The following is a 115,343-nucleotide window of genomic DNA, read 5'->3' as shown; positions in this document are numbered from 1 at the left end:
TGGGCTGTTCGCCCATTAAAGTGGCACGCGAGCTGGGTTCAGAACGTCGTGAGACAGTTCGGTCTCTATCTACTGCGGGCGTTAGAAATTTGAGTGGATCTGACCCTAGTACGAGAGGACCGGGTCGGACCGACCGCTGGTGCACCAGTTGTCCCGCCAGGGGCATTGCTGGGTAGCTATGTCGGGATCGGATAAGCGCTGAAAGCATATAAGCGCGAAACCGGCCACAAGATGAGATTTCTTTAAAGGGCCGTGGGAGATGACCACGTCGATAGGCTATAGGTGGAAGGGCGGTAACGTCCGTAGCCGAGTAGTACTAATTGCCCGTCAGGCTTGCGCACACGCATCCCCCGTCCCCGGACGGGGGTGCAACTCCTTTTTCGTCATTACTTATACGACCGTATCGCTTCGACGTAACGGATGCGACGTTACTTTCTTTTTGGGTACCTGTTCCTTTATTATGTCAAAGCCCCTCCGGGTTCCCCAAAGGGGAACATTTTACGGAAGTGCTTTAAAAACATTGCCCTTTTTTGCATCCCCCCTTCGGGGGGAACGAGGGGGGCTACAGTTTTAGGTGGCCATGGCGACGGGGCACACCCCTTACCATTCCGAACAGGGAAGTTAAGACCGTTTGCGCCGATGGTACTGCTATACCAAGTGGGAGAGTAGGTAGCCGCCTTACTTCGAAACCTCCTTCACTATAAGTGAAGGGGGTTTTTTTATGGGAAAGATGTATGTAAATACCTTTAATGGTATATTTATATCATAAATAAAATGATATGGTCAATAAAATATTCCTTTTAGTACTACTACTAATTTCAACTGTTACTTTTTCTCAAAACTCAAATCTTAAGGCCCTAGTAGGCGGAACCCTCATAGATGGTTATGGTTCTAAACCTATCGCCAATAGCGTTATAATTGTGGAGGGGGAAAAGATTAAAGCGGTAGGGACCACTACTACAGTTAAAATTCCAGATAATGCAGAAATAATATCTACAGAAGGTATGACCGTACTTCCAGGATTATGGGATATGCACGTGCATACCATGATTAACGGTCATGCGGACTATGCATACTGGGATAAAACCTATCCACCGTTGTTAGAAGATGTTATTATGCCGTCATCTGCAGAGCAACTATTAATGGCAGGTGTTACTAGTGCTCGTGACCTAGGGGCGCCCTTAGCGGAGAGTATTGCAGTAAGAGATGCTATTAATAATGGTGACATTCCCGGTGCTACGTTATACGTATCAGGTCCTTTCATTCAAAAGGAACCGTACCCTGGAACGGAAGATTTTAGATGGGGAGTTAACGGTCCTGATGATGCACGCAAAAAAATTAAAAAATTAGCAAAGGCTGGTGTGGATGTTGTTAAGTTGATTGACCAAGACCAAATGTCCATGGAGGAATTATCGGCTATAGTAGACGAGGCACATAAGAATAATTTGAAGGTCGTTGCACATGGCCATAGGCCTGAAGAAATACGAAGAGGACTTAAAGTAGGGGCAGATTGTTTTGAGCATACAGGTTTATCTTCTGCTCCCAGATATCCGGATGATATAATGGACATGATAAGGGAACGAACTGCTGATATGAGCTCAGGTCCTTTGTTTTGGTGTCCAACTGTAGAAGGGTTGTATAACTATGAATATACTAGGGACAATCCTGAAGTATTGGATAATGATTCTTGGCACAGAGGTCTGCCTGATACGGTGGTTACGGACATAAAAAATAGCATAAAGCATCCGGACCAGCTCCCTTATTTTCAATTAACACCTGTCAGAAAGCCTACTCTAAAAACTAAAATTCAACAATTACTTGACTCCGGGGTAGTACTCATGATAGGTACGGATAGTGGTATTCCTATGAAATTTCATAGTCAGTCTACTTGGAACGAGTTGGATGTTTGGGTAAATGAATTTGGGATAGACCCCATGTATGCCATACGAGCAGCAACGTATTGGCCTTCTTTATGGATGGGTGTTTCGGACGAAGTGGGAACGGTGACTCCTGGAAAATATGCAGATATCATAGCGGTCAAAGGAGACGTGCTAAGATATATAAGTCTTTTACAGGATGTGGATATTGTTATTAAACACGGGAAACAATATAAATGATGGATACAAGTATTCATTTAGATTAAATATAACCCCATAATTCCTAATGACTAAACCTACTGTTATTCAAAAAGAAGAAAGACTCAATACAATTTCTCATGTGATAGGTGCTTTGTTCGGGGTAATGGGATTTTATCTTTTATTAAATAAAAATTCTCATAAAACTGACTATGCAACTTTTAGCATTATAGTATATAGTTTCACTTTCATACTTATGTTTACGGCTTCCTCTCTTTATCATCAGGTTTCTTTTGCTCGTTTCAGAAACAGGCTGAGAATTCTGGACCATATCTGCATCTATCTTTTAATAGCAGGCACTTATACCCCTGTTGCTTTGATTACTTTGATTAACGGAAATGGTTGGGATATTTTTGTTTACGTCTGGTCCATTGCGGCTATTGGTGCCTTATTGAAATTATTCTTTACTGGAAAATATGAGTTTTTTTCATTACTCCTCTATTTGGCTATGGGTTGGTTAATTGTTTTGGACTTTCAAAATCTCTTAGAATATACCGAAAAATTTGGAATTAGGCTATTATTTATGGGAGGTGGATTCTATACTGCTGGAATTATTTTTTACGCTATAGATAAGATACCTTACAATCACTTTATTTGGCACTTATTTGTCCTTGCTGGAGCTGTAAGTCACTGGTTTTTTATATTCTTAGATGTGATATAGTGCAAAGAAAACAATACCTGTTTTATAGTAATGTGCCTTAAACAGGGAAGATTTAATTTGTTTTCTTAGTAGCGCACTATCAGTATAACATATGCTTCGCCTTATTTTAGTATGTCTTCGTAGGTTAAAAAGAAGTCTTCGAAGCTAATCATGGTATCTTGAAGAAAAATCATGGTTTCCTGCCAGGTGTTTTTATTATGAATAGAAACATTTTGTCGTTCTACATAGATACGAGAAATTTCCTTTTGGTTTTCTAAAAGGTAACAATCTTCGAAAATGGCGGTGGGCAGGTAGTCCGCTAGGAGTATACTTTTCAATGAATTTAGTTTTTCCCATATTTCAATGCGTTGTTCTAAATTACCAGTAACATCTAGCGAGACCATAGCGCTTTTTAAATTGAAATGAAATTTAAAATCCAAACCCTTCTTACCCGTTTTATAAAGAATCCATTTTCTAGGATAGGATTTTCCAAAGGCTATCCAAAACGCTTCTCTTAGTTTTCTAGATTCTTCTTTACTGAACATTTACAAAAAATATGCAATCACTATTCCTAATATGATTACCAATAATTTCCTAAGGTTAAACTTATGTCCTTCAGAACTTTCAAACAATATTACGGTAGAGATATGAAAAAACACGCCGATTGCCATGGCATTCAAATAAACGGAATAGTCCTCAATGAGAGCTATATTATCAGCTAAAAATGTTCCTAAGGGAGTCATGAAGGCAAAGATTACTATAAATAAACCGGCATAAAAGGTCTTAAGTTTAGAGCCCAAAAGGAACAGACTAAGTATAAGAGCAATGGGTATTTTATGAATTAAAATAGCGTATACCATTGTTTCATTTGTCAAGACGGGGACACCTTCTAAAAGCGAATGTAGCGAAAGACTTAGGAACAGGAGCCAAGGGAACACTTCACTCTGACTCGATAGGTGAACATGGCCGTGTTCCGCACCCTTGGAAAAGAATTCCAAAAAAATCTGTAGTAGGATACCGAGCATTATAAACACCCCAATTGTTTTGGTATCTGAGTTATCATAAACTTCTGGTAGCAGCTCAAAAATGGTAAGTGCCAATAGAAATGTACCGCTAAATGCGAGTAACAGTTTAAAATGCTCCTTATTCTTGGGCTTTAGTATTAGGACTAAAATAAAACTGAGAAGAACTCCAAGTACGGGTAATAGATATATCATTTATGATAGTAAGGTGATTAGAAAGGAATTGGTGTTTCTCCTTTTCGGCATCAAAATTAACGTATTTTTGTGGTAGGTTAAAAATAGCTGATGGGTAATAATTTTAGAATGGTGGCCAAGACCCTTTTCGGGTTTGAAGAAATCCTGGCAAAAGAATTGCGGAACCTTGGAGCGAGCAATGTAAAAGAGGGTGTGCGAAACGTAGCCTTTGAGGGTGATACTGGGTTCATGTACAAGGCCAATCTCTGTTTGCGGACGGCCATTAAAATAATTAAGCCCATAAATTCCTTTCAGGTGGGCAATGAGAAAGATTTATATCGAAAAATCTATGAAATGGACTGGACGGAATATCTTTCTGTTGAAGATACTTTTGCCATTGATTCTACGGTAAATTCTGAAGCTTTTACACACTCTTTATATGTATCCCAGAAAACGAAAGATGCTATTGTAGACAAGTTTAGGGATACGGAAGGGAAAAGACCCGATGTTGACGTTAAACATCCAGATTTGCGTATCAACATGCATATTCACAACAATACCTGCAATGTTTCTTTGGACAGTTCTGGAAGTTCCTTACATCATAGAGGTTATCGCATTTCTACCAATATAGCTCCTATCAATGAAGTTTTGGCTTCTGGTTTATTATTATTAAGTGGATGGGACGGACAGTGCGATTTTTTAGACCCCATGTGCGGCAGTGGTACCATGCTTACGGAGGCCGCTATGATTGCCTGTAATATTCCTGCGAACATCAATAGAAAGGGTTTCTCTTTTGAAAAATGGCCTGATTTTGACGAAGAGCTCTATGAAAAAATCATAGATTCAAGTTTAAAGAAGACGAGGGAATTCCATCATAAAATTACCGGTTATGATAAAGCACCCTCAGCTATTCGAAAAGCGCAGGAGAATATAGAAAATGCCAACCTAGAGGAATATATTACACTTAAAAGGGCTAATTTCTTTAAGACGGATAAAGAAGGTGAGCGCCCGTTGCACATGTGTTTTAATCCACCTTATGGGGAGCGGTTGGACCGTTCCGATTTAGACTCGGATTTTGATGTGGAGGAATTTTATACGGATATCGGAGATACTTTAAAACAGGGATATCCCGGAACTAATGCTTGGTTCATTACCTCTAATCTGCAGGCTTTAAAATTTGTGGGATTACGTCCTTCTAGAAAAATAAAAGTATTCAATAGTCATTTAGAATCGCGATTGGTACAGTATGTCATGTACGAGGGAAGTAAAAAAGCGAAATACAGCAAACAGGATTAAGGTATGACTTTGAAAAACAAGGCACTGTTATTTAACTTTATCGGATTCGCCGTACTTTTTCTCGTAGCTCGGTTTGCTCTGGCCTATTTTTTAGAACTCCATAGATTGTTACTTGCACTTTTATCAGCCGTTATCGCCACGGTATTGGCTCCTAAATTTGCCGTGGTACATGCCGAGGGTCGGCGTTTGGTGATCAAGTGGTTATTCTTAAAAGGTGTAAAAGAATTATAAGCTATTCTTCTTCGTTTTCAAGTTCCTCTATTTTTTTCTTTGCCCTGTTTTTCTTCTTATACAGAGGCAGAAAATAGGATATGGAATAGTTGTAACCTACACCAAATTTACTATCCCAGGTGACCTTATTAAATCCCGGAACCCATAAAAGAGGAAAGCGGCCATCCTGCGCATCTGTAAAAAGAAAACCCAAGCGTACACTTGCACCTAAAAAAATATTTGAAAATAATTCTATTTTAGTTCCGAATAGTGCTTCTATCCAGGCGGCATTGAGACCGCTAAACTGTTCTGGTTCATTTGAGCCTGGCGCAAAACCCTCGGGGTTCCAGTACCGGTTAGAGTCAAAAAGTTGATAATTGTTCAGAGTGTTCTCAAATGTGCTAAAGGCAAGTCTAGCTCCCATAAAAACTGAGTTCTGCTCTCCGTACCAGTTGGCATAGGTATTATTGTCCACTCCAATTTTTATATAGCTGCCCGATGTCGTAAAGTTGTAAAGGTCTTCTTGTTTTGTCCTTTTTTCGTTTCCAAGTTCAGCAGCAATGTATAGTTTTTGGGTAAGCCTATAATCGGCAACAATTTCAAAACCTGTATAATTATCATCTAAACTGGTTAAGATCAGCCGGCTTAAATCTATACCTGCCCGCAGACCATAGGATTGCTCGTACACCACAGTATCTTTTGGCTTTGTATCAATAGGTTTGCTCTGGCCAAAAACCGTTATAAAGCTGAAGAATAAAAAGGTGCTAATGAAAGATTTTGACATGTGTAGAGTCTGCGTTAATAATTTGGGTCTGCGTAATTTCTATTCCTTGTATCCAATTGTCCGCGTCCGTCGTTAAATTTGCATCTAGGTTATCATAATTGATAACAAAACCGCAGGCACGGGATTTAAAATCTTCTAATCTGGAATACGAAAAATTTACCGTATCAATATTCCCTGTTTCTGCGCCATTATCGTCCGAGGCAGAATTGGAAATGAGCAAGAAACTCGTGGTATCCTCGGCAGTCTTTAGAGGAATGGTTATGGTATTTAGACTAGACCTATCTGCAACCGTGTTTACGGTTACGGTTTGCCCTTGTCCTACGACTCTTAATGCCGTTACGTTCTTTAGTGCGGTAGTATCATCAATATTGTAGAATTCTATAACCATTAAAGGCGTATCTCCCTCCACACAAATGTCGTCTTTTTCGCAAGAAGCGAAAGCAATAAAACAAAGCAGCGTAAAAAAAGCTATTCTAAAAATTTTCATGCTATTTTTTCTTTTCTAAAAGTACAACATTTTCTACGTGGTGCGTTTGTGGGAACATATCCACGGGTTGCACTTTAGTTACATCATACAGCTCTTTCATGAGTGCCAAATCCCTAGCCTGTGTAGCAGAATTACAGCTTACGTAAACTATTTTGTTTGGGGCAATAGTTAGTATTTGTTGTACTACGTCTTTATGCATACCATCTCTGGGTGGATCAGTAATAATAACATCGGGAATACCATTTTCAGCGATAAACGTTTCATTAAAAACATTTTTCATATCACCCACGAAGAAATCTGCATTAGAAATATTATTTCGCTCTGCATTTTCTTTTGCATCCAAAATTGCTTCAGGAACCGCTTCTATACCCACTACTTTTTTGGCCTTTTTTGAGATGAACTGTGCTATAGTGCCTGTACCTGTGTACAGATCATAAACCAGTTCATCGCCCTTTAAGCTAGCAAAATCCCTAGTAATCTTATAAAGTTCGTAAGCCTGTTCCGAATTGGTCTGATAGAAAGACTTCGCATTTATCTTAAACCGTAAGCCTTCCATTTCCTCAAAAATATGGTCCCTTCCTTTATAACAGATAATATCTTGGTCGTAAATTGTATCGTTCTGTTTTTGGTTGATTACATAAAGTAACGCCGTTATTTGTGGAAAGGTCTGCGAAAGGTGATTCAAAAGCAGATTTCTTTTTGCTTCATTATCCTCATAAAACTGAATCAATACCATAATTTCTCCCGTAGAAGACGTGCGTATCATTAATGTACGCAACATCCCGTATTGATTTCTTGGATTAAAAAATGTAAGCCCTTTCTTTTGGGCAAAGTCCTTGGTTTCTAATCTAATGGCATTTGAAGGGTCCTCCTGTAGATGACATTTTTCGATGTCTAGAATTTTATCCCACATTCCGGGAATATGAAATCCAAGTGCATTCTTGTCTTCAAAAATAATATCCGACTGTAATTCCTCCAGTGTTAGCCATCTGCTGTCAGAAAAGGAGAATTCCATCTTGTTACGATAGAAGTATTTTTTTTCCGAACCTTTTATAGGTGTAATTACCGGAAGCTCCAAGTGACCTATTCTTTTTAGGTTGTTCTCAACCTCTTTTTGTTTGTAGAAGAGCTGATGTTCATAGCCCATATTCTGCCATTTACACCCACCACATACGCCAAAATGTTTGCATTCCGGTTGTACTCTTTTATCGGATTTGGTATGGAAGGCCGTGGCCGTTCCTTCAAAATATGCCTTTCGTTTTTTGGTCGTTTGGACATCAACAACATCACCAGGAACAGCATTGGTCAAGAAAATTACGCGTCCGTCAGGAGCTTTGCCTATAGTTTTTCCCTTAGCACCTGCATCCAGTACCTCAACATTTTCAAAAACCTGACGTCTCTTATTTTTTCGCATTGAACAAAAATAGCAATCACTCTAGATATGTAGCGGGTTTTAAGAGAATAATAACTCATAATTTAAGTTGTGCAATAACCTGATTTTAGATTTTTTAAAATAAAAATGGGAACGCTTATAAAGCGTTCCCAAAAAAACCTAACCTATTCCTTGTATATTATTTACTATTGAATTTTTCTAGAATTTTGCCCATTTGTTTACCCGCGGCTTCTCTACCTCCTAGTCCAAAGGATAGGGCTACCGTCACGGCTATGGTACCTAAGGTGATACCAAACGCCATGTTAATAATGTCATCCGCCATACCCATGGTCTTTAGGCCCATTGCCAAGAATATGGCTAATATTGCCGTTCGGATTATTGATGCCACAAAACCATTGGATTGATTTTTACCGAAGGCATTTTTAGCCATGATACTTACCCAATTACCAATGAGAATAATAACGAGTCCAAATAAAATTTTACCCGATAAAGCAGTAACCGTTTGTATAATCTCGGTGAGTTGAGCAAATTCTAATTTTTCCAATGCTGTCAACAGGCCAAAAATAATGATGAAAAAGTAAGCAATGTTGGCTATAGTTTTAGATAAGTTCGTATTTTTTGTCATATCTCCTAAGTGAAGTTGACCAACTAGTTTATTCAAATTCATTTTATCCAAAATGTCTCTAACCATCTGTGAGATAAACTTTCCACCAACGACAAATAGAATTAAGATAAATGCGGCTAAAAGCACCTTGGGGACCGCACTGAAGAATTGTGTAAGTATTGCTGTTGCAGGCTCCGAAATGGTATCCATATTCAGGATATTCAATGCCGAGATAAGGAGCGGGATAAAGATAAATATGAATACTACTTTCTTAAGGATACCCACCAAATCAAAACCTTCTGAAATACCAAGTTTGGGAAGAAATGATTTAATGGTATCGCCAGAGAGACCTACAAGCTCAGAAACCATAGTGGCCAACATATAACCAATATAACCAACTAATCCGGCTCCGATTATATTTGGGATATAGGCCAGAAAGCCATTAAGTAGATTTTTTACTGGATCAAGAACGCTTTGCATACCTAACTTTTCAAGAACTAGGGTAAACACAAATATCATAGCTAAAAAATATACGAGCTTACCAATAAACTTGGATATCGTTATTTTATCACTTTTAATTCGTTCATCGATACCACTTTTTTTAATCAATCTGGTGATGATACGTTTTAGGAAACCTGCTATGAACCACCCTATAATCAATATTAATAGTGCTCCCAATGTGCTTGGCAAAAAATCTCCTGCTGAATTACTTATGCTATTAAGCATGTTTTGAAATACTTCCATCTTACTATTTTTAGTGTTAGTGTTTTAATTAGGACACCTAATTGATACAAAAGGTCACTACTATTGCAAAACTTCATAATCTCAAACCGTAGTGAGAAACATATTCTTAAGGTAAATTTTATTAATTTAGCAGCTCTACTAAGGATGATTTCTCTCCTACGCTGAATTTTCTCCCGACGGTTCGGGATTTGAAAGGATAAAGGTACAGAAGGAATGGTTATTTTATTTTAATTTAAATTTTATTAAAATGGCTGTTTTAGAACAATTAACATCGCAGCAAGCAATTGAATTAGAGAACAAACACGGGGCGCACAATTACCACCCACTGCCCGTAGTTTTAAGTAGAGGGGAAGGCGTTCATGTTTGGGACGTAGAGGGAAAAAAGTATTACGATTTTCTTTCGGCTTATTCAGCGGTAAACCAAGGACACTGTCACCCTAAAATAGTGGGAGCCATGACTAGGCAAGCAGAAACACTTTCATTGACTTCGAGGGCATTTTATAATGATATGTTGGGAAAATACGAGAAGTATGCCACCGAAACGTTTCATTTTGATAAGCTTTTGCCTATGAATACTGGCGCTGAAGCCGTGGAAACTGCACTGAAGATATGTAGAAAATGGGCTTACGAAAAGAAAGGTATTGCGGAAAACAATGCCCAAATCATCGTATGCGAAAATAATTTTCACGGGCGTACTACAACTATTATATCTTTCTCTAACGACCCTGTTGCACGTAAGAATTTTGGGCCGTATACGGACGGATTTATCAAGATTGCATATGACAATCTAGCTGCTCTTGAAGATACTCTAAAAAATAATCCGAACGTCGCAGGATTTTTGGTCGAACCTATACAGGGCGAAGCCGGTGTATATGTTCCATTTGAAGGATATTTAAGTAAAGCAAAGGCCCTTTGCGAAAAATATAACGTACTCTTCATTGCAGATGAAGTTCAGACCGGCATTGCTAGAACAGGACGTTTGTTGGCCACATGTGGTAATTGTTCCTGTAGCGACAAGCACTGTAGCGGAACTCCGGAGGTTAAACCGGATATTCTCATCCTTGGAAAAGCATTGTCCGGTGGGGCCTACCCTGTTTCTGCGGTTTTAGCCAATGACCCTGTAATGGAAGTGATTCGTCCTGGCAATCACGGAAGTACTTTTGGTGGCAACCCCATTGCCGCCGCTGTTGGTATGGCCGCTTTAGAAGTGGTAAAAGAAGAGGAGTTAGCACAGAACGCTTCTGAATTGGGAGAACTATTCAGGGAAGAACTAAATAAGTTTATCCCGTCTTGCGATTTGGTACTTAGTGTACGTGGAAAGGGACTTTTAAACGCTATCTTAATCAACGATACCGAGCAAAGTTCTACGGCATGGGATATTTGTATGGCTCTAAAGGAGAATGGGTTGTTGGCCAAGCCAACGCATGGAAACATTATTCGTTTTGCACCTCCTTTGGTGATGACCAAAGAGCAATTATTGGACTGTGTCGCCATTATCCAAAGGACATTGGAAGAGTTTAAATAAACGCTACAAGATATTTTATTTTGATTATAAAAAAAGTCCCGTTTCAAAACTGAAACGGGACTTTCTTATGATAATGGCATCAATAATTATTGAAAACCTCCTTCAGAAGCTGCGGAATATATGATGGCACCTAATGCGCCAAAATAAATTATCCCTAAGATAAGATACACCCCAGCAATACCTAAACCAATATAGGATAGAATCCTGCCAGTTTTAACATTGTCATATCCGGAGTAGGCCGCCCTATCCAATTGATACACTTGTTCAGCTTTCTTTGCACTACTTAGTCCTATAAAACTAAAGATAGCGCCAAAAGGGCCACAACAGAAAATAGTCAGGACTATGGATAGAATTCCGAATGTTAGGGCATTACTTGCTCCAGGAAGGGGTTGATTCATGAATTAATAGATTATTCTATTCCTAATTGTTCTAACATTTCTTGATTTTGTTCCATATAGGCTTCCCATCCGCCGATTGCGAAAATAGAATAAGCACTCCATAATAATGTCAGTACACCAATAACAAGACCAATTATAGCTATTATTTTAACTGTCTTTAAAGTGCTAAAATTAGAATAATCCTCTGGGTTTTGGCTATATAACTTGGTGTCTTTATTCACAAGAAATAATGCAATTCCAGAAAGTAGTATGCCACCTATTCCTGCACTAAAACAGCAACATATAAATGAAAGTATGCTTAATACCATGGCAATGGTAACGTTGGGTAATTTTTGTTGTTCCATAAATTAAAAGGTTTAGTTAAATGAATTTTAATATGTAATTGATTAATAAAGTGCCAACAGTGGCCACCATGAGTACTCGTGAAATTGTATTGGAGTTTTTAAAATTGAAAAATTTGTCTACCGCCAAAAAAATAAATAATAGTAACATGGGATAAATGGCCGGATACATTTCAAAAGCGGCCCCAAACTCTCCACGTACCAAATGTAGAAGTGATCTTTGAATACCGCATCCGGGACAATCGAAACCAAAAAGTTTTTTGGTAAAACAGGGTAGCATATAGTTTTCTATGCCTAGAAAAAAAATAAAAGCTAAATACCTCATTAGGTCATTCTCAAACTCAAGCGGAAAAATACCATTATTTTTGTGGAATTAAAATAAATTCATGTCAGATTTTCAAATAGGAGATAGGGTAGAGGCCATAGACGATGTCGTAAAGGGTTTTATTACTCAGATAGATGGTAATACCGTAACCGTGGATACCGATGACGGATTTCCCTTAAGTTTTGATAAAGAGGAGTTGGTTAAGATTGCCGATGATATTAAGGTCAGTAACTACGAAGTAGCACAAGTAAAAAAGGAAAAAGAAGAACCTAAAAAGAAAAGAGGACCAATACCAAAACCAAAAGAAAGGAATTTACCAAAAATGGAAGTGGACCTTCATATTAATCAATTGGTGAAAAATCCCAAGAATATGGGAAACTATGAAATGCTTAACCTACAAATGGATACCGCCAAAAGACAGTTAGATTTTGCGATAGCCAAACGCATTCAAAAAGTTGTATTTATTCACGGTGTAGGAGCAGGGGTCTTAAAAGAAGAATTGCAGTACCTCTTTAGAAAGTACGATAATATCAAATATTATGATGCCGATTATCAAAAATATGGGCTAGGTGCCACAGAGATATATATTTATCAGAATGCTTAGAAAACTGGGTTAAAGCGAAGTGGTTACGGTACCAAATTCGTTAATTTCTAGATTAGTGATTCTACTACCGTTTTCCGCTACAAACGAAATACCGCTGAGTCTTATGGTATGTACAAAAGTGTCTCCCTCACCAGCTACCGTGGTAATGAAAATTTGGCCGTCTTGGGCCGCTATCTCCTCTATAACGCTAGGTGTTAGCGGAGGTATCGCGTCACAGAAGTAATTGGTACTAACATTATCTGAAAAAATACGATATGTTATTTGAGTAGCGGAGGGTACTTGGCTTGTTATATCCGTAGTAGTTATTTCGTTTTTAAGTAGGTTACTTGGTAATTCAATAATCAATGCCTCATCACCATTAATTTTAAATAACAGATTTTCAGCATTTACGACCACGGTTTCGCAAAACTGAACCGTCTCAATACTATCAAAATCAACCGTTTCTATTTGAAGGTCACCGTCATTACAGGAAAATTGAATTAAAGCGATTGCCAAAAGCAGGTATTTCTTCATCCTTCAAATTTAAATTAAATATTACATATGCCTCTGACCATAGTCATTCATTTAAGTGCAAATTAACTTAATTTGGATTATTTTTGAGGATTATTTATTTCAGATTAGGTTATCATGAGAAATGTTTACTTAGACAATGCGGCTACCACTCAGGTTCGTGAGGAGGTAATCGTAAAAATGCAAGATGCACTGGCAAATTCCTATGGCAACCCGTCTTCTACACATAGTTACGGCAGAACTGCCAAAACGGCCATAGAGAGCGCGAGAAAGACCATTGCCAGGTACTTAAATGCCCAACCATCTGAGATAATTTTTACTTCTGGAGGTACGGAGGCCGATAATATGATTTTGAGGTGTGCCGTGGCGGATTTAGGAGTAAAGACTATTATTACTTCCAAAATTGAGCATCATGCGGTATTGCATACGGTAGAGGAATTGGCGCATAAAGGTCTTATCAATTTGTCCTTTGTGCAACTTGATGTGTTTGGCAATCCTGATATGAACCATTTGGAAACCTTGCTCAGAAAGGACGATTCAAAAAAAATGGTGAGCCTAATGCACGTAAATAATGAGATTGGTAATAAGATAGATATTGCTGCCATCACGAAACTGGCTAAAGCTCATGATGCATTAGTGCACTCGGATACGGTACAGTCCATTGGTCATTATCCATGGGATGTAAAGGATGTTGGGATTGACTTTATGGCTGCCGCCGCACATAAATTCCATGGGCCAAAAGGTATCGGTTTTGCCTTTATAAGGAAAAATTCCGGCCTTGGATGTATGATTTCAGGTGGTTCGCAAGAACGCGGTTACCGAGCAGGAACCGAATCCTTTCATAATATCGTAGGTCTAGAAGAGGCTTTTGTTAGGGCGTACGATAATTTGCAGGAAGAACAAAGCTATGTCAAAGGCCTTAAGAAGTATTTCATAGACACCATTAAAAATGAGATTCCAGAGGTGAAGTTCAACGGACATTCTGGAGATTTAGACAAAAGTACCTATACCTTGGTGAATGCTTGTTTGCCCATTAGTGCTGAAAAAGCACTCATGTTATTGTTTCATTTGGATATGAAGGGTATTGCTTGCTCTAAGGGCAGTGCTTGCCAGTCCGGGAGTGATAAAGGCTCTCACGTACTTTCCGAGATTCTTTCTGACGAGGATTTAAAAAAGCCGTCCCTACGTTTTTCATTTTCAAAATACAATACTAAAGAAGATATCGATTATACGGTAGGTGTGCTAAAGGAATTTACGCTTCAATAACTTAATTCTTATTTTTTCTGTCTTTTTTGCGCTCTCTTTCATAGGGGAATTTTCTTATGGCAAGTTTCATCATCCTATCAATAAGGTCGGTCGTGTTTTTTCCGGTTTTTTTGTTGATTTGCTTTTCGTACTTCCATAGCAATTTGCCAGTGTCCCCGTCACTAATTTTTACGCCGATACGTCCGTAATTGGCACCTCCGGAAAAATAATCGGTAAAACTGAACTCGGTAGGAACTCCTTTTGATAATAAAACATTGAGGTCCAAAGTTCCACTGATGATACCGTCCACGCCCAAAATCTCGCTCAATTGCTTAACGGTATACACATCTATATTTTGATAATTTATACCGTTTTGGCTCAGAATTGCTTTTGTGTTTTTTGTATTTTGAAATTCGACCGGTAGTTTTTTCTTTTTCTTGCGTTTAGAAAAATAGGTCTCAAAGGCATTTTGTACGGCATACCCCTCTTTTTCTTTTAATACCCCTAGTTCTTCCTTAGAAACCTGGTCTTTGAGGTCTAGGTTGGTCAAAAAGGGTAAAATGGCCAGGACTTCATGGTCATTGCTTAATTCATCAAATCTGGCACTTTCATAAATATTCTTTTGAGCGCTAAGGTTTAAGCTGGTTGCGAGAAGTATAAAAATTAAAATTCTAAGCATTTTTTTGGTTTAAAGACGTACTCTAAGTCTTAAGTTTAAAACTCTTGAGGTTAGGAAATTTGGTACGGCGAACTCGTTTTTACTGTCCACGTCCCTGACCCAAGTATTTGTGATAGCGTTCTGGTTATTGAAAAGATTAAAAATTTCAAAGCCTAAACTCAATTCTTTAAAGGAATGCAACCAATGGTTTTTAGCATAGGTTTTATCCTTTCCTGCAAAAATATAGGAAATTCCCAAATCAGCACGCCTATAGTCTCTTAATCTATTCTGAAAAAGATAGGGGTCGGCATTGTTCGGAGAACCACCGGGTACACCTGTCGTGTAGACCAGGTTTAAATACATCTTTAAATCTGGAATGGTGGCCACATAATCTTGAAAAAGGATGCCTATCTTAATTCTTTGGTCCGTTGGCCTCGCAATGAAACCTCTACCATTCCTATTTTCTTCGGTCTTTAGATACCCTAGACTTACCCAAGATTCCGTACCGGGTACAAATGCTCCATTAAGCCTTAGCTCTGCACCATAAACATAAGCGGTAGCATCATTGTCTGCAGCATATCGTATGCGAACATCTTCTAAGGTGTAGGCGTTTACATTGTCTAGATTTTTATAATAGCCTTCACTAATTAAGGTAAAGGGTCTATTCCACAATAGAAAACTATACTCATTTCCAAGAACAAAATGAAGCGATTTTTGAGCCTTTACATTGGGGTTTATGGTTCCCGTTAGGTCTCTTAACTCCCTGTAGAACGGCGGCTGATGGTATAAGCCTGTGGAAAACCGAAACAGCATATCTTTATCCCAATCGGGTTTTAATGCTATTTGTGCCCTTGGGCTGAATACTACTTGCGATACTTTCTCAACGTTGGTGCCGCTTACCGTCCAATAATGCGCACGAACACCTATATTATAGTAGAGGTCGTTTGTGTTCCATTTCTTTTGTGTTGCCATTTGGGCATAGCCAGAAAATCTATTTGTCTTTACAAAATTAGTGGCATTAAGACCTGTGAACGGTACCAATGGTGCATTAAAAGGTGTTTCTGGTTGATTGTTAACGAATGCAGGATTTATAGGGCGTACCGAAAACCCGGCGGAATCTATAAATTCAGATTCCCCTAATTGATCCCTGATATCCTCATGAGTGTATTTTAGGCCCCATTCTAAAACGGTATTCCCATTCTTATGAACACCCCTATGATTTATATTGAATATCAAGGCATCCAAATCATTTCTGGTTCTGTTGAATTGTGAGCCTATTCCCCTTGCATTTTGAATTTCGCCTAGGTTTTCACTACCTAAATTACTATTTACATCTCCCAATTCGTAAGAAGCTATTACATCGGAATATTCCTCCTCGGTCGTATGATATAAAGAAGTGATTAATTTTAGTGTGGTCTTATCATTTAAATAGTAATTACCCTTGACGGCACCTAAGGCAGTTGCGAATCTATTATTTTCTCTACCCTCATAAAAAACAACTAAAGCCCTAGGCTCATCAATAGTACCAAAATTTGTTTCTCTTTTCAAAGGTTCGTTTCGGTAATTGTTTACGGAAAGGTTTCCAAGGAAATTTAAATTGAACTTGTTGGAGATTCTGTAGGTTATGTAACTCTGCACATCCGTGAAAGAAGGATTTAAATTTGCCGTCGTTTGTTGCGAGTTAACTAAAAGACTATTGTTTCTATATCTAACGCCGGTAATACTGCTTAGTTTTTTATTTTTGGATATGGTTTCCAGACTGGCACTTGCTCCCAGTAAACTAAAATCTCCCTGAGCCGAGAACGTAACCGGATTCTTATACGTAATATCTAGCACGGAAGAAAGTTTGTCCCCATACTTGGCTTGAAAACCCCCAGCCGAAAATTTTACGTTCTGAACCAAATCACTGTTTACAAAACTTAAACCTTCTTGTTGTGCAGAGCGCACCAAAAAAGGACGGTACACTTCAATCTCATTGATGTAAACAAGGTTTTCATCATAATTACCTCCTCTAACAGCATATTGGGTACTTAATTCGTTATTCGAAGAGACACCAGGTAAGAGCTTCAAAATATTTTCCACACCTGCATTGGCACCTGGTATTTTCCTGATTTTTTCCGGTGAAATAGAGAGAATACCACTTGCTTCTTTTTCGCCTCGAGGGGTTACGGTAACACCATCGACCTGAATAACATCATTTCGTAATACCGGATTAAATTCATAGGTTTCGTTCGTAGTAAGAATTAAATTTTCTAACCTAACCTCTTTATGTCCTATATGGGTGAAAACGATGTCTGTTTCCGTGTCGGCAGTAATCTGAAGAATGTAAAAGCCATCTTTATCCGTAGTTGTACCCAATACCCCTGCAGAAATGTTAACATCTGTCAAGGGGACGTTACGTTCGTTTAGAACAATGCCCGTTATTGTAGCGTTCTGAGCCCTACCATTAAAATGGTAAGTTATAAAAAAAAGTAAAAATAATTTACAAAATCTCAAAAGGTCTAATTTCTATAGAAAGGCGCGGTGAGTGTATTTTGGTTACCTACATTATCTGTAACGGTAACTTTAAGAACGCATTGCTTTTTCCCTAATATCTTATCGTCAAAATTGTAGGTCAACGTATTCTTTTTAGGTTCATATTCCATGAGAATCCATTCGCCGTTTAAAGTGGCACTATACGTATCTATTCCACTTAAATCATCAGAAATGGAAACACTGAGGTATTTATAATTATTGAGCCACTGTTTTTCTTTAAAATTTTTGGTTTCGATTTTTGGTGCAACTGAATCTTTTGCCAAGGTGTATGTACCAAGATTACGAGTTCTTGCCGTAAAGGTGTTTCCACGCTTATACGTATTTAAATAGCTAGGCCTTAACTTACTATCCAGTCTTGCGATAAATAATTGTTTCCGTTCTTCCTCCGTGTATTTAGCGGCATCGAAAGTGATGGTGAAATTACGGTGGGCGGGAACGGTATTGGTATGTATTTTAACCGTATCTTCCCCTTTTTCAAGGTCTAGGTAAAAATCCTCGTAGAAAGTGTTGCTCGGGAAATAGACCTTTGCCGCGGTTAGGTCAAAGTTATTGGGTTTGTTGGCAACCACATAGTAGGGAGTTTTTTTCAGCTCTTTTTTAATTTTCACTTCAGATTTCTTTCCTTCTACGGGAACCACTAGCTTAACCTTATTGCCTTTTAAATCCTTAATCAGTAATTCTATAGTGTAGCTTAGCCCTTCCCTAATGGCTATCTCGCCCTTGTTATATATTTCGCTATAGATGCCTAAATTATTACCTGGAGATTTAAAACATTTTTGAATGCGTTGCCTATACTTTCCTAAATGATCATAATCTACCAAGGTGTTGATGTATCTTGTTTCTCCAAATGAAAAAGACTCAAAATCATATGCCGTATAGACCTTACCATTAACAGAAAGGGAAACGGAATAGACCCCATTTCTGTTCGCTGCCATATCCTGCCTATCAAAACCTATAAAACCAACTCCTATTTTTCCTATGGCCTCTACCTTGTCCGCTAGAAAACTACCATCCGGTTGTTTTGAAAAATTAACCTGAATTTTTTCCTGACTTTGATTTACTACTGATGTATTGGAAAGCGGATAGATAAATAATTTTTCCAATGTGGGATTCGTTGCATCGGCCACATCTAAACCGTAAAGTAAGGGATTTGTAGGCTTTTCAGAAATACTGCTTCTAATCTCAAAATGTAAGTGCGGCCCTGAAGAACCTCCCGTATTGCCACTGTAGGCTATAAGGTCGTCTTTGGAAACCTTAAGCTCGCCGTAATCGGGAAACACCTCTACTTCAAATGATTTTTTTCGATATTGAATTTTTCTAATGTAGGCTTCAATTTCGGGCGAAAACTTCTGGAGGTGTCCGTAAACAGATGTGTAACCGTTAGGATGCGCTATATAAAGAACTTTGCCATAACCCCATAAGGATACTTTTATTCGTGTAACCGTACCATCTCCTATGGCAAAAATAGGAAGCCCTTGACGTTGCTTTGTTTTAATATCGATTCCAGAGTGAAAATGATTGGAGCGCAACTCACCAAAGGTGCCCGCTAATATTATTGGGATATCCAAAGGTGACCTAAATGCATCTTGGGGATAATTTTCTTGGGCTTGTGATAAAATGCTCACTAATAGGAGTAATGCTAGGGTAATTTTCTTCATAGCTTTCTTTAGGTAATACGAAAATAATTAAACGCTATTAATTCTTGAAGATTGTTGTAGTCAATTTGTATGCCACACGTTTCCCCTGCGTTTTGTTTGATACGTATCTCGGTTCTAAAGATTATTCGCGAAAAGTATGGTTAAGTCTCTTACGAATGTTAACTTTGTGTATATCGCATGGAGTTTAAGTATGGGCGAATTGATTCAAATAGTAGATTCCTTAGAAAACAAGGTCAGTAAGTTACTTCATAAACTAGAAGTGCTCGGTGATGCAAACCGGAATCTGGAAAATGAATTGTTGATGATTAAATCCAAACAGGAAAACGCAAGTAAAACGGTGTCGGACTGGGAAGAGAAGTACAACTCGCTTAAACTTGCAAATTCCATGCTTGGCAGTAATACAAATAAGACAGAAGCAAAGCTTAAAATAAATACGTTAATACGGGAGTTAGATCATTGTATAGCACAACTTTCGGAGTAACGTTTTAAATACTATGTCAGAAAAGCTCAAAATAAAGCTTTCTATTGCAGATCGGGTATACCCGTTAACAATAGAGCCATCCCAAGAGGAGGGTTTAAGGAAAGCGGCCAAGAATATTGAACAGTTGGCCAAAAAATTTGAGCAGAATTATGCGGTTCGGGATAAGCAAGATGTTTTGGCGATGTGCGCCTTGCAATTTGCCTCTAAAATCGAACAGCGAGGTATAGAACAAACGGAAGGAACCAAAGAAGCCGAAGAGCGGTTAAAAGCGCTCGAGGAATTGGTAAATGCCAAGCTTGCTCCTTAAGAAATACGTTCTTTTAAATACATTAAGTTACTGCCCACATTGGTAATACCTTTTGACGAACTCAACATTAATTTGTTTAAAAAGGGTGAGTTTAGATTGTAAAAGCAGGCCTTCTCGTTTAAGGATCCTTGATCAGTCTGTTAGCCCTAAACCTGTTTTCTGGAGTTTGTACAAAACTTCTCCAATGTGGGCTTTTTTATATAAATATTTCAAACTATGGATAGTACAATGATAATTATAGCGGGTATTGTTGGTTTAGCAATAGGCTTTGCTATAGCAAAATTTATGGAGAAGGGTAAGGCGTCCAAAACCATTGCAAATGCAAAAAGAGATGCCAGTAGAATTCTTAAAGAGGCACAAACGGAAGGTGATAGCATAAAAAAGGATAAAATTTTTCAAGCAAAAGAGAAATTTTTAGAGTTGAAAGCGGAACATGAGAAAGTAATCATCAATAAGGACAAGAAGATCAGCGAGGCCGAAAAAAGGACTAGGGATAAAGAATCTCAGATTAGTAACGAGCTGGCAAAGAACAAAAAGCTAAACGCTCAGTTGGATAGTAGACTCAAGGATATAGAACAGCGGAAGGAATTCTATGAAAAGAAACAATCGGAGCTAGAAAAACTTCATAAAAGCCAAGTGCAGCAGTTAGAGGTAATTTCCGGATTGTCCGCTGACGATGCTAAGAACGAATTGGTAGAGAGTCTTCGGGAAACCGCAAAGACCGATGCCATGGGGTATGTACAGGCAACCATGGAGGAAGCCAAACTAACAGCCCAACAGGAGGCCCGTAAGATAGTTATCAATACCATACAGCGTATCGGTACCGAGGAAGCTGTTGAAAATTGTGTTTCTGTTTTTAATATTGAGTCCGATGATGTCAAGGGTAGAATTATAGGCAGGGAAGGAAGAAACATCAGAGCGCTGGAATCGGCCACAGGAGTAGAGATTATTGTGGATGATACACCAGAGGCAATTATATTATCTTGTTTTGATTCCGTGCGTAGAGAAGTAGCGCGTTTGTCTTTACATAAACTGGTTACCGATGGTAGAATTCACCCCGCAAGAATCGAAGAAATTGTAAAGAAGACAGAAAAGCAAATTGAAGCGGAAATCGTTGAAATAGGCAAAAGAACCGTAATAGACCTAGGTATTCATGGATTACATCCAGAATTAATCAAAGCGGTAGGTAGAATGAAATACCGTTCTTCTTACGGACAAAATCTATTACAGCACTCTAGGGAGGTGGCCAAGTTATGTGGGGTCATGGCTTCTGAGTTAGGGCTCAATCCAAAAATAGCCAAGCGAGCGGGACTACTTCACGATATCGGAAAAGTTCCTAATACGGAGGCCGAGGTAGAAACACCACACGCGATATTAGGAATGCAGTGGGCGGAGAAATTTGGAGAAAAACCAGAAGTCTGCAATGCCATAGGTGCTCACCACGATGAGATAGAGATGAAGACATTAATCTCTCCTATTGTTCAGGTTTGTGATGCTATTAGCGGAGCAAGACCCGGTGCAAGGAGACAAGTGCTAGATTCTTATATACAACGTCTTAAGGATCTGGAAGAAATAGCATTTGCATTCAGTGGCGTACAGAAGGCCTACGCTATTCAAGCCGGTAGAGAGCTTAGGGTCATTGTAGAAAGTGAAAAGGTTAGCGATGATAAAGCTTCGGAGCTTTCCTTTGAAATATCGCAAAAAATACAAACGGATATGACGTATCCGGGACAGGTTAAAGTTACCGTTATTAGAGAAACTCGTGCGGTTAATGTAGCGAAATAGACTTTAGAATATTTAAGTAAAAAGAGCTAGAAATAGCTCTTTTTTTTATGCTTTTTTTTTAGTTTGCTCAATCCAAAGGCTTAGGTCATTTTTTTCGGAAGTGGTTAGTTTTATTTTTTTTCCTTTGGGCATTTTCTTCTTTATGAACACCTGTTTGTTGATATCGTAAGCCAAGCTATCCATATTCTCAAAAGTAAAGATGTCCACTCTCTTTTTTATAGCATGGCAAACGTTACACTTGGTCTGTAAAACTCTGAAGGCCTTTTCTTTTTGAATTTTTTCCTGGTCAACTGGATTGTACTCATACGCTTTTGGTTCAATGTCCAATACACTTAAGACAAAAAGTGAAAGAATATAATACCTCATAGCAAACGTTTATTACTTTTTTAATTGGTAAGGACGAAGAAATCTTTTAAACCACTTAAGATACTTTGCACTGCATAAGAGGCAAGAATAAGCCCCATAATTTTACTGATGACCGTAATTCCGTATTCTCCTATTTTTTCCTGAACATAATTGGCAGCAAGCAGTAACAAGCTGGTTAGACCAATCACTACCAACACCAGAGCACTTGTCAGGGCTTGTTGTTCTATGCCATAGACATGATTATCGGTCATTAATACTACTGCCATTATAGCTCCTGGAGAGGCTATGGATGGGATGGCCACAGGAAATATGGTTACATGCTTATAATCAGAAATAAGATGCTTTTCCGTTTCTGGTTTTCCGTCACCAAAAATCATGGTCAGCGCGAAGAGAAATAGAATAACACCACCTGATATCTGAAAGGCATCCAAAGAAATATCCATTCCTTCCAAAATCAATTGCCCTATCACGATAAAGAAAAGTAAAATAAAGAATGCTACAATAGAGGCCCTTATGGCTATTTTCTTTTTATGGGCCTTATCAAAGTGTTTGGTGGCCTCCAAATAGACAGGTACCGAGCCTAAGGGGTCTATAACTGCGATTAAAAATAGAATAGTGGTAAAAATCTCCGTCATGTTATTCTATTCTCTTTCCTTGTGTCGTAAAGGATAATCCCTGCTGTCCGTAGGTAGATATCATCACGGCTTCAAAAAGTGGGGTCGTGGTTGATTTCTTCTTTCCCCACTCGAAAATAAAATTGGCGCCCGTGCCACCTTTTTTGTCGAATTCTGCTATTACAATTTCCAAGGTTTCCATTTTATCCAAAGCAATGGGTTGGTCTACATAAGAATGGATAGCATTACCTTTTGTATCAAAGTAATCTGCCTTTATAAGATATATTGGTTCCGTTTCACTCGTATTCCGGATACTTACGGTCGCTGTTAAGTCTAGTGCGGTATGTTCTGTATAGCTATAGACCTGAGAATATATGGAAAGGTAAGACTTGCCGTAATCTAGTGAGTCCGTTTTGGGAATAGTAACCTCCTTAGCGGACCAATCTATGGCTTTTAATACCTCTGTTTTCTTCTCAACGTTAGCGCAGCTCAGGATAGTTAGAACGAAAAGTAGACAACTAGCGTAAAATATAACTCTCATTGGATTTAAGATCATGACGGAATTTTACTAAATATAAATTATTCCTCTTCGTTAGCACTAGTACTTTCTTCCTCGGTTTCTTTATTCAGATTGTGCTCTAAGACATTCAACTTTTTAAGTTTTGCCTTCCATGAGGCCAGAGATTCCTTCTGAACTTCAACTTTCTTAATTACTTCCTGCACTATAGGATTGCTTTCGGAGGCATTGGAAAAAAACTGTAAATTGGTTTCCAATTGCCTTATCTCATTCTTGCTTTCATCTATTTTTTTACGAATAAAACTACGTTCATTTTGAATGGCCCTTTCTTGATTATCATCATTCTTTAGGCGCTGAATTTTGTTGCCGTACTTTAATAAATCTGCCTCTTGAGCGCTTACCCCTAATTTGTTGAAAAGGGCATCGATAATCCTATTAAATTTTTGATTGATACTTTTTTGCTTGTAAGGTACATGGCCATAAGTTTTCCACTCAGAAACAAATTCTTTAATGACCTTCAGGTCGTTTTCTTTTTTGCCACTCAACTGAAAATCCTTCAGGCGGGCCATACAGTCTTCTTTAAGCTTTAAATTCTCTTGCTCTTTTTTAAAGCCATCATTCTTTGTAGCATGCAATCGGTCAAAATAGTGATTACAAGCAGCCTTAAATTCTTTCCAAAGTTTGTCCGAGTACTTTCTCGGTACATGGCCAATTTTTTTCCACTCGCTCTGGATTCTTTTCATTTCTGCCGTAGCAACATCCCAATCATCACTTTCTTTTAAGGAGATTGCTGTTTCTAATAGAGCTCTTTTATTGTCCAGATTTTTCTGCTGTTCTTTCTTTAAGTTTTTATAAAAGGCGTTCTTTCCTTTATTAAAAGCTCTCACGGCATTTTTAAAGGAAGTCCACGTATTCTCGTTATCCTTTTGAGGTACCTTGCCCGCCTTAAAGAAAGACTCTCTAAGTTCCTCTAATTTTTTGATTTGCTGTTGGAGGGTGGCATGTTTGTCCGATACACTTTCAGATAGCGTAAGTATCTCCGCGATAATGGCATTCTTTGTTTCAAGATTCTGTTCGCTGATCTTGTCCAGTTCTTTAAAGTAACTTTGACGCCGTTCATGTATAGTCTTGGTGGCCGCGCTAAAACGCTCCCAAATTTCTTCCCTATGGTCCCTTCCAACGGGTCCAATGTCTTCTTTCCAGAGTTTATGCAGCACTTGTAGTTCCCTGAATGCCCTATTTAAATCGGGTTCTTCAGCTAGTGCCTCGGCTTGTTCCACAATCTTAAGTTTCTCTTCCAGATTATGTTTAAAATCTAAATCCCGAAGCTCACGATTTATGTGAAGAAAATCATAGAAAATTTCAATATGATGTTGGTACGTTTTCCATACATCGTTATAATTTGCTCTTGGAATTGGTCCCGCATTACGCCATTTTTCTTGAATATCCTTAAAATTCTTATAGGTGGTATTTATATCTTCCTCAACATTCACCAAACCTTTGACCTCTTCTATAAGCTCAAGTCTGTAGGCTAAGTTTTCCTTGTGACTCTTTTCCAGACTTTTATAATGTTGATTGCGCTTATCGCGATAATCATTATATACTTCGTTGAATTGTCTCTTGGTTACAGAATTATACCTGAAATCTATCTCATTGCCACCATTGGCCACAAAATCTTCTTTTTTCTGGTCAATGAATTCCTGATATTTCAAGTTGAATTCTTCGCGTATGCCATCAACATGTTTTTTGATGGCTTGCACCTTTTCATTCTTTACAAGTTTTTGAAGCTCTCCTACAAGATTTTCCATGGACATGGAATGATAGTCCAGTAGCGGAATTTCATGTCTTTTTCCTGTATCCTTATCCTCTGCATCTTCGGCATTGGTATCTTCAATTTCCTTGATTACATCAGGTTCCGAAGTTTGTTCCTCTTTATTGGCAACGACTTCTGTTTCCGTTTCTTTAACAGTCTCAACTAGAGTCGCTTTTTCGACATTGTTACCCTCAGGCGATACGTTTTCTTCTCCAACTATGGATTCAACTTTCTCCTCAGTCGGCGCAGTCTTTCCCTCCTCAGCAGTCTTCGCTGGGATTTTTTTATCCATTTCAGGAGTTTCTGGACTGGTTTCCGTTACCTCGTTATTGGGCTCTTTTTCTTTGTCTTCTGACATCTTCCATGATTAGGTTTTTACAAGATAGTAACAACCTTAGGAATGGCAAAGAATAAGCATCTTCTTTTTAGGCAGATGCCACCGACAAAATCCCATGTGTCAATACCAAAAAATTAGAAGTACCAGAGCGTTCACTGCCTACGGGATATCTATTGTTCTACTGTTGGGAGCGTTCGTTCCAAATTTCCCAAGCTTTCTCTGCTTGCAGCTCTAGCATGCGAAACCCGTTGCAAATTTGTGCCCCTTGCTTTTTCCCCTCGGTAAGGAACGCTGTTTGCTCTGGGTTATAGATAAGATCATATAGTAGATGCTTTTCGGAGATGCCAGAGTACGGAATTGCTGGTTTTGCTTTAATATCAGGGTATGTTCCAACGGGTGAGCAATTAATGATCAAAGCGTTTTCATTAATGATTTTTGGGTTTAAATCCTCATAACTTAAACCACTATTTTTTCCGGTTCTAGAAACAAATTTGAAGTTGATATGTAATTTTTTAAGTACGTAGGCAATCGCCTTTGATGCACCTCCCGTACCTAATATCAGAGCATTGTTATGATGATTTTTTAAGAAGGGTTCCAGCGACATTTGAAAACCGTAAGCATCAGTATTATAGCCCTTTAACCCTTTTTTGGTGATTTTAATAGTATTTACAGCACCTATTTCCTTTGCAGAATCGTCTAGAGCGTCTAAATACGGAATAACTGCTTCCTTGTACGGAATGGTCACATTTAGTCCTTTTAAGTATTGTGTATTAGCATATAGTGCGGAGAACTCTTCAATCGTATCCAAATCAAAGTTTTCATAACTATGATGAGGTAAGTCCAAGTTTTTAAATTTTTCTTCGAAATATCCTCTTGAAAAGGAGTAGGAAATAGCTTTACCTACCAACCCAAATTTAAACGGTTCTTTTTCTGTTTTTTCCATACCAATCTAGAAGTAATAAAATACTGATCCCTAAGATAACGAAGAATAGTGCCCACCACGTTTCCGTACTCGTAATAGTAGGCCAAAAACGTTCATAATTTGTAATTATCTCCTTTCCATTCGTGTCTAACACCAAATCACCGCTTTCGGTTGTTTTGAATATAGCTTTTTTCCATGGCCAAACCACGCCGAGAGATCCAGTTATGAATCCTAGAATTACGGCGGTGGTAACATGCTTAAAATGCTTTAAAACATAGCTTAGTATATGCGAAAGGCTAACAAGACCGGTAGCGGAACCTAGGGTAAAGACCACTAGGATTTTTAGTGTATGCATACGTTCCGTATTATCGGTAAAACTGAAATCTCCTAGTAGTATTTCTGAAAAAGTATCGTAAAGCGCGTTTACGGAATCTACTAAGAGCAGCACATAATTGCCAAGTAGAATTAATATAAATGAACCAGAAAGGCCAGGCAGTGCCATGCCTGAAACACTTATCATTCCGCAAAAAAAGATAAATAATAAATTATCATTTTCTTTCGCTGGACTCAAAAAGCTGATGGCGATACCAATGGCCAGTCCAATGACAGCCGCAAATAAGGTTTTCTTTTTCCAATGCGAGAAATCCTTTCCTATATAATAAATGGAGCCTAAAATCATTCCAAAGAAAGCAGACCAAACATAAAGCTCCTTTTGCTCCAAAAAATAGTCTAGCACCTTAGAGACACTGAAATAGCTTACCAACATACCAAATAGCAGCAGGCTTAAAAAAGGACCGTTGCAATACCTGTAAAAGCTTTTGAACCTTCCGTTGAATAGTAATTTAAAAGCTTTGATGTTAATTTTTTGAAGGGAATAGATAAACTCTTCGTAGAAACCACCCACAAAAGCGACAATACCGCCGGAAACTCCAGGTACTTTATTGGCAGCCCCCATACATAATCCTTTGACAACTAAGAAAATCTTATCGGTAAGGGAACGATGTTCATGCATTAAGCGAAGGTTCTTATTCTTTAGAAGCTACTTTTTCAAGTATAAAAATAAGAGAAAAACCTATGATAGCAGTAATTATAGCAAAGGTTAATTGATTATCGCTTTCAAAAGCAAACGGAGAAATATTTTCATCAATGATAATTTCTTTCTTTCCTATTTTAATCACCTCCAAAACTTTTTTCCAAGGCCAAATTTTATTCAAGGAACCTAGAATAAAACCGGTGAGAATAGCAAGTGTTGCATTCTTGTAGTGGGCGAACATCCATTTCAGGACCCTAGCGAAACTCAAAATTCCAAAGACCGCTCCCAATGCTACGACGATAACTATTTTAAAATCCTGATTATTAACCGCATCTAGGACGGTTTTATAGGAACCCAGAAGTACCAATATGAAAGAACCCGAAATTCCGGGCAGTACCATGGCGCAAATGGCCAAAGCTCCGGAAAAGAATAGGAATGGTAGGCTGTCCGTGTTCGCGGAGGGCGGTAGGGTGGTAATATAGTATGCGGTGATGGTACCTATGATGAACAGAGCTATGGACAAGAAATTCCATTTTTCAATAGCCTTTGCTACGAAAATGACGCTCGCTAAAACCAGCCCAAAAAAGAATGCCCAGACCGGTATGGGGTGGTTTTCTATAAGCCAGGAAATAACTTTGGATAATGATAGTATGCTCAACATCATACCCACGAACAGCGCTAATAGAAAGTTGCCGTTCAATTGGTTCCAAAACATCTTAAAACCATCATTTTTCAAGGTTTTGAACGCAGCAATATTTACATTGTTAATTGAGGATATGAACTCCTCGTAAATGCCGGTTACAAAGGCTATGGTACCGCCAGAAACGCCTGGCACTAACTCGGCAATGCCCATTGCCATTCCTTTTAAGGTGATGTATAGGTAATGGATAAATTTTCTTTCCCCCATAAATTTAGATACAAGAAATCAAGATGCTTTTTTGTGGTCGGCTAAGATAGTCTTAACCCAGTCAGAATTGGCGTATTCTGGGAATTGTTTGTAAAAAAGATGTAGCTTTTTAGCGCTCTTGTCCAACTTTAGGGCATCTAGCATAGTTATTCTCGCATTGATAAGGTCGTTTAAGACCAGTTGAAAACCAGCTATTTTATAGATGATCTTTAGATTCTCAGGATAAAATTCCTTGCCTTGCAAAAGAATTTGAATGGCCGCTTGGGTATCTCCACTAATTTGAACAATGTCCGCCCATTTTAACCAAGTATCCAACTCATAGTTTCCTAAATCTACAACTTGTTTAAAGGAAAAATCAGCTTGGTCATAATTCTTGAGCGCTACATGAATTCTTGCCGATTTCTTCCAATAATTAGGATTACCCCCGTCAATGTTCAACGCTTTGTTGATGTAGTATAAAGCTTTTTCGTACTTTCTTTTTCTGATATAAAAATCTGTAATGGCCAACCAGCCCTTGTCCAACAAAGGGTCTTCATGCACGGTTTGATAGAAATAGTATTTGGACATATCGTCATTACCAAGCTTTTCATAACATTTCCCTATTCTTAAAAAAGCGTGTGATGTTGGGTCTTCAATACTTACCGTAGTTTCATAATTTTCTATGGCATCTTCATATTTGCCCAGTTTTTCCAGTACTTTTCCCTTTTCAAAATAGGCTCCGATAAAAGAATCGTCAGAGATGATTGCAAAATCAAAAGCGGTCAGGGCTTCTTGGAACATTTCCTTTGCAAAATATTGTTTTCCTAATTGGTGCCATGCCACTTCGCAGTAAGGGCTAGCGTCCAGATAGTCGTTCAAATACAGTATAGCACCGTCATGATCTTCTAGAAACTCAAAACAATAAATGACATTATAGAGCGAGGAGTAGTCTTGATTGTCAAAGGCTACACAGCGCATAAAGCTCTCTTTGGCCAACTTAAAATCGTCTAGGAAAAGATACTCCATACCCATTAGGGAATGTATGTCGAAACTATTGGTGGAAAGCTCCAATGCTTTCTGTAGTAAATGTATAGCACCTTGGTGGTTATCTTTTTTTGATAGGATATTTGCACGTTGAATATAAATCTCTTCGTTATGAGCATCTATATTCTGTAATTCGTCAAGATGTTTTTCGGCTGCCTCCAAATTGTTCTCAAAGACCATTACTTCAACGTTAAGAAGCTTCAGTTCAATAGAGGCGGGGTGTTGTTGAAGTCCAATTTTAATTCCCTTCTTCGCAAGGGATATCTTACCATTGTTCAAGTAATGATGAATAATATCTTCGAAATCTTCCGCATCAAAGAAGTAGACATCATCTGTCTTAAGCATTGATTCAAACTTGGTTATGGGCTTGTCCGGTCTTTCGTTAGATTCTAACGCCATAGGAACTCTTTGGTTAAACTATGGATTTAAAAGTAAGTCTTTGAGACTATTTTTATATCCAATCGCATCCTATATTATTAACAAATTAGTTAACAAATTATTGTTGCAATTCTTCCAATATGGCTAGAATCATAAGACAACCTTTCTCAATTTCTTCTTCGGAAATGGTTAAAGGAGGGGATATCCGTACGGCTTTGGATTCAAATAGCAACCAAAAGAGAATGAGGCCTCTTTCTTTTGCCTTGAGCACGAGTTCATTGGCCAAACCTTCATTTTCCATGATTAAGGCCAGCATTAAACCATTACCTCTTATCTCCTTTATAAAGGGATGTGTTAACAGATGTCTAAATAGTTTTTCTTTGGCCGCAATGGCATCTATTAAGCTGGTATTAACGAGTTCCTGTAGGGTGGCCAAACAGGCCGCGGCTATAACTGGATTTCCTCCAAAGGTGGTTATGTGTCCTAATCTAGGGCTATTTTGTAACGACTTCATAATAGGGCCGTCGGTTGTAAATGCTCCTACCGGCATGCCTGAAGCCATACCTTTACCCATTACCAAGATATCCGGAATGCAATTGTAGTGTTCAAAGGCAAAAAGTTTTCCTGTGCGCCCAAAACCGGGTTGTATTTCATCCAATATTAGCAATGTTCCCATTTCGGTACAGCGTTTCCGTACTTTCTCTAAATAATGGCTCCTTGGAACTATGAATCCGGCCCCACCTTGGATAGTTTCGAGGATAACACAAGCTGTTTTTTCCGTAATATGGTCTAGTTCCCGCTCTATGTTGAAGTGTATAAAGGAAACATCTGGTATTAGTGGCCTAAATGCGCTTTTCCGTTCTTCGTAGCCCATTAGACTTAAACTACCCATGGTATTCCCATGGTAGGCATTATGGGCAGCAATAACTTGAGTTCTACCGGTATATCGCCTGGCTAGTTTAACGGCTCCTTCAATAGCTTCGGTTCCCGAGTTGACCAGATACGTGGTATTCAAATTTTTGGGAAGTTTGGACGCCAAGAGTTTAGTATAATTTACCGCGGCGTCTTGGATATATTCGCCGTAAACCATTACGTGCATATACTTCTCTGCCTGTTCTTGCACGGCAGAAACCACCTTTGGATGGCAGTGCCCCAAACTACAGGCGGAAACGCCTGCTACAAAATCTAAATGGGGATTCCCTTCCTTATCATATATATAACTTCCTCTTGCGTGTGAAACTTCCATTCCCAAAGGATGGGGCGTAGTCTGGGCCTGATATTTTAGGAAATCTTTATTCATGAAAGTGCTACTTTACCTTTTGAGGTATTTTTTGTTTTTTGGGGTCGGTAGCTTTGTTGTTGGAAATGTTGTTTATAGGGTCGGATTCATTTTGACTGCGCTCTTTTTCTTCGGCATCGATATCTATAGGATTGTCTATACCTCTGATAACTACCAGTTCAATGTTGTTGTCATCCTCGTCGAAAATACCGTCCTTGGTTAGGATACGTTCGTCACCACGCCAAACAAAACCTTTTAAAATTCTACTATTTTCGGGTAAATCTTTTTCGGGAAATATATCACCGTCCGGGTTGGTGAAAAAAGTAAGGTCTTCTATGTCATTGTTTTCCATAGTAATACGGATGGAACTGCAAATGGTTTTATCTATCCCGATAAGCTCATCATCATCGTTATACATATAGTAAATTACTTCAGTATTTTTTATGAGGTCTATAAGCTTTAGTTCGTTTTCAATGAATTTACCGAAAAGGTCTTTACCTTTTGCCTGATTGTAACCTTCCATGCTCACACTATCCAAGGAGATGACAAAAGCGTTGTTCAGCACTTTAAGAGAGTCTAATTTTTCGGTTTCTAGATTAGATTTCAGGTGAATGCTGTCCCCTGTCATTTGATTAGGACCGTTCCAAATAATAGGGTTTTTAATAAGCTGGGTTATGCCGCTTAATTCCTCCGAGTGTATAGAATCGCACTTACCGCTCAAATCCTTCTTGAAGAACTTAGCATTTCTAAATGCCCGTAAGATTCTTGCCTCTGGTTTTCCGGTGATCATTAGGGTATCTCCATGAACATAAAGGGAGTCTAATTCCTGTACGGAAATGGAAACGGCTCTTTTTGTAGCGAATACGGAATCCTTGGCTTTATGCACTTCGGCATAATGCGCACGAATTATACCTTTGTTTATGGTATCGGTAACGGTGATGTTGTTGGTGGCCGATGCGAACTCTCTCGCTTTGTTGAAATAGACACTGTCCCCCTCCACGATTCTATTGTTATAGTCTATCCTTGTATTTTTGATGCCATATCCACTTTCTACTTTGGTATCATAGAAACCACGTTCACAATAAATGGTATAGGTTTCACCAACAATGGTAGAGGGACCGTACATGTAGGCATTTTTGGAGGTGGTATAATAGTCTAATTGTTCCGAATCCAAAATATATTCTGGATTTTTAATATGGACGCTATCTAGAAATTGATACTTTTTGAGTTCCATAAAGTATCTTCCAATTTTGCTTGTAAGGGTATTGGCAGAATCTATTACAGTGCCATTATCTTGATAGTACGCTTCTTGCTTTTCGCGGTCCATCCGTAGAGTGTCCGTACGTAGGGTCATATCAGAATTGGTAAGTACCACATTTCCCCAGGCCTTCGCTAGTTTTATATCACCCTTGTAGTCTATCCTTTCACTTACCATCTCCACGGAATCCCCCTGTTTTAGAAGCACGTTTCCTCTGGCCTCCAGTCTGTTTTCTTTTTGAAAAAATATGGCGATATCACACCACAAATCTGCCCCTTGGTGCTCAAACTGTACTTGTCTTTCGTCCTTGCTAAAAATAGATGCTCCTGGATATTCTTTTTCGTTCTTGGTGAAATTTGCTCCGTAAACGATATTGATTTGTTTCGGTTCTTCCGTATTTTCCTGACTATACACAGAAAAAGAAAAGAAAACCAGAAAGAGTTTAAATAGAAGTCCTCTCAAGATTTATTTTTTTTCAAAAATAGAATAATTTTGAGCAGTGCTATCTAATTTGGGATAGTTTTAATATGCGTTAGTGTATAGTTCTGGGTCTAAGATTTGGTTTGTAAACCGTACCGAAACCCGAGTTGTTGGGTTCAAACGGTTCATCTAGATGCACATTAGAACCATCTGAAGGAATTTCATGCGCTTTGTCCAAGGCCCAGAATATGCCGTTTAGTGCAATTTTGCGTACGATGGGGAGTTTAAAGTCATAGGGGTGCCCAAGCGTTGTAAAGAACACCTTGGCTTTTTTTCCGGACGACCCAGTGTAACTCTTGGTCCATGCTACCGGATTAGTCAGCGGAAATTCATCAAGCTTACCATCCATTTCATGTTTTGATTTTAGAGAATGCCCCTGTAAAATAGGTTTGGAATCCCCGAATAGTTTCCATGCACCACCATCTACATGATATAACCAGGAATAGGCTTTGAACGAATCAAAACCTCTTAAAATTGGGTGCTCTTTCGCTATAGCCGATATTCGGGTTACAGGAAATTTACCATCATCAAAATGTCCATGGTGCGTTATCCATTGCTGTCCAAAAACCATTGTTGGCCATTCATCGTTCCAATATTCAAGACTAGGGTCTTTATACTTGAAAGCATGCGTTGCGGTTCTGAAACCGACGATAGGCTTTCCTGATTCGGCATAGTTAACAATATAATCCCTTTCCTTTTTTGGCAAAGTTCTGTACCTCGTGAAAATGACCATGAGGTCGGCAGTTTCTAAGGCTTCTAGATTAGATATATGATTAGTGTTGTTAGGATTTATTATACCTGTGGAATCCAAGGCGTAACATACGGTCACTTTAGCGTTCAATTCTCTCTTTGCTAATTTGGCCAGCATAGGTAAGGATTCTTCAGAACGGTATTCCTCATCTCCACTAACAAAAACAATGTGTGGCGGAGTACTGGCTTTATTGTCGGTGTGCGTTTGCTTCTTACTTTTTTTCTCAGCACAACTAGCCATTGTAAGCAGTAGGCTAAGTAGTATTGTTATTTTGTTGCGTATCATTGTATCACTATTTTTCTAATGGATATTGCTTTAAAAGTTCATCCGGAGTATAGAAGCCTTTTTTGTCTTTGGTGGCATCCCTGATTTCCTTTACTTTTTCAGGGGCAATTACAGAGGCTCTATTGCCAAACGCATTTCTCACATAAGTAAGTACGGCGGCGATTTCCTCGTCGTTCAATAAGCCTCTGAAGGCCATCATGGGTACTTGACCATCATAATCATTGCCCATAACGCTCATTGGTCCGTACAAACCATTAAGGGCTAATTTAATAAGGCGTTCTTCGCTACCCACCACCCATTGTTGGTCTACTAAAGTAGGATAGCCCGATGCCTGTAGGCCTGCGCCGCTTTCTTGGTGACAGGTGATGCAATACCCCTCGGTCTGATATATTGTCTTTCCTTTCGTAAATGCTTTTAGATCATCACCTTTTAAATGAGAAGCGATAAGTCCGGTGCCGTCCTCGGATAGGAAATTACCGGAAAGTCTGTTCATGGCAAAGTCATATGCTGGCTGCATCCACTCATCAAATGGATGTTTTTTAGCTGCAGCAAGAACTTCCAAACCATCTTTATCTTCTAGCCATGATGCTGCGGTAATTGCCTCTAACCGTACCCTTCCATGGACGTCTGCCGCTGCCTCTTTTAGTAATTCAAGACTATTAGGTACTTGATGCCCCATATAGCGTAGTACCCTAACCGATGCCGACCTAACCTTATGGTCCTCTGATTTCAACAGGGCTTTAAGTAATTCTTCATGAACTTGATTAAGTCCCCAACTCACCCAAAGACCCTCCAGTCTGTGGTGTTCGTAATTCTCGTCATCTTCATTCAAATTGCTTAGCCAGGTATTCAACTTGGCAAGTACTTCATCTTTGTCCTTACTTCTCAATGCCCTTCTGGAGCGATATCTTGTTCTATACTCGGGTAGTTTTAAATTATTCAATAGTTCATCAATATTGGCCCCCGCTACCTTGGCAGGTTTCACCAAGGGTCTTGAGGGATAGGTAATCCTGTAAATTCTGCCGTGCGCATGGTCTCTTAACGGGTCTCTAGCATTATGTTGCATATGACCGATAAGTACATTGTGCCAATCAACCAAATATAAAGAGCCATCTGGAGCAAATTCCATATCAACCGGTCTAAAGTTTTTATCGGAACTAACGATTAAGTCTTGCCTATGTTTTGTTCGGTATCCTGTGCCGTCCTCTATCATACGATGTTGTTTCATTCCCAAAAAGCCAATGGAATTGGCCAAAATCATGTCGCCCTGTACATTGTCCGGAAAATGACTGCTCGAAACAAACTCCATTCCTGAAGTAGGGCGCACTTTGTGGGCATCCTCAATTAAATCTTGGGTCAGAGGAGCGGCAACCCCGTAAATTGATTTTAATGTACTGGGCATCATCCACTGAACGGTGGGGCCAGAAGTATGTAAAAAGAAATCCTGTCCCCATTCATCGAACGCTATACCCCATGGATTAGGAATACTTACCTGCACTGTTCTATCCAATTTTTTCCTTTGGGGATTATATCTATAAAAACCGCCGTTGGTTCCTCTGACGGGGCCATAGGGAGTTTCTACGTTCGTATGTAGAAAAACGCCTTCAGCCATGTAAAATGCCCCTGAAGGGTCTGCACAAAAGGCAGATATGTTATGGTGCGTATCATGATCGTCAAAGCCACTTAAAATAATTTCTTCAGTATCCGCTTTGTCGTCACCGTTGGTGTCCGTAAGTAATTTTAAATTCGTGCCTTGGCTTACGTATACTCCTTCTGGTGCAAATTCGAACCCTAGGGGTAAATGTAAATTTTCGGCAAAAACAATCTGTTTATCGGCCTTACCGTCATTATCGGTATCTTCTAGAATTAGCAACTTGTCGTTCGGACGCTTATCTCCAGGTTTGTAGTGCGGATAGGAGGGGAGGGTCGCCACCCATAGTCTACCTTTATCGTCAAAAGATAATTGCGCGGGATTAGCAAGGTCCGGGAACTCACTTTCAGAGGCGAATAACGTTACTTTGTACCCTTGAGGAACTTTTAAAGTTTTTACGGCATCCTCTCCATAGAGATAGTTTTTAGGATCATCTTTCCCTCCCAAATTATAGTTGGTTTCTACAGGAGGTAAGGTAGTGGTTTTAAGGTCTGCATCCACAACGTCATAATTGTTGTTCTGTGCTGCTGCCCAAATGGCGGAATCGCGTATGGCCGTCATTTCGCGTATCTTTTTAATTTCATAAGGATAGTTGTCCGGACCATAGGGAGCGTGCCTTCTACCGTAAACGTGCACGCCATTGGGAACTTTATAATCGTTATGCCAGAAAAAGTTTTTTTCCTTAACGGAGGATAGGACAGCTGTTTTTAAACCATTGTCCTCATAGTTGCCTTCTCCCGTTAATTCTGTGGCTAAATAATCTGAAAGTATTTGATATCCCTTCTCGTTCATTTGAAAACCGTCAATAGTAAGTTCGTTTTCTTGCTCGTACCATTGTAAAGACGGATGAAATACATCAATAAAAGCTACTTGATGTTTCTTACTAATAGCGGCTATCGTTTCGGTGTACATTTTCAGGTTTATGTTCGTTTTCTTTCCATCAGGCAAGTCATACAAATCGGATAAGTTTTCAAACGCTATTGGAGACACCAGAACTAATTCCGGAGAATTCTTTCCGTTGTAGTCTTGGTTTTTTGTGTGCGTGATAAAAGCTTCAAGTTCATTTTTGAAATTTTCAATGCCCTTTTCTTCTTGAAAAGACTCGTTAAAACCAAAAAAGGCTATGATAATATCGGCCTTTAGTCTATTCAACCATTCATCCGGGTATTCAAAAACCCCTTCGCTACCTGAATTTTTGGCAAGTTCTGTTTGGAATTGCTCTGCATCGGGAAACGCCCATGGGGTATTTCTTGAAGCATGTGGTCTAAAACCAGGAGTATCCCCACCGTCGCACATATTTCGGATAGTTAAAGAATCTTTGGGAAAGCGCAAGTGCATTTCGGTCTCAAAATATCCGTAGTTCATCATTCTTGAGCCTAGATTATTACCTATTAAGGCTATGTTTGCCTTAGGGAGCACATTAACCTTTGCTTGTTTTTTGGACGTGCAAGAGACAAGCGCGCACGCTATTAAAATCCAATAACTATAAAAAAAATGGGAACTTCTAAGGCTGATTCTCATTGGTGTTAATTTAGGATAGGTCGATTAATAAAGCATACACTCCTTTAAATATAAGATAAAAAAGCCACCTATTGGTGGCTTTAAAATATCATCTGAATTTTTGTAAAACTAGTGAACGATAAGTTTTTAATGTGTTTAGAAGTCTCGGTAATCTCCAGCTAAATAGGCATTGGCCTCTTCTTCGGAGAATCTAGCTTTTTCATTATCCCAATGCAATGTTTTATTAGGAAATCTTCCCGCGATAACTCCTAGTAAAATAGTCTCCGTTAGTCTAGAGGCATATGAAAATGGTGCGCTACATTCATCCTTTCCGAGACAAGCATCTACAAATTGATGGTAATGTTTTGGTCCTTCAGAGGCATAATCCCTAATGGGTTTGCCCATATTGTTCGCTTTTTCAATAGCGGTTATCTCGGCTGAAATGTCAACATATTTACCATCCACAATTTTCTGAGGGAGTTTCATAAAATGGGGTAGCAATAACCTGCCTTTTTCTCCAATGAACATAGCACCTTGGTCCGGCAGTTGACCAGCTTCGGTTGTCTTCGTTTCTAGAGACATTTTATCCTCTATTGTGTCATCCTTATCATTAACATCTTTGACCTTAGTACCATTGGCGCCCGGTAATATAAGGTCCTCGTGCATGTCGGGAGCACCCGGACCATCGTACCATATCCATTTTAAAGTTTCCGTGGTATATTCCGTACCTGGAAACTCGTAGGTGACATTATTGTTTTCCGGAAAGCCAAAACCGTTCGGAGCCCTGCACTCATTCTTTATGGTCATGGGAACGTCCAAAGCCAGAGCGTTGTAGGGCGTGTCAAAAATATGAACTCCCATATCGCCTAGTGTGCCACAGCCGTAGTCCACCAATTTTCTCCAATTGCCAGGATGGTAAACTCCATCTTTATAGGCTCTTTCAGCCGAAGTTCCCAACCAAAGGTTCCAGTCCAGTGTATCTGGCACAGCGTCCTTGCCTTCCGGGACTGGTCCGTCGTAACCCCAATTTTTAGGCGACCAGGCCCTTACGGTATGTACTTTTCCAATAATACCTGATTGAATTAATAGTGTTGCTAATTTGTAATCATAGAACGAATGAACCTGTATTCCCATTTGAGTGACCAAGCCCTTTTCTGCGGCTAGTTTTTTCATAGAACGGGCCTCGGAAACATAATGCGTTAAGGGTTTTTGACAATAAACCGATTTGTTCATTTCCATAGCCATCATAGACGCAGGTGCGTGGGTATGATCCGGAGTGGATACAATTACAGCATCAATCTCATCTGACATTTCTTTGAGCATTACCCTATAGTCCGTAAACGTTTTTGCATTAGGATGTAGTTTTTTTGCCGCTGCTAAGTTATTGGAGTCAACATCACATAAGGCCGTAACATCTACATCAGCGTGAGATGAAATATCCCTTAAATCTTCACCGCCCATATTACCCACACCTATATGAGCTGTTCGTAATCTGGTCAACTTTTTTGCCGCTGGGGCCACTTGTTTATCTTGTTTGCAGGCCATAATAAAGGAAGGCATAAGAGCGGTTGAGGACGCTAGTATGGCCGATTTTTTTAAAAATTCTCTTTTTTTCATAAGTGGCGGTTATAGTTTTTTAATTTTTATGTTTCTAAACCAAATTGGGCTAGCGTGGTCTTGAAAACCTATATAGCCAGATTTGTATTTTCCATAGTCTTTACTATTTTTCCATTTATCGGAATTCTTTCTTTCGTACCAATCTTCAGACCAGGGTACAAAAGATACTACCATTTTTCCATTTAGCCAATGTTCAACTTTTTCCGGTGTGAAAACAATCTTGGTCGCATTCCACTGACCTACGGGATGAAGTACCTTGCCTACCGGGTTTGCCGCGTGCATGGCATAGTCAGAGGCTGTTTGTTGCAAGGGTTTCAACTCTTCCGGTTTGTCCGTGTAACCCAAACTTGTATTGTATGCCGTTAAATCATGGATTTTCGCATAGTTCTCATCGTCTATGAGCTGGTATTCCGGAGCAACTTCAGGCGGACTATCATATCCTTCTTTCAAATGATAGAATATTCCACTGTTTCCCCCTTCCGGCAATTTCCATTCTACATGGAGTTCAAAGTTTTCGAATTCTTCTAGACCATAGATAATATCTTTTCCTCCTTTATAATCTTGTTCAAGGCCTAAAGCGGTGTCAAAAGTGAGTTCACCATTCTTTGCCACCCATCCCGGAGGTAGGGTTTTCCCATTATAGGCCCTCCAACCATCCGTACTGGTTCCATCGAAAAGTATAATCCATTCTTCAGTTTCGGCTACTGCGGTAGTTGAGGGTGTTTTGGTTTCTTTTTCATTTTTACAGGCTGTGCTCAGTATCAGAAATAGGAGAAGCGTTTTTAAATGTTTCATTTTGTGTAGTTTGATCCATGAAACTTAATAAAAAAAATAATGGCGTTAAGCTTTTTTTCGCTTAACGCCATTTGCGCGGTGACCGAAATGATATGGTTATCTGTGTATGGTCTGTGTCCTGTCCGGGCCTACCGATACTATTTTGATAGGCACTTCTAATTCTTTTTCTAAGAAATCTATATAGTCATTAAGCGAACGCGGTAATTGTGCTGCTTTGGTCATTTTTGTTAAATCTTCATCCCAGCCCTCCATTTCGGTATATATGGGAGTTACATTTTCTGCTTCGATATTAAAAGGTAGATGGTCTATTTTATCGCCTTTATAATTGTAGGCGGTACAAACCTTTAATTTTTTAAATCCGCTTAAAACGTCACCTTTCATCATCATGAGTTCGGTAACCCCGTTAATTCTTACCGCATATTTTAAGGCTACTAAATCTAACCAGCCACATCTCCTTGGTCTTCCAGTGGTTGCTCCAAATTCGTTTCCTACCTTACCCATGGTGGCACCATCTTCATCGAACAGTTCCGTGGGGAAAGGACCACTACCCACCCGGGTAGTATAGGCCTTGAATATCCCTTTGACTTCGCCAATCTGGTTAGGAGCTACTCCCAAACCGGTGCAGGCACCAGCCGCAGTTGTATTAGACGAGGTAACGAAAGGATAGGTCCCGAAATCAATGTCCAGTAATGAACCTTGAGCACCTTCGGCCAAAATCTTTTTACCGGATTTTTGAGCTTGGTAAAGATATTCTTCATTATCAATGAACGTTAATTCCTTAAGCTCTTCTACCGCACTAAAAAAATCAGCCTCCAACTCCGCCAAGTTATATTGGATATCCACATCGTAAAAGTCTATCATGGCTTCGTGCTTGTTAGCGAGAGAACGGTATTTTTCTTTCCAATCACTCAATTCAAGATCACCGACACGCATGCCATTTCTTCCGGTCTTGTCCATGTACGTTGGACCAATACCCTTAAGCGTAGAACCAATCTTGGCTTTTCCTTTTGCAGCTTCCGAAGCCGCATCCAAAAGGCGGTGGGTAGGTAATATTAAATGAGCCTTACGAGAGATTAATAAAATGGATTTAATGTCCAATTTAAAATCTTTTAACGCATCTAATTCTTTCTTAAAAATAACCGGGTCAATAACAACCCCGTTACCAACTACATTAATTGCATTTTTATGAAAAATTCCGGAGGGTATGGTGTGTAAGACATGTTTTATTCCGTCAAACTCTAGGGTGTGCCCGGCATTGGGACCGCCCTGAAAGCGTGCAATGATATCATAGTTTTTGGTTAATACATCAACAATTTTTCCTTTTCCTTCGTCACCCCATTGTAGGCCTAACAATAAATCTACTGCCATTTAAAATATACTTGGTTAGTCGTTCGTTTTTTCTGTTTTATTCTTTGTTCCGTAAAAGTACAGCGAGTGCGTGTTGATTTTAATGTCGAACACTTCTTCTATCGTTTTTTTTATGGATTGTATACGAGGGTCGCAAAATTCCATTACCTCACCGGTGTCCGTAAGGATAACGTGATCATGTTGCCTGTCAAAATAAGACTTTTCATATTGAGCCTGATTCTTTCCAAATTGATGCTTTCTTACCAGTTTACAATCCAGCAGAAGTTCAATGGTATTATATAGCGTAGCCCGACTTACACGGTAATTTTTATTCTTCATTTTAATGTAGAGCGATTCTATATCAAAATGATCATCACTTTCGTAAATTTCCTGAAGTATAGCGTAACGTTCTGGCGTTTTTCTGTGCCCGTTATCCTCTAAAAAGCTAGTAAATACGTTCTTTACAATTTCTTGGTTCTTGTCGGAAGCCATATGTATTGCGTTAATGTGCAAATGTACATTTAAATTTTAATTCATTTTCTAAAGTCGACCCACTTTGTCAATACCGTTTATTTCCTTTAGGTGGCCGATCAGTTTCTGTAAAATATGGTTGTTCTTTACGACCACTGTTATGCGACCCGTAAAAGTTCCGCCATCCGTGCTAAAGTTTAAGTTCCGCATGTTTACGTGCATATTTCCAGATATAACTTCTGTTATTTCGCTGACCAACCCAAGGTTATCTATGCCCGTAAGTTGTATGTCTACTTTAAACTCTTCCTGTGTTGAGTCTACCCATTTAGCACTTATGATTCTATAGGCGTAGTTTGATTGCAAGGAAATGGCGTTAGGACAGTTTTTTTTGTGCACTTTGATTCCTTCGGAAACACTTACAAAACCAAAAACCTCATCGCCAGGAATAGGGTTGCAGCACTGAGAAAGTTTATAGTCCAATTTTTCTTCTTCTTTTCCAAATACCAGCATGTCGTATTTGGAAGTTATCTCTTCTTTATTAACGTCCTCGGGAGCCGGCGTTCTTCTAATTTTATTTTTAAAGAAGCTTATAAAAGCATTATTGTAATTGGATGCAAAATCCTTAAGCATTTGATTATCAATAGAGCCCATCCCAACACGGTAGAAAAGGTCTAAACTGGTCTTTAGCTTAAAAAAGGTAACCATCTTATTCACCGAATCCTCGTTCAGGGTAATTTTTTGAGATTTCAACTTTCGCCTTAGCATCTCTTTTCCTTCCTCTGCGATAGACTTTTTTTCTTCCCTTAGGACGGATTTAATTTTAGACCTTGCCCTTGCCGTAGTTGCATAGTCTAACCAGTTCTGATTTGGCTTTGCTTGATTGGAGGTAATAATTTCCAATCTATCCCCACTGTTAAGAGTAGTATTAAGTGGCACTAATTTACCGTTCACCTTTGCGCCGCGGGTGCGCATACCTACTTCTGTGTGAATGCTAAAGGCAAAATCTAACGGCGTAGCTCCTTTTGGCAAGGATTTTAATTCTCCTTTAGGCGTGAAAACGAATATTTCCTTAGAATATAGATTTAATTTAAATTCCTCTACAAAATCTACCGCGTTGGTGTTAGCGTTCTCCAAGGCTTCTTGCAGTTTGTTGAGCCAAATTTCAATACCCTGTTCTTTTTGATTGCCGTGTTTGTATTTGAAATGAGCTGCATATCCTTTTTCGGCAATCTCGTGCATGCGCTCACTTCGTATTTGTACTTCTACCCATTTTCCTTCCGGTCCCATTACAGTGATATGAAGCGCCTCATAACCTGTGGACTTCGGGGAGGATATCCAGTCTCGCAATCTTACCGGGTTAGGCGTAAAGTGATCCGTTACAATGGAGTATATTTTCCAAGCCAGAAACTTTTCGTTCTGCGCATCCGATTTGTAAATGATACGTATGGCAAACTTGTCGTAAATTTCTTCATAAGATACATTTTGAGCTTTCATCTTCCGCCGCATGGAGAAAATAGATTTCATCCGGCCTTTTATGGTGTAGTTTAAACCTTCCTTTTTCAAGGAATTATCTATGACGTCCGAGAAAGAATCAATATAAGCCTGTTGCTCTTCTTTACTTTCTTCAATCTTATTTTTAATTGCGTTGTAAACCTCTGGCTCTGTATATTTTAAGCTCAAGTCTTCTAACTCGGTCTTGATGTTGTAAAGCCCTATTCTATGCGCTAAGGGCGCATAAATGTAGAGAGTTTCTGAAGAGATTTTAACTTGCTTGTGCTCTGGCATGGAGTCCATGGTGAGCATATTATGATATCTATCCGCAATTTTTATGATGATGACACGTACATCATCATTCAGTGTAAGGAGCATTTTTCTGAAGTTCTCCGCTTGCTGGGAGATATTCATATCTTTTTTAAGGTGCGATATCTTTGTTAGACCATCGACGATTCTTGCCACGGTTTCCCCGAACATACGATCAATATCGTCCAAGGTATATTCCGTATCCTCGACCACATCGTGCAGCAGTGCCGAAGCTATGGAAACAGCATCCAAACCAATTTCGGAAGCCACTATTTTTGCTACTGCTATAGGATGAAAAATATAGGCTTCCCCGGACTTTCTACGCTGATCTTTATGAGCATCTACCGCTATCTCAAAAGCACTACGAATAAGTTTTTTATCCTCATCCGTTAATGTTTGGTAGCTAATGCGCAGCAATTCTTTGTATTGCTTGGCGATTAGTTTGTTTTCTTTTTCTATAGCGGTTTGTGTCATTCTAGATTAAAATTACCACAATATACGCTGCTATACAACAAAAACTAAGCCTTTAAATTCCTAATTCTGTCTATTAAAGGTGGGTGGGAATAGTGCATAAAAACATATGCTGGGTGAGGGGTGAGGTTGCTTAAACTATTTTTGGATAACTTCTTTAAAGAGCTTACCAAGGGGAGTGCGGCAAATGTGTTTTTGGCGTAATCGTCCGCTTCATATTCAAACTTTCTTGAAAAATGGTTCATGAGTAAACCTGTAATTTCTGAAACAGGACTGTAAAGAATGCCAAAACCTATTAAGGCCGCGTGGAAACTAGGTCTATTAACACCTATGGCCAAAGAGATATCAGGATTATTGATGAACAAAGAGAGTATAAATAACATTACACCAGTGAGTAGGATAGAGGTAATGAGATTAAAGATGATATGTTTCTTTTTGTAATGTCCCACTTCATGGGCTAGCACTGCGACTATTTCGTCCTCATCCAAATCGTTGATTAAGGTGTCGTATAAGGTTACGCGTTTCTCCTTACCAAATCCTGAAAAATAGGCGTTGGCTTTGGTTGACCGTTTAGATCCATTAATTACAAAAATATGCTGCAGGTCAAAACCTACATTTTGAGCATAGCCCTCTATTTTCTCCTTTAAACTCCCGTTTGGTAAGGGTTCCTGTTTATTGAAAAGTGGAACTATGAGTTTGCTGTAGAATAGGTTAATGAACAGCGTAAAAACTGCAATTAGGGCCCAAGTATATAACCAGAAGTTTTTTCCTGCAAATTGAAAGAACCATATCACCAAAGCAAGTAGGGCACCTCCAATAATAAGGGTCATTGCCCATCCTTTTATTTTGTCAAGTATAAAGGTTTTGACGGTAGTTTTATTAAATCCGAATTTTTCCTCGATACCAAATGTTTGATAGATACCAAAAGGAGTGCTTAGAATGTCACTACCGATCATGATAATACCAAAAAATAGAAGTGCTTGGAGGACAGGATTTTCAGTTTTGTCCATCACAAAATCGTCTACCCATCCAAAACCCCCCAGCATCAGAAACAAAAGAATAAGCGTTAAGGAAAAAATCGACGTGAATATTCCAAACCTGTAGTTGGTTAGTTTATAGGCTTGTGATTTTTGATATTCTTCCTCGTTATAAACATCCTTCAAATCTTCAGGAACCTCGTCTTTGAAATGCCTTGAATTTAAATAGTTTAAGACGGTAGAGACTACAAATTCAAGGATAAGTATTCCTAAAATACAGTAAAAAACAAGAGTGTTATTCATAGGTTGGGTTGAACTTAAAAAGCAAACGCCAGATTAGCTCTTTTGTTGTCATTGGCTTTTTCGCTGTCTTTTCGCTTCAAATATAAGTATTGCTGCGGATACCGATACGTTCATAGAGTCTATATGGCCCTCCATAGGTATGATGATATTCTGGGTGGACTGTTGTAACCATACATCGCTTAATCCACTATCCTCGGTGCCTACCACTATTGCCGTGGGGCCTTTGTAATCTATTTTGGAATAGTCTATAGAGGCTGTTAATGCGGCACAGAAAATAGCGATGTTATTCGCCTTTAAGAAACTAATAATCTCTGAGGAGGAGCCAGTGGCAATAGTACCCGTAAAGACACAGCCTACGCTAGAACGTATAATATTAGGGTTGTACAAATCTGTTTTAGGATTGGCAATGAGCACCGCATCAATATTGGCGGCATCGGCTGTTCTTAGTAAAGCACCAATATTTCCTGGTTTTTCTGGAGCCTCGGCAACTAAAATAAGTGGATTTTCAGTTCCCAATTTTAACTGTTCAAGGTGGTGAGGTTTCCCTTGTACAATAGCAATAATACCCTCTGTAGTATTTCTGTATGCTATTTTATCATAAACCTCTTGTGAAACCGAAACCAAATCGGTTTTAGCATGAAGATCAATGTTCTCTTGAATGGTGGAAGCCGTTACTAACTTTTCGTTAAATAAGAGCGTATCTAAACTATAATTGCGCTGTAGGGCCAGTACTAACTCCCTTTTGCCTTCCAATATAAAAAGTCCTGTGTTTTTACGTTCCTTTGATTTGTCTCGCAAAAGCACTATCTTTTTGACCAAGGTATTCTGCGTACTGGAGATATGTTTAATTTCTGGCATCGCCCGTAAAAATAATGGAATATGTTAAGTATTTTAAAAAGTAACGACAGATGTTCTAATAAAAAATCCAACCAAAATGAAAAAATTAGTTTATGTAGTGTTATTTCTGACTTTCTTGGCTTGTAAAGAGCAGGTAAAGCCAGTAGAAAAACAAGAAGAGCAAAAAGAAGAAACGGTTGTCTTAAATGATTTTCCAGAAGAATTGAGAAAGGTCTTTGATGCCCACGGCGGATTGAATATCTGGGAGAAGCAAAGAACTTTGGTTTTTGATTTACCTAAACCCGATGCCAGAGAAACCCATACCGTGGATCTTATTTCGAGGAAAGATAAAATTACCACGACCAACTTTTCTATAGGTTTTGATGGGCAGCATGTATGGTTGTTAGATATGGATAAGAGCTATAACGGGGATGCCGTATTTTATCATAATCTGATGTTTTATTTTTATGCTATGCCTTTTGTTTTGGCGGATGACGGAATTAATTATGGTGCCACGGAGGATTTAAAATTCGAAGGTGTCTCCTACCCAGGTATACGCATCAGCTATGATAATGATGTGGGCGCTTCTTCTAAGGATGAGTACTACCTTCACTACCATCCGGAAACCTTTCAAATGCAATGGCTAGGTTATACTGTTACTTACCGTAGTGGTGAAGTTTCGGATAATGTAAAATGGATTCGTTACGCCGATTGGATGGATATAAACGGAATTGTTTTGCCAAAGTCAATAACATGGCACAACTACGAAGGTAAAACCATCAAAGAAGAAAAAAGCACGGTGACTTTTGAAAATGTTGAACTTAGTACTCAAAAGAAGGGAGCTACTTTCTATCAAAAACCTGAGGAAGCGGCCTATGTGACTAAAGAATAGTTTTTGTTGAAGAGTATTAAAATTTAACTTAAAAAAAGGTTAAATCAATTCTAGAGAAAATCAAATCCTGAAATATTATAAGTACCTTAGAAGCTCTTGTGAACACAAGGGCTTTTATTTTACCCTAACATTTCCTTTTCTTTAGGAATAGTATTGATAACAACATACTCATCTAACAACACAATTATGCCAACTTACAATTTAAAGATTAATGGGAAGTCCCGAGAATTTGAGGCTTCGGATGATATGCCCTTGCTGTGGGCCTTGCGCGACCAATTGAATATGGTCGGCACCAAATTTGGATGTGGAATAGGCCAATGCGGAGCTTGTACGGTTCACGTGGACGGTAATGCTGCACGTAGCTGTCAGCTTACGGTCTCACAATTAGATGGCAAGGAGATCACTACTATAGAAGGCCTTTCCGAAGATGGTTCCCATCCAGTACAGGAAGCCTGGAAAGAAATAGATGTTCCACAATGTGGCTACTGTCAAGCTGGTCAGATCATGACCGCATCGGCATTTTTAGAAAGAAATCCCAATCCTTCAAGCAAAGAAATAAGAGGGGCTATGCACGGTAATATTTGTCGCTGTGCGTCTTACAATAGAATCGAAAAAGCGGTCGCCTTGGCAGCTGAAAATAAACTGACCTAATCTAAAATCGTAAATCATGTCAACAATAATCCCATCAAAATTTAGTAGAAGGTCGTTTTTAAGAACTTCCTCATTGGCTAGTGGCGGAATGCTTATCGGTTTTAATTTGTTTACAGCTTGTAAGGATAATGTAAAGATGCCGGTGGATATAGCGTCTTTAAACTATAATAATTTTAATGCGTTCATTAAAATATCCAATGAAGGTATGGTGACCATATTTTCTCCCAATCCAGAGATAGGCCAAGGTGTTAAAACAGCAATGCCCATGCTTATTGCCGAAGAGTTGGACGTACCCTGGGAACACGTGAATGTAGTACAAGGTGCGTTGGATACAAAGAATTTTACAAGGCAAGTTGCCGGCGGAAGTCAGTCCATTCGTTTTGGATGGGATGCGCTTCGTGAAACAGGAGCTTCGGCCCGTCAGATTTTGGTTAATGCAGCGGCGGCGCGTTGGGGGGTAGACCCTTCTGAATGTACCGCAAAGCAGGGTGTTATCACGAATTCGAAAGGTGAAACATTAACCTATGGGGATGTCGCCAACGAAGCGGCAATTCTCGAGAGCGAAAGGGCCGCTAGTTATGCCGAAATTGTGGAAGGGGACGCTAACGAGGAAGCGATAGAAAAGATTGTTTTGAAGGACCCTGAAGATTTTAGCATAATCGGTACGGACAGGGGCAATGTTGATATTGATAAGATTATTACCGGTAAGCCTCTTTTTGGTCTGGATTATAAGGTTGACGGTATGTTGTATGCTACAGTACTCAGACCTCCTGCCTTCGGACAAGTATTGGAATCTTTTGATGCAACCGATGCTAAGGCGATGCCGGGTGTTGTAGACGTTATCAAAATAGGGGATAAAGCTAAAAAATTATTAAGTGGGGAGCAGGTGAACTGGACGGCAAAATTGGCCCCAACGGAAAAAGTTGTGGTAATCGCCGAAAATACCTGGAGTGCCATAAAAGCCAAAAAGGCGATTAAAGCGGTGTGGTCAAATGGTACGCCATTAGAAAGCACAGCGGCACATGATAAAATACTTACGGGACTACTAGATGGGAAAGAATTTAAAACATTACGTAAAGATGGTGATGTAACAAAGGCATTTGCAGCTGCGGATACCATCCTAGAACGCACTTATGAATCCCCCTTTTTACCGCACAACACTATGGAACCTATGAATTTCTTTGCGGATGTGACGGACGAGAAAATTCATTTGGTAGGTCCGGTTCAAACTCCGGCGGATGCGGCCTCGACCGTGGCCGAATTACTAGGCCGTGATATGGAAGAGGTGCATTTAGAAATGACGCGAATGGGCGGTGGATTTGGAAGACGCCTGTATGGCGATTTCGTTTACGAAGCTGCTGAAATTTCGGATGCTATCAGAAAACCGGTTAAAATGGTTTCTACACGAGAGGATGATATGACCACGGGAGTCTATCGCCCTGCAATAAAATACAGAATTAAAGCAAGTGTAAAGGATGGTGAAATTACGGGATATCAATTAAAAGAAGCCGCTGTGAACGGTAACATGTACGGACTGATACCTAACTTTTTCCCTGCGGGTGCCATTGAGAACTATCAAGTAGATGTAGCAAGTTACGACAGTAATATTTCAACAGGTGCCTGGCGCGCGCCATACACCAACTTCCTTTCCTATGCCGAGCAGAGTTTTTTGGACGAACTGGCAGAGCTGACCGAGAAAGACCCTGTGAAAATGCGCATGGATTTGTTAGAAAAGGTAAAAGGCACCACTGACGACCGTATTCAGTATTCTGCGGAAAGATTGCAGGATGTGCTGCAACTAGCTGTTGAAAAATCGGGTTATGGAACGGATAAGGAGGGAGTTTTCCAAGGGATTTGTGCTTATTATTGTCACAATACCCACGTCGCTGAGGTTGCAGATGTAGTCATGGAAGGGAATACGCCCGTCGTGAAAAGAATTACGGTAGCGGTTGATTGTGGAATAGTGGTGAATCCCTTAGGTGCATTAAATCAAATTGAAGGAGGTGCCATTGACGGCGTTGGTCATGCTATGTACGGAGACTTTTCCTTTAAAGATGGCGAACCACAAAGTAAGAATTTTGACGGATATAGGTTGATACGGATGAACGAAACCCCAGTGGTGGAAACCCATTTCATTAAAAATACATTGAGCCCAACGGGGCTGGGAGAACCCACATTACCACCTGCCGGGGCCGCAGTTGCCATTGCGATTAAAAAAGCTACCGGTAATAGGCTGTACAAGCAACCATTTGTGAGTAATATGAATGCTCAACCAATTCTAGGATAATATGGAGGTATTATTTTTTGGAATTGCAAAGGATATCGTTGGCGCCTCACAAATGGCATTTTCATCAGAATCTGAAGCTCCGGAAACTGTTGGGGCCCTAAAAAAACATTTAGTGCATACGTATCCGGAATTTTCTAGATTAACAACTATGGCCGTGGCAGTTAATAGTGAATATGCCCAAGATAATGTACCTTTGAAAAGGAATGATGAAGTAGCCATTATTCCTCCAGTAAGTGGTGGCTAATGAAGAAGCGAATAGAAATTGTAGAACACATTGATACTTCCCAAGTGTATACCGAGTTATCGGACCCGCACAGTGGAGGTATTTGTGTTTTTATAGGTGCCGTACGAGATTTTACCCAGAACGAAGAAGTTGTGGCATTAGCGTTTGAGACGTATAAAAAGATGGCCTTGAAGGAAATGGAGAAAATTGCAGATGAAGCTATTGAAAAATGGAAACTGAACAAGGTTGTAATGAAACATGCCGTAGGACATAAAGGTGTAGAAGAACCAGTGGTTATCGTGGGTGCGTCATCTGCACATCGGTCAGCATGTTTTGAGGCTTGCCGCTTTTTAATCGATACCCTTAAAGAAACGGTTCCTATCTGGAAAAAAGAAATTTTTAAAAATAAAACGGTATGGGTTTCGGCCCATCCATGAACAAGACTGTGATTAGTAGAAATCATGTTCCGTTATTTTGATTTCTGAACCTGTACTAGAGATAAATGTTAGTAGACAATCATAATAGAACCATTAATTATTTACGTTTAGCGGTGACCGATAGGTGTAACTTGCGTTGTAATTATTGTATGCCCTCTGAGGGTATTAATTTTGCTAAGAACGATAAACTCTTCACTATCGAGGAATTATCAAAACTCAGTGCTATTTTGGTGTCGCAGGGTATCAACAAAATTCGTATTACAGGAGGCGAACCTTTCGTACGGAAGGATGTCATGGTCTTGTTGGCGCAGCTCGCCAGTATGAAAGGCCTTGAGGATATCTCCATAACCACAAATGCTACATTGATCGGTCCCTATATTGATGAACTTAAGGGATTGGGTATTAAGAATATTAATGTAAGCCTGGATGCCATTGACAAAGCTACTTTTGAGCGTATTACGAGGAGAAATCAATATGATGTAGTTCATAACAATTTGATACGTTTAATAACGGAAGGTTTCAATGTCAGAATTAACTTTATAGCACTGGATGGTCAAAACACGCAAGATATTTTACCGATTTTGGAACTTACCAGGCATTACGATGTCGCCGTTCGCTATTTAGAAGAAATGCCATTTAATGGTGGTTCTAAGAAGTTTCAGTCCATTACTTGGGATTACAAACGCATCTTAGAACATATCAGAGAGGCCTATCCAGATTATTATAAGCTGATATCCCCGGAAACGTCTACATCCATTAATTACAAGATTCCCGGTTTTAAAGGTTCCTTTGGTGTAATTCCTTCCTTTAGCAGAACATTTTGTGGCAGCTGTAATCGCTTACGAATATCGGCTACAGGAGATGTTATTACTTGCCTTTACGCTAAAGCAAGTGCAAATCTTAGAGAAATTTTGAGAGGAGCCAATTCTGAAGAAAGAATAAAGGATGAAATTTTAAAAGCTGTAGGTAGTAGGGCTAAAACGGGATTTGAGGCTCAGGAAAAATATAAAGACGTATTTTCCAATTCAATGACATCAATAGGAGGGTAATAATGAAAAGCTTATCACACATAAACGAGGAAGGTAATGCGGCCATGGTAGATGTTTCCGATAAGACCTCATCCGCTAGGGTGGCTATCGCAAGTGGCAGTGTAACATTCCCTGCGAGTGTATTTCAAACACTTTCCGATCAGGATTTTTTAGGAAAGAAAGGCAGTATCCTGCAGACAGCGGTCATTGCCGGTATACAAGGTGTTAAAAAAACGGCGGAACTAATACCATTGTGCCATCAAATTAATCTAACCAAAATACATCTGGATATTGCCCCGGGCGACAATCAGTTTCAAATTACCTGTACGGTAAAGTGTAATGGCAAAACAGGGGTAGAAATGGAAGCGTTGACGGGTGTTTCTATTGCAGCATTAACAATTTATGATATGTGCAAGGCATTATCTCAGGATATTGTAATCTCTAGCGTACGTTTAGAACAAAAAAAAGGAGGTAAGAATGATTTCCAACGCTAAGATATACGGTCTTGTACTCTCTGGAGGGAAAAGTACCCGAATGGGGGAGGATAAAGGTCTAATTTCCTATCACGGTATTGCACAGAGAGAATATTTGTACCAATTGCTCAATCAAGTCTGTGACGCCACATATCTGAGTATTCGGGAAAATCAAAAAGAAGAAATTGCATCTGAGGTTAACACTATAGTTGATAAAAATGAGTACCGTGGTCCTTATAACGGTTTATTATCCGCGCATAAGGCTTTTCCTGATGTAGCATGGCTGGTATTAGCCTGTGACCTCCCTTTGATAGATAGGATGGCTTTAGAAGAGCTCATTACCAATAGGGATGTGAACAAGATGGCGACCGCTTATGCAGACATTGAAAACCCGCTTCCGGAGCCGCTCTTCGCCATATGGGAGCCAAGCGCTTTGCGTACTTCAATGTACTATTTGGAAGACGGGAACGGTACGTGTCCACGAAAATTCCTTATAAATAACCATGTACAATTGGTTTACCCTCAAAAAAAGGAAATATTACTCAACGCCAACTCCAAGTTGGAGTATGAAATGGCTTTGGAAAAACTGGCAAAGGGCTAAGAGTTTCACAAGTCATTCGCTGTAGTACTTTGTTAACAGAAAGCTTATTGTTTGGCAAGCTTAACTTTTTTGCTTTTCACTATATTAGACAAATGAATTTTAACCGCTATTCAAGGCAGACAATCTTAAAAGGTTTTGGCGAAGAAAGCCAAAGAAAGCTAGCGGATGCTAGGGTATTGATTATTGGTGCAGGAGGTTTGGGAGTACCTGTACTAACCTATCTAAACGCCATGGGTATTGGGGCTTTGGGAATAGTGGACAATGATAATATTATCCTATCCAATTTACATAGACAGGTATTATATAATGAAGACACGGTAGGAGAATCAAAAGCTGAGGCTGCCAAGAAACAATTAATAGCTCAAAATTCCAATACAGCAATAATCGTTCATAAAACATTTTTGGTGGCATCCAATGCACTAGAAATCATAAGGGATTATGATGTGGTCGTAGACGCCACCGATAATTTTCCTGCGCGTTATCTTATCAATGACGCTTGTGTAATATTGAAGAAACCTTTTGTTTACGGTGCATTGCACGGTTTTGAAGGTCAAGTCAGTGTTTTTAATTATAAAAATGGTCCCACCTACCGCTGTTTGTTTCCTACCATGCCTAAGGCTGATGAAGTGCCTAACTGTAATGAGCACGGTGTGTTGGGCATACTTCCAGGTATCATAGGAAACCTTCAGGCACTAGAAGCGATAAAGGTGATTGCTGGTATCGGGAATGTGCTGTCAGGAACTTTGCTTTTGTACGATGGGTTAGCGCAACATTTCCAAAAAATGAAGTTTAAGCAAGATCCAAAAAATCTACGGATAAATACTTTGGCAAGTAGCTATGATTTTACCTGTGAAGTAAAAGTCAAGTCCATTGCTGCTAGCAAAATTCCAGATTTACTTAAAAATAATGATATCCAACTTTTAGATGTAAGAACTACTGTGGAGTATGCGCAGAATCATCTAAAGAAATCAACAAATATCCCTTTACACGAGTTAGAGGCTAAGGCCCATGACTTAAATTTAGGCCAGGTCACTTACCTTATTTGCCAATCTGGTAAACGAAGCCAAAAGGCGTTGATTATATTGCAAGAACTATTCCCTGAAAAAGAGTTTGTACAAGTGGAAGGAGGCATGAATAAGATAGATTCCTATGCAAATACCCATTGAAAGTCTTGTAGTGTTGTGCCTAGGCTTTTTTGTAATCGCCACTTTATACTCCGCGGTGGGTTTTGGTGGAGGTTCTAGTTATTTGGCATTGCTGACCATATTCTTATCTGGTTTTTTTGCCATAAGGTCCATTGCTTTGGTATGTAATTTAGTAGTCGTATCTGGAAGCACGTATCTCTATTTTAAAAATAATCATGCCACTTTGAAGGATTTTCTTCCCTTTGTGCTAACCAGTATTCCTTTAGCTTTCTTTGGGGCTTCCTTTCGACTAGAAGAAAATATCTTTTTTATGATATTGGGAATTGCATTAATTGTGTCTGCTTTGTCCTTGGCTCTTCAAACGTTTCAATTGAAAGAAACAGAAACAAATACCTATCCGAATCGCCTAAGTTATCTTCTCGGTAGTGGTATCGGTTTTTTATCCGGACTAGTAGGCATTGGAGGGGGTATTTTTCTAGCACCCATTTTAAATCATTTACGCTGGGATAAGGCTATAAAAATTGCCGCCCTAGCCAGTTTCTTTATCTTGGTGAATTCTGTTTCGGGCTTAATTGGGCTATTGTATAGCGGTACCTTAGAATTACCATGGATTGAAACCTTATGTCTGGCGGCCACTGTTTTCATGGGAGGGCAATTGGGCATTCGTATGAGTTTAAGGCGGTTGTCCGCAAAGGGAATAAAGCGTATTACCGCACTGCTTATCTTTATAGTAGGTTTGCGTGTTTTAGTAATTAACGGACTGGAACTATAGTATGATACCATTTAAAGAAGCTTATGACAAAGTGCTTTCCTATTCTATGAATTTAGGAGTGGAAAAGGTAAATCTGATGAATAGTTCTGGTAGAATTTTAGCGGAAGATATAAAGGCCGACCGTGATTTTCCTCCCTTTAATAGAGTTACTAAGGACGGTATTGCCATCTCATATGCTGCTCTTGCGAATGGTGTTACCAAGTTTAGGATGGAAGGTATTGCTAGTGCAGGAATGCCACAACAATGCTTAAAAGATGAAAATGCTTGCCTAGAGGTAATGACCGGCGCCGTGTTACCCTTGAAAACGGACACGGTAATTATGTACGAGCATCTAACTATTGAAGATGAATGGGTGGTAATCAACAAAGCGGTCACTCAAGGACAAAATATTCATTATCAAGGAAGTGATACATCCCAGGGGACTGTGATTTTAAAGAAGGGACACGTTATAGGGCCTGCCGAAATTGGAGTCATGGCTTCCGTTGGTGCCGATAAAATAAATGTGCAAGCTTTACCGAGGGTTTGTACCATTTCAACTGGTGATGAGTTGGTTAATGTAAACGAAACGCCAGAACCACATCAGATAAGAAAATCTAACAGTATTACACTCCAAGTAGCTTTGTCTAAACTCGGAATAGTAGCGTCAGCATTGCATTTAAAGGATGATAAGACAACTATAAGAAAAGGACTGGAAAACGCGTTGCAGGAGAATGATGTGCTGCTTTTAAGTGGTGGTGTCTCCATGGGAAAGTTCGACTTTATTCCAGAGGTCATGGATGTATTGGGAGTGGAAAAAGTCTTTCATAGAGTTGCACAAAGACCGGGAAAACCTTTTTGGTTTGGTTTTCATGAAGACCACAATACCGCTATTTTTTCTTTTCCTGGGAATCCCGTGTCGACATTTGCGAATTATCATATTTATTTTCTTCCGTGGCTTAAAACTTCTTGGAATGTTCCAATACAAAACACCTTTGTGAGACTAGTCGAGGAGCTACAAATTAATCTACCACTAACCCGGTTTATTCAGGTAAGGACTCGCTGGAAAGATGGTGCCTTACATGCAACGCCCGTGAGTGAAAATGGCTCGGGGGATTTGACCAGTTTGGTAAAATCCGATGGTTTTATTTGTTTGGAGCCTAGAAAAGCTATTTATAAAGTAGGGGAGCTGGTTATTTTCGTTCCTACAAGGTGAACTATATTAATTAGGCTACTATTACAGTATTCTGTGTCTTGCTCGTTGTTTTTTGTGATTTCGACATCTTTGAATCCATACTACTTGTTACATTCTTAGAATTCTACTCAATTAATTGATAACTAGTATTTTATATAAATTTCTTGAGTGTTAAAGTCCTGCCAAAAAAGTAATATTTCAGGGTTTTAAGCGTCTTATGTCGTGTGAAAAAAGGAGTGATTATTTCACTCATCACAATCAAGAAAATAAATAAACATGAAAAATTATAAAAAACAAGATTCGAAAAACACAACAAGTGTAGATAGGTCATTGACCCGACATTCAAGCTGGAGAGAGCATCGCAGACATACCGGATTAAAATTAATTCGGTTCTCTTAAGGTATGAAAAGAGAAATGGAAAAAGGGAGGACATTGTTCTCCCTTTTTCTATTGTAGGAGGGTCTGTTATTTTTAGACTTGCCTTTCCGTATATTTTATAGTTAAGAAACAACAACACACAAATAACTTTTGGTTTTTTATTCTTTAAAAATTCTTTCTCTAGGGATTTGAGATAATGTAGAGGTAATATAAAATGTAAGTGTTTGAAATAAAGTATATTATACATATATTAGACTTCAACTAATCCAAGCGTAGTATGAATCCAGTACTAAAGAATATGCTAGCCGTGCTGGCTGGTCTTATTGTGGGTAGCCTTGTAAATATGGGAATAGTCATACTTAGTGGTTCAATAATACCACCTCCAGAAGGTGGAGATGTAACAACCATGGAGGGATTAAAAGCCACGATGCATCTTTTTGAACCCAAACATTTTATCATGCCCTTTTTAGCCCATGCATTGGGAACACTCGTCGGAGCTTTTGTTGCTGCTAAAATTGCAGCTTCTCGTAATTTTTTCATGGCCTTAATCGTCGGTGCTTTTTTCTTTATTGGTGGAGCCATAAGTGTTAGCAGCTTAGGAGGGCCAATGTGGTTTAATGCATTGGATTTAATAGTTGCGTACTTTCCAATGGCATATTTGGGTTGGAAATTGGCAGGAAGTAAGTAGGGCTAAGGCACAAGTAAATATGTATAAAGCTGGCCTAAAATTCTCCTTGTGCTTTAGGAGCGACGGAGTTAGTAAAGAAGAGGTCAAATACATCCAACTAGCGTTTAGAGCCCAGTCAACTTTATCTTGTGTCACAAATTTTTAGGGAGTTACCATTCTAACGGACGTAGTATTTTTGCACCTACGGCAACAGAATCAATCTTATTTCTAGAATAATACACGGGAAAATATTTGTCTTTTGCCCAGGGTTCAAAAAGATTATTATAAAATGGACTATCGGGATTACCCGATTGGCCAGGGCCATTGGTTCCTATTGCCGCATCCCAGTCTCCCGTATTAACAATCATACGAAATGATGCGCCACTACTTTGTCTTAAATTACCGCCCGTAGAACCGGTTGTGTAAGCATTGCCTCCTCTTGGAAGTGGACCAAGTTCTAACTTTGAACGGGTGACATCATTGACGGCATGGCTCAAGGCATGCTCCATATAGGTATGCTTGTTCTTTGCTTGTCCATAGTGCCATTGACTCATATCCGAACCTAAGTTTGTTTCTAATTCTGAAACGGCCTTGATGAAAGCATCTTTTAGAAACTTATCCCTTCCCAAGATGGGATTGGCTCCAAAATGACTATCTGGTTTGGTAATCCAATCCATGATGCGCTTCATCTGCAGCGTTTTTATGATACCTTTTGCTTCCTTGGGGATAAAACGGTAATTGGCCATGTTTTTTATTTGATTCTCCCACGCAACGTAAATGGCAGCAGGTACGGAACTGGTTTCTAACCTGTAATCCCAGTCATTTAGTTTAGTTTTCGCTTCGGCTGCTTTATCGCTAAAATCATACTCTTTTAACATAGGAACAAGTATCCGTGCAGGAATAGAAAGATAATCTGTCTGAAGTGCCTTCATGTCTTCCATAGTTAATTTTTTAGTACGATTACTTAGAATTTCATCTACGCGATTACCACGATAAGGGTCGGACCATGAAAACCCGATAGCGTCCCAACGCGTGTAATTTTCCGGGGTTACGTTTTGGTTGGCCGTGGCCAGATAACCTTTAGCGGGATTGTAATCGTTTGGTTTCTCAATGATGGGTAAGTAACCGTCCCACTCGTAGCGTCCGTCTCCTGGGACGGGTACAAGTCCGCTGAAATTACCGCGGATAGGGGCAATGCCCACCGCCTGCCAGCCAATATTACCTGCTTTATCGGCCCATATCATGTTTTCTCCGGGTATATGACTGTAATTACAGGCTTCCCTGAACTCCTCCCATGTTTTGGCCTGGTCCATGCGTAAGGATGCCAAATAAGGGGAGCCTCCCGGTTCTAACCAAGCACACCGTACTGCATAGGCTACATTATTTTCCTTATCTATACGGGTTACGGGACCATGTACGGTATAATTTAATTGAGCAAGGTAGTCTTCTTTGCCCTTAATTTTTATAGTTTCTGAAATTTGTGTCATATTCACCCAAGCTCCATTGTGTTTGTATTGAGTATGATTTTCAGGATTCAGTTCATATACATACAAATCTTCACCATCCGTTCTAAAAACAGTAAGGCCCCATGAGCCGTATTCGTTATGACCAATGGAGATTCCAGGGATTTCTGGTTCACCACCACCAATAACATTCCACCCAGGGGCTACTAAATGTACCATGTAGCGTAGTGAGGGAACGGCTATGGTTCTATGAGGATCGTTCGCCATATAGGTATTGCCATCTGCCATCAGTTCACCTTTTACCACCCAGTTGTTACTGCCTATGGACAAAGAATCGTTTTTGTCTTCGATTACAGAGAGCACTTCTTCTTCTAGGTCTATATTTTTATATTCGGAAACATTATCCTCTTTTTTAAATTTTACGGTCTGCCTGTAGGCATCATATAGTTCCAGAATATTATCCGATAGTAAATTAGCATTAATTTTTGGGTCTATGTTCAAATCGGGTTCCTTGGGGTGTAACCAGAATAAATCTTTTGTCTTTTCCGGGCCTAACTTGGCTACGGCACGTCCTATGGTCAGTTCGTCTCCAATATTACCTAGAAGACCTTGATGTCTTGAAATAACGACCTCTGGAGTCCATTTTTGAGGTTTTAAATCTAGTATCTTAAATTCTATGGGGAGCTGCTCGGGTGTTTTAAGGATTTCCTCAATATATGCGTTTACACCATCGGTATAAGCAGTGATAATTTCAACTCCTTCGTCATGGTAATGATTCATTTCTGCTGTCATATCGCCTCTAAACTTAAAGAGACGTGTGCCGATATCCCTTTTGAGCTCGCGTTCTCCAAGTATTTCGGCTACGGTGCCCGTGGCTTGTCTACGCCAAATTTCAAACTGGAAAAGACGATCTGTTGCAGCGGCATAACCTTGGGCAAAGAATAAATCGTGCTGGTTTTTGGCATATATATGATTAATGCCCCATTCATCTCTAATAATTTCTACTGGTTCTTGAAGTCCGGCAACTATTAATTCATTTGAATTAACCCTTTGAGATTCTTTACAGGAAAATAGAAGTGTTATAATACTTAAGAGAAATAGATGTCTCATTCTAGATGAATATTTGTTGGTATTTAAAAAGCTCGATATTTCTTCGAGCTTTTATTTTTTTATTCGATAATCAAAATTTTAATACTCCGACGCTTACGTCGAACTAAATATTGGCTTTGTTTCTTGCGCATACGAGCTTGCATCAATACCATTCGCTTTTGGATAAGAGCTTGGTCGCTTACGAATCGGTTTAAAATTACAGTTTTCTAGTATATTCGGTAATTTATTTTCCTTCGTACTTGCCCATATATCTTTTCCAAAGTTCTGTTTGATGGGTTTCCAAGGAAATGTCCCTACCATCTATGAACGCGTGCGTTAATTGATTGCCACGCATATCTAGCGCATCTCCTTCAGAAATAAATAAAGTAGCACTTTTGCCTGTTTCCAAAGTGCCATAATCTCCATCTATACCCAAAATTTTAGCGTTATTACTTGTAATTAGCTGCAATGCTTTCTCTTTATCCAAACCTTGTTGACCGACTTGACCGGCATAAAAAGGAAGATTTCTAGTTTGAAAATTGGAAGCATTCGTATTTTGAAGGCCAACCAATAAGCCTGCATCCATTAGAAGTTTTGGCAGTTTAAAGGGAAGGTCATAATCGTCATCATCAAAAACAGGAAGGTTATGCGTAAACTGTACCAAGACCGGTATGTTGTTCTTCTTTAGAAAATCCGTGATTTTATAGGCTTGATATCCGCCTACCAATACTACTTCCTGAGCACCATTGGCTTTAAGAGTGTTTACGGCGTCTATGATTTCTTTTTCACCGTCCGCATATACATATAGCTTTTGTTCCCCGTTAAAAATACCTTGCATTGCTTTAAATGCGGGGTTCACTTCTTTGGGCTCTGATTTTCCATAGGCCATTGCGTTTTTCATAAAAGTGACCACTGCATCGGTTTCTTCACCGTAATTTTTATTAGGTCGATAGCCTCTATCTTCACCCATCCACCATCTGCCTTGACGAAAGCTTCTGGGCCAGTTCAAATGAATACCGTCATCAACTTTAATGGCTGCGTCTTCCCAGTTCCAAGCGTCGAACTGCACTATGGACGAGGTTCCGGAGATACGACCGCCCGAAGACGCTATCTGCCCGAGCAGGACACCGTTAGGGCGCATGCTTTCCACCACCTTGGATTCTGCGTTATAAGCGATAAGACTGCGGACATGTGGTATTAAGTCTCCTATCTCATCCTGATCGTCACTGGCTCTTACAGCATTGACCTCCACCAGACCTAAGGTCTTAGCAGGTGCTATAAAACCAGGATAAATATGTTTTCCCGTAGCATCGATGACCTTACCTTTTCTGGCAATTTTCATTTTACTGTCTCCAACAAAGGTAATTTTACCGTCCTCGAACATAATTAAAGAACTTTCTATTACTTCTCCATTACCGAGGTGTGCAGTTGCACCCTCTATGGAAATGGCTTCCTTTTGTTCAGAAGCTGGAGTCTGCTGTGCTATGCCCTTAAAGAAGATGCCAATGACAGCGATTACTAGTATACTATTTTTCATCTTGTATCTTTTAAGTCGTTTTTTCATTTTAAAGGCTTTCACAGGTAAAGTTTCTTTTAACACTCTGTTTTGGAGCTTGCATTTTTGCGCCGCCTGCTTTTTCCTTTAGCATCATTTTCACCAAATCATTTCGTTCTTTCTTAATGGCTTCTCGCTGTTGTTTGTCCTTTTTTAAATCAAAATAAGTAACGCCCTCTATAATGGTTTTTTCAGCCTTTGTATAGATGGACATGGGGTGGCCGGACCACAATACCACATCAGCATCCTTCCCTTCTTTGATACTTCCTACGCGATTATCTATATGCAATAATTTTGCTGGATTTATCGTAACCATTTTCCAAGCTTCCAGCTCGGTCATGCCTCCATACTTAACGGTTTTTGCCGCTTCTTGATTTAATCTTCTTATCATTTCACGGTCATCACTGTTGATGGCTACCGTAACTCCTTGCGCTTGCATGATGGCCGCATTGTAGGGGATAGCGTCGTTTACTTCGTATTTGTAGGCCCACCAATCACTAAAGGTTCCGGCGCCTACGCCATGCTCCGCCATTTTATCCGCTACCTTATAACCTTCCAAAATATGGGTGAAGGTGTTTACTCGGAAACCAAATTTTTCCGCAACCTTCATCATCATATTTATTTCGCTTTGAACATAGGAGTGGCAGCTAATAAAACGTTCTCCGTTGATAATCTCTGCCAATACTTCCATCTCCTCATCGTAACGATAAGGTTTTCCCGCTTTCTTTTTGGTGTCGTACTCTTTGGCACGTTGAAAATAGTTCATAAATACCTGTTCCACACCCATTCGTGTCTGAGGGAAACGAGAAAAACTCTGCCAGTTAGATTGCTTTACATTTTCTCCTAAAGCAAATTTGATGAACTTTGGTGTATTTTTGTAGATAAGTCCGTCAGCTTCTTCCCCCCATTTCAATTTTAGTATGGCAGAACGACCACCAATAGGATTGGCGGAGCCATGTAATAGTTGTAAAGAGGTAACACCACCGGCAAGCGAACGGTAGATGCCCATATGTTCTGGGTCCACAACATCTTCCATTTTAACTTCCGCAGTACTGTTATGCCCTGCTTCATTTATGGCCAAAGCTGCAATATGGCTGTGTTCATCAATAATACCTGCGGTTAAATGTTTCCCGGTACCATCAATTACGGTAGCGCCACCTGCGCCAAGGTCTTTCCCTATTTTTGTTATTTTACCGTTCTTGATTAGGACATCCGTATTTTCAAGAATTCCGGCCGCTTCACTCGTCCATACCGTGGTGTTTTTTATGAGCAGGTTTTCTTGTTCGGGCTTCTTTGTAAAACCGTAACCCACGTTAGGGTAGGTAACGGGCATTACTGTTGGAGTGGCCATTTCACTTTTCTCTTTATCTTTTTCATTAAAATCAGCCTTCTTTGTAGCGGTAAAGAAACTTTCCGTGCCGTCTGGAAGTATTAATCTCCCCGATAGGTTTGCTGCCTCTTTTGTCACAGCTCCTATCATGCGATAGGTTTCTGTTCCCTCGTCTGTCGTAAAGGACATGGTCAACCAATTATCCTTGTAGTTTAACTTGGATTTTAATTTTGAGGTATCTTGTTTTACTTCTAGTTTAGGTTTGGCCACTTCACCCGTAATAGAGAGGTCGTAAGACTCACCTTGTAGACTTAGCTTGTAATCGCCACGGATATCCTTTATATCCTTGTTGTTTATACTATTTTTATTCCCCTGAACCCAATTTTCATATAGGGTTGTGGATTTTTCGAAGATAGGACCTGAGGTAATCAAAAAGTTGGCATATGTGCCCGCTTTAAGTGACCCGATTTGGGCTGTTTTACCTAAAATTTGAGCAGGAACGGTAGTCAAGGCCTCTAGCGCCTTGGTTTCGGAAAGTCCGTATTCTATGGCTTTCATCAGGTTACTTTTGAACTTGGATATAGATTTTAGGTCATAAGGCGTTAGTGAAAAGGGAACCCCATTTTCTGCTAAAACCTTTGGATTTGATGGTGCTTGGTTCCAGTAGCGCATATCTTTTAAGGACACATAACCTGCCTGATAGGGGTCTGATACGTCATAAGCTTCGGGAAAATTTATGGGAATGATGTATTTAGCGTTCGTAGCTTTTATTTCTGCAATACGTTCAAACTCATTTCCTCCTCCTAAGATGGTGTATTGAATGCCGTTGGCATCTCCAATTTTATCTGCTCTCAGCGCGTGACCTTTATCATTAGCTTCAAAAATTTGAGGCAACCCGTTATTTTCAATCAGTGCTTCCAAGGACCGGTCTTTGGTGTCGGAATTACCTTTGGCATACCAATCCGCATCGCTGTACAACTGTCTTAACAAGGCTAGAGCTCCCATTACAGAGGTTGGATAGGCTTGCTTTTTGAGTACACTTTTGTTCAAAGAAAAGTACTGTGCGGATTTATCGTCCAGAATTCTATTGGCATCCGTACCGTCCCCGTTCAAGGCAATCAAAACTCCGGTGCCCCTTGCTATACCGTCATGAATATGAGAGTTCACCACGCCAAAACCAGCTTCCCTTAGTTCTTTGGCAGATTTGTCATCGTATTTAAATTGTTGTATGGCATTATTTTCTGGCATGATATGGTCGTTCCAATAAAAACCATCACGTTCTGCTTCATACTGCGCAGCTCTACCGCCTCCTGGTTTTCTTTTAGGTTGTTCTACTCCAAACTTGGAATAGACATCAATGAACGACGGATAAATGGATTTTCCGCTTAGATCTACCACAATACTATTTTTAGGTACCGTAACGTTGGAACCAACGGAAACAACCTTACCATTTTGAATAAGCAGGGTGCCTTTTTGAACAACTTCTGTCGGGGTTACATAAATCTTGGCATTGGTAAATGCAGTGTAATTATTGTTGTTCGCTTTAACACCTTCGTTTTCAGGAAAGTAGTCTTGTGCGAAAATTGTAGTGCTACACCAGAATAGGCATAGCAGGAGCATGCTTTTTTTCATTTCAGTTCGTTTGGATTAGTCCTTTTAAAAATAAGGTTTGTGCGTCTATTATAAATGAATTTCGACCATTTTAACACTAAACAAAACTCTTTTAGAAATAATTTAAATAAGGCTTTTGTAATTCGTCTAATAAGGTAACTCAATAGAAAGAGGGCAATTTTAGCAATGGATAATCCTAATTTTTTAAAAAGTAGAGCCTACAAGGGATTCTCGCGGTGGTACGCTACCAATAAAGACACCACGGCATTATAGCTCTTTATGCCTTGAGACTGGTTATTCGCTTTTAAAAATGAATTGAAGATGGATTTGAAAACGGGTTCCATAGGATTTTCATAACTGTTCCAGAAATTAGACATTTCTTGAAAATTCAGTTGTACTCCGCCATTTAATTCCCCTAATAAATTATTGAAAATTTCGCTATCACCTCGGCGTACATCATTGAGGCAATATCCCAGTGCGTAAGCGTACCCAGTGTATTTAAAATAATCGTCGCCGCTATTCACCGTGACTAAATAACCAATAAAATTCGTTTCATTTTCGGCGGAGTAGCCCAGTTGATGCCCAATCTCATGTCCCGTTACCACGGGAAACCTAAAATTGGGTAGTAATGCGTTTACCTGAGCTTCGTTGGTAAAGGGGTTTAAGTATCCTGCATACCCCATATAGGTTAAAGTAGTGCTGAAAAGCGATGTTTTAGCGCTCGGTTGCTCATAGGTAAAAAATGAATATTTTTCTGAAAGCTGGCCATAGCCGTCTATGCTCTTCTCAATGATTTTGTTTTGAGTGTAGGGAATGGTAACGATTTTGGCCGTGTCTTTGGTAATCTTAAACTGTACCTCATTCGTTTTTTGGATTAATCTTCTCGTAAAATCAACCAGTTCTTGATAGTCTTTGGTTTCCGTTAACTGTAATTTGGACCGAAGAGGTTCTCTATAATAATTAAACCCCCACATGAGATGAAAAGTAAAATAGGCAATGGCAAGCACCATTACGATATCTCTCATAAAAAGTAGCTTATTTTTCCAAATTCTACGCCGGTTCCTGTAGACATAGGTTATTGCTAAAATCCCTAAGATGAGATAAAGGATATCTCCTACAGAAAAGGGAACCCAGCCAAAAACGGTCCTGAAAACTTTAGAGACGAAGGGGTAAATTCCATCGCTGTAGTAATTCTCAATCCAGTCGGTGTGACTGCCGAGCCATTTCACGAGAATAATCTGGGGGAGTAGTGAAATGGCAATGGCCGATTTTAAATGCTTCTTCATTGTTTCAAAAATAGTGAAATCCTTTTTCTGTCCGTATTTTTGAGGTTCTAAAAATCCTTTTCATGAATAAAGAAATCGCTCAATTACAACCATCTTTGGTCTGGACAAATTTTGCAAGGCTTAATGCAGTTCCCAGGCCTTCAAAAAAAGAGGAACGTGTAATTGCCTTTATGATGGATTTTGGCTCTGGCCTTGGTTTAGAAACATTAAAAGATGAGGTAGGTAATGTGGTCATACGGAAACCTGCTAGTCCTGGTTTCGAAAACAAAAAAATGGTCACCTTGCAATCTCACTTAGATATGGTGCACCAAAAAAACTCGGAAACGGAGTTTGATTTTGATGTACAAGGCATACAAATGCACCTAGAGGGAGACTGGGTCAAAGCAGCCGGAACCACCCTTGGGGCGGACAACGGAATGGGCGTGGCGGCCATTATGGCGCTCTTACAAAGCACGGATATAGCGCATCCGCCCTTAGAGGCGCTTTTCACTATCGATGAAGAGACGGGAATGACAGGGGCTTTTGGTCTAAAAGGGGGCGTCCTCAAAGGGGATATCCTACTAAATTTGGATACAGAGGAAGATGATGAGATTGATATAGGTTGCGCCGGGGGAGTAGATGTTACCGCAAAAAGAAGCTATAATCAAAAGTCTTCGGCACATGGAGATATCGGTTTTGAAATTAAAGTAAGTGGATTAAAAGGAGGTCATAGCGGTATGGATATTCATAAAGGATTGGGGAACGCCAATAAAATAATGAATCGCTTAATGTTTGCCGGACTGTCGTATAATATGCGAATAGCAGCCTTGAATGGTGGTAGCTTGCGTAATGCCATTCCTAGGGAAAGTCAGGCTCTTATTAATATCAACAAGTCTCAAGAAAAAAGCTTCTTAGCTGCCTTTGAGGAAGCTGCTAGCTATATAAAGGCGGAATTACACGATATAGAACCCGAACTACGGCTGGATATAACGGCAGTAAAACCGTCTAAAAAAGTAATGGGGCTAGGAGCTCAAGGGAAATTCATAAAAGGTATATATGCCGCTCATAACGGTGTTTATGCTATGAGTACCGCTATCTCCGGTTTGGTGGAAACATCCAATAATCTGGCCAAGGTAAAGGTAGCTAATGGAGAAATACATATAGGTTGTTTAACGCGTTCTTCCGTGGAAACGGCTAAAATGGATTTAGCCCAAGCCTTAAAAGCGACCTTTGAGCTCGCCGGATTTGAAGTAGAATTTTCAGGTGCCTATCCAGGCTGGAATCCAAACCCGAATTCGGAAATTTTGAAAATTACGGAAAAGGTTTATACCCGTTTATTTTCTGAAGAACCCCGGGTTGTGGCTTGTCATGCCGGACTGGAATGTGGTATTTTGGGGCAGAATTACCCCGAAATGGATATGGTGAGCTTTGGACCTACTATTCAGGGTGCGCATTCCCCGGATGAGCGGGTAAGTGTATTGTCCGTGCAAAAGTTCTGGAAATTTCTGTTGGAAATTCTAAAGGAGATACCTTCTAAATAAAAAGAGGCCACATTTGAATTGGGGCCTCTTCTGTTTTTGTAAAGCCGTGGACCAGTTTATTCTACCAATCCGGTGATTTCCACATCAAAGACTAAACCGGCGTTTGGAGGTATGGGCCCACCGCCTTGTTCTCCGTAACCTAAGTGAGGAGGTATAAATAGACGAACCTTGTCACCAATGTTCATGGTCAATAAACCTTCTTTAAAGCCGGCTATTAACCTAGAATCCGGGCTAAAATCCATTTCGGCGGGCATATAGCCACCTCCTTGTAATCGTTTAATATTGAACATGTTATATGTCTTGGCTATTTCTTCGTAATTACTGTCGAACAAGGTGCCGTCTTCCAAATATCCTGCATACATTACCTTAACCTTGGAGCCTATTTTTGGTTTCTCACCGTCTCCTTTATGAAGTGAAAGCATTTTAAGACCTGATGATAAAGCTTCTGCCTTTTCTTTTTGCGCCACTACTTGGGCTGCAAAGTCAGTCTTCATTTTCTCTACTGCTGCCGCTTTTTCAGCTTTTTCCTTTTCTAACTTGGCCAGGCGTTCTTCTTCATTGGCAAAATAATCGCTCATAACCTGATTCGCATCAAACTTTCTAGCTTCTTTACCGTTGCGTATAATTTCCACCGTATTCATCTTTACATCCTCAACAGGTTTGTTACTACCTGGTGTGACCGTTACGTTGGCAATGGAGTCCACAACGTTAATACCTTCTACGACTTCTCCAAAAACGGTGTGTACGCCATCTAGCCATGGGGTTGGTTTGTGTGTTATGAAAAACTGGCTTCCATTACTTGCAGGGCCGCTATTGGCAGAAGAGAGAATTCCTTTTTTATCGTGAATTAGGGAGTCGTTGAACTCATCCATAAATCGATAGCCAGGGTTTCCCATGCCACTTCCTAATGGATCCCCTCCTTGAATCATAAAATCTTTCATAACCCTGTGAAAGGTGAGTCCGTCGTAGTATTTTTTACCCTTATATTGCTCACTGACAAAGGTATTCGTTCCTTCGGCTAAGGAAATGAAATTGGCAACGGTTACCGGTGTTTTTTCGTGCTCAAGTTTTACGATGATGTCACCTTTCGTGGTTTTAATGTCGGCAAAAATACCATCTCCCAAATCTGCACGCTGACTGGTCTTACAGCTTGATAGGACTAAAGCGATTACGATTAAAATATACATTCTATTCATCATGGTTTCAAATTTTCTGTTTTATCTTGTTTTTGTTCAATTTTAAATATTTCTATGGTAGATTTAATAGGAAGGTTACTATCAATTCTGTCGTTATCACCGTGATATCCAAAAGCCAAGGAGGAAGGAAATAAAAACGTAGCCTTTTCATTTTCTTTCAAAAGTTTTATGGCGTCCCTGAGCCCTTGAAAAAGTTCCTGCTTGTCTACTTTATATGTTAAGGTGCCTATTTCTTCTTGGGAATAAATAGTGTCATTGTTCAGTGAAAGAATATTATACGATAGCACTACTAGGTCATCCGTCTTTGGAGTATAGGTAGCCGTGTCGTTTACCCTGTTGTAATGATACCAGGAACCTGCAGCACTATGTTCATAGTGTTTAAGGGAATCCCGTTCAATGATTTGTTGTATTTGTCGTTCTTCCAGTTCTAACAGCTTGCGGCTTCGCTCAACGGATGCCTTGAAAAAACTACCGCTTTTTCGTTGAACGGGTTTTCTTGGCTCTGGACCATCGCAACTAAAAACAAATACTAAAAGTAGTAGTAAAGCACTTTTTTTCATGCGGTCAACTCTTTCTTATATGTTGGTAATAACGAGGTGAAATAATTTATAGTATCGGTAATGTTCATATCACTCTTGCCGCCAGCTGCATTGGTGTGGCCACCTCCTTGAAAGTGGGCGCGGGCAAAATCGTTTACGGAAAAATCGCCTACCGACCTAAACGATATTTTTAGGATACCCTCTTCTTTGTTCTCAATAAAAATAACGGCAAAACAAATTCCCTCCAAGGTAAGTCCATAGTTCACAAAACCTTCGGTATCTCCTTTTTGGTAGTTAAAACGGTCTAGTTCTTCTTGGCTCAATGTAATGTAAGCCGTACGATACTCTTGAAGAATAACCATATTGTTTAATGCGCAACCCAATAAGTGTAATCTACTGGGAGAATTGGTATCGTATATTCTATGGTGTATAGCCGTATTCTCTGCACCCTTGTCCATTAAATCGGCCACTACACGGTGCGTATTGCTGGTCGTTGCCTTAAACTTAAACGAGCCCGTATCTGTCATGATGCCTGTGTAAATACAATTGGCCATTTCAGGGGTGATGGCATCTAAATCATCTAAATAGGAAATTAGTTCATAGACCATTTCACAGGTTGAGCTCATGTTCACGTCGGAATACATGATTCTTGCATAGTCCGCCGGTTGTTGATGATGATCTACCATAACGAAAACGGCTGTAGACTTTTCTAAATATTCGGTCATTTGGCCTACTCTCCCTAGATGGTTAAAATCTAGTGTAAAAATAACTTCGGCCTCCTCTAAACACGTTTTTGACGCTGAATTGTCCTTCTCAAAATTCAGTATTTTCTCCGCCCCAGGCATCCATTTCAAAAACTTGGGAGAATCATTAGGAGCTACTACAGTTGCCTTATGACCTTTATTTTGCAGGTAATGCCATAATGCTAAGGTAGAGCCGATTGCATCACCATCAGGATTTTTGTGTGGTATTATAGCAATAGTCTTTTGCGACGAAATCAGTTCTTTTAAGGCTTTAATATGCTGAAAATTCATGGGCGCAAAGATACAATTTAATAACATAGACTTTAACAGGAAAGCACTAATTTTAGAGCTCAAAAAACATCAAATGAAAACCATACTCTTAGTATTCATTTTAGCGCTGACCACGGCTTGTTCTTCTACAAAGGAAATTACTAACGCGCAGAATCAAGCGGATTTTACGCTCGCTTTTGGTTCTTGTAATAAAGCATCTTTGCCTAATTTGTTATGGGATGATGTCCTGAATGCCAAACCAGATGTTTGGGTCTGGGGAGGCGATATCATCTATGCGGACACCGAGGATATGGGTAAACTGAAAGCCATGTACGCTTCTCAAGACGCTGTTCCAGGATATAAGTCCTTTAGGACCGCTATTCCAGTAATAGGCACCTGGGACGACCATGATTATGGTGTAAACGACGGCGGTGTAGAGTTTAAGGCGAAAAAGGAGAGTCAGGTGGAATTCCTTGATTTTATGAAGGTTCCGGCCAACAGTCCCAGAAGGATGCAAGAAGGGGTGTATAACGTGCATGATTATAATACACCGAAAGGTAGTATTAAAGTGATTGTGTTAGATACGCGTTACTTTAGGACCGCACTTACACCGGATACCGAAACCAAGAAGCGAAACAAGCCAAACAAGTATGGGGAGGGAACGGTTCTTGGGTCTAAACAATGGAAATGGTTAACGAGCCAATTAAAAAATTCCAATGCCGATTTTAATATTATCGTAAGCAGTATTCAGGTACTATCCAACGAACATGGCTTTGAATGTTGGGGAAATTTTCCGCATGAAGTGGACAAGCTAAAAACCACCATAGCCGATTCTAATGCTAAAGGCGTTTTGATTTTATCGGGGGATAGGCACATTTCTGAATTTTCAAGAACCGAGGTCGAAAATTTAAATTACCCTTTAATCGACTTTACCAGTAGTGGACTTACACATGCTTACAACCGTTTTCAGGGCGAGTCCAATCCTTTCAGGGAAGGTAAAGTCGTGAGCACAGAAAGTTTTGGACTTTTACAATTCAATTTTGAAAAAAATAACGTGACCTTGAAGATGGTCGGGGATAATGGTAAGGTTCTTGGAAGCCTACATCAAAGTTATTAATTGTTGTAGGTTATAGGGAAAACCGTATTTTTGCGCAAAATTTTAGATATGAGTACGAATAGAACGTTTACGATGATTAAGCCAGATGCCGTTGAGAACGGACATATAGGCGCTATATTAGATAAAATTGCTGCTTCTGGATTTAAGATCGTAGCGATGAAATACACTCAGTTAAGTCTAAGGGATGCGCAGGAATTTTATGCTATTCATAAAGAACGTCCGTTTTTTGGGGAGCTGGTTACTTTCATGACTAGGGGTCCTATAGTAGCGGCCATCTTGGAAAAGGACAATGCAGTAGAAGATTTTAGAGCTTTAATCGGTGCTACAAACCCTGCAGAAGCTGCTGAGGGAACCATAAGAAAATTATTCGCGACAGATATTGCGGAAAACGCTGTTCATGGTTCCGATAGTGATGAAAATGCCGCTATTGAAGGGGCTTTCCACTTTGCTGGAAGAGAAATTTTTTAAGGGGTAGAACAATTGTAATATCAAAAAAGACCCGCAGTTACTACTGCGGGTCTTTTTTTAGTTACGAAGGCAACTATTCTGCTTAACGCAACACAAGTTTTTTCACGAGTTCTTTTCCTAGCTCTTCATTTATCATCGTTATGATCTTGGTTTTTCCAAGACTTAGTTCTTCACGCAGTACTGATGAGGATAAGGAGATAAAGAGCGTGTCGTTCCTTAATTCTACGCTAGTAGTATAATTATCAACGCCATTTCCCATTAGTCTGGACCAAGCTGATTTCACATCAATTTTGTCCATCCCGCCCTGCAGATTATTCTTTTGAATAAATGCGGAAAGGGCCTCTTTCATGTTTAACTTGTCATTTTCCCGTTTGGCCATTAGGGTTCAATATTAATAGGTTCAAAACGCTTATAGATATATAATGTTCCCTCAGCATTTTTTACTGAAAAAGAGTTTTCCGATACATCAATGAGTGTCTCTTTCCACTCGCTTAGGTTATTTTTATAGTTCATAAGAAATAAGGCACCATCTCTCTGGATAACAAAGGGTTCCGCATCATCGGAGGTTTCAAAGCTACCATCGAATTTAGGATTTACTTTTTTACGGTATCCTTTTAAATTTTCTAGTTGAATATAATCTACGGCCGGACTTATCTTGTATTCCTTTTTACCGCCGTTCATGAACTGTACCTCCGTTATTTCCCAATAACCGTTAAGTAAAGTAAGGTCATCTTCGTCTATGGTATTTCCGCAGGATAGAAATAACAACATTAACAACATAAGGGTATTTTGTTTCATACTATAATTTAAAGATTTTATAGGTTTGATGAATTTCCTTAACAATTGCTTCCGTGCGTTCTGCATGGGTATCGCTCACAAAAATTTGCCCAAAGTTCTCGTTGTTTACCAAAGTTATTATTTGCGATACTCGGTTCTCATCCAACTTATCAAAAATATCATCTAATATAAGAACAGGTGTTATCTTGGATAATTCCTGCATAAAATAGAACTGAGCAAACTTAAGCGCTATTAAAAATGATTTTTGCTGTCCTTGACTTCCGAATTTCTTTATGGGATAGTCCATAATGGAAAAACGTAAATCGTCTTTATGGATACCAACATTGGTGTATTGTAGCGCCCTGTCCTTATCCAGATTCTTTTGAAAGAGTTCAGAAAAGCTTTCGTTCAGAAGTTTGCTGTCATAACTTAGGTTAACCACCTCTGTGTTGCCCGTAATAGCTTTATATTGCGCTTTGAAAATGGGTATGAAAATATCCAAGAATTGTTTTCTTTTTTCAAATATTTCCGTTCCGTATTCCTGTAACTGCTCATTGTACACTTCTAGTGTGTTCGCATCAAAAGTGTGATTGACCGCAAAATACTTCAGTAGCGCATTTCGTTGTGATAGCACTTTGTTGTAGTTGATGAGTGCCTGCAAATAGGATTTATCGGATTGTGAGATGACCCCATCAACAAATTTTCTACGAACGTCACTGCCTTCTACAATAAGATCTCTATCCGCAGGGGAAATAATGACCAGGGGTAAAAGACCAATATGGTCTGCAAAACGCTCATAGGCTTTACCGTTCCGTTTAATTATTTTCTTGGTATTTCTCTTTAGACTGCAGACAATTTTTTCTTCCCTATTCTCTTTTTCGAACAGACCTTCGATAACGAAAAAATCTTCGCCATGCTTTATATTTTGAGAGGCAACAGGGTTAAAATAACTTTTACCGAAAGACAAGTGGTAAATGGCATCTAGAATATTGGTCTTACCTACCCCGTTATCACCCACAAAACAGTTTATTTTTGAGTCGAATTCCAGATTTTTGGACTCAAAATTCTTGTAATTAATAAGGGATAAATTTTTAAGAAACATTAAAAATTCTTGAAATTTTGGTTTCGGATAATACCATTAGACTCAAAATATTCAAAAATAACGAATAAATATCCTAACGGATTTCAATAAAAACTTTATTTTTGCGCGATTAATAAAATTAGAGATGGCAACATATAAGAAAAGAGGATTTAAACCTAAAACAAAGGCAGAGTCTCAGGAGTTTGATGAGCAGGAAAGTACAACTGCTGAGGTTTTTAGTACTTTAGACGAGGGTGCTTCCAAGACGGAAGAATGGGTCTCTAAAAATCAAAATTACATCTTAGGAATCATCGGAGTAATTGCTATTGGGGTATTGGGGTATTTGGCGTACAATCAATTTGTACAGAAACCGAGGGAGACAAATGCCGCTAATGAAATGTATTATCCACAACAGTATTTTGATGAAGCCTTGGCAGCGACCACCGCAAAGGACTCTTTGTTTACGCTAGCTTTGGAAGGTGCTGAAGGTAAATATGGTTTCTTGGATATTATAGCGGAGTACAGCGGCACAAAAGCGGCCAATCTTGCAAACTACTCAGCAGGTATGTCTTATTTGAATATGAACAATTACCAAGAGGCAATTAATTACCTGGAGGATTTTAGTTCAGATGATGCCATATTAGGCGCTTTGGCCAAAGGTGGGCTCGGAGATGCTTTTATGCAGTTAGACCAACCATCGGATGCCTTGGGATACTATGAGGCGGGCATAGCGCATAGTACAAACGATTACACGACACCAAAGTTTCTGTACAAGGCAGGTGTTACAGCAATGGAAATGGGTGATAAAGAAAAGGCGTTAACTTATTTTCAACGAATTAAGGACGAGTTTTCTAAGTCTGATACAGCGAATAATATAGATGCGTTCATAGGAATGGCAAAAAGTGGGGCATAATGGCTACTGCGACGAAAAATTTATCTGTTTACGATAAGACAACAATCCCAAACGCAAAGAATTTGCGCTTTGGGATTGTTGTTTCTGAGTGGAATCCGAAAATAACCGAAGGGCTTTTTGAAGGAGCACATCGTGCTTTGGTAGATTGTGGCGCTTTACCTTCACACATCAACAGACTGGACGTTCCCGGTAGTTTTGAACTTACTTTTGGTTGTAAAAGGCTTATCGAGAAAAAGGATTTGGATGCCGTTATCGCTATAGGTAGCGTCATTAAAGGTGAGACCAAACATTTCGATTTTGTTTGCAGTGCTACCGCTCAAGGTATTATGGACCTAAACGTTGCGACCGATGTCCCCGTTATTTTCTGCGTGCTCACGGATAATACCATGCAACAGGCCCTAGACCGCAGTGGAGGAAAGCACGGCAATAAAGGTACTGAAGCAGCTATAGCGGCCATTAAAATGGCGGTTTTAAAGGATTTGTAGACGCGTTTTCTTCTGTTTTCATGGCCTTGAGGTCTTATTCCCGGCAAATGATGCTTTCTGTTAACAAATTTTGGCATTACAGGTCATGGGCGTTTTTCGATTTTAAGTAACTTTGAACTATGGGTTTTCTTAGTAAAATAACGAGGTTACGGAAAAATAGACAGTACGGTTATCAACCAAGATATTTTGACGACAAAGGAAAGGGCAATCCCTTTAAAATCGAGACTAAATTTGACCAATATAGAACTACACTTTCAAATCAAAGGGGATTAAAAAACAAAATCAATAATGTCTTAGACGATACCAAGAGAAAAGGTGATCGTAATATTAAGCTCCGTATGGCAGTTATTATCTTGGTCCTCGTTTTTATATTTCTTTACATTATCGATTTTGACCTATCTATATTCTTTTCTTAAGCATGGCAGATATAATTAGATTATTGCCAGACCATGTTGCCAATCAGATTGCGGCCGGGGAAGTAGTGCAAAGACCTGCCTCTGTGGTTAAGGAGCTATTGGAAAACGCCATTGACGCCAAGGCCACCGAGATTAAACTTATTGTTAAAGGTGGAGGTAAAACACTGATACAGGTCGTTGATAACGGTATAGGTATGAGCGTTACAGATGCTAGGTTAAGTTTTGAACGTCATGCCACCTCAAAAATCACTAGGGCAGAGGACCTTTTTAATCTAAATACAAAAGGTTTTAGGGGAGAGGCGCTGGCTTCGATTGCTGCTATAGCTCACGTTGAAATGAAGACCAGAACGGCAGCTCAAGAGGTAGGAACTCATATTAAGATTGAAGGCAGCACCATTATAGACCAAGATGTCGCTGTTGTTCCAAAGGGTACTTCTTTACTAGTAAAGAATCTATTTTTTAATATTCCTGCACGACGTAACTTTTTAAAATCCGACCAGGTAGAATTTCGTCATATTACAGATGAGTTTCATAGAGTGGCGTTGGCGCATCCGCAGATAGGTTTTCAGTTTTTTAACAATGGAGGAGAGGTTTTCAATTTACCCGCTAATGATTTAAGAAAACGTATCGTACATATTTTTGGCAGAAAAACGAACGAGAAATTAGTACCTGTTCAGGAAGATACCCAGGTAGTGAAGATCTCTGGTTTTATTCAAAAACCAGAGTTCGCCAAAAAAAGTAGGGGAGAACAATTTTTCTTTGCTAATCACAGGTTTATAAAAAGTCCTTATCTGCATCACGCCGTTTTAGGGGCATTCGAGGGACTCATAAAACCAGGAACGCATCCAGGTTACTTTCTATGTCTAGAAGTGGACCCCGGTACTATCGACATCAATATTCACCCTACAAAAACAGAAGTTAAGTTCGATGACGAGCATACCCTATATGCTTATTTGAAATCTACCATAAAGCACAGCTTGGGGCAGTTTAACGTTGTGCCCGCCCTAGATTTTGAGCAAGATCAAAATCTAAATACGCCCTACGCCTATAAAAGTAAAGAAGCGAACGTTCCTCATGTCTCTGTAAATGCCGATTTTAATCCGTTTAAAGAAGCTGTAAGTGTTGGGAAAGCCACCAGAGCCGGAAGTTCATATGCAAAAAGGGATTCCAAAGGTTGGGAAAACTTGTACGAGGGACTGGAAATAACTACTCCGAATCATAAAGCTAGTACCATTTCGTTTGAATCCGAACATATAAATAGTACTATTTTTGATGCTAATAAGGAATTACAGGATGCTGTTACCACTACTTTTCAGCTTAGAAAAAAGTACATCATCACTACCATAAAATCGGGAATGGTGGTCATCAATCAAAGTAGGGCGCATCAACGTGTGCTGTACGAAAAATTTTTAAAGAATATTACGATTAAAGAAGCGGTGAGTCAGCAATTGTTGTTTCCACTTTCCTTATCTTTTTCTGCGGCGGAATTGGCCATTCTAAATGAGATAAAGGAAAATCTATGTGCCGTTGGCTTTGTTTTTGGGGCTATAGCCGAAGAAACGGTAGAAGTGAAAGGGGTACCCGTGCAAGTGGCAGAGAGTGAAGTTCAAATGGTGATGGAGCAGTTGATATCCGATTTTCAGATGGAAATTTCAGATCATAGTTTCTCTCAAAGTGATATGCTGGCCAAGACGCTTTCCAAAACCTTGTCCGTAAAGACGGGTGAGCAGCTAGACGAAGCTTCACAATTAGCTTTAGTGAACGATTTGTTCGCCTGTAAGGAAACTACATTAAGTCCGTTTAACAAGCGAACTTATGTTACGATTAATGAAAATGACATTGAAAGAAAATTTATATAGATGGGTAGATTAACAGAAGCCATTAAGCATTTACTTATAATTAATATTCTATTTTTTGTAGCTACCAGTTTATATGGTGACCAAATGTACCAGTGGTTTTCGCTTTGGTTTCCTAAAAACGAAAATTTTGGACTGTGGCAAATAGTATCGCACATGTTCATGCATGGCGGGTTTATGCACATTGCCTTCAATATGTATGCCTTATATGCCTTTGGCTCACCACTTGAGCAAATGTGGGGTAGAAATAAGTTTTTTTTCTTTTATTTCTCAGCGGGACTAGGTGCGGCTCTTATTCATACCGGAGTAAATTACTATCATTTTAATGAAGGGATGACCGAGTTAATAAGTAATGGTGTTCCGGAGGAACAAATTCAGAGACTATTGAATATTCCTCGGGATATAGTAAGGGCTGATTATGGTCAATATCTAGATTTTTATGATTCATATAATACCCCGGCAGTAGGTGCTTCTGGGGCTATTTATGGTGTATTGGTCGCTTTTGGTATGTCCTTTCCTAATAGTGAACTATTTTTGATCTTTCTTCCTGTTCCTATTAAGGCAAAATATTTTATTCCCGTTTTAATCGGATTGGATTTGTTTTCCGGCGTTACGGGTTATAGTTTGTTCGGTCAAGGTATAGCGCATTTTGCGCACGTTGGAGGAGCCCTATTTGGTTTCTTAATGATGTGGTACTGGAAAAAAAATCAGTTTAATAAAAATAGATGGAATTAGCAGATGGCAGATGGAAATTTAAAATATCAATTCAATAGGCTCAACATTGCGGAGAAACTGATCGCCGTAAATGTTATCGTCTTTATCGTTAATAGTCTTTTCCCCTTCTTATTGGGGATATCCAAGAATAGCATAGTACAATGGTTTGAATTGCCGAACGATTTTTTCGACTTTCTAGTGCAACCCTGGTCCATAGTTACCTATTCTTTTTTTCATGGTGGATTAGGTCATTTATTTTGGAATATGTTGCTTATTTATTTTGTGGGTAGAATATTCTTGAACCTGTTTGATAGTAGACGTTTTTTAAATGTTTACTTCTTAGGGGTTATTCTTGGGGGTGTCTTTTTTGTATTGGGTTATAATATCTTTCCAGCATTCTTTAATATTAATGCTTATTTAATAGGAGCTTCTGCCGGTGCTAGCGCTATTTTAATTTTTATTTGTACCTATATGCCCAACCAAGAGGTAAGGCTCATATTTTTCAACGTTAAGCTTTGGTATATTGGAGCTTTCGTAGTTCTTATGGATTTAATTCAACTTCCTTATGGTACCAACTCCGGTGGTCATTTGGCACATTTAGGTGGTGCCTTGCTGGGTTATTGGTACGCCAGGCAATTATTGAACGGTACCGATATTGGTGTAGGTTTCTCAAAGTTGATAGATGGTGTCGCTAATCTCTTTAAAAAGAGTGAAAAGAAGGCTCCCCTGAAAACGGTTTACAGAAAAAACAGCGATACTAGAAAAGGGACTAAAGCGGCTTATGAGAAGCAAAGTCACCAGAAGAAAATTGACGCTATTTTGGATAAAATCAGTAAATCTGGTTATGAAAGCTTGTCAAAATCGGAAAAGGATTTCTTGTTCAAGGCAGGGAGGGAGAACTAAACTTCATGAAGAAGCTCTCATTTTTCGGTAAAATTGTCTACGGGCTAAATATACTTATCGCGGTATTATTACTAGTAGCCTGTATCGTGCCTTTTACACCGTTACCCAGCTTTTCCTTTTTAAGTTTAGTGGTGCCTTTGCTGGTCATCTTTAATGGTGTATTCCTATGTTATTGGCTGCTAAGAAGAAAGTTCCTTTTTACCACCTCATTAGTGGCATTATTAGTAGGGTATTTTGCGCTAGGTTCTTTTGTGGAGTTCAGAAAGAAAACTAAAGTGGATGCCGTCCACGACTTAAGTCTCATGACCTTTAATGCTTTAAGTTTTAATGGTAGCGGCAATGCTGACAGGGAAAAAAATGCCGAAGCAATCATAAATTTTGTCAAAGAGGAGAACCCTGATATTATCTGTTTTCAGGAATTTGATGCTAGAAGGAGACATGGTAAGGACTTTGATCAATTCCCTTATCAATACATTAGTAAAGGTTCGGATGATAACAAGCGGGTCTTGTTGGCTATTTTTTCTAAACAGCCTATCATCCATGAAGGCTTCCTAGATTTTCCTGATAGTCGTAACAATGCTATCTATGCCGATATAGTTGTTAAAAAAGACACTTTGCGTGTTTATAACTTGCATTTAGAATCTTTAAAAGTAAGACCAAGGATGCTTAAAAAGGAAAGATCGGACAGGTTGTTCAAACGCTTACGATATTCTTTTTCTAAACAACAAGAACAGGCTGCTATATTCAGACAGAACGCCAATGATACCAAGTACTCTAAAATTGTTTGCGGAGATTTTAATAATACCCAATTTTCCAACGCTTATCGTATTATTAAAGGGGATATGAAGGATAGTTTTTCCGAAAAGGGAAGTGGGTATGGTAAGACCATTAATTTTTGGCACTTTCCTTTACGTATCGATTTTATTATGGCGGATCCTGAGATAGAAATAACAGGTCATCAAAACTATGATTTACAACTATCCGATCATGAACCGGTTATGGCTTCAATTAAACTTTCCTGCAAGAAATAGGCAATCTACAACATCTGCCAGTATGTGTATTAAAAAAGCAATACCCCAAAGACGGGTTTTGCTAAAAAATAGCAGTATCACGTAAAAGCAAATCGCCCAATAGCTGTGCAGTGGATGAAAATTAATACTGCATCGAGAAGGGTCAAAGATGGGATTGGCGAATATATGATCGATATCCAGTACGATTCCTAATAGAAGTATAAGAGTGGCTTTCCACCGATACTCCTTAAAAAAGAAGTAAGCAACAATCAATGGGACGATAAAGTGGATGCCGTAATGTGCAATAAACCTAAGCATGGGAGGGTTTCAAAACCAAATTTTTTAAGTAAGCGATTGATTCTGGTCCTAGGTTGAATAAGAGGTCCAAAATACTCAAATTAGGAATGAAGCCATGTCTATCCCCAAAGACTTGAACATACTCTGGAGTCTCAAAATCCAACACTTTTTTGGCGTTGGCCAAAAATCTAAAATCAAACATATCCTTAGGTTCACCAATGTACTCCTTTGTTCTATGAGCAGAAATCTCAATCTGTAAACACTGGCATACGGTTGCTATGGTCTTTAGGTTAAAATCCATAAGGAACTCTTGATTCGTCTCATAAAGCGGTCTTATGTCATCTTCATAGTACTCAAAAAATGGAGAGGTTCTGTAGGCCGTTTCTAAAGTTCTCCAATGTTGGCGTTGCCAAGGATAGGTATTGTCCACTTTCACGTTTTGGTAGCTTTGTCTGCCACTATCGTCTTTTGTATGAGCAATGGGTATGCTTAGTACATGTAAGCCTCTATCCGTGCAAATATGAGCCCTGTTTCTAAAGGTTTGTTTTTGATAGTTGTCAAAAGCTTCCCAAGTAATGTCATCCGATAGTAAAACACTGAAAGAGGCAATGTTCGGAAAATACGTTGGATGAAGTAGTTTCATAAAAATCTACTTTCCCGATTTTTTTCTTTTCCAGAACCAATTACCGACGAAATAAGCCGCTAATAATATTAGAAAATACTTAAGATAAGACTGTGACTGACCCTCGCCATTTACGGTCGTGAAAATCCGGTCCCATCTTGGTTTCCATTCTAAAGGACCGTTAGGGTTACCTTTACTATCTACAAAATTATCAAAACTCATCCATAGGAAAATAGGGGTGCCTACGATATGATTCTCTGGCACATAGCCCCAAGCCCTGCTATCTTCTGAATGGTCACGATTATCCCCCATCATCCAATAGTAATCCTGTTTAAAGGTATAAGAGTCCACTACCTTTCCGTTAAGGCTTATTTGGTTTCCGGAAACACTGATTTCATTTTTTTCATAATCCCTTATAATTTTTTTATAGAGGGGAAGGACTTTAAGGTTCAGGGCCACCGTAGCGCCCTTTTGTGGAATATATAATTTGCCCATTTGACTGTAGTTCCATGGATAGTCCGGACTTTGAGGAAACAGATTCACGCCTCTCTTACCCTTTGGACTTATTTGTTGCACTACAGAGTCTATGGTTGTCTCCTTACGTAAAGCATCTACCATCTCAGCGGTTAAGGTAGCTTGTCTTTGCCTATCGGTAACTTCTCTTAACGCAAGACCATATTTTTTAATGGTATTTGCAGGAATACCCCCGCCTTTCGTATACAGTTCTAATTGACCGTTTTCCGCCTGGTTATAGCCCAATAAATACTGATTTACGGCCTGAGCCTGTTCTTGGTTCAGCGGATTGGACAGGTATCTTCTAGTGAATTCTGTAACGCCTAACCTATCCAGTAGTCTAGAGGATACTCCTTTAGAGCTGTAAATCATGTAGTCGTATTGAGTTTTTGCACTTCCGGGGAGGTCTAACTGTTTTCCATTTACAAAAACAAAACCGTCACGTACTTCTAGGGAATCACCGGGCAGACCTACGCATCGTTTTACATAATTGGACTTTTTATCTATTGGTTTTTTGACCCCTTTTTCCTTTTTGAAGAATATGCGAACGGTATCCGCAGGCCAACTAAAAACTACAATATCATTCCGGTCTACCTTTGTAAATCCGGGTAGTCTAAAATAGGGGAGTTGCGGCTTGTTCAGATAGGATTTAACTCCAACCACAGGCAGGGTGTCATGGACCATTGGCGCAGCAATCGTGGTCATCGGGGTTCTAGCGCCGTAATGAAACTTGCTCACAAATAGAAAATCACCTATTCTTAGCGTTCGTTCCAAGGAACCTGTTGGGATGACGTAGGGTTGAATAAAATAGGTGTGTACCAGTGTTGCTGCAACAACCGCAAAAACAATAGAGCTTACCCATTCTCCTAAAGCTGTTTTAGGTTGTAAGCTCCTATTTTCAATATATTTTACATCTAGGGCATAGTTTACATAGTAGATGTAAAAACCTAAGGTGAACACTACTAGCCAAGACTCCAACAGACTGTTTCTTCCATAGCTGCGAATGGTTTCTACCCAGATTACAGGAAACATAAGAAGGTTAATGATGGGAATGAACAATAATATGACCCACCATTTGGGCCTGTTTATAATTTGCATTAAGACAATGGCGTTGTAGACGGGAATAGCTGCCTCCCAAGCTTTTCTACCTGCCTTTACATATAATTTCCATGTTCCTAAAAAATGGATGACCTGGACAATCAGAATAAAAATAATCCATTGGGTACCGTTCATAAATATCTTTTTATAGTTTTTGGCTGCTAAACGCTTTGGAAAATTTCGTCAAAATATCGAAAACGTTATTGGCGCATAGGTCTTATAATGTAAAAATAGTTACTTTTTTTAACCAAGGTTTAACACATCTCGCATAGTGAAGATTCCGGTTTTCCCAATAATCCATTCAGCCGCAATGACTGCTCCTTCGGCAAAACCTTCTCTATTATGGGCCGTATGCTTTATCTCTATACTATCTACCTTACTTTGATATTGCGTAGTGTGGGTTCCTGGGGTGTCTCCGATACGTTTTGATCGTATAGGAATATAATCGGGTTCTTCGGTATCTAATTTCCATCCATTATAATCAGAATTCTCTAGGATACCTTCTGCTAGTGTGATGGCTGTTCCGCTAGGCGCATCTAATTTTTGGGTGTGGTGTATTTCTTCTAAACTTACGTTGTACTGCTTTTGTGGATGCATCATCCTTGCAAGTTTGGCGTTGAGTTCAAAAAACAGGTTTACTCCCAAACTAAAGTTAGAAGCATATATAAACGCACCCTTTTTTTCTTTACAAAGACGTACTGCTTTGTCATAATCGTCTAACCAACCGGTGGTACCGGATATAATGGGAACATTATTCTGAATACATTTAGTAATGTTTCCGAACGCTGCTCCGGGCATGCTAAAATCAATAGCCACGTCTATATTGGAAAAATCGATCTCTGTTGTATCTATATCAATCTTAGCAGTGATTTCATGATTTCTGCCGAGTGCTACCCGCTCTATCATCTGCCCCATTTTCCCGTAACCGAAAAGCGCAATCTTCATCCTTAAAATTTAATGGTTAGTGCCATACCGTAATTAGGGTTATTCGTAATTGGGTTCAAGTCTAAATACGGTTCAAAATCAAAGCTTAAATTATCATCTATATTAAACTGTTTTAAATGGGCATCTACATTGGCGTCGACAATGTTCAAAGCGTATAGCGCAATGGAAACAACCAACCAAAGGTCACGATCTTCTTGAAAGCGCTCCTGCTGATTTTCCAGATCCCCATCATCTAAATCGGGAGGGTCCGTGGCAAGGTTATCTCCATTGAGGTCAAAAAATTCATCATCGGTGAATCCGGCCTTTCTCCTTATAAATGCGGTTCTGAATCGCCTGTAGTTATTATTGTTCCAAGTGTATGCATAAACACTACCACCGATAGCACCCCAAACGATAGGGACTTTCCAATATCTTTTGTTATAAATTTGACCGAGTCCTGGAATAGCGGCAGAATAGAAGGCCGCCTTACTGGGCGCTAACGGATTTATTACCTTTTTCTTTTCGAATAAGGAGTCTTGCATAATGACTCCACTTTGTCTAAGATTGGTTTTTAAACTGTCTGATTCAGATGGAATTTCTGTTTCATTGCCCTCCTGAGAAAAAATCAATTGAGCGAAAGTACAGAAAATGAGTATGGTTATTAAGAGCCTATTCACCCGTAATAATATTTATTAATCTTTCAAATTCTTCTTTAGATCTAAAAGGTATGGTTATTTTTCCTTTGGAATTTCCAGAAGTATTAATATCTACAGGAACGGCCAAATGTGCTGCCAATTCCTTCATCCCCTTGTGCACATAACTGGGTGTCGTTTTTTCTACCGCTGGTACGGCCTTCCCTTCTTCTTTATCAGCTTTGAAACGCTTTACGGCATTTTCCGTATCCCTTACGGACAGATTTTGACCTACTATTTTTTCGTACAGTGCTATTTGATCTTGGGTCGTATCAATATTTACAAGTGCTCGTCCATGACCCATACTTAAGAATCCATCTCTCATACCTGTTTGTATGATGGGGTCTAGTTTTAGAAGCCTCAGATAATTGGCAATGGTAGATCTCTTTTTTCCGACGCGTTCACTAAGTTTTTCTTGGGTTAAACTTATTTCGTCTATCAACCTCTGGTATGAAAGTGCAATTTCTATAGGGTCTAAGTCTTGGCGTTGAATATTTTCTACCAAGGCCATTTCCAAAGATTCCTGATCATTGGCAATTCTGATATATGCTGGGATAGTTTCTAGACCCAACAATTTAGAAGCCCTAAATCTTCGTTCTCCAGAGACCAATTGGTATTTGTTGAAACTTAATTTCCTAACCGTTATAGGCTGAATAACGCCTAGTTCCCGAATAGAAGTTGCCAGCTCCTGCAAATTTTCTTCGTTAAAATTTGAACGGGGTTGAAACGGATTCACTTCAATTAGGGCTAAATCCAATTCAATGATATTCCCCACTACCTTGTCCGCATTCTTATCCGTAGCGGATTGAATATCATTTTCCGGATCTTTCAATAAGGCCGAGAGTCCTCTTCCTAATGCTTGTTTTTTAGTAGCTTTTGCCATTTAAACTGTCTCCTTATTTTTCTTTATTACCTCATTGGCCATGTTAAGGTAATTTGTTGCTCCTTTACTAGAAGCGTCATATTTTATAATACTTTCCCCATAACTCGGTGCTTCGCTCAACCGCACATTTCGTTGTATGATGGTGTCAAAAACCATATCGCCAAAATGCTTGCGAACTTCCTCTACTACCTGATTCGATAGGCGTAGCCTTGAATCGTACATCGTTAATAACATGCCTTCAATATCCAATTCAGGATTGTGTAAGCGTTGTATGCTTTTAATGGTATTTAATAATTTACCAAGACCTTCTAGCGCAAAATATTCGCACTGTATCGGTATGATTACCGAGTCTGCAGCCGTCAGCGCGTTCAATGTTAATAATCCTAGGGAAGGTGCACAATCTATTAGAATATAATCATAATCTTCTTTGAGGTCTACAATAGCCTTCTTCATCATGTATTCCCGCTCCTCTTTATCCACCAACTCAATCTCGATGGCCACTAAATCTATGTGCGCTGGTATCAAATCTACGTTTGGAGAAGTCGTCTGTATGATGGTTTCCTTGGCCGTTTTGGTATGTTCCAATAGTTGATACGTGCCTAATTCGACACCATCCACGTCTATACCTAAGCCAGAAGTGGCGTTAGCTTGGGGGTCTGCATCGATTAACAATACCTTTTGCTCTAACACACCTAGCGAGGCAGCTAAGTTAACGGTGGTAGTAGTTTTACCTACGCCACCCTTTTGATTGGCAATAGCAATAATCTTGCTCATGTTAATAGTAAGTTAGGTTGTAAAAATACGATTATTTACGGGGTATGGGAAAGGATTTTGTTAACACTAGGTGAATAACCGATGTGTTTTTCCAAAAACGATGTTAAACGTTTAGCTCTTAGCTACTTAGTGTTAAAAGTGGTCTTTTCAAAGCTGAAAGTAGGACTATTGGTTCTCTTTGGAAGCTTTTAAGCTATCTTGATATTCAATAAGGTAAATTTCCTCGTTCTTCTTTTTAAGATAATATTCCTCTCTTGCGAATTTCATGAGTTCTTGTTCGTCCGATAGCTTTTCAATGATTTTTTTGTCTTTACTGATCTCTTTTTTTAAGAAGTCCTGTGTCTTCTCCAGTTTTTTAATCTCTTTTCTTAGTTCTAGATGAATGAGCAGGGAATTGGTGTCAAAAAACACCATCCAAATAACAAAGGCGGTAAGCACCAATACATACATATTGGTAAGTACCTTGAACCATTTTTTCTCTTTAAGTTCTTTCAAACCCATTAGTTCTCTGCTAGTTTTTCGTTAATGATACTGCGCACGATTTCAACGGCGACGGTATTGTATTTGTTGTTAGGAATAATGATATCAGCGTATTCTTTTGTAGGCTCAATGAATTGATCGTGCATGGGTTTGATTACGGTCTGGTATTTTTCCAAGGTTTCGTCCAGGTTCCAACCACGTTCGTTCACGTCTCGCTTCAATCTTCGTATTAAACGCTCGTCCGTATCTGCATGAACAAAAATCTTTATGTCGAACATATTTCTAATCTCTGGATTGGTCATGATCAGAATGCCTTCTACGATCATAACCTTTCTAGGATGGGTGGGAATCGTTTTGTTTGTTCTATTACATTCCAAAAAAGAATAAACCGGCTGCTCAATGGATTCTCCCGATTTCAGTTTTTTCAGATGTTCTGTTAATAAAGCAAAGTCAATAGAATTTGGATGGTCGAAATTGGTTTTTCTTCTATCCTCGAGGCTCAGGTGAGAGAGGTCGTTATAATAGGAATCCTGAGAAATAACACCGACTTCCTCATTGGGAAGTTCGTTGATGATTTGATTTACCACAGTAGTCTTTCCGCAACCCGTGCCACCTGCAATTCCTATAATTAGCATCCAACATTATTTTGAACAAAAATACAGATTAACGCTACAATTTTCTACTAAACTTAAAAATGAACTTTTATAACTCCTTTCAAGGGTTTAGAATTACTTTTGCCCAATGCAAAAAGAACAGGTGAGACCAAATTTTGAATTTATAGCTTTAATGGCTTCTTTGATGTCTATTGTAGCACTCGCTATAGATGCGCTATTACCGGCTATTGCAGAGATTGGGGTTTCTATCAATAGCTTAGACCCTACCGACAATCAGTTACTTATTATCATGATTTTTCTGGGCCTTGGTGTTGGTCAATTGTTTTTCGGTCCTTTATCTGATAGTTATGGTAGAAAGCCAGTGGTCTATTTTGGTTTTGTCTTATTTGCCTTGGCAAGTATGCTATGTGTCTTGGCACCTTCTTTAGAGTGGATGGTTGTAGGACGTATTTTGCAGGGCATTGGCCTTTCCGCACCTAGAACCATTAGTATTTCCATCATCAGGGATACTTACAGCGGTGATTACATGGCTCGCATCATGTCTTTTGTTACGGCTTTTTTTATTTTAATTCCGGTCGTTGCCCCAGCTATTGGCAAATTGATACTGGACAGTATGGGTTGGGAGGCCATATTCTACATGCAATTATTTTTTGCACTTTTAATCGGGATTTGGTTTTGGAAAAGACAGTCGGAGACGCTAAAGCCGGAATACAAGGTTCCTTTTACCGGAGCTATTTTTTTAGTAGGCACCAAGGAGATTTTTAAGCACAAGGAAACCGTGTCCTGCACCATAATTTCGGGGTTGATTACGGGTTCCTTTCTTGTTTATTTAAGCTCGGCACAACATGTATTTGAAGATCAATATCAGTTGAAGGAATCCTTCCCTTATATATTCGCGGGCCTCGCGATTGCGATTGGTCTATCTACATTTTTAAACGGCACCTTAGTGCTTCGATTTGGAATGAGAAAGTTGGCTTTGTTCGCATTGTCCGGTTTTACCTTTATTGCACTAAGTTATGTGCTGGTCTTTTGGGGTAAAGCCAACCCTAGTATCGGTATTTTGGTGCTGTTTCTTTCTTTTTTGTTTTTCTGTCTCGGATTTGTGTGGGGCAACCTAAGGTCCATTGCAATGGAGCCTATTGGACATATTGCCGGAATAGGCGCAGCGATAACCGGATTTATATCCACCATCCTGTCCATACCAATTTCCTTATATGTTGGTAGTTTTGTACAAGATACGGTATGGCCACTTTTTGTTGGACTTGGTAGCTGTGGATTATTGGCACTTTTGATATTCATTGTTTTTGCTAATCGTAAACAACATATACCACCTGCAAACTAATGCTTAGCACCCATGATTCGTTAAACTTTTAAAGTGCATTATCCATAATTTCCTTGACCACTTCCGGGTTTAAAAGTGTGCTCGTATCTCCTAGGTTGGAGGTATCCTTACTGGCTATTTTGCGTAGAATACGGCGCATGATTTTACCACTTCGGGTCTTAGGTAATCCAGGCACGAATTGAATTTTATCGAGCTTGGCAATAGGCCCTATTTGTTCCGTTATTTGTTGGTTGATTTCTTTCCTAAGGTTATCCCTATTTCTATCTTCCCCGATTTCCTTTAAAATCACATAACCATAAAGTGCATTTCCCTTAACGTCATGCGGAAACCCTACGATTGCAGATTCCGCCACAGCCGGGTGTTCGTTGATGGAATCTTCTATCGGCGCTGTTCCCAGATTATGACCGGATACAATGATGACATCATCTACGCGCCCTGTAATCCGATAATAACCAACGGCATCCCTTAGGGCACCGTCACCGGTGAAATACATGTTTTCATAAGCTGAAAAATAGGTTTCTCTGTAGCGTTCATGATTACCCCATATCGTACGTGCCATGGAAGGCCATGGGAATTTAATGCAAAGCCTACCGTCTACTTGGTTGCCTTTGATTTCCTGCGCATGCTCATCCATTAGTGCAGGTTGTATACCAATAAAGGGTAGTGTGGCATAGGTAGGGGTCGTTGGTGTTACATAGGGTATAGGTGTTATCATGATACCACCAGTCTCTGTTTGCCACCATGTATCTACAATAGGACTGTTTTTCTTCCCAACATTGTTATTGTACCAATGCCATGCTTCTTCATTAATAGGTTCCCCGACCGAACCTAGAACTTTTAGACTGGACAAGTCGTATTTCTCTACAAAATCCAGATTCTCCTTTGCTAGTGCCCGTATGGCGGTCGGTGCGGTATAAAACTGGGTAACCTTGTGTTTTTGGACTACTTCCCAAAACCTTCCAAAATCAGGGTAGGAGGGGACACCTTCGAACATTACCGTTGTAGCTCCGTTGGCTAGAGGTCCGTAAACAATGTAGGAGTGACCGGTAATCCAGCCTATATCCGCTGTACACCAGTATACATCCTGTTCTTTGTACTGAAAAACATTTTTAAAGGTATATGCCGTATACACCATATAACCTGCGGTTGTATGCACCATTCCTTTTGGTTTTCCAGTAGACCCGGAAGTATATAGAATGAACAAAGGGTCTTCCGCATTCATTATCTCAGCAACATGGTCGGCGTAGGCATCATCCAATAGAGGCTGCAGCCATTCATCCCTGCCTTCTTTCATGGCAATAGTGCTATTGATTCTTTTTGCTACCAATACATTATTTACACCTGGGCAATCTTCAAGCGCCTTATCTACGATTCCTTTTAAATCGATGGTTTTTGCACCTCTAAAAGATCCATCAGAGGTAATGACCATCTTGCAGTCCGAATCATTGATACGCGTAGACAGTGCATTTGCCGAAAATCCCGCGAAAACAACCGAATGTATGGCACCGATGCGTGCACAGGCTAAAACGGATACCGCGAGCTCTGGAATCATGGGTAGATATATACAAACACGATCTCCCTTTTTAATACCTTTTTCCAAAAGTACGTTCGCCATTCTACAGACCCGTTCGTGTAATTGATGATAGGTGATGTGCTCTGCTTCTTCTTTTGGGTCATTAGGCTCAAAAAGTATAGCTGTTTTGTTGCCTCGCGTCGGTAAATGCCGGTCTAGACAATTTTCAGTAATATTCAACTGTGCGCCTTCGAACCACTTTACCTCAGGTTTGGAGAAATCCCAGCTCAGTACGTTGTTCCACCTTTTGCGCCAAACAAAGTGTTCCTCGGCTATTTCTTCCCAAAATGCTTCAGGGTTTCTGATCGATTTGCGGTATACTTGATAGTATTCTTCTAAGTGTTTTATATGGTAATTACTCATCTTTCAACAAAGGTTTCAACTAAAATAATAATTAATGGTCGGATGCTTCACCCGCACCACTGGGAATTCTTATATTTTCTACAATATCCTGTACATTTTCAGGTGGACTCGGGGTGAATTGTAAAATAACCACCGCAACAATAAAATTGGCTAACATGGCTATACTGCCAAAACCTTCGGGCGATATGCCAAACCACCAATCTGCCTGCGTTCCACCACCGAACCAGCCAAATTTGAACTTGGTCATATAGAACAGCATTAATACAATGCCCACGACCATTCCTCCAATAGCTCCTTCTTTGTTCATCTTTTTATAAAAGATGCCGAGCACAATAGCCGGAAAGAAGGAAGCTGCCGCTAGCCCAAATGCCAAGGCTACTATTGCCGCGACAAAACCGGGCGGGTTTATTCCGAAATATCCGGCAATGACCACGGCAACGGTAGCTGCTCCTCTTGCCGCCCAGAGTTCTCCCTTTTCTGAAATAGTAGGACGGAAAACTTTTTTTATCAGATCATGTGAAACGGATGCCGATATCACTAGTAATAACCCGGCCGCCGTAGATAATGCCGCAGCGAGTCCCCCAGCTGCCACCAGCGCAATTACCCAAGCGGGTAGATTGGCAATTTCCGGGTTGGCCAATACCATGATATCCCTATCTACGATTAGTTCATTTTTTTCCGTATCGGCCACATATTGAATTTTTCCATCATTATTCTTATCGGTGAAACTCAGTAAACCTGTAGTTTCCCAGTTTTTGAACCATTCTGGCATGGAGCTATATTCCTTATTGCTTACGGTATTTATCATATTGGTTCTGGCGAACACGGCAACAGCTGGTGCCGTAGTGTATAAAATCGCGATTAGCAAAAGTGCTAGTCCTGCTGATTTTCTGGCGTCCTTTACTCTTTTCACCGTGAAAAAACGAACGATGACATGTGGCAATCCGGCCGTACCCACCATCAAGGCCAAGGTAATGGCAAATACATCGGTTACGGATTTTGAACCATCGGTATAGGCGTTGAATCCGAGTTCTGTAGAAAGTCCGTCCAGTTTATCTAATAAATAAGTTCCCGAACCATCTGACAGAGTAGCACCCATACCTAATTGTGGAACAGGGTTACCGGTCATTTGGATTGAAATAAAAATAGCGGGCACCATAAAGGCGAAAATCAACACACAGTATTGCGCTACTTGGGTATATGTAATTCCTTTCATACCACCAAGAACCGCATAGAACAATACGATAACCATTCCAATGATGACACCCGTATTGATGTCCACTTCAAGAAAACGAGAAAATACCACGCCTACGCCGCGCATTTGTCCTGCTACGTAGGTAAAGGAGACGATAAGCGCACAAATAACAGCAACGATACGCGCCGTTTTAGAATAGTACCGATCACCGATAAAATCAGGAACGGTGAATTTTCCGAATTTACGAAGGTACGGAGCTAAGAGTAATGCTAGGAGTACGTAACCTCCGGTCCAACCCATTAGATAAACAGAACCGTCATATCCGGCGAAAGCGATAATCCCAGCCATAGAAATAAAAGAAGCCGCTGACATCCAATCCGCTGCGGTAGCCATACCATTGGCCAATGGGGATACTCCACCACCAGCCACATAAAACTCCTTTGTAGAACCGGCTCTTGACCATATTGCTATTCCTATGTAAAGAGCAAAGGTTATTCCGACAAGTAAATACGTCCAGGTCTGAACACTCATAATGGTATTGGTTTAGTTGGTTGTTGCTTATAATTCGTTTTTGGTTGGCGCCTATAAGTGGGTTGTTCGAGGTTCGTATCCTGTATCTTCGCTGATTATTATTTATTTTGCTAAACGTCAATTACTCGTTATAACCATATTTTTTATCGAGTTTGTTCATCAACCGGACGTAAACAAAAATTAGTATGACGAAGACGTAAATTGATCCTTGTTGTGCAAACCAGAAACCTAATTTAAAGCCTCCTAGTTTTATACCGTCCAAAGCCTCTTTAAATAGAATACCTGCTCCGTATGAAACTAAAAACCAAATGGTCAGCAGTATAAAAAGATACCTCACGTTTTCTTTCCAATAGGCTGTTGCCTTTTTTTGTTTTTCTGACATTTAATTTTTTTAGAATTTGGAATTTAATTAAAATACTTCAATTGGGAAGATAAATTACTCCACTGGAAGAATCTCTCCTTGCTCCGGTGACCGAACTTAGGACATTTATTTGTCGTTCTACCCTCAAGGCACCCATCAATGCAAATACGAGCGCCTCTTTGAATTCTATCAAAATTGGCTCTGGCACAACTACGGCGGTCCGGTCTCCTAATTTTTCCTTTAGAACATCAATAAGAAAAGTATTTAAAGCTCCTCCGCCAGTAACCAAGACACGTTGTTCGTCCTTCTTGGAGTTGATTTGTATTTGTTGCGCAACTTTTTCACAAATATGATGTATCGCAGTATGTAAAAGATTTTCCATTTTATCTTTTGTGCGGTCCACGATTGGTGCTACTTCCTCTAAAAACCACTCATAACCTATAGATTTTGGATGTGGCAGTGCATAATATCTTAGATTATTTAGCTCTTTTAGCATGGCAGAATTAATTTTTCCTGCCTTTGCCATTTCTCCGCCGTTGTCATAATCCAGGTTTATTTTTCGTGTAATATAATTTAATATCATGTTAGCAAGACCAATGTCATAGGCAATACGCTTATTTTTTAGTTGAAATGAAATATTGCTAATACCCCCCAGATTTAGACAAAAATCATAGGCGCTGAAAAAAAGTTGGTCCCCGATGGGTACCAAGGGGGCTCCTTGACCGCCTAAGGCCAGGTCGTTTGTTCTAAAATCACATATTACGTTTCCTCCGGAGGCATTGGCCATATGCTGACCCGAACCCATTTGAAAAGTTAGCCCCAATTCCGGTCTATGATGGGAGGTATGTCCGTGACTAGCAATATAATCTACTTCCAGATTTGCTTCGTCGATGAAATTCTTTGCCTGTTCGCCGAGCCAAGTACCGTAGGTATTATGAAACTCTAGTAAACGTTCCGCCGATAAATGAATGGAATCTTTGAGCGCCAACTGCATTTCTTGGGTGTAGTCTACACTTTTAGTATTCTTAATCTTAAATTGCCATTCCCCGTTCACTTCCTCTAAATGGCAATAGGCAAGGTCTAACCCATCTAAAGAAGTGCCCGACATTAATCCTAGAATTTTATAATTTTTCATACGAGTCAGGGCTATTTAAATTACGTCAGTTTTTAATTCAAAAGGTAATTTGCCAAGTGCTTTGGTCTTGCCTAAAAAATGGGCGGTCGCCACTTCTTGAAATTCAGTAAAATCTTGATATACCACCACAGTTACCAATGATTTGTCAAATTTTAAATGTTGTAGCGCATACGGATTTCCGTAGTGATAGAGTACTACCTTTTTTTCATCCATTAAGTTGTTGATAAATTCGATTTCTTCAGTTAAAAAACCAAAATTGTTAGCAGGTTTTACGTTAGGGGGTGTTAACAATAGCAGTACTTCATTCTCTTCCGAAACTTCCGATTCCAGTAAGGCTAAAGACGCTAAGATTTCTGAGCGGGTTTCATTTTCCACAAAGCGTTTAAAGGTTACGGTACAGAAATCCGTAGTTCTAAATTCAGCAATATCCTTGTCCGAGCCCTTGAGTATGGTCAGGCATTTTTCCGCGATTGCATAATTTAGGTTTTTGGCCTCCCAATTAGGGGCGGAGTTATTGTTGTGGTCTTTTGGATTTTTTAGGGCTTTTTCCTTCAGTTTCCAAACACGTTCAAAACTTTCATCAATTTGATTACTGTTGGCTTCGGTCAATATCCTTTCAATGCCCTCTTTGGTATGCTCTGCAAAACATAATACATCGTTTCCGGCGTCAAAGGCCAACCATTCCAACTCGCCAGGTATAGGATAGTTTTTGGAGACAGCATGCATATTCAGTGCATCGGAAATGACTACGCCCTTAAACCGCATTTCTTCTCTTAGTACGCCCTTAATGATTTTTTTTGAAATGCTTGAAGGGGTATTTTCTCCGTTGGCGAGTGCAGGAACGGCCAAGTGACCCACCATAACGCTATCTACTCCTTCATTTATTAATTCTTGAAACGGATAGAGTTCGTTTTTAAGCAATTCCTCTTTAGATTTATTGATAATCGGCAGCCCCAAATGCGAATCCGTTGCGGTATCTCCATGACCGGGAAAGTGTTTTACGCTGGTTAACACTCCCTCACTTTCGGTGCCCTTCACATAGGCGATGGATTTTGAGGTGACACGCTCCCTGTCATCTCCAAAAGAACGGTATCCAATTACCGGATTATCCGGGTTATTATTGATATCTGCAACAGGTGAAAGATTCCAGTGAATGCCGGCGCTTTTACAATCTTGGGCAATATTTTTTCCTACTTCAAATAGTAACGATGCGTCGTCTTGGATTGCTCCGAGCGTTATGGCATAAGGGTATTGGGCGGTATTTTCCACACGCATGGCCAGTCCCCATTCCGCATCAATGGCTATTAATAAGGGATATTTTGAAATTTTCTGATATCTGTTAATCAGCGATTTTAGCACCTCGAGACTATTCTCGTTATACACTACAGGCTTTTTTCCTTCGTAGTTGGTGGCCGCACTAGCTCTTGAATGGAAAAAGCAGATTCCTCCTATGTCATGTTTTTTTATTAGGGTTTCGAGCTCTTGTATTTCCGCTTCCGTATCATTTATAAATGCGGCCGGCATAAAGAGTTGTCCTACTTTTTCTTCTAATGAAAGTTGTCTTTTCGCACTAATAAAATCCATCATAACTAGTTCGCTTCTACTTTGACCTTGCCAAAATTCGGGGGATATTTAATAAACTTCAATAAAATAAACGCAGGTAGGGCAGCTAATACTACCCAAATAAAGAATCCGTCGTAGCCAAGCCACTCTTGCATAAAACCACTTATTAACCCTGGTAACATCATTCCTAAGGCCATAAAACCAGTGGCTAGGGCATAGTGCGAAGTTTTAGAATTCCCTTCTGCTATATAAATGAGATATACCATAAAGCCTGCGATTCCAAAACCATAGCCAAACTGTTCCACGATTACGGTACCGGTTACCGCCCAGGCCTCCGTGGTCCCAGTTATTGCTAGTAGTGCGTAAAGTGCATTTGGAGCGTTGAGGGAAATAAGCATCGGTAGCATCCATTTTTTTAAACCATGTCTTGATATTAAAATACCACCTAGAATACCGCCAACGGTCAAAAATATAACACCTATGGTCCCGTAAATTGTTCCCACCTCAGAAGTACTGTATCCCAAGCCTCCAACCGATGTCGGGTCTAACAGAAAAGGAGAGGCCATTTTAACCAATTGCGATTCACCAAGTCTAAAAAAAAGAATAAATGTGATGGCAATTCCCATTCCCGGTTTTTTAAAGAAGGAAACAAAGACCTCCCAAAAACCCTTGGGTTTGTCTAGGACTATGGCATCAGAACTTTCAAATTTTGGCGTAGCGATGAAGTTGGTCAGCGTCATGAGCAACATAATTGAGCCTGCACATATCATAGTATATGACCATGCCCTGGTATTATCTCCATATTTGTTTTCGAGAAATCCTGCTAGTACTACAAGAAGTCCCTGGCCCGTAACGTTGGCCAGCTTATAGAATACACTCCGCATCCCTACGAAGAAGGACTGTTTGTCTTCCGTAAGGCCTATCATATAGTAACCATCCGTAGCAATGTCGTTCGTTGCGGATGCAAAGGCCACCATCCAGAAACACGCTAAACTGGTTACGAAAAAAATGTTTGTAGGCAATGCTAATCCGATAGCTAAAAGTGCTACCGAGGCCAAAAGTTGCATTCCCAAAAACCAATTTCGTTTGGTACTTTTTATATCCACAAACGGACTCCACAAGGGTTTAATTACCCACGGTAAATACAACAAACTAGTATATAGCCCTAAATCAGAATTACTAAAACCCAGTCTTTTGTACATAATAACGGATACCGTCACCACCAAAGCGTAAGGCAAGCCCTGCGCGAAGTATAGTGACGGGACCCACGCCCATGCCCATTTATTTTTTTGAATCATCGTAAATAATTTCCTTTAAATGTAAAACAACTGGTTTGGTTTCCCTTCCATATCTGTCTAAAAATGATAGGGCAAAATAATTTCCCTTTATATTACTTTTTGGAATTTGTATAATTTTAGATTTCTCGTTAATCAGCATTTTTCCCTGTAATTTTTCTATATGATATTCAGATTTTACGTTTCGTCCGGATGTATACCATAAGACATATTTATACTTTTCTTGGTCAATAATCGTAAAATTTACATTTTCCGAATCTTGTGATTGCAGCATTAGTTTTACGGTCTGCGGTGGTTCGTTGGTTTTGCTGGTGATTGGGGTAAGGGAGGGTTCGCTATATAGTTTTCTTTTGATGTATTTTGTTACATCAGGGTTATTGTTCAGTAACGATTTTGCGCTAAATACTATATTTCCCGATATTTCCGGAATCTCCCTGGCCAGTTTAAATTGATTCGGTAGTTCCTTTTTATTTTCCCAAGCTTCATCACTGTTATTCCTAATTTTATAGGCTCCGTTACCGATATATAGATTGGTGTTATGATTATTTTTCGCCCACCAGTTTACAATTTTTCTGTGCGAGGCCACGGGAAGCTCCATACTCCAATACACTTGCGGGGCCAAATAGTCTATCCAACCTTCCTCCATCCAAAGTAAGGGGTCTGCATAGAGGTCTTCGTAAGTGGTTTGTCCGGCCCTAGTGTCGGAACCTCTGGGGTCGGTTGTATCGTTTTTCCAAACACCGAACGGACTAATTCCAAATTGCACCCACGGTTTAATGGATTTTATAGTCCGATGTGTTTCTTTTACCAAGGAATCTATATTACTGCGCCTCCAGTCGTCTAATGACTGGTTTGCTAGAGCATGGGTTTTAAAGGCCAAAGAGTCATCGAAAACTACATCCGTTATTTGGTAAGGGTAGAAATAATCATCAAAATGAATGGCATCTATATCGTAAGTTGAGACTATTTCCGCAATAATTTTCGAAAAGTGAGCTCTTACCTCGGGAAGTCCTGGATTATAGTAGTTTTTCTTACCGTAATGCACCATCCATTCCGGATGGGTACAATAGTCATGGGTTTCACTCAATACCTCAAAATCCTCATCGAAAGTAGCGCGATATGGGTTGAGCCACGCGTGAAATTCCATACCTCTTTTATGGGTCTCTGAGATCATCCACTCCAAATTGTTCTCGCTCCAATCTGGCTTCTTACCTTCAAGTCCTGTCAGGAACCTAGACCACGGAGCAAACTCAGATGGGTAGAACGCATCGCCGGCCGCCCTTACCTGTACAATTACGGCATTGTAATTCAGTTGTTGGTAAAAGTTCAGTATGTTCAAAAAATCTGCCTTTTGCTTTTCAGCGTTGTCATTACCGTTTTTAGGCCAATCAATATTGACCACGGTAGCTATCCAGACCCCCCTGAACTCTCTTTTTGGTTTTTTTTCAAAAGAATTGAAAATACCACAGGAACTAAGGCTTAGGAAGAAAAGAAGGAGTTGAAAATGTCTTGACATAGTATAAAAAAGGCCTATTTAATCACTAAAATAAGCCTTTTTAAAATGGTTTTATTCTGAATCGAACTTGTGTCTTACAAATGCTTCCATAGCTGCATAAGAAGCCATTCCGAGTGCCTTGTATTTGTTTGCGGTATCCCTGTTGCGTTCTTCTGCCCTCATCCAAAATTCACGGGAATCATCACCTTGGAACATTACCCCGTCCTTTTGCGATTGGTGGCAGAATATGGCATTTCTTTTTTTCATAACCTGGCTAGGGCTCATGGGTACGGCCATTTCAATTTCATTGATGTCCCACTCATGCCATGCGCCTCTATACAGCCATAACCAACATTCGTCCATAAAGGATTCTGTCTTTAATCTATTCATAGCTTCCAAAACGGCATCTAAACACACTTTATGCGTTCCGTGCGGATCCGCAAGGTCTCCTGCGGCAAAAATTTGATGCGGTTTTATCTGTTGTATAACATCCATCATAAGGATGATATCATCTTCGGACAGGTTATTTTTTTTGATGGTACCCGTTTCATAAAAGGGGAGGTCCAAGAAATGCACATTGGCATCTTTTAGTCCCATATACCTCGTTGCGGCGTAAGACTCCCCTCTTCTGATATTTCCCTTTAACCGCCTAACTTCCTTAGAATCTAGCTTGCTTTCATTTTTTTGAGAGATATCATCAATAATTTTCTGTGCTTTTTCAGAGGGATTTATTTGCATGGCTATTTCGGCATACTTTCGTGCATCGGTATCCGATACGGCAATATTTCCGGACGTCTGATATACAATATGCACATCGTGGCCTTGCTCGACAAGCCTATCAAAAGTTCCTCCCATGGATATGACATCATCGTCCGGATGTGGGCTGAATATGATTACACGTTTTTTTACCGGGGTAGCTCTTTCCGGACGTTTACTATCATCTGCGTTTGGCTTGCCTCCCGGCCAACCTGTGATGGTATGTTGTAACTTATTGAACATTTTTATATTCAAATCATAAGAATCTTCCAAGGCCAATAGATCGGCCATGCCATTATCGTTATAGTCTTTGTCGGTTAGACTCAAAACCGTCTTCCCGGTTTTTTCACAAAGCCAGACCATAGCCTTTGAAATGAGCTCTTCTGTCCATTCGCAAGTGTCCACTAACCAAGGCGTCTTGTTTCTAGTAAGCTCGCTTCCCGCTCCTTTATCCAAAACAAACGTACAGTTCTTATGTTCCTGTAAATAGGTTGCTGGAACTTGTGATGATATGGTGCCCTCAATCGTTTTTTTAATGATTCCTGCCTTATTCTCCCCCCAACCTAGAAGCACAATACGTTTGGCTTTTCTTACGGTCGCAATTCCCATCGTGATCGCTTTTCTCGGAACGTTGTCAATCCCAAGAAATGATGGTGCCGCATCAACCCTGGTGATGTGGTCTAAGGTAATTACCCTGGTTCCGGAATTAAAATGAGACCCCGGTTCGTTAAAACCGATATGGCCCGTACGCCCAATTCCCAAGAGTTGAAAATCGAGTCCGCCGTGTTCCTTGATTTTCTTTTCGTAGGACAGGCAGTAAGCCACTGTTTCATCACTGGAAACGGTACCGTCCGGGATATGAACATTTTTAGAAGGGATATCTACATGATTGAACAAGTGCTCATGCATGAAGTAATAGTAACTCTGTATATTACTTTTCTCCATGGGTAGGTATTCATCTAAATTAAAGGTGATTACGTTGTGAAAACTTAAACCCTCTTCTTTGTGTTGGCGTACAAGTTCTTCGTACACACGAATAGGGGAGGAGCCTGTGGCCAAACCCAGTACGCAATTTTTATTTTGCGCCTGTTTTTTTCTGATGAGGTCGGCTATTTCTTCAGCAACTCTAATGGATGCCTCGTTAGAATCCGAAAAAATCACATTGTGTATTTTCTCAAAGCGAGTCTCCTCGAATTGGCCTACAGGTTGATAAGCAATAGCAATACGGTCTTTAGTTTCAATACTTTTCATGCCAGATACGTAACGGATTAGTTATAAATCAAATTCAGGCAAATATAGGCAATAAATTTAAATTTTGCTGTTTTTTGCCATTTAAATTGCTGTTTTTTGCTTTATTTAAAAATAATTTAATCATTTGTTTATATAGAACTGTATAAAACTGCAAGTAAATTATTTGATTATCTTTGCATAAGTGTAAAGAACAAGACCCCAGAAATGTTAAAAGAAGAACGACAGCAGACTATATTGAACGAAGTTGAACTGCACAACAGAATTCTTCTAACGGACATTGCAGAGACCCTAGATGTTTCTATTGATACCGTTAGGAGGGATGTTAAAGAATTGGATGCGGAGAAAAAGTTAAGGAAAGTTCACGGGGGAGCAATTTCTTTGGGTTTTACTACCAACAGTGCACGAAACAATAACATATACGCGCTAGAGGATAAAACGACGATTGCAAGGAAAGCGATTACCATGTTAAAAGACGGTGCCGTTATCTTTATCGATGGAGGTACTACTTGTTTGGAAATGACAAGACTTATTCCAGATACCTTACATCTTACCTGTTTTACCATCAGTTTACCCGTGGCTATGGAGCTTTCCAATAAACCTAACGTTACGGTAATATCCATTGGAGGACAGATAGCTAAAGAGGCGCAGATTTCAATTGGCGCAAACGCTATACATAACTTATCTGAAATTCGGGTAGATTATTCTTTCATAGGTACCGGTTATGTAGATGCGCTGTATGGTCTTACGGAATTTGATTGGGATATTGTTCAAATCAAAAAGGCGGTTATCAAGGCATCAAAAAAAACGGTCTTGCTTTCGATTTCTGAAAAATTGAATTCCCAACATCGCTATAAAACCTGTGACATCAACACGATTAATACCATGATTACGGAGCTCGCTCCGGAAGATAAGCTGCTTACCGCTTTTAAGAACAACGATATTAGAATACTATAAACATGGCATACGAAAAGATTACCGAAACTCCTTCTAATCATAATGATCTGGAACTCATGGATACCAATACTATTTTGGTTAATATGAACAATGAGGACAAGAAAATAGCGGATGCAGTGGCTGAAGTCATACCTCAAATTACCCTTTTAGTGGATGAACTAAGCAATCGTTTTGAAAGAGGAGGTAGGCTGTTTTACATAGGGGCAGGAACGAGTGGCCGCTTGGGTATCCTCGACGCTTCGGAAATTCCACCAACTTTTGGAATGCCGCACGAACGCGTAGTGGGATTGATAGCCGGTGGAGATACCGCCATTAGAAAGGCAGTAGAAAACGCAGAGGATGATACAAAGCAGGCTTGGTTAGATTTGGAAGAACATGCGATAACCAACAATGATGTGGTTGTTGGAATAGCAGCCTCAGGTACAACACCTTACGTTATAGGAGGACTTAAAGATGCGAAAGAAAGAGGTATTTTGACTGGAGGTATTACCAATAACCCAGGCTCTCCATTAGCCCAGTTGGCCGATATTCCAATAGCGGTAAACGTTGGGCCGGAGTTTGTAACGGGTAGTACACGAATGAAAAGTGGAACTTCGCAGAAATTAGTGCTTAATATGATTTCTACCGCTCTAATGATACGTATTGGTCGGGTAAAGGGAAACAAAATGGTGAACATGCAGCTTAGTAATGACAAGCTTGTGGATAGAGGCACTAGATATATCGTGGAAGGTTTAGGCGTTACCTATGGGGAAGCTGAAAAATTATTAAAGGAACATGGTTCCGTTAAAAGGGCTTTAGAGGCGGGTAGGAAAAAGTAGATTCACCTTATTTTTTAATTGCACTCACCTCTGCCGTGGTAACCATCTTATCCGAGGTATTTCCCCAAGAGTTGAGGACAAAATTCATCACGTCGGCAACTTCGTCATCCGTTAAGCCTAAAGACGCCATAGCGCTATTATAAGTTACACCATTGACGGTAATCTCTCCTTGCTGTCCGTATTTCACTCCTTTAATACTTGCAGTCCTATTTTTGACCAAGTAATCTGAATTGGCCAAAGGAGGGAAAACGTGAGACACACCTTCGCCGTTGGCTAAATGACAGGTAACGCAGAAATCCGCATAGATTTCACTTCCACGTTGCATACTTTCTTTTAATTGTGACTCTTGAACAAGAGAAAATCCCAAGGATATTACCACTAAAAAATATACGGTTAGGGTAGCTTTCATTGGAGGTTATGATTTAGGAACAAGTTTATAGATACCCTTACCTTCGACGGCAACGTAAATTAGGCCATCCGGTCCTTGTTCTACCGCACGTACTCTTCCTTCTCCTCCAAGTAATTTTTCTCTGCGGATAACCTTAGTGCCCTCGATTTCTAATCTTTCCAAATACTGAAATGCCAAGGAACCGACCAATAAACTACCCTTCCAACCGGGATAGTTGTCCGAAGTCACAAACGCCATTCCGCTTGGAGCTATCGACGGAACCCAATAGTGAATCGGTCCTTCCATACCCGGCATCTCCTGTTTGTCCGTAATTGTAGTTCCACTATAATTAATGCCATAGGTTACTAAAGGCCAACCATAGTTTGCACCTTTTTTAATGATGTTGATTTCATCGCCACCTCTAGGTCCATGTTCATGGTCCCATATTTGTCCGTTTTCAGGATGTTTTATCAATCCCTGTGGATTTCTATGTCCGTAGCTGTAGATTGCGGTTTTTGCACCCTTCTCATTTACGAAGGGATTGTCCGGTGGAATACGTCCATCATCAAACAATCTATATATTTTACCACCGTCTCTTTTAATATCCTGTGGATTTACATCTCTGGCACCACGCTCACCAATGGAAAAATAGAGATATCCCTTATCATCAAAGACTATCCGAGAACCAAAATGTTGTCCTTTTGTGGTATTAGGACCCGCCTTATACAATAGCTGTTTTTCTACCAAGGCATTGTCCTTAATTTTGGCACGCATTAGGGCGGTATGACCGCCTTTTTCATCTCCCTCTTGAGAAGCATAAGTAAGATATATCCATCCGTTTTCCTTGTATTTTGGGTGTAGTTCAACATCCAATAATCCGCCTTGACCTCTCTGATAAATTTCAGGAATATTACCGATAATCGTCTTTTTCCCGCTTAAAAAATGGATTAATTTTCCCGATTTCTCTGTAATTAAAATTCCTCCTTCAGGAAGAAAGGTAAAGCCCCATGGTATCTGTAGCTCATCGACGTACAACACGCTTGTAAATGGAACCGTTTCAGGGGTAATTACTTTATTTTCAATGTTTTGCCCACAAGAAAAATTAAGCATTACAACGAAAATATGAAGACAAAGGACACTTTTTTTCATAGGTCTACGTTAGAAATATGTTATATGGTAATGAAAATATTTGTTTAAAGATAAATAGAATTTATAAGTAGAAACAATTACACCAAAGAATAGTGAGGATTCCCAAGTCTTCATTGTTTTTACCAAAACTCAACTTAACCTATGCTCTCAAAAAAACCGAGGTATACGCTGTATACACTATTACTGGTAGTTTTATCGGTAATCGGTTCCACAGCTATAGCAAACTCAAATGTTCCCGTACTATTTGTTGAGGCTGTACATGTGCTTGAAAAAACTGTTGAAAAGACATCTTCGAATACAAATACAGGTGAAGAACATACCGACATAAGCAACTATTCTTTTACCAATGAAGAGAATAGTGCCCTAGCGCCAGCAATGTTTACGACCATCATACAAGGTGCCGATGAAGAGGTAGGTTGTAGTGATAATGGATTTACCGTTGCCCGATTTAATCTATGCGGAGATTTCGATGATCGAACAATAAGCCTTTCCGGAGGACCTTACAGTTCTGTTTCTTGGGAAGTTCTAGGCGGTAGCTGTACTCCAGATATCAATGAGGATTGTCCAAATACCGGATCCTGTTATAGTTCTTTGGCCTCGGGTCAAACTTTTTCTTTAGACGCGAGTACATTACCAGCAACGACCGGAGCGGAGTTCCGAGTAGTAGCCGATGGTCAGATTTTTTATTTTAAAGTAAAGAAGAGTACCATTACCCAAACCTTTGTTAAGCAGGATAATATTTGCGGAGTACCTGGAAGAATTCAGATTACCAACCTGTCTAGTGCTTACGAGTTTAGTATTGATGGAGGTACTTCATGGCAGGGACCAATTTTTGATAACCTTAGCTCAGGGACATACAATATACTGGCACGGTTACGAAATACCGCTAATACCTGTGAGTATCCTTATGAACCCATAACAATTGACCAATTGGATATTGATATCCAAGCGACTTTTATAGATGCCCAATGTAGTGGGGATACCGGTAGTATAACGGTAACTGCGAACAATGTTCCAGGTCCCTATAAATATACGCTCCTTAATTCTAGTGGTGTAGCCCAAGAATTTACCGCTTTTATACCTGACAATCCGTATACATTTTCTGCCGTAGGTTTTGGAACGTATACCGTTCAGGTAGAAACACAACAATGTACAGGTGACCCTTTGAACGGGATAGATCCTCCACGACAAAGTCTGGACACTTCCGGAAACCAAATCATCATCGGTGCCGGGTTAAACGCTTTGGATGCCTCCACGGAGGTTAATAGTAGTTTTGGTTGTGCTACAATTTCTAGTGTAGATATTACATTGAATGCTAGTGGTGGTTCAGCGCCTTATACGTTTACCATTAATGGAGGTCCCGTTCAACCATCTTTCGGTGATACAGTAAGTAATACAGGTACGACTACACATACGGTTAGCGTCGCTGGAACCTATGACTTTATTATAACGGATAGTAACGGATGTACTATTTCTGCATCTTCTAACGTAGAGGAGTTGCTGCCTCCGGATATAAATGTAAGTGGTATTGACGGTACGTGCAGTAATGGAGGTGCGCAGATTGAATTTACGGTGAACGACGCAAGAGGTTATAATCTGTCCTATCGCGTTAATACTGGAGACCCTTGGGTTACCACACCTCAAATATCGGTTGCTGCAGGTAGTTATAATGACATTGCAGTTCGTTACCAACAGGGTGGTTTTGAATGTACTTTGGACTTGCCAAGTGTGACCGTTGCCAATGTAGGTGCAATTTCTGGTGGGGCAAATAAAATTTCTGACGTATCCTGTGACGGTTCTGGTGGAACCATTGGAGGACAAATCGATTTTGTTGGACCATTTTCTGGTGGTTCCGGGAGTGGTTATGTATTCAGTATTGATGGAGTTAATTTTACGACCATTACCTCATATCCTAATTTATCGGCAGGAACCTATACGCCTATTATTAGAGATGGCGGGGGATGCCGTTTAGAACTGACCCCTATAGATATCCTTGACGTTGACCCACCAACGGATATTGATTTTGTCCAGAGCAATGTCAATTGTGCGGCAGGTACTTCTGACGTTACATTGACACCTACGTCAAATGCGGCCATAGTGAGATATGAAGTCATTAGTCCCACGCCTGGTTTTGATGCGGACGGGGACAATACCAACAATGTTATAACAGGTCTGAGTACAAGTACTTCCTATATTTTTCAGATAACGGATGCTAACGGTTGTATTTATACAGAAGGATTTAGTCCAGCGGTGCTCAGTTCTATTCGAGTAAGAGTAAAATCCGGCGGAGATTTACGAGTCTGTAATGGTGCTACTGATGGCACAGGTACTTTTATAGTGGATGGTTTTGCCAATAATTATACCTACGATATCAATGGCGGACTTTATACAGGGGGACCTCAAAACGATGCAGAGATAGACTTACCCTTGTCCGGGGCAGGAACATATACTATTACCGTTACGGATGCGGATACCGGTTGTACGGATACCTCCTCTTTTGATATTAACGAGGCGGCAGTTTTGGATTTAAGTGGGAGTGCAGTTAGCCCAATGACCTGTGATAATAATAATACTGGTAGGGTAGAGGCCATCGCCACTGGCGGCTGGGGTGGTAATAGATATAGTTTGGAATACCCTTCTGGCCTCACCGTGGGACCAAAATCCGGTAGATTTTTCGGAAATTTAACGGAAGCTACCGATGCTTTAGACCCATCTGATGTCTATACCCTAACTGTTGAAGATTCAGAAGGTTGTACATCGACCTTTACTTTCGATTTAGAAGAAAGAGTACCACCATCAATTAGTATCGTTAGTTCGGATTTATGTTTTTCGGCTACCACTAATGGTTCGGTAACCGTAACGTCTTCTGGTGGCGGACCCGGTCATGAATATCGAATTAATAATGGACCACTTCAAGCAAGTCCAACCTTTAACAATCTAGTTCCTGGAACTTATATCGTTGAGGTAGAGGATGATAATAATTGTACAAATCAAGTATCGATTACCATTCCACCTGCTATAAACGTAACACTTAGCATTGTTGATGAGATACCCTGTGCGGGTGACGGAACTTTGGGAATAGCCATTTCAGGTGGGAACATAAGTGATTTGTCCAATACGTCATATACGATAGTAAAGGAAGGCGTTGCAGTACCTGGTTTTACTGGGTTACCATTACCATCGGACACGTTTACCTATACCGTTCCTTTCGGCGAGCATGGGGATTATACCGTGTCTGTCGTAGACAATAATACTTGTACGGATACTTCTGAACCCATAACATTTGATGAGCCTACTAATATTGTTGCGACACACAACGCAACAGGTACTAGCTGTGGTGACCCTAATAGTGGTTTCGTTCAAATAATACCGGATGCTACGGGGGGTATTCCACCGTTCGAAATAAAATTTGGACCAGATGGAAGTCTTACATACGGCGTGGGAGATGATGGTGCATTTACCTATTCTTCTCAAACCGTGTACTCCGGGTTATCCGTGGGAACCTATGAGTATCTTGTAAAAGATAGTAGGGGCTGTTTAATACCGGGAATTGTAGATGTTGTCATTGCGCCGGATACGAACCCAGCTCCCGATGCCGCTGTACTGCCATTGGACGCTTCTTGTAGTGCCAGTGTAGTCTCTGGCGGGATTCAAATTACGGGTGTAACCAATGGTGTTCCAGAATATACATATATCGTTGAAGATGCGTTTGGAACAGAAATTACACGAATCACTACAGACGGTGCTACGACATATCCACTTGATATTTACGATGTAGCCATATTTCCCGGCAACTATAATGTTATCACGATTGATGCTAGAGGTTGTAGTACAACCGATTTGGTAACTGTTGGAAGTACGGCAGTAAACATCATACCGGACAACACAACTTTACCTTTAGTTTGTACTCCTGGTGGTTTCACGTATTGTGTAGATATTACAGGGGGAACAGGTCCTTTCGATATTAGGGTGGTTGATGGCGGTGCCCCTCCATTTACCTACATATCCTTAGGTGGAGCTCCTCCAGTACGAAGATACTGCTTCAGTAATATTCAATTTGGAGAAACATTTACCGTTGAGGTGGTTGATACGGCTACGAACTGTATTTACCAAGAAGTTATCGAGGTTCCTGACGGACCTTCGGATTTAGATGTGGCACTGACCATAGATAATGCTTCCTGTATTCCAGGTAATTTGGTGGACTTGGACTATGTAATCAGTGGAACAGCTATCGTTGGACCTTATGATATTGAGATTAGGAATACGGATACTGGGGCCCTTTTTATAGCGGAAACTACCGCTTCGACTACGGGAACATATCAAGTACCCGAAGGGGCATATAGTATTCTTGTATATGATAACGGGACCGATTGTTCAGACGGAGCCAATGCTGTTGCAACATTAAATGAACCTAGGGTAGACGTTATTGAAAATATAAATGCCAATTGTAATGCCGATGGTCAGTTAACCGTTCGTGGTAGCGGCGGAACTCCTTTTGCTGTGGACAGCCCTTATGAATATGCCTACGTGCCTTCAGGAAATCCTGTGGATGAGGATGGAACACTTACCCCGAGTGACCCTACGGATGATTTTACTGATGCATCCACCGTAATATTGCCAGGTGCTCCGGCTCCAGGTCTAGATTATGACATTTGGGTGAGGGATTCCAGAAATTGTGCCTATCGAATTTCGGCTGCGGTAATTACAGAAGACCCACCATTGCCACCACCAACTTTTGATGTTAGTAATCAGTGCGATGTTTTAGCGGCAACCTTTACTATTGAGGTTCATATGCCCGCGAATATAGATACGCCTAGCTTTACTCTTGGAGGGTTGACCCAACCTGGTGTTTTCGATGCCGGGGATAATAGATGGGAAGCTGTGTTTACGGTAGGGAGTATTGGAACGTATAGAGTTGATGTCATAGATGCGAACGGCTGTACAGGATTTTCGGAGCCAGAGGTTTTTCAAGTATTATCGGCTTCGGGCGGATTTAGTTTTGAACCCAATTGTACAGACCCGGATGGTATCATTACCATAACTGCAAATGGTGGTAGTGGGGATTTTGATTTTGAACTACAGGACAACCTCGGGGTTGCCATAACCAATAATGCTACCGGTGTATTTAATGGTATAGCGGCTGGAGAATATCAGGTTTTGGTTACTGATAATCAGGTTACTGATGGCACGAATAATTGTACTTTTCTCGTACAGGATATCATTAGTACCATCCCTACGGCACCTTTGATCGTAGATGATGGCGCAACAAATGTAAGTTGTAATGGTGCAGATGATGGTAGTATCAATATCACCTTATCACCGGGAACGGATATCGATGGTATTACTGCATACAATATTTATACTGGAAGTCTTCCGCTACCTCCTTCACCAACGGCATTGTTCACCAACACTTCGGGATCATTTGACAATTTGCCACCTGGGAACTATATCGCCCAAGTGATTTCGGATAAAGGATGTACCCATGAGGTAGATGTTACTATTACTGAACCTCTAGACTTCACTATCTCTGCTACTGCAGCGGATTTTTCTTGTGAGCCGGGTGCCAACAGATTTAGTTCAACAGATATTGTAGTCACTATTACAAATCCGGGAACTGGAACGCTAAACACGGATTATCAATTTAGTATAACTGGATTTGAGAATTATGAAATTGGGAATACCGCTACAGGTCATACGTTTGAAATCGTGGATACCGGAGTCTCGCAGAACATCACCGTATACGCCATGGACGCCAATGGTTGTAGGACTACCTTTGATTTACCGACGATAAATCCACCAACCGATGTCGTTCCTTCTATTATAGAGGTAGACCCTTTGAACTGTAGAGATGATGAAAGGGTGCGTATTCAAGTTATCGGAACAACGGATTTTACAGTTTCTACGGTTTCAGTGACTCCTGTTTCTCCGGTTACAAATACTTCCGGAAATAACTATATAGATGTGTTCTTGCCGGCATCTGGAGACTACTTATTTGAAATAACGGATAATATAGGAGGTTGTACCTATCCATTACCCGCGCATACGGTGCTGGAACCGGAACAACCAGTTGTTTCTATTACGGAAGCCAAACCGGTAAGCTGTTTTACACCTGGAAACGATGGAGAATTATTTATAGAAGTAACCAATTATGTAGGTGATTATTCCTATACAGTGTATATGGCCGATGATACCACCAAATCTACCCCAATAACGACAGGTAGTTTTGCGACTACGGATTTTCCCGATATCAATGGTGATGAAGCCAGAATTACAGGACTTCCAGGTGGCAATTTAATAGTAGAAGTAGTTGCTGATGCTATGCCATTTTGTTCAAATGACAGTAATGTAGCTAACATTAGAACTCCTAACGGTGATTTAATAGTGACTGCAACCCCTGTCGGAAATGTTGGCTGTGGTAATGATAGCGGAGAGATAGAAGCTATTGGGCAAGGCGGATGGGATACTTTCCCTTACGACTATAGATTATTGTTCAGTACCGATGGTGGTGCTACGTATACTACTGAAGTAGTCCCATTTTCAAATACGAACGAGTTTACGGGATTAGAATTCGGTTTTTATCAAGTTGAGATTAGGGATATAGAAGGTTGTATTAATAGTGTTGATATTGAATTGGAAGAGGTACCACAAATTGACGCTGGTATTCGTGAGCCGCAAGGTTTGGATTGCCCCAACGGAAATAATGCTGTCTTAGAAGCTTATGATCCAACCACGGGTGATGCACTTTCTGCTTCAGCGGGTGCTACCGGCGGATTTCCTGGAGCTGGATACAACTATAGATTATTATACTTAAACAGTAATGACCGTACGGATGTAGTTTCCAGCAGCGGGCTTCAGAATTCGCCAACCTTCATTGGCACAAGCGGTGGTTTTATAAGTGCCGGATGGTATGCTATAGAAGTATCGTCAAGTTTTGATTGTCTATACGTTACGGAGCCCTATTTTGTAGACCCACCACCACCAGTAGCTCCATTATTGGTGCAGACTAGGGTGCCAGGATGTGGTGGCGACGGTGAAATGAGATTATCTATTGAAAATCCTGACCCTTTATTTACCTATGAGTATGCACCGGTCGAAAATGGTGTAGTGGTAGGACCTTACCAAACTATGGCGGGCACCTCGGTTTTAATTCCAGGCGTTCAAGGAATAACCTATCAATTCGATGTTAGAAAAGTTACAACATTGAGTATATGTTCACCAGTAAGGTCAAATGGTATAACAATGACCAATGCTACGGGAATAACCCTATTGCCTAATTTACCGGACGATATTTCCTGTGCTTCGGAATTGGACGGTAGAATAGAGTCCTTCGTAAATGGTGGCGTTGGCGATGATTTGTTTTATTTGTACGTTGGTGATCCCATAGACGCATTTAATCCGGCTGCTTCGGCAACTCTTTTTAGAGGCCCTCAACCAAACGGAACATTTGAAGGCTTACCAGCTGGAACGGCATATTACATCGCTGTTACCAGTGGGGCAACCTGTATGGATATTGCTGGACCGTTCGAAATTATAAGACCAGAACCCATCACTTTTGATGCTAGTCCTACGCCTGTAAGCTGTAATGGTGAACAAGACGGAACGATTACCGTTGAGGTATTATCAGGAGGCATAGGCTTAATTCAATTTGCAATAGGTCCTAATTTTAATGAATTCTTTAGTGAGCCAAGCACCCCGGGAAGTTACACTTTTGATGAACTTGCTGCGGGTACTTATGAGATATTGATTCAAGATGAAAATGGCTGTTTTGAGAAAGACTTTATTACGGTTACAGAGCCGGATGTGGTAGAAATAGTCAATATCCAGACAACACCAGAATTATGTATAGGTGCCAACGACGGAACCGTGGTTTTTGATATTACAGGAGGAACACCTTTTGTAGACCCACTTGTAAGTCCTACTCCGTATTTTGAATATAAAATAGAGATGATAGATCCTATTGATGAAACAGGCACTGGTGTTTTTGCACCTTATGATGGTCAAGTTATATCTGGTCTGCAAGGAGGAGCTTCCTATGCTATATACACGCAAGACGCTAACTTGTGCCCGTCTACCGCAGTATTCACTATAGGAATAGGTGTTGATTTAACCGCAGAGCCAATAGTACAGTACGGTTGTGAAGGAATTTTCCCGAACAGTACGGTAACCGTTCAGGTATTGGATAACAGCCTAATGTCTGATTTAATGTTCGCTTTGGATCCTTTGGACCCTACCGACCCTATTACTGCCAATGCAGGAGTTGAGAATACTTGGGGCGATTTGCCAGCTGGTGATCATACGGTATATATATATCATCAAAATGGTTGTACCAACTTTGTGGAATTCTCTATTGATGCGTATAACCCATTGGTGCTGACGGCGACAAAAACAGGTCCTAATGAACTAACGGCACTTGCCGAGGGCGGATTTGGAGGTTATGAGTATTTCTTCAATAGTGAGTCTTATGGAGAAGAAACCGTATTCACTACTAATGATAGTGGTGTGGTTAATGTTAGAGTGGTAGATTCCAATGGTTGTGTTGCCATGGTTCAAGTGCCCTTCGAATTTACGGGTATGTTGGAAATACCTAATTTCTTTACACCAGATGGAGATAATTTGAACGATGTTTGGTCACCGGAAAATAGGGAGTTCTTTCCAAACATAGAAGTGAAAATCTATGATCGGTATGGAAGGGTAGTGGCTATTCTTAATGAAATTACCAATTGGGATGGTACGTATGAGGGCAAGGAAGTACCAACAGGAGATTATTGGTACGTTGTTAATGCCAACGATAAAAGCCAACAACGTTATGTTGGGCATTTTACACTGTACAGATAGATAAACGAATCTTTTAATATACTAAAGGAGGCTCAAATAAAGAGTCTCCTTTTTTTGTGCATTTTCGGGAATGAAAAAGACACCCAAGCTTTATGAAATGGCTATTTGTTTATTCTACATAGAAAGGAGAAAGAACCAACGGATTTCTTTATATTGGAGCCATTAATAAATTTAAATTCATTAATGGATTTTTTAAGGTATATTTTAATCGTGCTGATAGTAACCAGCTGCGCTTCCCAAGTTAAACCAAATTTAGTGGATGACGAGATGGAAACTACCATCAAGGAAAACCTGAGTTATTATTTATATTATCCTGAAGATTATCTGGAAGAACCCGATAGGGAATACCCAATTCTTCTTTTCTTGCATGGCGGTGGAGAATCTGGAGATAGTTTGGTCACCATTAAAAGAAACGGACCTCCTAAGCTTATTGTGCAAGGAAAAAAATTCCCTTTTTTAATCTTAGCTCCACAAAATCCGTATCAAAAAAAATGGTGGAATACTAGGGCGGTAAAACAGCTTTTGGACACTGTTGTCACCAATAATAGAGTGGACAAGAGAAGAATATATTTAACCGGTTTAAGTAGGGGAGGTGGCGCCGCTTGGGAACTTGCTGTGCAGTACCCGGAGACTTTTGCGGCAATGGCCGTAGTTTGTGGTATGACGCCTGTGCCTTATGCTTCTTGGATAAATAAAGATATGCCCATCTGGGTATTTCACGGTGAAGAAGATAAATCCATTCCTGTCACGGAATCTGAAACAATGGTTAGCAGACTTAAAGAAATGGGATATGACATTCGGTTCACTAAGTATCCCGGGATAGGTCATAATTCATGGGTCAAAGCTTATAACACTGAAGAATTGTATGATTGGTTTGTAGCGCAGAAGTTACCGGGAAATTGAATTTATAGTCAATTTAAGCCTTCTTTACAGGAAACAATGGACTAAAGAATCAATTCTGATATAAATTATTTTTCAATATCATGATATCCGTATCGCTATTGTCCCAAATATCTGCTAAGTATTCGGGAACCGGAGTAAAGCCGTATGTAAAAGCACTTAGTATAATATCTTCATCTCCGTCTTGATCAACATCCCCAGAATCTAACAGTAACCATCGCCCTAAATTGGCATCCTCGAAAGTGAAATCTTGAAAACGAAATTTTTCTGTATCCAAATTTTCCAAATAAACAAAGCTGGATTTAGGTTTATGCTCGTAATCAGGAAAAGTAGCTAATAAAGCTATATCTAAATCGCCATCCTCATCAAAATCATTGGTGACTAATCTGGTAGCTCCGTTCAGTGGATAGAAAAAATGTTCCTCAAATTTATTTTCCCCGTTGTTTAGATGTATTCGTAATCCATGATAAGGTTTTTGGATATAGCTTTTATCTCCGTTGTCTCCGTGAACGGTTAGTATATCGTCGTCACCGTCACTGTCAAAATCCACAAGCTCAAACCAACTTGAACCATATACAGGATTAAATTGTATAACGGTTTCGGGGGTAAATGTAAGATTGTCTTTTTGATAAAGTATGGTTATATTCTCTCTTCCCTGAGAACTGAGTACCACCAAATCCAACTTATTATCGCCATTCATATCCCTTGCTATGGTTCGTGTAGTTCCAGGAACACCCAAGAGTATCTCTTTTTTATAATTTAAGCTATCCTGTTTTACAAAAAGGGATAGCGCTCCGGTCAAATGTCCGAATTCACATATCACTATTTCATCGCGTCCATCTCCATTAAGATCCTCTACTAAAGTATGCACGGGCCTATGTAAGGTAAAAGGTAGCCGATGATTTGTATTTATGTTTGATATCTCAAGGTAGCCTCTAGCTATTTCCGAAGGATTTAGATAGCCTACACTGGTGGTATAGGAAAATTCCTTTTTTTCAACATAGGAGGTTATCGCTTTCTCTGTTTGAAACGTTTGACTTACGCTATCAGACTGAGCGCTTAGTTTATTAACCGTTCCATTCAAATCCGCAGTAATAATGCTCTTATTACTCTTGTTGAACTCTAGAAAGGTGACGAGGGTTCCTTTTCTATTATCCAAGTTTACCTGTTTAGTTTGAAACTGTGCAAGCTCCTTAGGGGCCTTGGTTTTATTACTGATTAAGGAATCTGGGGCCATGGAAAGGATGTAGCTCTTAAGATTATCCCAATCCTCCATGGAAATTATAGGTTTGGCGGGATAAACGCCCGATTTCATTCTAGCTTCTTGCTCTTTAAAGGTAAGATTTAAATACGGATTATTTCCCTCGTAGATAACGCCCATTCTCGCCGCCATTTCTGGCAGGACACCTTCCTCCCATACATTTTTGGGTAAGTCTGCTATATTCGGTAATACATGACAACTAGCACAATGGGTTGTATATAGTTTGGCTGCCCTTTTTTCCTCATTAGGAGCGCACGAACCAAAAAGAATAAGAAATAGAAAACAATATGAATATATGTTTTCTGAAAAAATAAACCCCATTGTTCTTGATGCTTTTAGAATTGGTAATTTTTTAAAACTGATATTTACTTTCAATATATCGTAAAGCCTATTTTTTCTGAAAAACGAGGAGCTTATTTCTATTCTGAGTGGCTATGATATACGGTTTGCCCCCCCTTGCACTCTTGACTAAAGCAATGTTCTTGGCGTCTCCCGGAACTAGAAAACCACTATCCTTGCTTTCTATTGCCTCAAAACCTCCTTTATTATCACCCCTTAAAAATAGTCCGTTATGGGCATCGTATCGCCCTACAAAGGTTTCATTGCCATAGTCGTTTCCAACCAACAACATATCCAAATACCCATCGGAATCATAATCTGAAATTGCTATGTCGTTTACGGGACCCACTTGTGCTTGCCAAGGTAAGCTTTGGTAGGAGAAATTGCCCTCGCCTAAATTTTCTATATAGATGCTCTTATCGTAATTGCCCGTTAGCGTAAGTGCTCCATCTAGTTCCTCCTTCGAAAGTAAAGTTTGCAGATTGGCTTTTGAATAATTTTTGTAAGAATTGAATCTTGAACGGAAAAGCGTGCTTTGTCCGTAAAGGTCGCCCCAAAAATGTACAGGAAAAGATTCATAGATATTGTCATTAAAATCTCTACGATTATGAGCAAATAGTATGGGGTCTATATTGCCATTGTTATCAAAATCTTTAGCAATGAGATGAACAGGTCGTTCTTTTGACGGTTGGTATTGATTATTGGATCCCATGTTACCAACAACAAAATCTATGTCGCCGTCGTTATCAAAATCTGCACCCTCAATAACTTCCCACCAACCCGATAATTCTTCTAAGCCAGTATTCTCTAGCTTTTTAAGGCCGGTTTTCTCGTTTTGGAATATGGTAATTGGCATAAATTCACCTATTACGATTAAATCCTCTAACCCATCTTCGGTAACATCTTTCCAAACTGCATCGGTAATCATACCTAGTTCTTTAAACTCAGGGGCCACTGTTTCGGTTACGTCTGTCAGTTTTCCATTATTGTTTTTAAGTAGATAGCTTTTTTCTGGCAAGGGGTATTTCGCAAAGGGTGTACGACCTCCAACGAAAAGATCCGTGTAACCATCTTTGTCAAAGTCCATGGCTTTAACAACCGAACCACTCCCTTTTATTCTAGGGTGCAAATTAGGTGCCACTTTAAAACTTCCTTTACCATCGTTTATCAGCAGGATATCCGTATAAAAGTCATTATCCTTGACCATAAATTCGTTGCTTCCCGAAACTAAATATAAATCGAGGTCACCATCGTTTTCTAGATCAAACAGCGCCATTCCTTCCTGCTCATACTTTAAAAGGTTTTCCTCTCTAAATAGGGGTTTCTCATTAAATTCCCCATTTTTATTTTGAAAGAATATGCTTGGCGAATACCCAGCGGAACTACCAACAATGAAATCTTCCATGCCATCGTTGTTCAAGTCTCCGTTGACAATCGTTGGACCGTTTTGGGTAAGTTTATGTGGCAGTATGCGTTGAACGCTATAATCTACGATATCTTCTTCTTGGTGTAAAAAGTCAACTCCGACCGTATTCGAAACCTCAGTAAAGTAGGGCTCTACTTTTTTAGGAACTAACGGAAATTTTAATAGTTCTGGCGAAATAGAACCAGATGAGGCGTAATCTATTTTAATAAATGAATTCTTTTCTAGGTCATTTAATTTTTGATATTTTCCATCGGGCCATACTACTTCTATAACTGTCGGTTCCTTTTTGTTGCCAAGTCCTAAATGAATACCACCTTCAATGGTGGACATATAACCTCTACCTAAATAATGCTCTTGATACATGAATGTGCCGTCATTAAACCAAACCACTATTTTCGTTCCAATTCCCGAAGGATTTTTTTCTGGACCATATAAAGAGATTCTTAAAAAGTTATTTTTATTCTCCTTGACTTCATTGCTGTTGTTCCTGAAAACAAATGCCTTATCATTTATATTATTGACGATGTAGTCCAAATCACCATCATTATCCAAGTCTACTACGGCCGCTCCGTTAGAAAATGATGGGATGTCTAGTCCCCAATCTTCACTAACATCTTTAAATTTAGGCTTGCCAGTGTTCTGGTAAGCATAGTTAGGTATTTTTATCTGTGGTATGGAATCTAGGATTTGACTTTCATTTAAGTATCGACTTACATTAAACTTAAAATCCCCAAAATCTAAATCCGTAATATCTCGAGGAAATCCGTTGGTTATCAAAAGATCTCTGTAGCCATCATTGTCCATGTCGGCAAATAGGGGAGACCAGCTCCAATCTGTTCTTGCAATCCCGGCCATG

General features: G+C 39.8%; 100 protein-coding genes, 2 rRNA genes and 1 other RNA gene (2 of these 103 only partly in view). 40 read left to right on the top strand and 63 right to left on the bottom strand.

Annotated features, from left to right (window positions below; all coding sequences use genetic code 11):
- The 4 genes from EJ994_RS07265 to trhA all read left to right on the top strand — a co-directional run.
- Positions 1-341 (top strand): 23S ribosomal RNA (locus EJ994_RS07265); it begins 2,485 nt to the left of the window's first position.
- Between the two features lie 229 nt (positions 342-570).
- Positions 571-682, top strand: a 5S ribosomal RNA gene (gene rrf, locus EJ994_RS07260).
- Between the two features lie 97 nt (positions 683-779).
- On the top strand, positions 780-2,117 hold the full coding sequence (locus EJ994_RS07255; RefSeq protein ID WP_126591860.1) for an amidohydrolase family protein: 1,338 nt from the start codon (positions 780-782) through the stop codon (positions 2,115-2,117).
- A 46-nt stretch (positions 2,118-2,163) separates the two neighbouring features.
- Entirely contained in the window at positions 2,164-2,796 is a 633-nt protein-coding gene (gene trhA / locus EJ994_RS07250; RefSeq protein ID WP_126591859.1) for a PAQR family membrane homeostasis protein TrhA, read from the top strand.
- 101 nt (positions 2,797-2,897) lie between these two features.
- On the opposite strand, the gene EJ994_RS07245 is transcribed toward trhA, so the two are convergent.
- Positions 2,898-3,320, bottom strand: a complete 423-nt coding sequence (locus EJ994_RS07245; RefSeq protein WP_126591858.1) for a DUF4268 domain-containing protein — start codon at positions 3,318-3,320, stop codon at positions 2,898-2,900.
- Complete coding sequence (locus tag EJ994_RS07240; RefSeq protein WP_126591857.1) at positions 3,321-3,992, bottom strand: ZIP family metal transporter; 672 nt, start codon at positions 3,990-3,992, stop codon at positions 3,321-3,323.
- 90 nt (positions 3,993-4,082) lie between these two features.
- On the opposite strand from EJ994_RS07240, the gene EJ994_RS07235 reads away from it, so the two are divergent.
- Both EJ994_RS07235 and EJ994_RS07230 read left to right on the top strand, forming a co-directional pair.
- Complete coding sequence (locus tag EJ994_RS07235; protein WP_126591856.1) at positions 4,083-5,267, top strand: class I SAM-dependent RNA methyltransferase; 1,185 nt, start codon at positions 4,083-4,085, stop codon at positions 5,265-5,267.
- 3 nt (positions 5,268-5,270) lie between these two features.
- Entirely contained in the window at positions 5,271-5,498 is a 228-nt protein-coding gene (locus EJ994_RS07230) for a hypothetical protein (protein WP_126591855.1), read from the top strand.
- Position 5,499: 1 nt separating this feature from the next.
- On the opposite strand, the gene EJ994_RS07225 is transcribed toward EJ994_RS07230, so the two are convergent.
- From EJ994_RS07225 to EJ994_RS07210, 4 genes are all read right to left on the bottom strand, one after another.
- Complete coding sequence (locus tag EJ994_RS07225; protein WP_126591854.1) at positions 5,500-6,261, bottom strand: DUF6048 family protein; 762 nt, start codon at positions 6,259-6,261, stop codon at positions 5,500-5,502.
- Positions 6,242-6,748 carry a DUF6452 family protein gene (locus tag EJ994_RS07220; protein ID WP_126591853.1) on the bottom strand — a complete coding sequence of 169 codons (507 nt, stop codon included), beginning with the start codon at positions 6,746-6,748 and terminating at the stop codon, positions 6,242-6,244. The genes EJ994_RS07225 and EJ994_RS07220 overlap by 20 nt, the downstream gene beginning before the upstream one ends.
- Before the next feature lies 1 nt (position 6,749).
- A complete protein-coding gene (gene rlmD, locus EJ994_RS07215; protein ID WP_126591852.1) occupies positions 6,750-8,162 on the bottom strand; it encodes a 23S rRNA (uracil(1939)-C(5))-methyltransferase RlmD in 1,413 nt (470 codons plus the stop codon).
- A 157-nt stretch (positions 8,163-8,319) separates the two neighbouring features.
- Positions 8,320-9,489 carry a mechanosensitive ion channel gene (locus EJ994_RS07210; RefSeq protein ID WP_126591851.1) on the bottom strand — a complete coding sequence of 390 codons (1,170 nt, stop codon included), beginning with the start codon at positions 9,487-9,489 and terminating at the stop codon, positions 8,320-8,322.
- A gap of 247 nt (positions 9,490-9,736) precedes the next feature.
- Between EJ994_RS07210 and rocD the strand changes: the two genes are divergently transcribed.
- Entirely contained in the window at positions 9,737-11,014 is a 1,278-nt protein-coding gene (rocD, locus tag EJ994_RS07205; RefSeq protein ID WP_126591850.1) for an ornithine--oxo-acid transaminase, read from the top strand.
- An 86-nt stretch (positions 11,015-11,100) separates the two neighbouring features.
- Here the strand turns inward: rocD and EJ994_RS07200 are convergent, their stop codons facing one another.
- The 3 genes from EJ994_RS07200 to EJ994_RS07190 are packed head-to-tail and all read right to left on the bottom strand — an operon-like array spanning position 11,101 to position 12,033.
- Entirely contained in the window at positions 11,101-11,412 is a 312-nt protein-coding gene (locus EJ994_RS07200; RefSeq protein WP_126591849.1) for a CCC motif membrane protein, read from the bottom strand.
- A gap of 11 nt (positions 11,413-11,423) precedes the next feature.
- Positions 11,424-11,756: a CCC motif membrane protein gene (locus tag EJ994_RS07195; protein WP_126591848.1), complete on the bottom strand. Its 333-nt coding sequence runs from the start codon at positions 11,754-11,756 to the stop codon at positions 11,424-11,426.
- 16 nt (positions 11,757-11,772) lie between these two features.
- On the bottom strand, positions 11,773-12,033 hold the full coding sequence (locus EJ994_RS07190) for a DUF2752 domain-containing protein (protein WP_317128102.1): 261 nt from the start codon (positions 12,031-12,033) through the stop codon (positions 11,773-11,775).
- 106 nt (positions 12,034-12,139) lie between these two features.
- On the opposite strand from EJ994_RS07190, the gene EJ994_RS07185 reads away from it, so the two are divergent.
- The gene (locus EJ994_RS07185) at positions 12,140-12,682 is read left to right on the top strand and encodes a Smr/MutS family protein (RefSeq protein ID WP_126591846.1); all 543 of its coding nucleotides are present in this window, start codon (positions 12,140-12,142) and stop codon (positions 12,680-12,682) included.
- Between the two features lie 9 nt (positions 12,683-12,691).
- Here EJ994_RS07185 and EJ994_RS07180 read toward each other — a convergent pair whose 3' ends face one another.
- The gene (locus tag EJ994_RS07180) at positions 12,692-13,195 is read right to left on the bottom strand and encodes a hypothetical protein (RefSeq protein ID WP_126591845.1); all 504 of its coding nucleotides are present in this window, start codon (positions 13,193-13,195) and stop codon (positions 12,692-12,694) included.
- Between the two features lie 114 nt (positions 13,196-13,309).
- On the opposite strand from EJ994_RS07180, the gene EJ994_RS07175 reads away from it, so the two are divergent.
- Positions 13,310-14,458: a cysteine desulfurase family protein gene (locus EJ994_RS07175; RefSeq protein WP_126591844.1), complete on the top strand. Its 1,149-nt coding sequence runs from the start codon at positions 13,310-13,312 to the stop codon at positions 14,456-14,458.
- Between the two features lies 1 nt (position 14,459).
- Here the strand turns inward: EJ994_RS07175 and EJ994_RS07170 are convergent, their stop codons facing one another.
- From EJ994_RS07170 to EJ994_RS07160, 3 genes are read right to left on the bottom strand one after another with little or no spacing between them, the layout of a single operon-like run.
- On the bottom strand, positions 14,460-15,116 hold the full coding sequence (locus tag EJ994_RS07170) for a hypothetical protein (protein ID WP_126591843.1): 657 nt from the start codon (positions 15,114-15,116) through the stop codon (positions 14,460-14,462).
- A 9-nt stretch (positions 15,117-15,125) separates the two neighbouring features.
- Positions 15,126-17,591 carry a TonB-dependent receptor plug domain-containing protein gene (locus EJ994_RS07165; protein ID WP_164721436.1) on the bottom strand — a complete coding sequence of 822 codons (2,466 nt, stop codon included), beginning with the start codon at positions 17,589-17,591 and terminating at the stop codon, positions 15,126-15,128.
- A gap of 5 nt (positions 17,592-17,596) precedes the next feature.
- The gene (locus EJ994_RS07160; RefSeq protein WP_126591842.1) at positions 17,597-19,288 is read right to left on the bottom strand and encodes a M23 family metallopeptidase; all 1,692 of its coding nucleotides are present in this window, start codon (positions 19,286-19,288) and stop codon (positions 17,597-17,599) included.
- A gap of 190 nt (positions 19,289-19,478) precedes the next feature.
- Between EJ994_RS07160 and EJ994_RS07155 the strand changes: the two genes are divergently transcribed.
- The 4 genes from EJ994_RS07155 (at position 19,479) to rny (ending at position 21,861) form a co-directional block, all read left to right on the top strand.
- Positions 19,479-19,769 carry a hypothetical protein gene (locus EJ994_RS07155; RefSeq protein ID WP_126593671.1) on the top strand — a complete coding sequence of 97 codons (291 nt, stop codon included), beginning with the start codon at positions 19,479-19,481 and terminating at the stop codon, positions 19,767-19,769.
- A gap of 13 nt (positions 19,770-19,782) precedes the next feature.
- Positions 19,783-20,076 carry a cell division protein ZapA gene (locus EJ994_RS07150; RefSeq protein ID WP_099572728.1) on the top strand — a complete coding sequence of 98 codons (294 nt, stop codon included), beginning with the start codon at positions 19,783-19,785 and terminating at the stop codon, positions 20,074-20,076.
- A gap of 59 nt (positions 20,077-20,135) precedes the next feature.
- Positions 20,136-20,244, top strand: a non-coding RNA gene (ssrS, locus tag EJ994_RS07145) — 6S RNA.
- A 48-nt stretch (positions 20,245-20,292) separates the two neighbouring features.
- The gene (gene rny / locus EJ994_RS07140; protein ID WP_126591841.1) at positions 20,293-21,861 is read left to right on the top strand and encodes a ribonuclease Y; all 1,569 of its coding nucleotides are present in this window, start codon (positions 20,293-20,295) and stop codon (positions 21,859-21,861) included.
- Positions 21,862-21,906: 45 nt separating this feature from the next.
- On the opposite strand, the gene EJ994_RS07135 is transcribed toward rny, so the two are convergent.
- From EJ994_RS07135 to EJ994_RS07045, 19 genes are all read right to left on the bottom strand, one after another.
- Positions 21,907-22,227, bottom strand: a complete 321-nt coding sequence (locus EJ994_RS07135; protein WP_126591840.1) for a hypothetical protein — start codon at positions 22,225-22,227, stop codon at positions 21,907-21,909.
- Between the two features lie 20 nt (positions 22,228-22,247).
- Positions 22,248-22,862, bottom strand: a complete 615-nt coding sequence (locus EJ994_RS07130) for a MarC family protein (protein WP_126591839.1) — start codon at positions 22,860-22,862, stop codon at positions 22,248-22,250.
- Between the two features lies 1 nt (position 22,863).
- Entirely contained in the window at positions 22,864-23,382 is a 519-nt protein-coding gene (locus EJ994_RS07125) for a DUF3124 domain-containing protein (protein ID WP_126591838.1), read from the bottom strand.
- A 38-nt stretch (positions 23,383-23,420) separates the two neighbouring features.
- A complete protein-coding gene (locus tag EJ994_RS07120; protein ID WP_241240876.1) occupies positions 23,421-25,529 on the bottom strand; it encodes a DUF349 domain-containing protein in 2,109 nt (702 codons plus the stop codon).
- A gap of 157 nt (positions 25,530-25,686) precedes the next feature.
- A complete protein-coding gene (locus tag EJ994_RS07115) occupies positions 25,687-26,451 on the bottom strand; it encodes a shikimate dehydrogenase family protein (RefSeq protein WP_126591837.1) in 765 nt (254 codons plus the stop codon).
- Positions 26,423-27,442: a DUF368 domain-containing protein gene (locus EJ994_RS07110; RefSeq protein WP_126591836.1), complete on the bottom strand. Its 1,020-nt coding sequence runs from the start codon at positions 27,440-27,442 to the stop codon at positions 26,423-26,425. The genes EJ994_RS07115 and EJ994_RS07110 overlap by 29 nt, the downstream gene beginning before the upstream one ends.
- Before the next feature lie 13 nt (positions 27,443-27,455).
- Positions 27,456-28,370 carry a DUF368 domain-containing protein gene (locus tag EJ994_RS07105; protein WP_126591835.1) on the bottom strand — a complete coding sequence of 305 codons (915 nt, stop codon included), beginning with the start codon at positions 28,368-28,370 and terminating at the stop codon, positions 27,456-27,458.
- Positions 28,371-28,388: 18 nt separating this feature from the next.
- Positions 28,389-29,792 (bottom strand): tetratricopeptide repeat protein, encoded by a 1,404-nt coding sequence (locus EJ994_RS07100; protein ID WP_126591834.1) that lies wholly within the window; start codon positions 29,790-29,792, stop codon positions 28,389-28,391.
- 97 nt (positions 29,793-29,889) lie between these two features.
- A complete protein-coding gene (locus EJ994_RS07095) occupies positions 29,890-31,071 on the bottom strand; it encodes an aspartate aminotransferase family protein (protein ID WP_126591833.1) in 1,182 nt (393 codons plus the stop codon).
- A 7-nt stretch (positions 31,072-31,078) separates the two neighbouring features.
- Positions 31,079-32,773, bottom strand: a complete 1,695-nt coding sequence (locus tag EJ994_RS07090) for an OstA-like protein (RefSeq protein WP_410504175.1) — start codon at positions 32,771-32,773, stop codon at positions 31,079-31,081.
- 67 nt (positions 32,774-32,840) lie between these two features.
- A complete protein-coding gene (locus EJ994_RS07085) occupies positions 32,841-33,824 on the bottom strand; it encodes a ThuA domain-containing protein (protein ID WP_126591831.1) in 984 nt (327 codons plus the stop codon).
- 7 nt (positions 33,825-33,831) lie between these two features.
- Complete coding sequence (locus EJ994_RS07080) at positions 33,832-36,996, bottom strand: PVC-type heme-binding CxxCH protein (protein ID WP_126591830.1); 3,165 nt, start codon at positions 36,994-36,996, stop codon at positions 33,832-33,834.
- 135 nt (positions 36,997-37,131) lie between these two features.
- Positions 37,132-38,592 carry a Gfo/Idh/MocA family protein gene (locus EJ994_RS07075; protein ID WP_126591829.1) on the bottom strand — a complete coding sequence of 487 codons (1,461 nt, stop codon included), beginning with the start codon at positions 38,590-38,592 and terminating at the stop codon, positions 37,132-37,134.
- A gap of 9 nt (positions 38,593-38,601) precedes the next feature.
- Positions 38,602-39,387, bottom strand: a complete 786-nt coding sequence (locus tag EJ994_RS07070) for a DUF1080 domain-containing protein (protein ID WP_126591828.1) — start codon at positions 39,385-39,387, stop codon at positions 38,602-38,604.
- Positions 39,388-39,483: 96 nt separating this feature from the next.
- Complete coding sequence (locus EJ994_RS07065) at positions 39,484-40,755, bottom strand: adenylosuccinate synthase (RefSeq protein ID WP_126591827.1); 1,272 nt, start codon at positions 40,753-40,755, stop codon at positions 39,484-39,486.
- A 15-nt stretch (positions 40,756-40,770) separates the two neighbouring features.
- The gene (locus tag EJ994_RS07060) at positions 40,771-41,226 is read right to left on the bottom strand and encodes a Fur family transcriptional regulator (protein ID WP_099572712.1); all 456 of its coding nucleotides are present in this window, start codon (positions 41,224-41,226) and stop codon (positions 40,771-40,773) included.
- 48 nt (positions 41,227-41,274) lie between these two features.
- Positions 41,275-43,479 carry a RelA/SpoT family protein gene (locus EJ994_RS07055; protein WP_126591826.1) on the bottom strand — a complete coding sequence of 735 codons (2,205 nt, stop codon included), beginning with the start codon at positions 43,477-43,479 and terminating at the stop codon, positions 41,275-41,277.
- A 44-nt stretch (positions 43,480-43,523) separates the two neighbouring features.
- On the bottom strand, positions 43,524-44,756 hold the full coding sequence (locus tag EJ994_RS07050; RefSeq protein WP_126591825.1) for a M48 family metallopeptidase: 1,233 nt from the start codon (positions 44,754-44,756) through the stop codon (positions 43,524-43,526).
- Between the two features lie 48 nt (positions 44,757-44,804).
- The gene (locus EJ994_RS07045) at positions 44,805-45,614 is read right to left on the bottom strand and encodes a TrmH family RNA methyltransferase (RefSeq protein ID WP_126591824.1); all 810 of its coding nucleotides are present in this window, start codon (positions 45,612-45,614) and stop codon (positions 44,805-44,807) included.
- Positions 45,615-45,690: 76 nt separating this feature from the next.
- On the opposite strand from EJ994_RS07045, the gene EJ994_RS07040 reads away from it, so the two are divergent.
- The 12 genes from EJ994_RS07040 to EJ994_RS06985 all read left to right on the top strand — a co-directional run bounded on the left by EJ994_RS07040 (position 45,691) and on the right by EJ994_RS06985 (position 56,339).
- Positions 45,691-46,485 carry a DUF6503 family protein gene (locus EJ994_RS07040; RefSeq protein WP_126591823.1) on the top strand — a complete coding sequence of 265 codons (795 nt, stop codon included), beginning with the start codon at positions 45,691-45,693 and terminating at the stop codon, positions 46,483-46,485.
- Between the two features lie 186 nt (positions 46,486-46,671).
- On the top strand, positions 46,672-47,136 hold the full coding sequence (locus EJ994_RS07035; RefSeq protein ID WP_126591822.1) for a (2Fe-2S)-binding protein: 465 nt from the start codon (positions 46,672-46,674) through the stop codon (positions 47,134-47,136).
- A gap of 16 nt (positions 47,137-47,152) precedes the next feature.
- A complete protein-coding gene (locus EJ994_RS07030; protein WP_126591821.1) occupies positions 47,153-49,423 on the top strand; it encodes a xanthine dehydrogenase family protein molybdopterin-binding subunit in 2,271 nt (756 codons plus the stop codon).
- Position 49,424: 1 nt separating this feature from the next.
- The gene (locus tag EJ994_RS07025) at positions 49,425-49,667 is read left to right on the top strand and encodes a MoaD/ThiS family protein (protein ID WP_126591820.1); all 243 of its coding nucleotides are present in this window, start codon (positions 49,425-49,427) and stop codon (positions 49,665-49,667) included.
- Entirely contained in the window at positions 49,667-50,083 is a 417-nt protein-coding gene (locus EJ994_RS07020; protein ID WP_126591819.1) for a molybdenum cofactor biosynthesis protein MoaE, read from the top strand. Before EJ994_RS07025 ends, EJ994_RS07020 begins: the two co-directional genes overlap by 1 nt.
- A 65-nt stretch (positions 50,084-50,148) precedes the next feature.
- Complete coding sequence (gene moaA, locus EJ994_RS07015) at positions 50,149-51,132, top strand: GTP 3',8-cyclase MoaA (protein WP_126591818.1); 984 nt, start codon at positions 50,149-50,151, stop codon at positions 51,130-51,132.
- 2 nt (positions 51,133-51,134) lie between these two features.
- Complete coding sequence (moaC, locus tag EJ994_RS07010; RefSeq protein ID WP_126591817.1) at positions 51,135-51,605, top strand: cyclic pyranopterin monophosphate synthase MoaC; 471 nt, start codon at positions 51,135-51,137, stop codon at positions 51,603-51,605.
- Positions 51,589-52,185, top strand: a complete 597-nt coding sequence (locus tag EJ994_RS07005) for an NTP transferase domain-containing protein (protein WP_126591816.1) — start codon at positions 51,589-51,591, stop codon at positions 52,183-52,185. The genes moaC and EJ994_RS07005 overlap by 17 nt, the downstream gene beginning before the upstream one ends.
- Before the next feature lie 92 nt (positions 52,186-52,277).
- The gene (moeB, locus tag EJ994_RS07000; RefSeq protein ID WP_126591815.1) at positions 52,278-53,351 is read left to right on the top strand and encodes a HesA/MoeB/ThiF family protein; all 1,074 of its coding nucleotides are present in this window, start codon (positions 52,278-52,280) and stop codon (positions 53,349-53,351) included.
- Complete coding sequence (locus tag EJ994_RS06995) at positions 53,335-54,102, top strand: sulfite exporter TauE/SafE family protein (protein WP_126591814.1); 768 nt, start codon at positions 53,335-53,337, stop codon at positions 54,100-54,102. Before moeB ends, EJ994_RS06995 begins: the two co-directional genes overlap by 17 nt.
- A 1-nt stretch (position 54,103) precedes the next feature.
- Positions 54,104-55,294 carry a molybdopterin molybdotransferase MoeA gene (locus tag EJ994_RS06990; RefSeq protein ID WP_126591813.1) on the top strand — a complete coding sequence of 397 codons (1,191 nt, stop codon included), beginning with the start codon at positions 54,104-54,106 and terminating at the stop codon, positions 55,292-55,294.
- Positions 55,295-55,928: 634 nt separating this feature from the next.
- Positions 55,929-56,339: a hypothetical protein gene (locus EJ994_RS06985; RefSeq protein ID WP_126591812.1), complete on the top strand. Its 411-nt coding sequence runs from the start codon at positions 55,929-55,931 to the stop codon at positions 56,337-56,339.
- Positions 56,340-56,488: 149 nt separating this feature from the next.
- Here the strand turns inward: EJ994_RS06985 and EJ994_RS06980 are convergent, their stop codons facing one another.
- The 4 genes from EJ994_RS06980 to EJ994_RS06965 all read right to left on the bottom strand — a co-directional run bounded on the left by EJ994_RS06980 (position 56,489) and on the right by EJ994_RS06965 (position 64,652).
- A complete protein-coding gene (locus EJ994_RS06980) occupies positions 56,489-58,891 on the bottom strand; it encodes a penicillin acylase family protein (RefSeq protein ID WP_126591811.1) in 2,403 nt (800 codons plus the stop codon).
- Between the two features lie 223 nt (positions 58,892-59,114).
- Positions 59,115-60,407 (bottom strand): amidohydrolase family protein, encoded by a 1,293-nt coding sequence (locus EJ994_RS06975; RefSeq protein ID WP_126591810.1) that lies wholly within the window; start codon positions 60,405-60,407, stop codon positions 59,115-59,117.
- A 28-nt stretch (positions 60,408-60,435) separates the two neighbouring features.
- On the bottom strand, positions 60,436-63,387 hold the full coding sequence (locus EJ994_RS06970; protein WP_126591809.1) for an amidohydrolase family protein: 2,952 nt from the start codon (positions 63,385-63,387) through the stop codon (positions 60,436-60,438).
- A 197-nt stretch (positions 63,388-63,584) separates the two neighbouring features.
- Positions 63,585-64,652, bottom strand: a complete 1,068-nt coding sequence (locus EJ994_RS06965) for a DUF3810 domain-containing protein (protein ID WP_126591808.1) — start codon at positions 64,650-64,652, stop codon at positions 63,585-63,587.
- 62 nt (positions 64,653-64,714) lie between these two features.
- Here EJ994_RS06965 and EJ994_RS06960 point away from each other — a divergent pair, with 62 nt between their 5' ends.
- Positions 64,715-66,172, top strand: a complete 1,458-nt coding sequence (locus EJ994_RS06960) for an aminoacyl-histidine dipeptidase (protein WP_126591807.1) — start codon at positions 64,715-64,717, stop codon at positions 66,170-66,172.
- A gap of 56 nt (positions 66,173-66,228) precedes the next feature.
- On the opposite strand, the gene EJ994_RS06955 is transcribed toward EJ994_RS06960, so the two are convergent.
- Genes EJ994_RS06955 through EJ994_RS06945 form a run of 3 tightly spaced genes read right to left on the bottom strand, consistent with a single transcriptional unit; the run spans position 66,229 to position 68,941 of the window.
- A complete protein-coding gene (locus EJ994_RS06955; protein WP_126593669.1) occupies positions 66,229-67,368 on the bottom strand; it encodes a peptidylprolyl isomerase in 1,140 nt (379 codons plus the stop codon).
- Positions 67,368-67,928, bottom strand: a complete 561-nt coding sequence (gene gldI / locus EJ994_RS06950) for a gliding motility-associated peptidyl-prolyl isomerase GldI (protein WP_126591806.1) — start codon at positions 67,926-67,928, stop codon at positions 67,368-67,370. Before gldI ends, EJ994_RS06955 begins: the two co-directional genes overlap by 1 nt.
- Positions 67,925-68,941, bottom strand: coding sequence for a DHH family phosphoesterase (locus tag EJ994_RS06945; RefSeq protein WP_126591805.1), 1,017 nt, complete (start codon positions 68,939-68,941; stop codon positions 67,925-67,927). The genes gldI and EJ994_RS06945 overlap by 4 nt, the downstream gene beginning before the upstream one ends.
- Positions 68,942-69,014: 73 nt before the next feature.
- Here EJ994_RS06945 and EJ994_RS06940 point away from each other — a divergent pair, with 73 nt between their 5' ends.
- The gene (locus tag EJ994_RS06940) at positions 69,015-70,037 is read left to right on the top strand and encodes an alkaline phosphatase D family protein (RefSeq protein ID WP_126591804.1); all 1,023 of its coding nucleotides are present in this window, start codon (positions 69,015-69,017) and stop codon (positions 70,035-70,037) included.
- A 48-nt stretch (positions 70,038-70,085) separates the two neighbouring features.
- Positions 70,086-70,505 (top strand): nucleoside-diphosphate kinase, encoded by a 420-nt coding sequence (locus EJ994_RS06935; protein WP_099572690.1) that lies wholly within the window; start codon positions 70,086-70,088, stop codon positions 70,503-70,505.
- An 82-nt stretch (positions 70,506-70,587) separates the two neighbouring features.
- Here the strand turns inward: EJ994_RS06935 and EJ994_RS06930 are convergent, their stop codons facing one another.
- From EJ994_RS06930 to recF, 3 genes are read right to left on the bottom strand one after another with little or no spacing between them, the layout of a single operon-like run.
- Positions 70,588-70,884 (bottom strand): DUF721 domain-containing protein, encoded by a 297-nt coding sequence (locus tag EJ994_RS06930; protein ID WP_099572689.1) that lies wholly within the window; start codon positions 70,882-70,884, stop codon positions 70,588-70,590.
- Entirely contained in the window at positions 70,884-71,303 is a 420-nt protein-coding gene (locus tag EJ994_RS06925; protein ID WP_126591803.1) for a hypothetical protein, read from the bottom strand. Before EJ994_RS06925 ends, EJ994_RS06930 begins: the two co-directional genes overlap by 1 nt.
- A 1-nt stretch (position 71,304) precedes the next feature.
- Positions 71,305-72,384 (bottom strand): DNA replication/repair protein RecF, encoded by a 1,080-nt coding sequence (gene recF / locus EJ994_RS06920; protein WP_126591802.1) that lies wholly within the window; start codon positions 72,382-72,384, stop codon positions 71,305-71,307.
- Between the two features lie 124 nt (positions 72,385-72,508).
- On the opposite strand from recF, the gene EJ994_RS06915 reads away from it, so the two are divergent.
- From EJ994_RS06915 to EJ994_RS06885, 7 genes are all read left to right on the top strand, one after another.
- Complete coding sequence (locus EJ994_RS06915; RefSeq protein ID WP_126591801.1) at positions 72,509-73,276, top strand: tetratricopeptide repeat protein; 768 nt, start codon at positions 72,509-72,511, stop codon at positions 73,274-73,276.
- On the top strand, positions 73,276-73,761 hold the full coding sequence (ribH, locus tag EJ994_RS06910) for a 6,7-dimethyl-8-ribityllumazine synthase (RefSeq protein ID WP_126591800.1): 486 nt from the start codon (positions 73,276-73,278) through the stop codon (positions 73,759-73,761). The genes EJ994_RS06915 and ribH overlap by 1 nt, the downstream gene beginning before the upstream one ends.
- 119 nt (positions 73,762-73,880) lie before the next feature.
- On the top strand, positions 73,881-74,177 hold the full coding sequence (locus EJ994_RS06905) for a riboflavin synthase subunit beta (RefSeq protein ID WP_126591799.1): 297 nt from the start codon (positions 73,881-73,883) through the stop codon (positions 74,175-74,177).
- A gap of 2 nt (positions 74,178-74,179) precedes the next feature.
- Positions 74,180-76,036, top strand: a complete 1,857-nt coding sequence (mutL, locus tag EJ994_RS06900; protein ID WP_126591798.1) for a DNA mismatch repair endonuclease MutL — start codon at positions 74,180-74,182, stop codon at positions 76,034-76,036.
- Complete coding sequence (locus tag EJ994_RS06895) at positions 76,037-76,768, top strand: rhomboid family intramembrane serine protease (protein ID WP_126591797.1); 732 nt, start codon at positions 76,037-76,039, stop codon at positions 76,766-76,768. It begins immediately after the preceding gene.
- Positions 76,769-76,771: 3 nt separating this feature from the next.
- On the top strand, positions 76,772-77,650 hold the full coding sequence (locus EJ994_RS06890) for a rhomboid family intramembrane serine protease (RefSeq protein WP_126591796.1): 879 nt from the start codon (positions 76,772-76,774) through the stop codon (positions 77,648-77,650).
- Between the two features lie 5 nt (positions 77,651-77,655).
- Positions 77,656-78,681, top strand: a complete 1,026-nt coding sequence (locus tag EJ994_RS06885; protein WP_126591795.1) for an endonuclease/exonuclease/phosphatase family protein — start codon at positions 77,656-77,658, stop codon at positions 78,679-78,681.
- On the opposite strand, the gene EJ994_RS17590 is transcribed toward EJ994_RS06885, so the two are convergent.
- From EJ994_RS17590 to udk, 9 genes are all read right to left on the bottom strand, one after another.
- Positions 78,655-78,978, bottom strand: a complete 324-nt coding sequence (locus EJ994_RS17590; RefSeq protein WP_126591794.1) for a DUF6122 family protein — start codon at positions 78,976-78,978, stop codon at positions 78,655-78,657. The two genes, EJ994_RS06885 and EJ994_RS17590, sit on opposite strands and share 27 nt — an antisense overlap.
- On the bottom strand, positions 78,971-79,600 hold the full coding sequence (locus EJ994_RS06875) for a WbqC family protein (RefSeq protein ID WP_126591793.1): 630 nt from the start codon (positions 79,598-79,600) through the stop codon (positions 78,971-78,973). The genes EJ994_RS17590 and EJ994_RS06875 overlap by 8 nt, the downstream gene beginning before the upstream one ends.
- A gap of 6 nt (positions 79,601-79,606) precedes the next feature.
- Positions 79,607-81,325, bottom strand: coding sequence for a signal peptidase I (lepB, locus tag EJ994_RS06870; RefSeq protein ID WP_126591792.1), 1,719 nt, complete (start codon positions 81,323-81,325; stop codon positions 79,607-79,609).
- 108 nt (positions 81,326-81,433) lie between these two features.
- Complete coding sequence (gene dapB, locus EJ994_RS06865) at positions 81,434-82,135, bottom strand: 4-hydroxy-tetrahydrodipicolinate reductase (protein ID WP_126591791.1); 702 nt, start codon at positions 82,133-82,135, stop codon at positions 81,434-81,436.
- 2 nt (positions 82,136-82,137) lie between these two features.
- Positions 82,138-82,791, bottom strand: a complete 654-nt coding sequence (locus tag EJ994_RS06860; protein ID WP_126591790.1) for a DUF5683 domain-containing protein — start codon at positions 82,789-82,791, stop codon at positions 82,138-82,140.
- Positions 82,784-83,689 (bottom strand): ParB/RepB/Spo0J family partition protein, encoded by a 906-nt coding sequence (locus EJ994_RS06855; protein WP_126591789.1) that lies wholly within the window; start codon positions 83,687-83,689, stop codon positions 82,784-82,786. The genes EJ994_RS06860 and EJ994_RS06855 overlap by 8 nt, the downstream gene beginning before the upstream one ends.
- Positions 83,690-84,463, bottom strand: coding sequence for a ParA family protein (locus tag EJ994_RS06850; protein WP_126591788.1), 774 nt, complete (start codon positions 84,461-84,463; stop codon positions 83,690-83,692).
- Between the two features lie 165 nt (positions 84,464-84,628).
- Positions 84,629-84,964 carry an FtsB family cell division protein gene (locus tag EJ994_RS06845; RefSeq protein WP_099572673.1) on the bottom strand — a complete coding sequence of 112 codons (336 nt, stop codon included), beginning with the start codon at positions 84,962-84,964 and terminating at the stop codon, positions 84,629-84,631.
- Positions 84,964-85,578, bottom strand: a complete 615-nt coding sequence (udk, locus tag EJ994_RS06840) for a uridine kinase (RefSeq protein ID WP_126591787.1) — start codon at positions 85,576-85,578, stop codon at positions 84,964-84,966. Before udk ends, EJ994_RS06845 begins: the two co-directional genes overlap by 1 nt.
- 106 nt (positions 85,579-85,684) lie before the next feature.
- Here udk and EJ994_RS06835 point away from each other — a divergent pair, with 106 nt between their 5' ends.
- Complete coding sequence (locus EJ994_RS06835) at positions 85,685-86,899, top strand: multidrug effflux MFS transporter (protein WP_126591786.1); 1,215 nt, start codon at positions 85,685-85,687, stop codon at positions 86,897-86,899.
- A gap of 28 nt (positions 86,900-86,927) precedes the next feature.
- Here the strand turns inward: EJ994_RS06835 and acs are convergent, their stop codons facing one another.
- The 8 genes from acs to nagB all read right to left on the bottom strand — a co-directional run bounded on the left by acs (position 86,928) and on the right by nagB (position 98,417).
- Positions 86,928-88,835: an acetate--CoA ligase gene (gene acs / locus EJ994_RS06830; protein ID WP_126591785.1), complete on the bottom strand. Its 1,908-nt coding sequence runs from the start codon at positions 88,833-88,835 to the stop codon at positions 86,928-86,930.
- A gap of 31 nt (positions 88,836-88,866) precedes the next feature.
- A complete protein-coding gene (locus EJ994_RS06825) occupies positions 88,867-90,561 on the bottom strand; it encodes a sodium:solute symporter family protein (protein ID WP_126591784.1) in 1,695 nt (564 codons plus the stop codon).
- A gap of 121 nt (positions 90,562-90,682) precedes the next feature.
- Complete coding sequence (locus EJ994_RS06820) at positions 90,683-90,943, bottom strand: DUF4212 domain-containing protein (protein WP_126591783.1); 261 nt, start codon at positions 90,941-90,943, stop codon at positions 90,683-90,685.
- 37 nt (positions 90,944-90,980) lie between these two features.
- Positions 90,981-92,057 carry an anhydro-N-acetylmuramic acid kinase gene (locus EJ994_RS06815; RefSeq protein ID WP_126591782.1) on the bottom strand — a complete coding sequence of 359 codons (1,077 nt, stop codon included), beginning with the start codon at positions 92,055-92,057 and terminating at the stop codon, positions 90,981-90,983.
- 15 nt (positions 92,058-92,072) lie between these two features.
- Entirely contained in the window at positions 92,073-93,644 is a 1,572-nt protein-coding gene (locus tag EJ994_RS06810; protein ID WP_126591781.1) for a glycoside hydrolase family 3 protein, read from the bottom strand.
- Positions 93,645-93,646: 2 nt separating this feature from the next.
- Positions 93,647-94,918, bottom strand: a complete 1,272-nt coding sequence (locus EJ994_RS06805) for an MFS transporter (protein ID WP_126591780.1) — start codon at positions 94,916-94,918, stop codon at positions 93,647-93,649.
- Positions 94,902-96,431: a glycoside hydrolase family 10 protein gene (locus tag EJ994_RS06800; protein WP_126591779.1), complete on the bottom strand. Its 1,530-nt coding sequence runs from the start codon at positions 96,429-96,431 to the stop codon at positions 94,902-94,904. The genes EJ994_RS06805 and EJ994_RS06800 overlap by 17 nt, the downstream gene beginning before the upstream one ends.
- Before the next feature lie 51 nt (positions 96,432-96,482).
- The gene (nagB, locus tag EJ994_RS06795; RefSeq protein WP_126591778.1) at positions 96,483-98,417 is read right to left on the bottom strand and encodes a glucosamine-6-phosphate deaminase; all 1,935 of its coding nucleotides are present in this window, start codon (positions 98,415-98,417) and stop codon (positions 96,483-96,485) included.
- Positions 98,418-98,621: 204 nt separating this feature from the next.
- Here nagB and EJ994_RS06790 point away from each other — a divergent pair, with 204 nt between their 5' ends.
- Together EJ994_RS06790 and murQ are read left to right on the top strand one after the other, a co-directional pair.
- On the top strand, positions 98,622-99,371 hold the full coding sequence (locus EJ994_RS06790; RefSeq protein WP_099572662.1) for a DeoR/GlpR family DNA-binding transcription regulator: 750 nt from the start codon (positions 98,622-98,624) through the stop codon (positions 99,369-99,371).
- 2 nt (positions 99,372-99,373) lie between these two features.
- Positions 99,374-100,189, top strand: a complete 816-nt coding sequence (gene murQ / locus EJ994_RS06785; RefSeq protein ID WP_126591777.1) for an N-acetylmuramic acid 6-phosphate etherase — start codon at positions 99,374-99,376, stop codon at positions 100,187-100,189.
- Positions 100,190-100,196: 7 nt separating this feature from the next.
- On the opposite strand, the gene EJ994_RS06780 is transcribed toward murQ, so the two are convergent.
- Both EJ994_RS06780 and EJ994_RS06775 read right to left on the bottom strand, forming a co-directional pair.
- Positions 100,197-100,598 carry a c-type cytochrome gene (locus EJ994_RS06780; RefSeq protein ID WP_241240875.1) on the bottom strand — a complete coding sequence of 134 codons (402 nt, stop codon included), beginning with the start codon at positions 100,596-100,598 and terminating at the stop codon, positions 100,197-100,199.
- A 6-nt stretch (positions 100,599-100,604) separates the two neighbouring features.
- A complete protein-coding gene (locus EJ994_RS06775) occupies positions 100,605-101,726 on the bottom strand; it encodes a PQQ-dependent sugar dehydrogenase (RefSeq protein ID WP_126591776.1) in 1,122 nt (373 codons plus the stop codon).
- A gap of 141 nt (positions 101,727-101,867) precedes the next feature.
- On the opposite strand from EJ994_RS06775, the gene EJ994_RS06770 reads away from it, so the two are divergent.
- Together EJ994_RS06770 and EJ994_RS06765 are read left to right on the top strand one after the other, a co-directional pair.
- A complete protein-coding gene (locus EJ994_RS06770) occupies positions 101,868-110,561 on the top strand; it encodes a T9SS type B sorting domain-containing protein (RefSeq protein WP_126591775.1) in 8,694 nt (2,897 codons plus the stop codon).
- Positions 110,562-110,744: 183 nt separating this feature from the next.
- A complete protein-coding gene (locus tag EJ994_RS06765; RefSeq protein WP_126591774.1) occupies positions 110,745-111,464 on the top strand; it encodes a dienelactone hydrolase family protein in 720 nt (239 codons plus the stop codon).
- A gap of 49 nt (positions 111,465-111,513) precedes the next feature.
- Here the strand turns inward: EJ994_RS06765 and EJ994_RS06760 are convergent, their stop codons facing one another.
- The gene (locus tag EJ994_RS06760; protein WP_126591773.1) at positions 111,514-113,043 is read right to left on the bottom strand and encodes an FG-GAP-like repeat-containing protein; all 1,530 of its coding nucleotides are present in this window, start codon (positions 113,041-113,043) and stop codon (positions 111,514-111,516) included.
- 67 nt (positions 113,044-113,110) lie between these two features.
- A protein-coding gene (locus EJ994_RS06755) for a VCBS repeat-containing protein (protein ID WP_126591772.1) crosses the window boundary here: on the bottom strand, positions 113,111-115,343 show its 3' portion. Its footprint extends 1,106 nt past the window's final position; the window shows 2,233 of its 3,339 coding nt (coding positions 1,107-3,339); its start codon lies beyond the right edge, outside the window — the gene reads right to left on this strand; it ends in the stop codon at positions 113,111-113,113.

The sequence above is a fragment of the Maribacter sp. MJ134 genome, assembly GCF_003970695.1.
In the GTDB taxonomy this organism is placed as follows: domain Bacteria; phylum Bacteroidota; class Bacteroidia; order Flavobacteriales; family Flavobacteriaceae; genus Maribacter.
Note: the sequence above shows the minus strand (reverse complement) of the source record. Positions and strands in the feature narration are given on the sequence as shown.

Coding starts and splice junctions, on each gene's coding strand:
- EJ994_RS07255 (WP_126591860.1), top strand. CDS start 780: ATGGTCAATAAAATATTCCTTTTAGTACTACTACTAATTTCAACTGTT.
- trhA (WP_126591859.1), top strand. CDS start 2,164: ATGACTAAACCTACTGTTATTCAAAAAGAAGAAAGACTCAATACAATT.
- EJ994_RS07245 (WP_126591858.1), bottom strand. CDS start 3,320: ATGTTCAGTAAAGAAGAATCTAGAAAACTAAGAGAAGCGTTTTGGATA.
- EJ994_RS07240 (WP_126591857.1), bottom strand. CDS start 3,992: ATGATATATCTATTACCCGTACTTGGAGTTCTTCTCAGTTTTATTTTA.
- EJ994_RS07235 (WP_126591856.1), top strand. CDS start 4,083: ATGGGTAATAATTTTAGAATGGTGGCCAAGACCCTTTTCGGGTTTGAA.
- EJ994_RS07230 (WP_126591855.1), top strand. CDS start 5,271: ATGACTTTGAAAAACAAGGCACTGTTATTTAACTTTATCGGATTCGCC.
- EJ994_RS07225 (WP_126591854.1), bottom strand. CDS start 6,261: ATGTCAAAATCTTTCATTAGCACCTTTTTATTCTTCAGCTTTATAACG.
- EJ994_RS07220 (WP_126591853.1), bottom strand. CDS start 6,748: ATGAAAATTTTTAGAATAGCTTTTTTTACGCTGCTTTGTTTTATTGCT.
- rlmD (WP_126591852.1), bottom strand. CDS start 8,162: ATGCGAAAAAATAAGAGACGTCAGGTTTTTGAAAATGTTGAGGTACTG.
- EJ994_RS07210 (WP_126591851.1), bottom strand. CDS start 9,489: ATGGAAGTATTTCAAAACATGCTTAATAGCATAAGTAATTCAGCAGGA.
- rocD (WP_126591850.1), top strand. CDS start 9,737: ATGGCTGTTTTAGAACAATTAACATCGCAGCAAGCAATTGAATTAGAG.
- EJ994_RS07200 (WP_126591849.1), bottom strand. CDS start 11,412: ATGAATCAACCCCTTCCTGGAGCAAGTAATGCCCTAACATTCGGAATT.
- EJ994_RS07195 (WP_126591848.1), bottom strand. CDS start 11,756: ATGGAACAACAAAAATTACCCAACGTTACCATTGCCATGGTATTAAGC.
- EJ994_RS07190 (WP_317128102.1), bottom strand. CDS start 12,033: ATGCTACCCTGTTTTACCAAAAAACTTTTTGGTTTCGATTGTCCCGGA.
- EJ994_RS07185 (WP_126591846.1), top strand. CDS start 12,140: ATGTCAGATTTTCAAATAGGAGATAGGGTAGAGGCCATAGACGATGTC.
- EJ994_RS07180 (WP_126591845.1), bottom strand. CDS start 13,195: ATGAAGAAATACCTGCTTTTGGCAATCGCTTTAATTCAATTTTCCTGT.
- EJ994_RS07175 (WP_126591844.1), top strand. CDS start 13,310: ATGAGAAATGTTTACTTAGACAATGCGGCTACCACTCAGGTTCGTGAG.
- EJ994_RS07170 (WP_126591843.1), bottom strand. CDS start 15,116: ATGCTTAGAATTTTAATTTTTATACTTCTCGCAACCAGCTTAAACCTT.
- EJ994_RS07160 (WP_126591842.1), bottom strand. CDS start 19,288: ATGAAGAAAATTACCCTAGCATTACTCCTATTAGTGAGCATTTTATCA.
- EJ994_RS07155 (WP_126593671.1), top strand. CDS start 19,479: ATGGGCGAATTGATTCAAATAGTAGATTCCTTAGAAAACAAGGTCAGT.
- EJ994_RS07150 (WP_099572728.1), top strand. CDS start 19,783: ATGTCAGAAAAGCTCAAAATAAAGCTTTCTATTGCAGATCGGGTATAC.
- rny (WP_126591841.1), top strand. CDS start 20,293: ATGGATAGTACAATGATAATTATAGCGGGTATTGTTGGTTTAGCAATA.
- EJ994_RS07135 (WP_126591840.1), bottom strand. CDS start 22,227: ATGAGGTATTATATTCTTTCACTTTTTGTCTTAAGTGTATTGGACATT.
- EJ994_RS07130 (WP_126591839.1), bottom strand. CDS start 22,862: ATGACGGAGATTTTTACCACTATTCTATTTTTAATCGCAGTTATAGAC.
- EJ994_RS07125 (WP_126591838.1), bottom strand. CDS start 23,382: ATGAGAGTTATATTTTACGCTAGTTGTCTACTTTTCGTTCTAACTATC.
- EJ994_RS07120 (WP_241240876.1), bottom strand. CDS start 25,529: ATGTCAGAAGACAAAGAAAAAGAGCCCAATAACGAGGTAACGGAAACC.
- EJ994_RS07115 (WP_126591837.1), bottom strand. CDS start 26,451: ATGGAAAAAACAGAAAAAGAACCGTTTAAATTTGGGTTGGTAGGTAAA.
- EJ994_RS07110 (WP_126591836.1), bottom strand. CDS start 27,442: ATGCATGAACATCGTTCCCTTACCGATAAGATTTTCTTAGTTGTCAAA.
- EJ994_RS07105 (WP_126591835.1), bottom strand. CDS start 28,370: ATGGGGGAAAGAAAATTTATCCATTACCTATACATCACCTTAAAAGGA.
- EJ994_RS07100 (WP_126591834.1), bottom strand. CDS start 29,792: ATGGCGTTAGAATCTAACGAAAGACCGGACAAGCCCATAACCAAGTTT.
- EJ994_RS07095 (WP_126591833.1), bottom strand. CDS start 31,071: ATGAATAAAGATTTCCTAAAATATCAGGCCCAGACTACGCCCCATCCT.
- EJ994_RS07085 (WP_126591831.1), bottom strand. CDS start 33,824: ATGATACGCAACAAAATAACAATACTACTTAGCCTACTGCTTACAATG.
- EJ994_RS07080 (WP_126591830.1), bottom strand. CDS start 36,996: ATGAGAATCAGCCTTAGAAGTTCCCATTTTTTTTATAGTTATTGGATT.
- EJ994_RS07075 (WP_126591829.1), bottom strand. CDS start 38,592: ATGAAAAAAAGAGAATTTTTAAAAAAATCGGCCATACTAGCGTCCTCA.
- EJ994_RS07070 (WP_126591828.1), bottom strand. CDS start 39,387: ATGAAACATTTAAAAACGCTTCTCCTATTTCTGATACTGAGCACAGCC.
- EJ994_RS07065 (WP_126591827.1), bottom strand. CDS start 40,755: ATGGCAGTAGATTTATTGTTAGGCCTACAATGGGGTGACGAAGGAAAA.
- EJ994_RS07060 (WP_099572712.1), bottom strand. CDS start 41,226: ATGGCTTCCGACAAGAACCAAGAAATTGTAAAGAACGTATTTACTAGC.
- EJ994_RS07055 (WP_126591826.1), bottom strand. CDS start 43,479: ATGACACAAACCGCTATAGAAAAAGAAAACAAACTAATCGCCAAGCAA.
- EJ994_RS07050 (WP_126591825.1), bottom strand. CDS start 44,756: ATGAATAACACTCTTGTTTTTTACTGTATTTTAGGAATACTTATCCTT.
- EJ994_RS07045 (WP_126591824.1), bottom strand. CDS start 45,614: ATGCCAGAAATTAAACATATCTCCAGTACGCAGAATACCTTGGTCAAA.
- EJ994_RS07040 (WP_126591823.1), top strand. CDS start 45,691: ATGAAAAAATTAGTTTATGTAGTGTTATTTCTGACTTTCTTGGCTTGT.
- EJ994_RS07035 (WP_126591822.1), top strand. CDS start 46,672: ATGCCAACTTACAATTTAAAGATTAATGGGAAGTCCCGAGAATTTGAG.
- EJ994_RS07030 (WP_126591821.1), top strand. CDS start 47,153: ATGTCAACAATAATCCCATCAAAATTTAGTAGAAGGTCGTTTTTAAGA.
- EJ994_RS07025 (WP_126591820.1), top strand. CDS start 49,425: ATGGAGGTATTATTTTTTGGAATTGCAAAGGATATCGTTGGCGCCTCA.
- EJ994_RS07020 (WP_126591819.1), top strand. CDS start 49,667: ATGAAGAAGCGAATAGAAATTGTAGAACACATTGATACTTCCCAAGTG.
- moaA (WP_126591818.1), top strand. CDS start 50,149: ATGTTAGTAGACAATCATAATAGAACCATTAATTATTTACGTTTAGCG.
- moaC (WP_126591817.1), top strand. CDS start 51,135: ATGAAAAGCTTATCACACATAAACGAGGAAGGTAATGCGGCCATGGTA.
- EJ994_RS07005 (WP_126591816.1), top strand. CDS start 51,589: ATGATTTCCAACGCTAAGATATACGGTCTTGTACTCTCTGGAGGGAAA.
- moeB (WP_126591815.1), top strand. CDS start 52,278: ATGAATTTTAACCGCTATTCAAGGCAGACAATCTTAAAAGGTTTTGGC.
- EJ994_RS06995 (WP_126591814.1), top strand. CDS start 53,335: ATGCAAATACCCATTGAAAGTCTTGTAGTGTTGTGCCTAGGCTTTTTT.
- EJ994_RS06990 (WP_126591813.1), top strand. CDS start 54,104: ATGATACCATTTAAAGAAGCTTATGACAAAGTGCTTTCCTATTCTATG.
- EJ994_RS06985 (WP_126591812.1), top strand. CDS start 55,929: ATGAATCCAGTACTAAAGAATATGCTAGCCGTGCTGGCTGGTCTTATT.
- EJ994_RS06980 (WP_126591811.1), bottom strand. CDS start 58,891: ATGAGACATCTATTTCTCTTAAGTATTATAACACTTCTATTTTCCTGT.
- EJ994_RS06975 (WP_126591810.1), bottom strand. CDS start 60,407: ATGAAAAATAGTATACTAGTAATCGCTGTCATTGGCATCTTCTTTAAG.
- EJ994_RS06970 (WP_126591809.1), bottom strand. CDS start 63,387: ATGAAAAAAAGCATGCTCCTGCTATGCCTATTCTGGTGTAGCACTACA.
- EJ994_RS06965 (WP_126591808.1), bottom strand. CDS start 64,652: ATGAAGAAGCATTTAAAATCGGCCATTGCCATTTCACTACTCCCCCAG.
- EJ994_RS06960 (WP_126591807.1), top strand. CDS start 64,715: ATGAATAAAGAAATCGCTCAATTACAACCATCTTTGGTCTGGACAAAT.
- EJ994_RS06955 (WP_126593669.1), bottom strand. CDS start 67,368: ATGAATAGAATGTATATTTTAATCGTAATCGCTTTAGTCCTATCAAGC.
- gldI (WP_126591806.1), bottom strand. CDS start 67,928: ATGAAAAAAAGTGCTTTACTACTACTTTTAGTATTTGTTTTTAGTTGC.
- EJ994_RS06945 (WP_126591805.1), bottom strand. CDS start 68,941: ATGAATTTTCAGCATATTAAAGCCTTAAAAGAACTGATTTCGTCGCAA.
- EJ994_RS06940 (WP_126591804.1), top strand. CDS start 69,015: ATGAAAACCATACTCTTAGTATTCATTTTAGCGCTGACCACGGCTTGT.
- EJ994_RS06935 (WP_099572690.1), top strand. CDS start 70,086: ATGAGTACGAATAGAACGTTTACGATGATTAAGCCAGATGCCGTTGAG.
- EJ994_RS06930 (WP_099572689.1), bottom strand. CDS start 70,884: ATGGCCAAACGGGAAAATGACAAGTTAAACATGAAAGAGGCCCTTTCC.
- EJ994_RS06925 (WP_126591803.1), bottom strand. CDS start 71,303: ATGAAACAAAATACCCTTATGTTGTTAATGTTGTTATTTCTATCCTGC.
- recF (WP_126591802.1), bottom strand. CDS start 72,384: ATGTTTCTTAAAAATTTATCCCTTATTAATTACAAGAATTTTGAGTCC.
- EJ994_RS06915 (WP_126591801.1), top strand. CDS start 72,509: ATGGCAACATATAAGAAAAGAGGATTTAAACCTAAAACAAAGGCAGAG.
- ribH (WP_126591800.1), top strand. CDS start 73,276: ATGGCTACTGCGACGAAAAATTTATCTGTTTACGATAAGACAACAATC.
- EJ994_RS06905 (WP_126591799.1), top strand. CDS start 73,881: ATGGGTTTTCTTAGTAAAATAACGAGGTTACGGAAAAATAGACAGTAC.
- mutL (WP_126591798.1), top strand. CDS start 74,180: ATGGCAGATATAATTAGATTATTGCCAGACCATGTTGCCAATCAGATT.
- EJ994_RS06895 (WP_126591797.1), top strand. CDS start 76,037: ATGGGTAGATTAACAGAAGCCATTAAGCATTTACTTATAATTAATATT.
- EJ994_RS06890 (WP_126591796.1), top strand. CDS start 76,772: ATGGCAGATGGAAATTTAAAATATCAATTCAATAGGCTCAACATTGCG.
- EJ994_RS06885 (WP_126591795.1), top strand. CDS start 77,656: ATGAAGAAGCTCTCATTTTTCGGTAAAATTGTCTACGGGCTAAATATA.
- EJ994_RS17590 (WP_126591794.1), bottom strand. CDS start 78,978: ATGCTTAGGTTTATTGCACATTACGGCATCCACTTTATCGTCCCATTG.
- EJ994_RS06875 (WP_126591793.1), bottom strand. CDS start 79,600: ATGAAACTACTTCATCCAACGTATTTTCCGAACATTGCCTCTTTCAGT.
- lepB (WP_126591792.1), bottom strand. CDS start 81,325: ATGAACGGTACCCAATGGATTATTTTTATTCTGATTGTCCAGGTCATC.
- dapB (WP_126591791.1), bottom strand. CDS start 82,135: ATGAAGATTGCGCTTTTCGGTTACGGGAAAATGGGGCAGATGATAGAG.
- EJ994_RS06855 (WP_126591789.1), bottom strand. CDS start 83,689: ATGGCAAAAGCTACTAAAAAACAAGCATTAGGAAGAGGACTCTCGGCC.
- EJ994_RS06850 (WP_126591788.1), bottom strand. CDS start 84,463: ATGAGCAAGATTATTGCTATTGCCAATCAAAAGGGTGGCGTAGGTAAA.
- EJ994_RS06845 (WP_099572673.1), bottom strand. CDS start 84,964: ATGGGTTTGAAAGAACTTAAAGAGAAAAAATGGTTCAAGGTACTTACC.
- udk (WP_126591787.1), bottom strand. CDS start 85,578: ATGCTAATTATAGGAATTGCAGGTGGCACGGGTTGCGGAAAGACTACT.
- EJ994_RS06835 (WP_126591786.1), top strand. CDS start 85,685: ATGCAAAAAGAACAGGTGAGACCAAATTTTGAATTTATAGCTTTAATG.
- acs (WP_126591785.1), bottom strand. CDS start 88,835: ATGAGTAATTACCATATAAAACACTTAGAAGAATACTATCAAGTATAC.
- EJ994_RS06825 (WP_126591784.1), bottom strand. CDS start 90,561: ATGAGTGTTCAGACCTGGACGTATTTACTTGTCGGAATAACCTTTGCT.
- EJ994_RS06820 (WP_126591783.1), bottom strand. CDS start 90,943: ATGTCAGAAAAACAAAAAAAGGCAACAGCCTATTGGAAAGAAAACGTG.
- EJ994_RS06815 (WP_126591782.1), bottom strand. CDS start 92,057: ATGAAAAATTATAAAATTCTAGGATTAATGTCGGGCACTTCTTTAGAT.
- EJ994_RS06810 (WP_126591781.1), bottom strand. CDS start 93,644: ATGATGGATTTTATTAGTGCGAAAAGACAACTTTCATTAGAAGAAAAA.
- EJ994_RS06805 (WP_126591780.1), bottom strand. CDS start 94,918: ATGATTCAAAAAAATAAATGGGCATGGGCGTGGGTCCCGTCACTATAC.
- EJ994_RS06800 (WP_126591779.1), bottom strand. CDS start 96,431: ATGTCAAGACATTTTCAACTCCTTCTTTTCTTCCTAAGCCTTAGTTCC.
- nagB (WP_126591778.1), bottom strand. CDS start 98,417: ATGAAAAGTATTGAAACTAAAGACCGTATTGCTATTGCTTATCAACCT.
- EJ994_RS06790 (WP_099572662.1), top strand. CDS start 98,622: ATGTTAAAAGAAGAACGACAGCAGACTATATTGAACGAAGTTGAACTG.
- murQ (WP_126591777.1), top strand. CDS start 99,374: ATGGCATACGAAAAGATTACCGAAACTCCTTCTAATCATAATGATCTG.
- EJ994_RS06780 (WP_241240875.1), bottom strand. CDS start 100,598: ATGAAAGCTACCCTAACCGTATATTTTTTAGTGGTAATATCCTTGGGA.
- EJ994_RS06775 (WP_126591776.1), bottom strand. CDS start 101,726: ATGAAAAAAAGTGTCCTTTGTCTTCATATTTTCGTTGTAATGCTTAAT.
- EJ994_RS06770 (WP_126591775.1), top strand. CDS start 101,868: ATGCTCTCAAAAAAACCGAGGTATACGCTGTATACACTATTACTGGTA.
- EJ994_RS06765 (WP_126591774.1), top strand. CDS start 110,745: ATGGATTTTTTAAGGTATATTTTAATCGTGCTGATAGTAACCAGCTGC.
- EJ994_RS06760 (WP_126591773.1), bottom strand. CDS start 113,043: ATGGGGTTTATTTTTTCAGAAAACATATATTCATATTGTTTTCTATTT.